Origin of the sequence: Kribbella sp. NPDC051952 (genome assembly GCF_040680855.1) — a bacterium.
In the GTDB taxonomy this organism is placed as follows: Bacteria; Actinomycetota; Actinomycetes; order Propionibacteriales; family Kribbellaceae; genus Kribbella.
In genome coordinates this window covers 112247-225812 of the sequence record NZ_JBFAXQ010000007.1, presented here as the reverse complement: position 1 = coordinate 225812, position 113566 = coordinate 112247, and the positions used below count along the sequence as shown (strand labels likewise).

The window sequence follows — 113566 nt, the reverse complement described above, 5'->3', positions numbered from 1 at the left end:
ACGGCGCATGGTTGTCCAGCACCACGTCCGCGAAGTCGATCAGTTTCTTTCCGGACGGGTGCCGCGAGTCCATTCCGCCGGTGTGCTGCAGCGACGTGATCGCGATCAGCGGATGGCCGTGCTCCTTGACGATGCTCGCCATCTCCACGATCGAGCCGTTCACGCCCGAGTTCGAGGCGATCACGAACAGGTCACCCGGCCGGGCCGCGGACAGCTCGTACAACTTCCGCGAGTACGACGGGTCGCGCTCGAGCTCGGCACTGCGGAGCAGCTCGGGCGGCTCACCGCCGAGCAGGACCAGGTCGCGCAACGCGATCCGATTGGTCGCGATCAGGCCGCCGGCCCGGCCCGCGATCTCCATCGCCAACGCCTCGGAGTGACCCGAACCGAACGCCTGGATGACGCCGTCGGCGCGAAGTGCGCTGGTGACGAGGTCGGCGGCCTGCTGGATCGGACCGTCGATCTGCTCGGTGACGGCGGCCAGGATCGGCGTCAGCAGCTGAACATAGGACTGCGCGCTCACCCCCGCGGTCTCGCCCGGTCCCCCGTGCTTACTGCTGGCCATCAGCGGCCCACCCCTCGACTAATCTGTTCGCCGCGACACTCGTCGTGCCGACAAGTGCGCAAGTTTACGGTTTGCTGGACAGAACTTTTCTCAACCGGCAGCTAAAGTCAAGGCGCATCCTGGGGATCTCCTCAGATCGGGACCGTTGCGTGACCTTGTGCTTTTGTGCTTGTCAAGAGGCTCTTTTGAGCAGTTTGGAGCATTGCAGATGTCGGTCGAATCCCCGCTGCCGGAACCTGCCGACGCACTGGTCCCGATGCCGGCGACAGCCTTCGTCCTGGGCGGCGATCTCGGTGGAACCTCCACCCGGATCGTCGTCGCGGACGCTGAGGGCAACGTAGTCGGTCGAGGTGCCGCGGCGGGCGGAAACCCGACCAGTCATCCGGCAAGTGCGGCGGCCAACTTCGGTCAGGCGCTTCACGCGGCCCTGGCCGGGCTGGATCCGACCCTGGTCAAGGCCGCGATCGTCGGCGCGGCCGGCGGGGTGGCGCTGGCGCGTCCTGATGTCGCGGCCCAGTTCGACGCCGCCTGGTCCGGCGCGGGGCTGACCGCCAAGCCCGAGTTCATCGGCGATCTCGAGGTCGCCTTCGCCTCCGGTACGTCGGAGCCGGACGGAACCGTGCTGATCTCGGGGACCGGCAGCAACGCCGGCCTGGTCCGCGATCACAAGCTCGTCCGGACCTCCGGCGGACACGGCTGGCTGCTCGGTGACGACGGGTCCGGCTTCTGGCTCGGCCGGGAGGCTGTGCGCAGTGTGTTGCTCACTCTCGACCGGGGCGAGCCGATCGGTCTCCTCGGCCAACTCGTCGTCCAGGCGATCCTGCCCGATCGGGACGAGAACTCGGTCGCGTTGCGCACCGGGTACGACGTACTGCGCGATGATCTCGTGCGCACGGTGAACAGCCGGCCGCCGGTCCTGCTCGCGGAGTTGGCCCGGACGGTGGCGACGGCGTACGAGCAGAACGACGAAACCGCCCGGGCCCTGGTGAAACGCGCAGCGGAACTGCTCACCGAAACGCTCGAGGTCCTCAGGACGACCGAGGACCGCGGCCCGATGGTGCTCGCGGGCAGTGTGGCGGGTGAATCCTCGCCGGTCGGCCGGCTGATCCGGGAGACCATCGACCAGCACTTCTCCGGCGAGGTCCTGACCGCGCGGGACGGAGTCGGTGGCGCCACCTGGCTGGCCCTCGGCGCCCTCGACCCCGCCCTCGCAACTCAGCAGAACCACACCCGCCTAGTCGAACACTGAGACCGGGCGGACTTCGACTGCGTAGAACTGTGCCTCGGGGATGGTTGCGGCCACCTCTTCGGCGCGTTCGGGGCTGGCGACGTCGATGAGGAAGACGCCGGCGAGCTGTTCCTTCGCCTCGGAGTAGGGACCGTCGGTGGTGGCGCGGACGCCTTCACGGACGCGGACGACCCGGGTCTTGGCCGGTGGGTCGAGGGGGACGGCGTTGATCAGTTCGCCGTTCCCGTCCAGTTCCTTGAGCAGGTTCTCCAACTGGGCGGCCAGCGCGTCGCGGGCCTTCTTCGGCAGCGCCTTGCCTTCGTCGGTGTGCAGGAACGACGGATGCGCCCAGGTGATCGGGTTGCTGTGAATCAGGAGCAGGTACTTCATGACGGTTCCTTTCGGAGTCTGGGTGGATCTTCGCAGCAGAGGTCGGAGGCGGCCGGGAGGACTCGACATTTCGGTCTTTTCTGCCGAACCGGCCGCTCCGGGCCGCGACTCGGGCCCCGAAATGTCGAGTCCGTTCACGGGTTTCCGACGTACCGCTCACCGAGACCCGAACGAATCTAAGGTGAGCGACATGGACGAGAAGGACCTCCGGCTGGCAGACGGCCGCACGCTGCACGTGTACGACAGTGCGCCCGGTGACGACGCCCGGCTCGCGGTCGTGTGGAACCACGGAACGCCGAACCTGGGCGTGCCGCCGGTGCCGCTGTACGAAGCCGGCGAGTGGCTCGGCATCCGGTGGATCTCGTTCGACCGGCCCGGATACGGCGGCTCGTCGAAGGCGCCCGGCCGCACGATGGCCTCGGTCGCGGCCGACCTGACCACGGTCGTGGACACCCTCGGCATCGGCACCTTCGCCCTGATGGGCTACTCCGGCGGCGGCTCGTACGCCCTCGGCGCGGCCGCGATCCTCGGCGAACGGATCGAGGCGGTCACCACCTTCGCCGCCATCGCGCCGTACGACGCCGACGGCCTGGACTGGTACGACGGGATGATCCCGTCCGGACTCGCATCCCTCCGGGCGGCGGCCGCCGGGCGCTCGGCCAAGCTGGCGCACGAGACGTCCGGCGTCGAGTACGACTTCCAGTTCACCGAGGCGGACCTGGCCATGTTCGAGGGCCCGTGGGGCTGGCTCGGGTCGATCGCCGGCGACAAGTCGATGCCGGACGGTCCGGACGGCCTGATCGACGACGACTGTTCGTACACGATCCCGTGGGGCTGCGACCCGACCAAGATCACCGCGCCCACCCTCCTCGTCCACGGCACCCGCGACGGCATCATCCCCAGCACCCACGCCCGCTGGCTGGCCGCCCGCATCCCCACCGCCAAACTCGACCTCCACCCCGGCGACACCCACATCTCCGTCCTGGCCCACGCCGAACCCGCCCTTGAGTGGATCCGCGAACACACCGGCTGACCGAACCGAACAACGGGTAGTAGTCCACCCCGGCCACGCCCTCCAGGCGGGGCCCGGCCCCGCCCGTCGCCGGAAGCCGCGACTACTACCCGTCCATCGGTACACCTCACCACATTCCAAGCAATGGCTTGACATCTGATTCGGTGTGCCGCATATTCCAAGCATGTCTTTGGAGAAGGATCCGCAGCGGCGGATGCGATTGCTGAACGATCCGTTGGCGATCCGGGCGATGGCACATCCCGTCCGGCTCGACCTGCAGTCGCTGCTCGGGCGGGAAGGTCCGATGACCGCGGCCGATGCGGCCCGGCGGCTCGGGATCAGTCAGGCACTCGCGTCGCATCACCTGCGGCAGTTGGCGAAGTACGACTTCGTCGAGCCGGCACCGGGGAAGGACAACCGGGAACGCCCGTGGCGGTTGGTATCGACGTCGCAGTCGTGGCGCGACGCCACCGCAACCCCCGAGGGTGCCGCAGCGGCCGACGTGCTCGAGCAACTCCTCGCGGAGCGCGCGCTCGAACGGCTCAGCCAGTGGCAGCAGGAACGGACCAGCGAGGACCCGATCTGGCGGGACCACTCGGGCATCGGGCAGAGCGGGTTCTACCTGACCGGCGAGGAGTTGGCCGACCTGGTCGAGCAGATCGACGCCCTGCTGCAGCGGTACGTCGATGAGCGGCCGATCGACGACAAGTCCACCCGTCCGCCCGGCAGCCGCCACATCTCCATCACCCAGATCGTGACCATCACTCCGGAGGACCAGGGATGAAGGACTTGTGGGCCGTCCTCGCACGGCAACGCGACTACCGCCTGATGCTGAGCGCCGGGCTGATCTCGCTGATCGGCGACTGGCTACTACGGACCGGACTCGCGTTCCAGGTGTACGTGCTGACCGGCTCCACCCTGGCCTCCGGTGGACTGCTACTCGCGTCGTTCATCCCGCCGGTCCTGCTCGGATCGCTGGCCGGTGTCTTCGTCGACCGCTGGGACCGGCGCAAGACGATGATCGTCACGAATGTCCTGAACGCCCTTGTTCTGTTGCCTTTGCTGGCCGTGCACGACAAGAACGCGCTCTGGATCGTGTACGGCGTCGTCCTCGCCCAAGCCTGTTTGCAACAGTTCTTCAGCCCGGCCGAGCAATCTCTGATCCCCGTTCTGGTCGAGGAGAAGCAACTCGTCACCGCCAACGCCCTGAACAGCCAGATCCGCGACCTCGCCCGCCTGATCGGCGCCGCGCTCGGCGGTGTACTCGCGGCCCTCGGCGGGCTCACCCTCCTCTCCCTGGCCGACGCGGCGACCTTCCTGATCGCGGTCGCACTGGTCGCCGGGATGCGCCACCGCCATGTCCGGCCGGAGCTCGAGGAGCACACTGCCGGTGGCGCGATGAAGCGGCTGAAGGCCGAGTGGACCGAAGGACTGCGGCTCACCGTCGCGGGTCAGGCGATGCGGCTGCTGTTCATCTTCTGCCTCGTCACCGGTGTCGGCGAAGGCATCATGAGCACACTGTTCGCCCCCTTCGTCAGCGCCGAGCTCGGCGGGGACGGAACGGCGTACGGCCTGATCGTGTCGTCGCAGGCGATCGGCGGCATCGTCGGCGGCCTGGTCGCGGCGGCGATCGGATCGCGGTTGCCGGCAGCAACCATGTGGGGTGTCGGCGCCTTCTTCTTCGGGCTCGTCGACCTGACCCTGTTCTGCTACCCGCTGATCTCGAACAGCCTGATCCCGGCCTACGCCTGCATGATCGTCGTCGGCCTGCCCGGGGCGTTCACGGTCGCCGGCATGATGACGGTGTTCCAGAACCTGACCGAGGACGGCACCCGCGGCCGGATCTTCGGCGCCATCATGGCCGTCGAGAGCGTCGCCGTACTCATCGGCATCGTCTCGGCCGGTGTCCTCGGCGACCGCGTCGGCATCATCCCGGTCCTGGCCTTCCAGGGCCTCGGCTACGTCGTCGGTGGCCTGGTCATCCTGGCTCGACGGCGGATGCTGGCTCCTCGTCCGGAACCGGCTCCTCCCCTGCCGGTGTGACCAGGTGGATCCGGACCCGCGCGACGCGCCGGCCGTCCATCTGGGTGACCGTGAGGGTGTGACTGTCGATGCGGGCCTCGTCGCCGGCGCTCGGGACCTTGCCGAGCTGGGCGGCGAGGAAGCCGCCGACGGTTTCGTACGGGCCGTCGGGGAGCTCGACACCGGTCTCGTCGGCGAAGTCGTCGAGGTTGAGCAGGCCGTCCACCTCGATGTCGCCGCTGCGCAACCGGGTGGTCTCGGCGGACTCCTCGTCGTACTCGTCCTTGATGTCGCCGATCAGCTCCTCGACCAGGTCCTCGAGGGTGACGATGCCCGCGGTGCCGCCATACTCGTCCAGCACGATGGCCAGGTGCGTCGAGACCCGGCGCATCTCGGTCAGCGTGGGCAGCAGCTTCGCGGTGTCCGGCAGCATCAGCACCTCGCGGGCCAGGTCACCGACCCGGACCGAGCGGGAGGCGACCGCCGGGTCGAACAGGTCCCGGACGTGCACGAAGCCGACGATGTCGTCGGCCGAGCCGTTCATCACCGGGTAGCGCGAGTGCGGCCGCTCGGCCGCGAACTTGACCGCCTTGTACGCCGGCATCTCCGCGTCGACGAAGTCCACCTCGGTCCGCGGCAGCATCAGCTCGCGGAGCTGCCGGCTGCCCGCCTCGAACACGTCGTCAACGATCCGGCGCTCCTCCTCACCCAGCGACTCGTGCGCGGAGACCAGGTCGCGGAGCTCCTCGTCGCTCATCACCTCGCGGTTGGCGTTCGGGTCACCGCCCAGGGCGCGGACCACCAGGTCGGTGGACTTGGACAGCAGCCAGATCACCGGGCGGGCGCCGGAGGCGATCCGGTCGACCAGCGGCGCCAGGCCGAGCGCGAACGTCTCGGCCCGCTGCAGTGCGAGCCGCTTGGCGGCGAGCTCACCGATCACGATCGAGACGTAGGAGATCGCGATCGTGATCAGCACCAGCGCGATGGTGCTCGCGACGGACTCGGGCAGGCCCAGCTTCTGCAGCTGCGGGGCGAGGCTGTCGGCCAGCGTCGCGCCACCGAAGGCCGCGGACAGGAAGCCCATCAGGGTCACGCCGATCTGCACGGCGGACAGGAAGCGGTTCGGGTTGGCGGCCACCTTGGCCACGATCTCGCCGCGGCGGCCGCGGTGGGACAGTGACTTGAGCTGGCTCTCGCGCAGCGAGACCAGGGCCATCTCGGCGGCGGCGAAGACCCCGCCGATCATCACGAAGACCAGGATCAGGACGATATTGAGCAGGGTGTCGTTCATGGCTGGAAGTTCCTAGCGCCCTCTCGTCCGATGGCGAGAGGGCGTGCGTTGGGCGTAGTCGTCCATCTATCTACCCTACCGGCGGTTCCCCCGGCGGTGCATGTTCGACTTTGTTGGTTTACGATGATTCCTGGCCGTCCACGTCGTCCGGCCGGGAGGGTCAAACGATGAACACACCGCGCGGTGCACGCCGGACCGACACCACACTGTCGGACGGGCGCCAGCTGATCTACTACGACCCGGCCGACGCGCCGGTGCGAGTGCCGCTGGAGGACACCCGCGGTCTGCCGGCCCCGCAGCCGCAGGTCGAGCTGCGGACGGATCCGCTCACCGGTGACGTGATCACGTACGCGACCCACCGCAACACCCGGACCTACCTGCCGCCGGCCGATCAGTGCCCGCTGTGCGCGAGCAAGCCGGGCAACCCGACCGAGATCCCGGACCACGACTACAACGTCGCCGTGTTCGAGAACCGGTTCCCCTCCTTCGCCGGTCCGGGCCGGACCGAGGTGGTCTGCTTCACCAGCGACCACAACCAGTCGTTCACCAACCTCTCCCAGGGCCAGGCCCGGCTCGTCGTCGACACCTGGGCCGACCGGACCGCCGAGCTCGGCGCCCGCGACGACGTCGAACTGGTCTTCCCGTTCGAGAACCGCGGCCGCGAGATCGGCGTGACCCTGAGCCACCCGCACGGCCAGATCTACGCCTACCCGTTCCTCCCGCCCCGGATGCGGACGCTGATGGCCCGCGCCCGCGAGCACCAGGAGATTGCCGGCAGCAACCTGTTCGCCGACATCCTGGCCGCCGAGCGCAAGGAGGGCACCCGGGTCGTCGCGCAGAACGGCAACTGGACCGCGTTCGTGCCCGAGGCGGCCCGCTGGCCGGTCGAGGTGCACCTCTACCCGCACCGCCAGGTGTTCGGTATCGACGAGCTCTCGGTCGGCGAACGCGACGACTTCGCCGAGCTGTACCTCGACGTGCTCAACCGCCTCGACGGCCTGTACGGCGATCCGTTGCCCTACATCGCCGCCTGGCACCAGGCCCCGACCCGGATCGACCGCGAGCTCGGCTACCTGCACCTGGAGCTGTTGTCGATCCGCCGGGCCAAGGACAAGATCAAGTATCTGGCCGGCTCGGAGTCCGGGATGGGCGCGTTCATCAGCGACACCCGGCCCGAGGACGTGGCCGAGACCCTGCGGAAGGTTGGTTCGTGAGCTTCGAGGATGTCTTCGGTACGACGCCCGCCGGCAGCTGGCGCGCCCCGGGACGGGTCAACCTGATCGGCGAACACACCGACTACAACGACGGACTCGTCCTCCCGATCGCCCTGCCGAACCGGATCGTGGTCACCGCCTCGAAGCGCGACGACGGCCGGATCGCGGTCGCCTCCGCCGGGCACAAGGGGATCACCGAGTTCGCGATCGACGAACTGGCCACGGGATCGGTCGGCGACTGGGCGGCGTACCCGGCCGGTGCGGCCTGGGTCCTGCGCGAGTCCGGCTACCCGATCGGCGGCGCGAACCTACGGTTCGAGTCCGACATCCCGTCCGGTGCGGGTCTGTCCTCGTCCGCGGCGCTGCTCTGCGCGACGCTGGTCGCCCTGCTCGGGCTGCGGGACCTCGAGGTCGACCCCGCCGAGATAGCCCGGCTCGCACAACGGGCCGAGAACCAGTACGTCGGCGCACCGGTCGGGCTGATGGACCAGATGGCGTCGATGTGCTGCACCGACGGCCATGCCCTGTTCTTCGACATCCGCGCGATGTCCACCGAGCAGATCCCGTTCGACCCGGCCGCCGACGATCTCGCCTTGCTGGTCGTCGATGTGAAGGCTCCGCACCGCCACGTCGACGGCGAGTACGCCGCCCGCCGGAAGAGCTGCGAGCAGGCTGCCGCCGAGCTCGGCGTCCCGGCACTGCGGTCGATCGAGTACGACGACCTCGACAACACGCTCGCCCGGTTGACAGATGACGTCGTACGGCGTCGGGTCCGGCACGTGGTCACCGAGATCCGCCGGGTCGAGGAAGCCGTCGCGCTGATGCACGGAGGCCGGCTGCGCGAGGTCGGGCCGCTCTTCACCGCCTCGCACGCCTCACTGCGGGACGACTTCGAGATCACCGTTCCCGAGTTGGACGTCGCAGTCGACACCGCACTCGAGGCGGGAGCGCTCGGCGCCCGGATGACCGGCGGTGGTTTCGGCGGCTGCATCATCGCGCTGGTCGAAGCGAACGCGTCCGACTCCGTGCTCGCCGCGATCGAGAAAGCCTTTGCGGAGCACGGTTTCAGCGCACCCAGCGCCCTCGCCGCGAACCCGTCAGCCGGCGCGTCCCGCCTCAGCTGACAGCTCGCGCCGGATCAGCGGCGCGTACACAAGGGTCGCCGCGAGCTGCACGAGCCCCATCACCAGATATGGCGTCTGCAGATTGGTGCGGTGCGCAAGGAACCCCGCGCCGACCGCACCCAGCGGCGCCGCGCAGAACGCCACCATCCGGTAGACCGCGGTCACCCGGCCGAGCAGCTCGGCCGGGACGATCCGCTGCCGCAAGGTGATGGACACGACGTTCCACCACGTACTGGCGAACCCCAGCACGACCGCGGCCACGGCGACAGGCGCCAGATCTGCCAGTACGCCGAACAGCACAATGGCGATCCCGCTGACGACCATCGAACCGATCAGACTCATCGCCGTCGACAACCGCCGCGACAGCCGAGGGGCGAGGATCGCTCCGAGCACGCCGCCCACGGCGTAGATCGCGACCAGCCAACCGAACCCCTGCTCGGGCAGATGCAGGACCTCCAGGACATAGAGGACGAGGACCGCGATGATCCCGGCGCCGACCGCGTTCACCACCGTCAGCAGCAGGCAGAGTGTCCGCAGCAGCTTGTGCCGCCACAGATAGACCAGCCCCTCCTTGAGTTCCCGGCCGAGATGCCGGTCAGGCGCCCGTAGGCGGGCCGGCGCCGACCTCCGGATGAACCACACGAGCAACGCCGCCGCCGCGAACGAGATCGCGTTGAGCAGGATCGGCAGACCGCGACTCAGCACGAACAGCAGCGCGCCCAAGGGCGGGCCGATGAGACTGCTCAGCACCACCAGCGATGCCTGGCTGTACCCGTTGGCCCGCTCGAGCGACGTCGGTACGACGACATCCGTCACCACGACCGAGGCGGCATTGTCGAAGAACGGCGCGAGCAACCCGAGCAGGAAGGCGGTCAGCAGCAGCAACGGGATCGTGCCAAGGTCCGCGAGTACGACCGCCGCGAACGCACCCGCCACCACCGCCCGGATCGCATCGACGATCCACATCGTCGTCGTACGCCGCCAACGGTCGACCATCACGCCCGAGATCAGACCGAGCAGCAACCAGCCGACGTTCGCGGCCGCCTCGCTGAGCGAAACGATCCGCGGATCCCGGGTGATCGACGCCGCCAGCAACGGCAACGCGCCGAACATGATTCCGTCACCCGCATAGGAGACGGCGCCCGCTGTCCAGAGAATCCAGTACGGCCGACCCAGCGAGGGCTGCCTCATGAAGCGATGACGAGTTCACATCCCGTGTCGCGCATGGCTTTGCGGGCGGCGGATGCAAGGCCGTTGTCCGTGACGATGACGTCGAGGTCGGCCCAGTTCGCGAACGTACTCAGGCCGACGGTCCCCCACTTGGTGTGGTCCGCGACCACGACGACCTCACGGCTCGCGGCAATGAAGGACCGGTTGGTCTCGGCTTCCATCAGGTTCGGCGTACTCAGACCGTGCTCGGCATCGACGCCGTGGGCGCCTAGGAAGAGCAGGTCGAGGTGCAGCGAGGCCAGCGCGGCCGTGGCGATCGGCCCGACCAGTGCGTCCGAAGGAGTCCGGATGCCGCCGATCAGCACGACCGTGCGATCCGAGCGACCGTTGCCGTGGAACACGTCCGCGATCCGGGCCGAGTTCGTCACGACCGTGAGGTTCTCCACCCGCAGCAGCTGACGAGCCAGTGCGTACGTCGTCGTACCGGCGCCGATCCCGATCGCGCTGTCCGGCTGGACCCGGCCGGCCGCCTCCGCAGCGATCGCTTGCTTGGCCGCGGACTCCTGGGTGAGCTTGGCGTCGAACCCGGGCTCGTGCGCGCTCCGCAGCCCCACCGAGGTAGCACCACCATGCACCTTGTGCAGCAGCCCACTGGAGTCGAGCGAGTCCAGGTCGCGCCGGATCGTCATGTCCGACACGCCGAACCGCTCCACCAGCTCGGCGACCGTGATCGCGCCGCGACTGTTGACCTCGGCAACGATCGTGGCCTGCCGCTGGGCGGCCAGCTGACCACCCCGGCCCCGCGACGGCTCCGCTCCGGCTGCATTCACGCCCCACAGCCTAGTGTCGAAACGAGTTGCTGTCAGTGACGGTGCATTTTGAGAAGAATGGCGTTGCCGACCCGGTCGCGTCGCGTCACCCTGGAGCATGCGATTTCCCGAGGACGTGCCGGTCCTGACCGATGCCGTGGTGACCTTGCGTGCGCACACCACGGACGACCTGGACGCCGTCGAGGCGATGTGCCAGGACCCGGAGATGCAGCGCTGGACCACGATCCCGGTGCCGTATCTGCGCGAGAACGCCGTGAACTACCTGGCCCAGATCATCCCGAACGGCTGGCGCGACGGCGGCATCTGGACCTGGGCGATCGAGTACGACGGCCGCTTCGCCGGGACCGTCGACCTCCATGACGGCCGGGGCCAGGGCGGTGAGATCGGGTTCTCGCTCGCACCCTGGGCTCGTGGCGCCGGCGTGATGACGCGCGCGGTGAAGCTGGTCGTGCGGCACGCGTTCGACGAGCTCGGCTGGAACCGGGTGATCTGGCGGGCCTTCGTCGGCAACTGGGCCTCGCGCCGGGTCGCCTGGAAGAGCGGCTTCCGCGGGCTGGTCGTCGTACCCGGTGGCGGTACGGCGCGGGGCGTCCGGATGGACGAATGGGTCGCGACGATCGGGCTGGACGACGAGCTCGAACCGCAAGGCAACTGGTGGACCGTCCCAGAGCTTGAGGACGGCGGGCTCCGGTTGCGGTCGTTCCGGCCGACGGACGCGCCGCGGGTCGCCGAGGCCTGCAACGACGAGCGCACGCAGGTCTGGCTGGCCGGGCTGCCGTCGCCGTACGAGTTGAGTGACGCGGAAGGTTTCATCGCGAGCCGGCTGGACAACCTGGCGACCGGCGAAGGGGTGTCCTGGGCGATCGCGGACGCGACCACGGACCAGTTGCTCGGCTGCGTGAGTGTGTTCGACCTCAAGAACCGGATGGACAAGACGGTCGGCGAGATCGGCTACTGGCTGCACCCCGACGCGCGCGGCCGCAAGGTGATGTCGACCGCGGTCGGGATGGTGATCGGGCACGCCTTCACGCCGATCACCGACGGCGGCCTGGGCCGGCGCCGGCTGAAGCTGCTCGCTGCCGAGGGCAACACCGCGTCGGCGCACGTTGCCGAGGTCAACGGCTTCACCCGGGTCGGCATCGAGCGGGAGGCGTCGCGCCGCCGCGACGGTTCCTACGACAACGATCTCTGTTTCGACCTGCTCCGGACCGAGTGGCCGGGGGCTTGATTGCGAGCGCCGGACCCTGTATTGGTGACCGCCTGAAAGCAGTGGTTTACGGCCAGTTGGTGACAGACGACACTAGTTCCCCTCGCCGTGACGGGATCTGACTGCTTGAATCGACTGGTGAGAGATCGTGAGGAGCTCGTCCGCCGTTGGCAGGCCGGGTGGTCCGTCTCGCGGGGCTGGACCACGGTGGAGGACGACAACGACGGCATACTGATCGTTCGTGCGGGCGAGGAGAACCGCGCGACGGAGTACGTCGTACTGGACGCCGATGACAAACCCGAGCGGGTCGAGCGCGCCGCCGAGCTGGCATCTGCCGGCGGAGGTGGCCGCGGAGCCGGCTGGATCACTTTGGCCACCGACGACAAGGAAGCCCGGATCGAGCAGCTGGAGGATCTCGGCCTCGAGGTCCAGCAGGACCAGGACTGGCTGATGACGATCCAGCTGTCGGAGCAGCCGGCACTGAAACTGCACGAACGCTATGCCCTGCACACCGAGCTCGAGTCCGACCTGATCATCACCCGTGCGACGCTGCACGGCGGGGTGGTGTCGAGCGGCCGGATGGCCGTGGTCGGCGAGGACGCGGTGGCGGACCGGATCGAGACCGATCCGGCCCATCGGCGGCGTGGCCTCGGCAGTGCGGTGATGGCGTCGCTGGTCGAGACGGCCGCGGCCCAGGGTGCCAAACGCGGCATCCTGATCGCTTCCATCGACGGCCTGCGGCTGTACCGCAGCCTGGGCTGGAAGGTGATCGCCGACATCGTCATCGCGAGGTCTAGCTAATGACCCCACCCGTTTGAAACGCCTGACATAGTCAAAGGTTCGTGAAGTGCGGCTCCGGTGGGGAGTCACAGCAGGCCGGGCTGGGCAAAGCTGCACACCATGACGAACCACAAGCGGTCACCTGGTAACGGTGTGGCCGGTCCCCTCATCGCCTCGCTGTCGGCCTTGGTCCTGCTGATCGGCATCGGGTGGTTCGTCGTGCGCGACACCGACAGCCGAAAGATCACCGGCCAGGAGTCGCCCATCACCGCGACCGAAGACGCGTCGGCGGACACCTCTCTCACACCGAACAGTCCGTCGTCCACGCCGGTTCGCCCGACGCTGACCCCGACCCCGACACCGACACCGAAGCCCAAGGCGACACCCACGAAGACCAAGCGGTCGACGCCGACGCCGACCCGGTCGACCAGCAAGCCGAGCCGCGAGGGGACGCGGACACCCAAGCCGTCACCGAAGCCGACCCGGACCACCACCACCTCGAAGCCGCCGACGACGAAGCCGGGCGGCGGATCGGGAACCGCCGAGGCGCAGGTGCTTGCTCTCACCAACCAAGAGCGCGCCAAGGCCGGCTGCGGACCACTGCGGACCAACAGCGCACTCGTGCAGGCAGCCGAGGCGCACGCGTCCGACATGGTCGCGAAGCACTACTTCGCACACGACAGCCTGGACGGCCGCAGCCCGTTCGACCGGATGAAGGCAGCCGGGTTCAAGGGCGGCGCGATGGCCGAGAACATTGCCGTCGGCTACTCGAGTCCGTCCGCCGTCGTGACGGGCTGGATGAACAGCCCGGGCCACCGCCAGAACATCCTGAACTGCAGCTACTCGATGATCGGCATCGGCTACGACTCGGGCCAGGTGAAGCCCGAATGGGGCAAGGGAAGTTGGGTGCAGGACTTCGGCGGCTGACCGCTTCCTCCACCCGTTCGTCAACGATCTCCGAAGAACCTTCGGGGATCGTTAAGAGCCGTCGTGAAACCGTAACGGTGACCTTACCGATCGGTTAAGGTCGCTGTTCGGTAACCAGGGGGGACCTGGCAACAACCACGGGGAAACGACGCAGTCTCGGTTCGACGAATAAACGAAGAGGATTCGCCCATCCCATGACGGATTCGCCAACCCCCCGGCGGCACCGCGGAAGTCGACGTGCACCCCGGCGGAGCCGTGGCCTGATCGGCCCGATCGCCAGCGCGTTGTCGGTGCTCATTGCCATCGGCCCGGTGGTCTGGTTGATGTCGCGCGACCACACGACGGTCGACGACTCCGCCAAGGTCCTGAACGTCTCCGAGGACACTCGTGACGATTCCGGCCGTGCCGTGGTCGAAGGCACCGCGACCGGCGGCGCAAGTGTCACCGTGACCAAGACCCTTCCGAACGGCGTGACCACACCCGTCGTCGTCGGTACGTCGGCCCTCGGGTCGGCGGCGTCCACGGTTCCTTCATCGGGTACGCCGAGCACCACCGGCGACACCCCGAGCACGACACCCACGAGCATCCTCACCACACCGGCGGCTCCGACCGTCGGCGTGACGACGGTGACGGTGCCTCCGTCGGCACCGCGGACCACGGCCGGCACCACCAGCCGGCCGAAGCCCTCGCAGACCAGGCCGACGAAGACCCGGACCACCGAGCCGACGCCGAGCGACTCCCCGCAGCCGCCGCCGAGTGGTGGCGGCACCAGCGCGCAGGAGCGCCAGGTGCTCGACTACACCAACCAGATCCGTGAGCAGCAGGGCTGTCGCCCGCTCCGGCTGAACAGCTTGCTGGTCGAGGCCGCCGGCAGGCACGCATCGGACATGGTCCGCCGGCACTACATGGATCACACGAACCCTGACGGTCAGGGTCCGGGAGACCGGATGTCGGCCGCCGGATACCACGGGTCGGGCTGGGGCGAGAACATTGCCGCCGGCTACGACTCGGCCCAGAAGGTCGTCGCGGCCTGGATGCAGAGCGACGGCCACCGCAAGAACATCCTGAACTGCAAGTTCACTTCGATCGGCGTCGGGTACGACCCCGGCCGGGTCAAGTCCGATCTGGGCCCGGGCAGCTGGGTCCAGGACTTCGGCCGCAGCTGATCGGCCTGAGGTTGTCATTGTGTCCAGCACACCGACTGTGGCGGAGACGTTGTCTCACCGCCACAATGTCCGGCCGGTTCCCGGCTGGTCCAGGCGGGTAGATCCGTCCTTGTCCTGTCGCCGGAGAGTTCTGGGGGAACCCGGTGAGACGCATGGTGAGGCACGTCTTGGGGGCAAGACAGTGAAGGGAACAACGAAATAATGTCCGAGTCCGGCAGCAGCCGGTACAAGCCACGCAGGAAGGCGACCCGCGCCGCCACGCGCTCCTCGCGCTCCGGCAACCGGTCCACTCCTCCGGCCGATACCACCCCACCGGCACCGTCCGAACCACCCCGCTACGCACCCCGCGGCGAAGAGTCCGCGGCCTGGCCGACCACGCAGCCCACCGGCGGCGAGTCGCCGTTCTGGGCGAACGCACAGTCGCGTCCGGCCACACCGCAGTACGCGCCGCGACCGTCCACGCAGGGCGACATTCCGAGCTACTCGCCGCAGGCCTCCCCGGACTCCGGTCTGGGCTCGCGCTCCCGGCCTTCGGGCACCTCCTGGGTGGCGCAGTCCATCGCCGGCACGGAGCCCGACCCGGCTCCCCGCCGTGCCGCCGGTCGCCGTAGCGCGCCCCGCCCCGACACCCCCGAGCCGCGCCCGACGACCCTCGGTGAAACCGCGGGCAGTTGGTCGTCACGTCGTACGGCGGAGTCCGGGCCTGGTGAGACTGCGGACACGTGGTCCTCGCGGCGGGCCGCCTCTGCGGAGGCGCAGGGTTCTGGGCGTGGACGAGTCGCGGATCACTGGGCTGCGATTGACGCTGGTGCGGCTGCGAGCACGGCCGACAGCACGCCGGACGGCGGCGACGATGTGGCCGCGACGAGCGTGATGGCTGCTACGGCCGGCGGATCCGGTGGCGCCGGCGGATCAGGTGGCTCGGGTGGATCAGGTGGCTCGGGCGGCTCGGGTGGTGGGCGTGGGTCTTCTCGGCCTGGGCCTTCTGGGCCGGGTTCGTCCGGACCGGGGCGTCGGTCGGCGGCGCGGAGTGCGGCGGCCGGGCGGTCGGCGCGGACGCGACGGACGTTGATCGCGATCGCGTCAGTGATCGTCGTGATCACCCCGATTTCGTGGATCCTCCTGCACCAGCCGCAGAACGACCCGGCCGACGCATCGGTCCCGATCGTCACCCGCACCGACGACACCTACATCACCCCGACCACCAAGCCAGTGGTCGCACCCCCGACGCATCGCCCGAACACCCCGGTCCCCACGGCGACCCCAACGGCCACCCCCACGGCAACTCCCACGGACTCGGTCACCCCGACCACCAGCCCCACGGACTCAGCCACCCCAACAGACACCCCCACCGACACCCCCACAGCAGACCGCAGCACCACGACCCCGAGCACGAGCCCCACATCCCCCGGTCGCACGGTCAGCACCGGTAGGCCACGGCCGACCACGACCACGACCTCGCCGACCACGACAACCCCGCCGCCACCTCCGGCGGCGGACGGGAACATGAACGGCGACGAACTGCAGCTGTTCAACCTGATCGACAACGCCCGCGTCAACAACGGGTGCGCGCGTCTCGAGCAGGACCCCGGCCTGACCGATGGGGCACGTACCGACGCGAGAAGCCGCGCGAACTCCGGTTCGGTGAACAGCTCCGGGTCCTCGAAGTCGACGGCCGGCGGCGACAGCTGGGGGGCTCAGCAGGCCTACAACCAGATCATGGCCCAGAGCAAGAACACGGTCCTGAACTGTGGCCTGACCACCCTGGGTGTCGGCATGAAGACACACCAGTACTGCAAGGGCAGCGTGGTACTCGGTATCTGTCTCGGCTCCACGCCGACCCGCTACGCGTGGGTGGCTGACTTCTCATAGGGAAGGGCAGGCTTTCGGGTGGGGTTGGTGCGACCATGGGGGGACGTGGTCGACCAACCCTGCGGGAGGCTGGATGTTCGGGGAACGTGAGGATCTGGATCCGGCCCGGCCCGCGCACTTCGGGATTCCACCGGACGCACTGGCCGACGAGCGGCCGGATCCACGGCCCGACGAGGCCCGGCGGATGGGCCTGAGCCGGCACACCGAGGAAGGCGCCGTGCTCTACTTCGCCTCCTCGCTCAGCCGTGACAAGCCCCGGCACCGGATGATCGCCTGGGTCCTCCTGATCACCTTCGCCGCCCCGGCCCTCTACATGCTCCTGCTCCTGCTCTAAACCGCGAACTCCTGCCGATGCCGCTGCGGCGTCGTCCCCAGTACGGCGTGGAAGTGGTGCCGCAGCGCCGCACTGCTGCCGAACCCGCTCTCTCCTGCCACGCGTTCGATCGGATGATCTGTCGTCTCCAGCAACAATCGCGCCCGGTCCAGCCGTTGCCGCAGCAACCAGGCCTGCCCAGAGCTCCCGGTCCGGGCGCGGAACTGCCGGGTGAACGTACGCCGGGACAGCGCCACGGCTCCCGCCCATTCGTCCAGCGAGACCGGCTGATCGAGCCGCGCCCGAGCCCACACCATCGCCTTCTCGATCACGTCGTCGGTGGGATCGGGCGGGACCGGCACCGGGATGTACTGCGCCTGCGAGCCGCTCCGATGTGGCGCAACCACGATGTCCCGCGCCAATTGTTCGGCGTACTCGACTCCGTGATGGGCTCGGACGAGATGTAGACAGCAGTCGAGCGAGGCTGCGGTCCCGGCGGACGTGATGAGGTCACCCAGGTCCGACCAGAGCACATCCGCGCGCACCGCGAGCTCCGGATACAGCGCCTGCAACCGCTCCGCCCATCGCCAGTGCGTCACCACCTCCCGTCCGTCCGCGATCCCGCTCGCCGCGACCAGGAACGCGCCGATACACAGACCGACCACGGTCGCTCCCCGCTCGTGCGCCCGCCGGATCGCGTCGATCAGTACGCCGGATGCCGCGCGACCAGGATGCCAACTCGGCAGCACGACCACGTCGGCCCGCTCCATCGCCTCGAGCCCGTGGTCGACAGTGAGGCCGAATCCGGCGTTCGTCCGCAACGATCCCGGCTCCTCGGCACACACGAGGACGTCGTACCGGTCGTCCCGTTGATTCCCGAAGACCAGGCAGGGCACGGACAGGTGGAACGGACTCATCCCGTCGTACGCGAGAACCGCCACTGTGCGCATGACATCCAGCATGACACCAGTATGGCCCGATCTTCAGGAAGTGTGGCTCTCGGGCCAATGGTGAATCGTTGCGATGAATACGAAGATCGTGGTTATGGAGATCACGCACATCGGCGGGCCGACCGCCGTCTTCAACCTTGGTGGACTGACTTTTCTGACCGACCCCGCCTTCGACGTGCCGCAGGACTACGCGCTGCCGGGTGGGCGGGTGATGACCAAACTGGTCGGGCCGGCGGTTCCGGTGACCGACCTCGGTACGGTCGATGTCGTGCTGCTCTCGCACGACGAGCACAAGGACAACCTCGACGACTCCGGCCGGGACTTGCTGCCGTCGATCGCCACCGTCTTGTCCACGCCCGGTGCGGCGGAGCGGATTCCCGGCGTACGCGGTCTGGAGAACTGGGAGTCGATCGACCTCCCGCGGCCGGACGGCGGCGTGATCACGGTGACCGGCGTACCGGCACTGCATGGACCGGCGGGTGCGGAGGCGGTCACCGGGGTGGTGACCGGGTTCGTACTGCGAGGCGAGGGCCTCCCGACTGTGTATGTCTCGGGCGACAACGCCTCGATCGACCTGGTCAAGCAGGTCGTCGATCGCTTCGCTCCCATCGACGTGGCGATCCTGTTCGCGGGGGCCGCGCGTACCACCCTGCTGGACGGCGCGCCGCTGACACTCACCTCGGCGGCTGCGGTCGAAGCCGCCCAGTTGCTCGCGCCGGCGACCATCGTCCCGGTGCACACCGAGGGCTGGTCGCACTTCAGCGAAGGGCCGGACACCTTCGTCGCTGCCTTCCGCGAGGCAGGCCTCGAGGACCGCGTTCGACTGCTCGACCACGGTGTCGCGACGACTGTTGGTTGAGCCCTTGACGAGCACGGAGCGTGACCGCTAGCGTGCGGGGCGCCGGGGGGAACCGGCAGTCAGAACATCATCGGGCCGGGGGGAAATTCGGCCCACTGCCGAAGGGGATTTCTTGTGTTCGCACAACGCTTCAGCCTGCCGTTCTCCGTGTTCGCCGCGGCTGCGGTCACGGTGGCCACGGCGGTGTTCGCACCACTGTCCGCGGACGCGGCGACGACGGTGCTCCTGAGCGGGATCCAGTACGACCCGCCGGGCACCGACGTACGCACGAACGCGCAGCTGAACAACGAGTTCTTCACCATCCGCAACACCAGCTCGCGGCCGGTCAACCTGTCCGGCTTCCGGGTGCTCGACGCGGCGAACCACCTGTTCGTCTTCCCGAAGGGCTATGTGCTCGCGGGCCGCACGACCGCGATCATCCGCACCGGCAAGAACCGGAACCGGGCCCAAACCCTGTACTGGAACCAGTCCTGGTACATCTGGAACAACGAGGGCGACACTGCTCGCTTCCAGACGCCGGCCGGCAAGACCATCGACACCTGCACCTACAAGGCCGTCACCGGCCGCTACCGCGTGGGCTGTTAGCCGATCGCGTGTGACTTCCAGAACGGGCCCAGGTCGGTCATGGTGGCGGCCTGGGCCGCGGTCTTGAAGTCTGCGGGAGTGGCGACGCCGTACCAATGAGCTTTCGCATACGTCGCCAGCAGTTCAGCCATCTGCGCTGTGCCGATCTCCCGCTCCAGGTCATGCAACATGCACGAGCCGTAGGTGTAGACATATGGCCCGTACGACTTCTGATGCGCACCCCAGTAGCCCATGTCGCGAGTGATTGCCACCGGCAAGGAACCTGGCCAGCAGCCGGCCTGCTGCGCGCCGTCATGCAGATCGGTCGAGTACGTCGCGAACGCCTCGTCCAGCCAGGGATCGGCGTACTCGTTGTTGCCGACGATCCCGTACCACCACTGGTGTGCCACCTCGTGCGTCACCGGACTCTGCGGCGAGATCAGCAGCACGAATCCCGGGTACTCCATCCCGCTGAACGACGTCCACCGACCATTCAGCACCAGATCGAGTTCGCCGTACGGATAGGTGCCGAACCGCCGGCCGAAGTCGTCGAGCGCGGACACGGCCTCGGCCCGTGCACCGCCGACCGCGTCCACACTGACCGTCGGCGTCGCCCAGGTGCGGACCGTGATACCACTCGGCGACTTCACCTCGGTGGTCCGGAACGGACCCGCCACCCAGGCGAAATCCCTGACCTGCTTGGCGATTGCGACCCCATCGGTCATCGTCCCGGTCGACGGTACGGTGATCCCGTCCGGATGTTTGAGCCGGACGGCGAAGTCGGCAGCGACCGTGTAGAAGCTCTCGCCGATCCCCACGTCCGGGTCGAGCCGCCAGCCCGTGTCGTCGTGGACCGCGAGCACCGGCAAGGCATTGCCGAAGAAGCTGTACGCCCCCGACCGGCCGAAGCGGTCCTCCCGGTCCGGCGCCGTCAACGTGACGTCGACGGCGATCGACGTACGATCCCCCGGCTCGAGCGCCTTCGGCAACACGACCTTCGCGACCGTGCAGTCCGGCAGTGTCGTCGCACCGACGACCTGCACGGCCTCGCAGCCGTGGGAGTTGCCCCACAACCGCAGGTAGACCTCCGGCATCGGATCCGCCGAGGTGTTGGTGAAGGCAACGGTCTCCCGCCCGGACCACGTCGTGCCGGCGGCGTTACTCGCCAGCTCAACCTGGTACGACGGGACTCCTGGCGCGCGCGGAACCTCAGCAGTTGCCGCGAACAACGACACTGGTGCCAGTAGCAACGACAGGACCCGGAGCACGGGTCATGACGCTACCGATCGTCTTGGGCCGGATCGGTCCCGGCCGGGATCCATTCGTGTACCAAGATCTCATCACCGACGGTGATGATGCCGCCGGCAAGCACCGCGGCCTTCATCCCGAAACTGACCCCACCGCCGTACGTCGGCTCCCGCCGGTACGACGCCAACGTCCGGGTCGGCTCCGGACCACGCTTGCCCCCGGTCGCCTGGTCGACGGTCGGGACCGCGCACCGGATCGAGCGGGCCGAGTACCCGATCTCGACCGACCCCGCGGACATCCGCAGCACCTTGTCCTCGGTGTGCGGGTCGGGCCAGCCGGCCACGACGATGTTCGGGCGGAAGCGGTTGATCGGGATCGCGTCACCACCGCGCTCGACGATCCGCTCGTTCAGTCCGTCCAGCGACGACAGCGACGTGATCATCAGCGCGTGCGCGTCCCCGAAGCCGGTCTGACCCCGGTGCGCACCCCAGCCGGGCCGGTCGTGTTCGGGCGTCACCCGGACCAGCGCAGCCGGCCTACCCAGGCGCTCGGTGAACCAGGCGTCCGCGGCCGCATCCTGCACGACGCCCTGCCCGAACCATTTGCCGAACAGGCTGACGTCTCGCCGCTTGCCGTCGTACTGGATCGGGATCTCGAGGTCCGGGGCGCCGGGGCCGGACAGCCGGAGAGCGTCGCCGATGAGCTCGGCGCGCAGCGAGGCCATCGCGGGCAGGCTGCGCTGGCTGAGGAAGGTGCCGTCGGGCTCGACCAGCATGAAGTTCCGGTCGTGGCGTAGGCCCGTCGGCCCGACCTCGGCGTGCTCGACCGGCACGCCGGACAGGCCCTTCACCGGGTAGTAGGTCAGACCGGCAACTCTCGCGACAGACATTGCCCAAGCGTAACCCGACCGGTCACTTGATTTGTTCATTCATGTTGGATTATGTTTGATCGCGAGGAGGTCGTCATGGATGTGAGTGCGTTCGCCGCGGCTCTGCAGCGGGTTCGGCAGCAGGCCGGGCTGACCTATCGCGAGCTTGCCGAGCACGCGCACTACTCGCACGCACACCTGGTTCGCGCGACCAGCGGGAAGCAGTTGCCGACCTGGGAAGTAACGACCGCGTTCCTCACCGGCTGCGGCGTACCGGCCGAGCTTCTCCCGGTCTGGCGCCGGCATTGGGAGTCCGCGAGTCGAGAACCGCAGGACCTGGTCGAGCTGCTGCAGACCGCCGAGTCCCTCGAAGATCTGGGCGCCGCGCTGTCGGCGTTCACCCGACCGCACTCGCTTCGGAAGCTCGAGCAGCTGACCGGCATCCCCCGGACCACCATCCAGGCCTGGTTCCAGGGCACACGGTTGGCCGGCCGGGATCGGCTCGACCAGCTCGTACACGCGGTCGGCGCCTCGCGGTCAGAGCGTGCGGCGGCAGCGGATGCCGTCGATCGGCTCAGCTCCGGAAGATCGCGGGCGGCGCCTGCGGCGTGACGAACCCCTCCGCGTCGGTGAGCGGCGCGGCCTTGCCCGCCAGCTCGGCCACCGGCATCACGTCGTACGGCGGTTGAGCCCGGCGACCGGCCGTGGTCAGGTCGGGGACGGGCTGGGGTGAGGCGACCACGATCACGTTGCCGAATCCCTTGCCGCGAAAGATCCTCCGCTCCGCGAGCAGGACCCCGTCGCCGACCGCGTCGCGCACGGTGGCCGCCGTACGACGGATGAACGGCAGGCCCGCCGTCCCGTCGATCAGGTTCGCGATCAGTACGCCGGTGGGCCGGAGGACGCGGGCGCAGTGCGCGAAGAATTCGGCGGTGACCAGGTTGGCGGGGACGGCCTCGTGCTCGAAGGCGTCCAGGATGATCAGGTCGAGGGAATCGTCGTACAGGTCGTTGATGCCGGCGCGGCCGGTGACCGGGCGCACCTTGATACCGGAGCGTTTCGGCAGCGGTAGGGCCTCGCGGACGAAGTCGGTCAGGTCCTCGTCTGGTTCGAGGACAATCTGGCGGGAGCGCGGGCGGGTCGCGACGACGTACCGGGGCAGGCTGAGCGCCGCGCCGCCGATGTGGGTGACGGCGATCGGCTGACGCCTGGGGGCGACGGCGTCGATCACGTCGGCGATGCGGCGCATGTACTCGAAGGAGAGGTGGGTGGGGTCGGCCAGGTCGACCTGCGACTGCAGGGACCCGTCGACCCGCAGCACGAACGTGCCGTCGGCCACAGCCTCGACGGTGGCCATCCCGGACCCGACCTTGCGTTCCACCCGGCCATCCTTTCAGTTACCGAGTCTGTGGCCAGATGTGAGGAAGAACGTGGTGCCCCAGCGTTGGGCTGGGGCCGGGGGCTTGCTAGCGTCCGAAGCACACAGTCGAAGAGTTCGAGGAGCGTGTCGTGAGCACTACACCGGTGAAGGTGGCCGTTACCGGGGCCGCTGGAAATATCGGCTACAGCCTGCTGTTCCGGATCGCGAGCGGCGCGCTGCTCGGCCCGGACACCCCGGTGGAGTTGCGGCTGCTGGAGATCACACCGGCACTGAAGGCGCTCGAGGGCGTCGTGATGGAGCTCGAGGACTCCGCCTTCCCGACGCTGGCGGGGATCGAGATCGGCGACGACCCGAACAAGGTCTTCGACGGGGTCAACGTCGCGCTGCTGGTGGGTGCGCGGCCGCGGACCAAGGGGATGGAGCGCGGCGACCTGCTGGAGGCGAACGGCGCGATCTTCACCGGCCAGGGCAAGGCGCTCAACGACCACGCCGCCGACGACATCCGGATCACCGTCACCGGCAACCCGGCCAACACGAACGCGCTGATCGCGAAGAGCAACGCGCCGGACATCCCGGCCGAGCGGTTCGCCGCGCTGACCCGGCTGGACCACAACCGCGCGCTGGCACAGCTGGCGAAGAAGACCGGTACGCACGTCACCGACCTGAAGAAGGTGACGATCTGGGGTAACCACTCCGCGACGCAGTACCCGGACATCTTCCACGCCGAGGTGGCCGGTAAGAACGCGATCGAGGTCGTGAACGACCAGGACTGGCTGGAGAACGACTTCATCCCGACCACGCAGAAGCGCGGTGCCGCGATCATCGAGGCACGCGGTGCGTCGTCGGCCGCCTCCGCGGCCGCCGCCACCATCGATCACACCCGCGACTGGATCCGCGGCTCCGCCGACGGCGACTGGCTGTCGATGGCGGTCGTTTCCGACGGCTCGTACGGCGTCCCCGAAGGCCTGATCTCCTCCTTCCCCGTCACCACGAAGGACGGCGACTGGACCATCGTCCAGGGCCTGGAGATCAACGACTTCTCCCGCGCCCGCATCGACGCCAGCACAACCGAACTCGCCGAAGAACGCGACGCAGTCCAAGCCCTGAACCTGCTCGGCTGACCCACTCGACGAAACAGCCCCCGGGATCACCTCCCGGGGGCTGTTTGCGTGTGTCAGCTGATGGTGTAGGCGGTGATTACTGTTTGGGTGGTGGTGTTTCCGGAGTTGTCGGCGGCTGTGGATCTCAGGGAGATCTTGTTGCCGGCGGGGGTTTTGAAGACGACCTTGGAGCCGACGACGGTGGCCTTGTGCCACGTCGTGCCGGCGTCGGACGAGTACTCGACGGTGAGGGTCTTGACCGGACCGCCCTTGACCTTGAACGGCAGAACCGTGACCGGCTGACGTTTGACGACGTTGTGCGCGTCGACATCAGGCTGGTAGCTGACCGTGTAGATCGGGACGCTCGGCTGATCCGCCGCCGACGTGAAGGTCGCAGTCAGGTCGACCCGGGTGGCGAACGGCGTCAGCGTCTGCGTCCCGGTGGTCACCAGCTTGTACGACGCCTTCTCCGCCGGAAGCCCGGTGGCGTTGACGAAACCGAACCCGGGCGACGTCCCGACCTGGGTCCCGTCGCGGTACAGCGTCGTACTCGCGGACGTCGTGTTGATCCAGCCGCCATGACCATCGGCATCGGTGTAGTTGCCCACGTCGAGATACAACTTGTCAGCCGTCCGCCGAACCTCCAGCACCGAGGGCCCGAACGCCGCGGTGTTCCACTGCTCGCGATACGTCCGTCCGGCCTTGTAGACAACGGGATCGCCGTCCAGCGACCATACTGCGGACGATGGCTCCGGGGCCGGCTGCTGGACCTCACTCGACCAACCGCCGGGCGTCTGGTCCAGGTAGTACCGGATCGTCCGCGGCAGGTCGAGGCGGATGACCCGCACGAACACGCCCCCGACTCCCGGCATGATCGGAGTGATCGTCTTCTGCACCTGCACCCCGTTGGTCGCGTTCACGGTGTGATCCACGGTCGCGAGGTCCGAGGCCTTCACCTTCCGGTCGAATCCGGTGGGGAACACTCCAGGCTGGGAGTTCGCGATCCCGTACAGGTACGGCGTGTTCGTGAACAACCCGTCCGCCCCCGGAACACCCCATTGCGACGTGATGTGCCCGGTCAACTCTGTGGCCGGCAGCGCCGGGCCGGTGCTGTAGGTGAACATCTCCCCGGACATGAACCCACTCGCGTCGTTCCAATAGACGCCGTCCTTGATCGTCCGGTCGAACCCGATCGAGGCGTTCGCCTGGACGGCATCCGCCCGCGGCACCGAGGTGGTCACGGGCTTGGCCTTACGTGCGTCGAGGACGACGGTCTGGTCGGAGTCGAGCTTCACACTCGGCGCGACCAGCGTGAAGAAGATCCAGTCCTCGGGAGCCCGCTCGAACTCCTGGAACTGGCTCAGCAGATACTCGCCCTTCGCCAACCGGAGCGAGACCGTCCCGGTCGCGTCCGGCGAATAGGTCTCGAAGTGGGGGTTGTCGACGCCGAGCAGCGTCATCGGGTAGTCCGGATCCGGAGCCCCGTCCGGCCGGATCAGCTTCACCGTCAACGTGTACGTCGGGACCTCCTTGTCCACGCCGATCGGTACGACGACCTTCTGCCCGGACCCGGTCGCGGTGATGCGGCCCGAGTACAGCCCGTCCGTCCCGGTGTGCTTGGTGTTCGAGGTGACCTGTACCGACGCGGTCCCACCGGCCGGCACCGTCACCGAGTTCGCACTCAGGCTCAGTGCGCCAGCGGGTGCCGCCGTACCGTCCGGACCGTTCAGCGTCGCCACCAGGTCCAGCGTGACCGCCTGGTCGCCGAGGTTGCGGTAGGTGACGGTCTTGGTCACCGGCTCGTCATCGGTGTGCGGGTACGACGCCACGCCGAAGGACACGCTGCCCTCAGTCGCGATGACGTTCGCCTTGATCGCAGTGGTCAGGTCGATCCGGCCGGCCCCCTGCTGGAACGTGGTCTGCTCTGCCGCGACCTTCGCCGAGCCCATCAGCGTGTTCTTCAACTCGCCCGGAGTCCACGCCGGGTGCTCTTGCAGCAGGATCGCCGCGGCACCGGCTGTGTGCGGAGTCGCCATCGACGTACCCGACAGCCGGAGGTACTTGTCGCCGACCGGTTCGCCGATCGACGAGTCCTTCGACTTCGCGGCCACGATGTCGGTCCCGGGCGCGGTCACGTCCGGCTTGACCGCACCGTCGCCGACCCGCGGACCACGGCTGGACAGGATGTTCAGTGCGTCCTGCTTGGTGACGTTCCCGACGGTCAGTGCCGCGTCGGCGCTACCGGGTGAACCGACGGTCCGATCGCTGGGACCGTCGTTGCCGGCCGCGATCACGAACAGCGTGCCGGTCTCCGCGGTCAGCCGGTTCACGGCCTCCTCGAGCGGATCGAGCTCCGGGGTGTCGGTGCCGCCGAGGCTCATGTTGACGATGTCGGCCTTGACGTCGTTCGCGGCCCAGTCCATCCCGGCCAGGATCGCCGACTCCTCGCAACCGTAGACCTCGCAGATCTTGCCGTCGTACAGCTTCGCGTCCGGGGCAACCCCCTTGTACTTGCCGTCCGATGCGGCACCGGTGCCCGCGATCGTCGAGGCGACATGGGTGCCGTGACCGACCACGTCGTCACTCGACTCGGTGGTGAAGTTCTTCTCCCCCGCGACCTGCGTCGCCAGGTCCGGATGGGTGGCGTCGATCCCGGTGTCGAGCACCGCGACCTTCACGCCCTTGCCGGTGTACCCGGCCTGCCAGGCGACCGGACCGCCGATCTGCGGCACGGACTGGTCCAGCGTGATGTGGCGCTTCCCGTCGAGCCAGAGCTTGGCGTACCCACCCGCGGATCGCGCGGTGGCCGACGTACCCAGGAAGGTGGTCGCGTTCTTCTTGTCCACACTCAGCGCGACGCCACCGATCGACGGCAGCTGCCGGGTGACCTTCGCACCAGCCGGTACGGCGCGTTTGGCCACACCGGCGGGGTATGTCGCCAGGACCGGGATCACCTTGCTGGACGCGTCGTCGTACCCGTCGGCGACGAGCTCCTTCACGTCGAACAGCCGCCGGTCGAGTTGCCCGTCGCCGACGGCCTTGGTCACGTCGGCCGGGATCACGTACGCGTGATCCTTGGTCCGGTAGGTGTTGAAGCCGACCTTCTCGCGGCCGGCCCCGGGCTCGACCGTCGCCTTGGTCGGGTCACCCCCCGGCAGCACGACGCGGTCGCCGGTGATCAGCGTGACCCGCACGTCCTTCGCCGCCGACGGTTTCGCGGCCGGTGGTTTGGCGGCCGATGGTGCTGCCGCCTGTGCCGGTCCTCCCAATCCGGCTACTGCCAGGCCCGCGGTCGCCAGCACGGCGACCGCGGGCATTCCTCTGCGCTTGGATCTCGAACTCACAGCCACTCCCCAGATCTCGGTTGTAGGCGCTCGGACACGAAACGCATCAACCGCCCGCTGAGGTTGCTCGGCTCAGCGGATTCGATAGGCGCCGAACACGGTCTGGGTCGCGGTGGTGCCGGCCCGGTCCGCGACCGACGACCGCAGCGAGATCACCTTCGCCGCCGGTGTCTTGAAGACCGCGGCGTAGGTGCCGTCGCCCTTTGGTACGACGATCGCCGACTGCCAGGTCCTCCCGCCGTCACCCGACACCTGGACCGACACCGACCGGATCCCGGCCACCTTGGCCCCCGGCTGATGCACGACCGCGAACGGCAGCGTGCTGACCGTCTTCCGCTCGACCGAGTTCTGTCCGTCGACCACCGGCCGGAACTCGATCTCCCGCAACGGCAGCACTTCCGTCGCCTTCCCGGTGTCCTGCGAGGTGAAGGTCCAGACGTGCTCGACCCGCGAGGCCAACTGCAACTGTGCCCGCCGCATCGAGACCTCCAGTCGGTACGACGCCTTCTCCGCCGGCGCCTTCTCGATCCACAGCTGACCCGCGGCATCCGAGTTGGCCAGCAACTCCCCGTCCCGGTACAACCGGGTGCTCTCGCTGTCGGTCGAGATCGCCGTACCCGCATGGCCGTCCTGGTCCGAGACCGGGAACATGAAGATGGTCAGCTCGTTCCCCTTCCGCGTACTCCCGTCGCCGAGCCCGAACCCGGTGTTCGCGACCGCCGCACCCCAACGCTCCGAGTAAGTGCGACCCGCCCTGAACTTCTTCGGGCTGGTTGTGCTCAGCGACAGCGGATACGACTCGGCACCGTCCTTGCGCAGCACGTACGTGAGCATCTCGTCCCAGGCCACATCCTTCGTCTCGAAGAACTGCGTAGACGTCGCTGGAAGGTCGTACTCGATCGGGATCCCCGGCGTACTCGCTTCCACGCCAGGGATCCAGGCGAACTGCTCGTCCGCCCCGATCGTGCCCGGGTGATCGCCGGTGTACTGCGCCCGTACCGTGGCCAGCTGGTTCTCGCGCACGACGCGTCGGTAGCCGGTGTAGTAGCTGCCGCGCTTGGACTGCACCAGGTTGTAGCTGTACGGCGCGTTCCGCGGGTCGCCCGCCTTCCCAGGAACCACCCAACGGGAGCTGGTCCAGGAGATCAGGTCGTCGCCGGGTGCCGGTGCTCCCATCGAGCCGACGTACAGCTTGCTGACGTCCGTGGTCGACATCGAACCGTCGATCAGGTACCCATCGGCCTTGCGGTAGTAGCCGAAGTCAGCCTCGACCAGCTCAGTGCCCTTGCGCGGAAGCGTCCAGGCGATCGGCTTCGTCTTGCGGGCGTCGACGGCCAGGTGGGTGGTGTGGTCGAGGACCAGGTTCGGCCAGACCAGTTGGTAGTTGCGGTCGGCCGAGTCGCCGACGATACCGTCGACGAGGTAGCGCCCCTTCGGCAACCGCAGCTTGCCGTTGCCCTGGGCATCGGTCTTCACCTGGAGACCCAGCTCGTGGTCGAGACCGTAGACGATCGTGTAGTTCCGATCGGTGCCCTTGCCGTTCGGCAGCAGGTGTTTGACGTCGATGTCGTAGCTCTCGACCTCTTTGGTCACGACGACCGGCGTACCGACGTTCACGCCGGGTGCGGTGGCCACGACCCGGCCGAAGTACTGGCCGTCCGGACCGTCGTGCCGGGTGTCGGACGTGACGGTGACCGAGGCGCTGCCGCCGGCCGGGATGGTCAGCGAGGTCGCGCTCAACCTGAACGCCGGTGCCGGCGTCGAACTGACCTGGAGGGACAACGTGACGGACTTGGTGCCGAGGTTGCGGTAGGCAAGCTTCTTCGCGACCGGATTGTCGTCGGTGTGCGGCCACAGCGCCGTACCGAAGCCCAGACTGCCCGGCTCCGCCACCACCGTGTCAGTGATCGCGTGCGCCACGTCAACGCGCCCGGCGCCTTGCTCGTACGCCGTCTGTCCGGCGATGGGTTTGGCGGTTCCCATCAAGGCCGCCTTGAGCTCGGATGCCTTCCAGGACGGGTGTTCCTGCAGCAGGATCGCGGCCGAACCGGCGACATGCGGAGTCGCCATCGAGGTGCCCTCGAGGGACAGATAGTACTGACCGACCGGCTCGCCGATCTGCGCGTTCTTCGCCCGGGCCGCGACGATACCGACGCCCGGTGCGGTGAGGTCGGGCTTGATCCCGGTGCCGTCGACGAGCGGTCCGCGGCTGCTGAAATCGGCCAGCGCGTCCTTCTTGTCCACCGCTCCGACGGTCAACGCCGATGCCGCGGAACCAGGCGAGGACACGGTGCCGGCGTCCGGACCTTCGTTGCCGGCGGCAATCACAAAGAGTGCGCCGGTCTGCGCGGTCAGCCGATTCACGGCCGTCTCCATCGGGTCCAGGCCCGGTTCGTCGGGTCCGCCCAGGCTCAGGTTGATCACCCGGGCCTTCTGCTGGACGGCAGCCCATTCCATCCCGGCCAGGATCGCCGAGTCCTCACAGCCGCCTTCGTTGTCGCAGACCTTCGCGTCCACGAGCTTCGCGTCCGGTGCGACGCCCTTGTACTTGCCCTGCGACGCGGCCGCCGTCCCCGCGATGGTCGACGCGACATGGGTGCCGTGGCCGAAGCCGTCGCCGGCCGGATCGGTGGTGAAGTTCTTGCTGGCCACGATCTGGCCCTTGAAATCGGGATGCGTGGCGTCGATGCCGGTGTCGACCACCGCGACCCGCACGCCCTTGCCGGTGAAGCCCGCCTTCCAGGCTGCGGGTGCGCCGATCTGCGGGACGCTCTGATCGAGCATCGTGCGCCGCTTCGCATCCAGCCAGACCGTGGCCGGCGCGGACCGGGTTCGGGCGCCGGAAAAGAACGCCCCCGTGGCGTTCTTGTCCACCTTCAGCGCCGTCACCCCGAGTGCCGGAAGGTCCCTCGCAATCGTTGCTTCCGGCAACGCGCTGCGAGCACTCGGCCCCGTCGAGTCGACCAGGACCGGTATCGAGCCCGTGTGCGCGTCGTCGTACTGCATCTCCAGCAGGCCGGTCACATCGAACAGCCGCCGGTCGAATCGGCCGGATGTCACCGCCGAGCTGACATCCAGCGGTACGACGGACAACCGGCCCCGCACCCGGCTGATCCGGAAGCTGACATGCTCACGCCCCTTGCCCGCCTTGACCGTGACCTGCTTGCTGTCGCCGTTCCGTAGTACGACGCGGTCGCCGGTGATCAACGTGATCACCTTGTCCGCTGACGGTTTGGCGGTCTTCGTAGTCTGCTCCGGCGACTGCGCGGCCTGTGCGCCGCTGGCCAGCGGTACGGCAAGCACCGCGGCCGTGATGGCCGCGATGCCTGCCGATATCTTTCGCTTCCTCAACCCCATCGTTCCTCCCCGAGTCTCCGGCCCGCTCCGGGCCGGTTCGGGAAGTTGGACGACTGGGTGCCGCCCAAAGGTTGAGGTCTTAACGCAGCTGGTACGCGCTGATAACAGTCAGGTCGGTGATGTTGCCGTCAGCATCGACCAGGTGAGACTTCACCGAGATCGTCTTGGCACCCTTTGGTGTCGCGAAGATCGCGGTGTAGCCGTTGTGACCGGACGGCACGACCCCGGCCTTGTGCCAGCTCTTGCCGTCATCGCCGGAGACCTGGATCTCGAGCTTCTTGATCCGCGGCACCGTCGCGCCCGGCTGGGCATCGACGACCACCGGCAGCACGCTGACCGGCTTGCGCTCGGCCACATTGTGACTGTCCACCTTCGGCTGGTACCGCAACCCGAGCAACGGCAGCTTCGTCTCCTCGGCCGCCGCGGCCGACGAGAACGTCCAGCGCAGATCCATCCTCGTACTGACCGCCCAGTCCGTCCGCGTCTGCGTCGATTCCAGCGTGTACGACGACTTCTCCGCCGGCAGCCCGGTCGCCTCGACATAACCGAAGTACGGCGACTCGGCAACGACCTTGCCGTCCCGGATCAGCTTGCTGGACTCGGCGCTCGTACGCGCGAAGCCCTTGTTGCCGTCGGCATCCGCCACCCCGTAGGCGGACAGGACCAGATCGGCTCCGGTCCGCAGGGCTGCATCCGGTGCAGTGGTGAGGGCGACCGCGTTGAACCGCTCCCGGTAGGACTTCGCGCCCTTGTACTCCTTCACCGGCCCTGACAACCGGGCGATCGTCTCCGGGAACGGGAAGTCCGGATCGGTCCCCGGCACGACCTCCTCGAACTCGGTTCCCCAGGTGACCGGCTTCGCGTCGAGCAACAGCTTCGTGGTCACCGGGGCCTTGTCGTAAGGGATCCCGACCGCCCAGCCGCCGTTCGTGCCCGGCGCCGTACCGTAGACGACCCGGTCGATCTCCCGGTCGCTGATGGCATTGACGGTCTGCTGGACGACGGCCAGGTCCTTGGTCTTGACCGCCCGCTCGAACCCGGTCGGGAACCGGCCCGGGAACGAGTTCGCCTGACCGACGAAGATCGGCGAGTTCGCGAACGACCCGTTGGCGCCCCGCTTCGCCCACTGCGACATGACATGTCCGGTCAGCTGCTCCGGCGGCAGGTTCGCTCCGAGCTGCGCGGTGTACACGCCGCCGTCGAAGCCATCCAGCAGCAACAGCGTGGAACCGAGACCACGACTGCCGTCCGCGGTCTGGCGGTCGTAGCCGACGTCGCCGAGTGCGACCTCGGCGCCCGGCTGCGGCACGGTCACGTTGACCCGCTTGCCGAGCCGCGCATCGAGCACCACCGAGGTGTCCTCGGTCAGCTGGACGGACGGATCGACCAGGTCGTAGGACGTGAAGGTCCCGTCCGGCCGCTCGAGGAACTGCGAACCCTCGACCAGGTACTCACCCTTCTGCAACCGGAACTTCAACGTGTCCGTGCCATCACCGATGAAGTTGAACACGTCGTGGTCCAGCCCGAACACCAGGCCTTCGGGCGCGGTCGGCTTGCCGTCGGGGCCGATCGCGGTGACGGTCAGGGTGTAGCTCTCCGGCTCCTTGTCGACTCCGATCGCCGAGGTGACCGAGGCGTCGCCGGCGGTCGCGGTGACACGGCCGGAGTAGGAGCCGTCCGGCCCGTCGTGCTTGGTGTTCGAGGTCGCCTGGACCGACGCGGTCCCACCGGCGGGCACCGTGACGGTGTTCGCGCTGAGCTCGAGCGCACCGGCCGGGGCCGGGTTGCCGTCCGGACCGGTCAGGGACGCGGCCAGGTTCAGCGTGATCGGCTGGTCGCCGAGGTTGCGGTAGGCCAGCGTCTTCGTGACCGGGGTGTCGTCGCCGTGCGGCCAGCTCGCCGTACCGAACGACAGGCTGCCCGGCTCGGCGATGACCGATTGCGTGATGCCCTTGGCCACGTCGATCCGGCCCGCGCCCTGCTCGAACGCGGTCTGGTCGGCGGCCGGCTTCGCGGATCCGATCAGCGCGCCCTTGAGCTCGGCGGCCTTCCAGTTCGGGTGTTCCTGGGCCAGGATCGCGGCCGCTCCGACGGTGTGCGGGGTGGCCATCGACGTACCGTCGAGCTCCAGGTACTGGTCGCCGACCGGCGTACCGATCTTCGAGTCCTTGGCCTTGGCCGCGACGATCGCGACACCTGGTGCGGTGACGTCAGGCTTGACCGCACCGTCGCCGACCCGCGGACCACGGCTGGAGAAGTCGGCCAGCTTGTCCTGCTTGTCGACCGCGCCGACGGTCAGTGCGGCGTCCGCGCTACCCGGTGAGCCGACCGTGTGGTCGCCAGGGCCATCGTTGCCTGCGGCAATCACAAACAGCGTGCCGGTCTCCGCGGTCAGCCGGTTCACGGCCTCCTCGAGCGGGTCGATCTCCGGGGTGTCGGTGCCGCCGAGGCTGAGGTTGACGACCTTGGCCTTGACCTCGGTCGCGGCCCACTCCATCCCGGCCAGGATCGCCGAGTCCTCGCAGCTGCCGTTGCCGTCGCAGACCTTGCCGTCGTACAGCTTCGCGTCCGGCGCGACGCCCTTGTACTTGCCGTCCGACGCTGCCGCCGTACCGGCGATGATCGACGCGACGTGGGTGCCGTGACCGAAGTGGTCGCCGTCCTCCTCGGTGGTGAAGTTCTTGCCGCCGACGACCTGGGGCGCGAGGTCCGGGTGGGACGTGTCGATGCCGGTGTCCAGCACGGCCACTGAGATGCCCTTGCCGGTGTAGCCGGCCTGCCACGCGACCGGCGCGCCGATCTGCGGGACGGACTGGTCGAGGCTGACCTGACGCTTGCCGTCGAGCCAGATCTTGTCAACGCCCGTGGCCGAGCGGGCCGACGAGACACCGGTCAGGAAGGTGGCGGCCTTGGCCTTGTTCACCTTCAGCGCAGCACCGTTGACGACCGGCAGCTGGCGGGTCACGGTCGCGCCGGGAGCTGCGGCGCGCTTCTGGGACTTGCCGGCGTAGGTGACGACCAGCGGGATCGCGGTGGTCGACTTGTCGTCGTACCCGGCCTTGATCAGACCGGTCACGTCGAACAGGCGGCTGTCCAGCTTGCCGGTGGAGAGCCGCGCGCGGATGTCGGACGGTACGACGTACAGGTGGTCCTTCACCCGGTAGGTGCCGAACGCGACATGCGCGCGACCGGCGCCGGGCTGCACCGACGCGCGGTGCGAATCGCCGCCGCGCAAGGTGATCCGGTCACCGGTGATGAGCGTGACGGTCTGGTCCGGCTTGTTCTTGGAGTCGGCGGCGAGCGGATGGTTGTGCGGATTGGTTGTGGCCTGGGCGGGGGCGGAGAAAGCCAGCCCCAGGGCGGCGATCGAGGCGACGGCAGCTATGCCGAGACGCCTCGATCGTGGTCTGGATACCACGATGAGTCCCTCCCGATCGGTTGTCCTCACGGAGGCCGACCGGGCGCCTCACACAGCGGATCCGGTCAGCCACTCACCGTAGGATGTCCGGACCAGACCAAAAGGTTGCCCGAACCAGCTGCCACGGCATGAAGTTGCCTCATCACTGCACGTAGGGGCAGGCGATCAGGCCGGCGGGGCGACCGCGGCGTCAGGCTGGTTCGAGCGGATCAGCGACTCGGCGACGAACCCACTCGCCTTGAGCTCCTCGACCACGCTCTTCAGGTAGTCGATCGTCTCGGGGCTGCGGGTGTTGGTGGTGCCGACGGCCTGCTGGATCTGCATGAACCGCTCTTCGATCAGCCGGACACCGGGCGTCTCGGCGACGAACCGGGCGATCGGCTGCCGGATCCCGGCCGCGGCGTCGAGCCCGTCGGCCAGGAACACATCGACGCCTTCGTCACCCCGTACGACCGTTGCCTGCCGCAGCTCGCGGGTCAGGTACAGGTCGTACGCCGAGCCCTTCTTCACCCCGATCCGGACTCCCGGAGCATCCACTTCGGCGACCGTGGTCAGGGCGGACTCCGCCGGTACGACGAAGACTCCTTCGATCACGACGTACGGCGCGGTGAAGGCGACCTCGCCGGCCCGGGCCGGGTCGATCGCGAGGAAACAGATGTCGGCCTGGCCCGTCGTCATCGCCTCGAAGGACTTCCGGGCGGCGTCGAAGCACACCAGCTCCACCGGAACCTCGAGCCGCCGGCCGAGCTCCCGCGCGATGTCCACGGTCACGCCACCGGGCTCCTCCGGCGTACCGTTCGCCAGCACCGGATTCCCCAAGTTGATGGACGCCCGCAGAACCCCCGACGGCGCCAACTCATCCCGAACACTCGTCATACCGGCGACCCTACGTGAGGTCCTTGCGGAAGAAGACGCGGTGCCGATCGTGCACGGTCTCCCGCCGCACCTCGACGTACCCGTGCCGCGGGTAGTAGGCAAGGTTCTCGGTCATCGCCGCGTTCGTGTACAGCGTGATCCGGTCGAAGCCACGGGCCCGCGCCTCGGTCTCGGCGAACGCCAGCAACTGCGCGCCGACACCCCTGCCTTGGTTGGTCGGCGAGACCGCGATTACGTCGAGCAGCAACGCGTCGGGCTCGTCCTCGAGCAGCACGAATCCCGCGACGGTCTGGTCGTCGATCGCGACCCATACGACGCCCGATCGGATCGCGGCCGGGTAGTCGAGCAGCATCGGAATCGGCGGCACACCGATCCGCGGGATGTAGTGCTCGAAGGCCGCCCGGGCGATCGCGGTGACCGCGGCGGCGTCGTCCTCGGTCGCGGGTCTGATCACCCGCTTATTTTAGTTTTTGTAGAGACATTGTGTAAGTCGGGGGGTGGTCCTACTGTGTGCGCAGGAACCGTCCGATGGGGGTTGCAGATGAAGCGTCGGAGTCTGGGGCTGTTGGTGTCGGCCGCACTGGTGGCGACGGGGGTTGTCGCCGTACCGGCCGAGGCACATGGCAGCGATCAGCAAGTGGTGGGGTACTACACCAACTGGAGTGGGTACGCACGGAACTTCCTGGTCAACGACCTGGTCAAGAACGGGTCGGCCGCGCGGCTGACCCAAATCAACTACGCGTTCGGATTCGTCGACGCCCAGGGCAACTGCACGAGCAGTGATCCGTGGGCCGACTACCAGCGACCGTTCAGCGCCGAGCAGAGCGTGAACGGCAAGGCCGACGAGCCCGGGCAGGTGCTCAACGGCAACCTCAACCAGCTCAAGCAGTTGAAGCAGAAGTACCCGAAGCTGCACATCAGCATCTCGCTCGGCGGCTGGACCGGCTCGGCGACCTTCTCCGACGCCGCTCTCACCCCCGCCTCGCGCGCCGCGCATGTGAAGTCCTGCTTGGACATGTGGCTGAAGGGCAACCTGCCCGGCCTGCCCGCCGGCGCCGCGAAGGGCATCTTCGACGGCATCGACCTCGACTGGGAATGGCCCGGTAGCGAAGGCAACCCGGGCAACGTGATCCGCCCGGAGGACAAGCAGAACTTCACTGCGCTCGTCCACGAGTACCGCAAGCAACTCGACCGGCTGTCCCGGCACGGGAAGTACAACCTGACCGCGTTCCTGCCGGCGAACCCGACGATGATCGACAACGGCTTCGAGGTCCGCAAGCTCTTCAAGGACCTGACGTTCGGTACGACGCAGGGCTACGACTACCACGGTCCGTGGGAACCACTGACCAACCAGCAGTCCGCGATCGACGGACCGAAGGCCGACCCGACCACCCCGGAGTTCAGCTCCCAGGTGACGATCGACGCCTACCTGTCCCGCGGTGCGCCGCGGAGCAAGCTGGTGATGGGCGTCCCGTTCTACTCACACGGCTGGACCGGCGTGACGAACCAGAACCACGGCCTCTTCCAGCCCTCGACCGGTCCGGCCCCGTCGACCTTCGACGCCGGCACCGAGGACTACCGCTACCTGAAGGCCAACCTGGCCAACTACACCGTCTACCGCGACAACAAGGCCGGCTTCGCCTGGCTCTTCGACGGTACGACGTTCTGGACCTGGGACGACCCGACCGAAATGAAACGCAAGACGGACTACATCTCGCACCGCGATCTCGGCGGCGCCATGATCTGGTCCCTGGACGGCGACACCGCAAACGGCGAACTGATCACAGCCTTACACCGCAACCTCCGCTGACCGGATCTCGACACTCTCGTGGATCGGTTCGGCGCCCGGAGCGCCGAACCGATCCAGGTCGGCTGCTCCGGCGCGACCGTCGTACGGCTCGACCGCGGGGCGGAACGCCTCTATTACAAGGCCGGTCCAGGAGTGGACGATGAAGGTGACCGGCTCACCTGGCTCGGCTCGACCGGCTTCCCGTGCCCGCAGATCCTTGATCGCGGCAACAACTGGCTGCTGACCAGCGAACTGACCGGTCGCGACGCCGACCCCGACGACCCGCGGATCGAGCGCTACATCACCCTCGACAATACCGGCGACTACATGCCGCGGTAGGCGCGGCGGTAGGCGCTGGGGGTGGTTTGGAGGGCGGTGTGGAAGCGGCGGCGGAGGTTGGTGGCTGAGGAGAGGCCGACGTGGGTGGCGATGGTTTCTACCGGGAGGTCGGTTTCTTCGAGTAGGGCGCGGGTTCTGGCGATGCGTTGGGCGAGCAGCCATTGGCCTGGCGCCGTACCCAGTTGTTCTTCGAAGCGGCGGGCGAGGGTGCGGGGTGAGACGTTGAGGCGGGCCGCGAGGTCGTCGATCGTAATCGGTTCGGCGAGGTGGTCGGTGGCCCAGTCGAGCAGAACGCCCAACGATTGTGGGGATTGCGGGACCTCGGTGCGGTACTGCACCTGACCGCCTTCGCGATGCGGTGGCATCACCATTCGCCTGGCGATCTGGGCGGCGTACGCGGCGCCGTGGTCGTTGCGGACCAACTGCAGGCAGAGGTCGATCCCGGTGCCGGAGCCGGCGCTTGTCGCGATGTCGCCGTGGTCGATGTAGAGCACATCCGGATCCACCTGGACTGCCGGGAAGCGGCTTTGTAATTCATCGGCGTACCGCCAATGGGTGGTGGCCCGGCGGCCGTCGAGCAGTCCGGTCGCGGCCAGCGCGTACGCGCCCGAGCAGATGCTGACCAGGCGAGCTCCCCGCGCATGCGCTCGGCGGAGTGCGCGGAGTACGGCGACCGACGGCTCCCGATTGATGGGGAGCCACCCTGGTACGACGATCGTGTCCGCGCGGTCGAGCGCCCGCAGCCCTGAGGTGACCATCATGTCGAAGCCTTCGAGGGTCCGAATCGGACCGGGCTGCTCCGTGCACACGCCGAAGCGGTAACGCTCGTCCCGGAACACTGTCGCCGCGCAGCCGAGCTCGAAGCTTGCCTGGGGCGCGGTTACGAGGGCGACGACGCGGTGGCGATCCATGGCCATGGCAGAAAAGTACCTGATCGGGACTATCCAGACACTGGGGACAACCCTGTGGAGAACGGCAGGATCGGGGTATGCAGACGTTCGAATCAGTGTTGGCCGACGACGTACCCGTGCGTGAGCTCTTCCCTGGCATCAGGTTGCGCTCGCTGTGGTCCGGCGGGGTCGCCACCGCGCATGTGCTCGAGATGGATCCAGGGTCGTGCTGGGAAGGGATCGACGTACACAAGCCCGGGCCGGAGGAGGTGTACGTCGTCTCCGGGGTGTTCAACGACGGTACGCGCGACTACCCGGCCGGATCGTTCATCCATTGCCCGGCCGGGTCGTCCCACGTTCCCCAGTCAGCCCAGGGCTGCACGCTGTTCCTCTTCTACCCGGAGGGCTAGGAGCGGTAGCCGTCGCGGATCAGGTCGAGCATCGCGTCGACGCCGGCCGGAGTACGACCGGCGAGCGCGATGCTGCTCGCGAGTGCGAGCAGGTCCGTCACCGCGACCTCCGGCCGGACAGCTCGGGATTCCTGAGCGCGGGTGAGCAAGCGTTCCGCGGCGGTCCGCATCGTGCTGTGCCACTCGTTGAACCGGGTGCCGCGATCGCTGTCCGGTTCGTCGGGGATCGCCAGCGCGAGGTCGCGTTTGGTCGCGACGTGATGGACGAACGCCCGGAGCCAGTCGGTCAACGCCTGGGCCGGATCGGTCCGACCCAGCAATCGCTGGCTGAGCTCGTCCAGTTCGACGACCTCTTCGGCGTACACAGCGACAAGGAGGTCGGCCCGCGTCGCGAAGTGCCGGTACAAGGTGGCGTTGGCGACCTGTGCCGATTTCGCGACCTCGTCGAGTGCCACCTCGGCGCCGCGCTCGTCGAACAGCCGCCGGGCGGCCGCCAGGATCGCAGCACGGTTGCGCTCGGCATCGACGCGGCGGGATCGCGTTCGGGTGGGCTGGTTTTCCGGGGACATCCCCGTTATCTTAGCAAGCCTAAGCGGGGAACTCCCCGGAAAGGAGTCCACGATGCTGACGGCCGACGACCGCTGGGCGATCGGGGAGACGCTCTCCCTGCACGGGCATCTGTTCGACGAAGGACAGCTCGACCGGTTGGACGAGCTGCTCACCGATGACGTCGTCTACGACACCAGCGATCTCGGGTACGACGTACTCGTCGGGATCGACGCCGTACGGGACGCGGCGCTGGCGCTCGGCGCCCGCAATCCACTGGGCCACCTCGTCACGAACATCGTCATCACCGACGTCGAGGATGACGACACGGTCGTTGTCCGGTCCAAGGGGATCGCGATCATGACCGACCGGACCTGCGGGACCGCCACCTACGTGGACACCGTCCGCCGGCAGCCAGGTGGATGGCGGATCAGCCACCGCAAGATCCTCGCCCGCCGCGAGCCCCTCGGCGGCCTCGGCACCAGCTAGCCAGCCCCCTCGCCCGCCGCAACCCCCTGGGCGGGCTCGGGCTAGCCAGTCGGGTCTCGGCCGCCGCGAACCGCTCGGCGGCCTTGGGACCAGCTGGTCGGCCCCCTCCCCCTCCTCTTTCTTTCCTTCCCTTGTCGAGCATCTGCCGCCTAGTCGGTGCTGCGGAGTTCTGTCGAGGCTCCGTGGACGGCCGGGATGCTGCCGAGCTTGCCGGCCTGGAAGTCCTCGAAGGCCTGGATGACCTCGGCGCGGGTGTTCATCACGAACGGTCCGGCCATCGCGACCGGCTCGCGGATCGGGCGGCCGCCGAGAACGAGGATGTCGAGGTTGGGTTCGGCTTGCGGCTGCGTCGTACTAGCAGCCGTCCGGATGGTGTCGCCAGGACCGAACGCGGCCAGCTGCCCCTTGCGAATCGGGCGGTGCTCGACGCCAACCGTGCCCTGACCGGCCAGGACGTAGACGAGCGCGTTGTAGTCCGGCTGCCACGGAAGGACGAGCTCGGCGCCCGGACTGACGGTCGCATGCACCAAGGTGATCGGGGTGTGGGTCGAGCCCGGGCCGCTGTGTCCGTCAACCTCGCCCGCGATGACGCGGATCAACGCGCCGCCGTCGGGAGTGGAGAGCAGGGCCGAATCGCCGCCGCGGATGTCCTGGTAGCGCGGCGGGGCCCACTTCTGCGCCTTCGGCAGGTTCACCCAGAGCTGGATGCCGTGGAACAGTCCGCCGCTCAGCACGAGGTGCTCCGGCGGGGTCTCGATGTGCAGGAGTCCTGAACCGGCGGTCATCCACTGGGTGTCGCCGTTGGAGATCACGCCGCCGCCACCGTTGGAGTCCTGGTGCTCCATGATCCCGTCGAGCATGTACGTGACGGTCTCGAACCCACGGTGCGGGTGCCACGGCGTGCCCTTCGGCTCACCCGGCGCGTACTCCACCTCACCCATCTGGTCCATGTGGATGAACGGGTCCAGATCGCGGAGATCGACGCCCGCGAAGGCCCGGCGTACGGGGAAGCCCTCGCCCTCGTACCCACTGGGTGCGGACGTCACCGACTTCACCGCCCGCTCGTGCGTCACGGTCGGATCCGGCTGATTGACCCGGGGCAGCACGGTGATATCGCTGACAGTCACGGCGGGCATGGCTTCTCCTTGCTCGGATAGTTCAAGAATAAACTACCTCGCCCAACCGGGGCAAGAGGCTGGGCATTCCCGTCGCGCGACGGGTACCCGTCCTTCGGTACGCAGCGAGGGCGCATGGCAGACTCTGGGGTCGTGACGGCGCAGATTCTGGATGGCAAGGCGACGGCGGCGGCGATCAAGGACGAGTTGAAGGTCCGGGTCACCAAGCTCGCCGAGCAGGGCGTAGTACCCGGGCTCGGCACGATCCTGGTCGGGGACGACCCGGGCAGCCGCGCGTACGTGGCGGGTAAGCACCGTGACTGCGCGGCGGTCGGGATCGCGTCGATCCAGGTCGAACTGCCCGATACCGCCACCCAGGACGAGATCGCCGCGAAGGTCCGCGAGCTCAACGAGAACCCGGAGTGCACCGGGTTCATCGTCCAGCTCCCGCTTCCCAAGCACGTCGACACGAACACGATCCTCGGCCTGATCGACCCGGACAAGGACGCCGACGGCCTGCACCCGATGAGCCTCGGCAAGCTCGTCCTCGGCCAGGACGGACCGCTCCCGTGTACGCCGAAGGGCTGCGTCGAGATCCTGCGGCGGTACGACGTACCGATCGCCGGAGCTCACGTGGTTGTCGTCGGCCGTGGCGTGACCGCGGGCCGGCCGATGGGGTTGCTGTTCACCCGGCGCAGCGAGAACGCGACCGTGACGCAGTGCCACACCGGTACGACCGACCTCGCCGGCGTGGTGCGCACCGGCGACATCGTGATCGCCGCGGCGGGGTCGGCCGGGCTGATCACCGCGGACATGGTGAAGCCGGGCGCCGTACTCCTCGACGTCGGCACCAGCCGGAACGCCGAGGGCAAGATCGTCGGCGACATCGAACCGGCCGCCCGCGAGCAGGCCGCCTGGATCGCCCCGATGCCCGGCGGCATCGGCCCGATGACGCGCGCGATGCTCCTGACGAACGTCGTCGAAGCCGCCGAAGCGGCGCTGGCCGGATGATCCTCGTGGCAACAGGGTCGGAGGCTCGGACGGCGCGGGCAGTTGAGATGAGCGTGACGTGCTGATGGCGGGGGAAGTCCAGCGCCGCAGCGAATGGCCGCTGATCCTGTCCCTCCTGGTCGCCGCCGCCGGCCTGGTCGTCCTCACCTTCTACGACTGGCGGAACGGCGTCTTGGTCTTCGCCGGCAGCGTAGTCCTGGCCGGCCTCCTGAGAGCCACCCTCTCCGACACAGCCGCCGGCCTCCTCCACGTCCGAGGCCGAATGTTCGACACGACCTTCCTGATAGCAGTAGGCGCCGCAATCGCAACCTTGGGCCTGATCGTCCCCAACTAACCGGGTTTCGTGGCCCGAGCAAGGATCGACCAACCCGTGGCGGTCAGCCCGCCCCCGATGTCGAGGAACTTGGTCCGCTGCAACTGCTCGCGGTAGTCCTCGATCACTAGACCGCCGTCCGCCAAGAGCGCGGTCCAATCGAGTGGTGGCCAGGATGGGCCGGTCGTGCCGGGGAAGTAGTCGGTCAGCTCGATCTGACCGGGGCGACGGGCAACGACGCGGCCCATCTGGGTGAGGAGTACGCCGCCCGGCCGCAGGATCCGGCAGATCTCGGCCGGGCTGAAAGCCACGTGCCGCGCCAGAACCACATCGAACGTGTTGTCCGCGAACGGCATCCGCCGATCCGGGTACTCATCACTCGGCCCGCGGGTATCGAACGTCCCGTGCTCGACCTGGACGACCCGAATCCCCAACCCAGCAAGGGTTTTCGCAGCCACCGGTACATTCGGCGGCCATGCTTCCGTCGCCACCGTGACCCCGCTCCCGCGACCGATGTCCGCGAGTACCTCACCACCACCGGTCCCGTGATCGAGCACCGTCTCCGCGCCACTCACCACCTCACGAGCCAGCTCCGAGTAGTCCCACCCGAGTGGCTCGACCACCCGCCGCCCCTCGAGGAACGGAAACCGCCACCCCGAGACCGGCTCCGCACAAGCGAGCTCCACCAGCGTCTCGAAGTCGTCCCGGCGTGAAGTCATCCCATCCAGACTCCCATCCCCCGCAACGGAATAATGCGACCGGTGCTGACAATCCGGAGGGCCCTGGTGGAGGATGCGCCGCGCATCGTGCGGATCTACGTCGACTCGTGGAACGCCGGCTTTGTCGGCCTCATGCCACCCATCACCCTCGACGAGGCCCGGATCGCCCGGTGGTCAGGCGACTTGGCCGAGAACCACTGGTGGATCGCGGAGTACGACGGCTCCCCCGCCGGATTCGCAGGCATCTGCCCCAGCCGAGACCCAGTCCAGCCCGACCTTGGTGAGCTCGACACGATCGCCGTAGACCCGGCGTACTGGCGCAGCGGGATAGGCCGGGCCCTAATGCAAACCGCACTAGAAGCCCTAGCCGCCGACTACCCCGAGGCCGTCCTCTGGACCCTCACCAACTACCCCCAAGCCCAACGCTTCTACGAATCAACCGGCTGGACCCCCGACGGCAACACCCGAGCCAACAACACCCAACTCTCCTACCGCCGCCGTTTCTAGAACTCGCAGTCCCAGCCTCAGGCTGGAACCCCAGTCACCACCTGAGGCTTCTCGGTCCGTGGCCGACGGAGCGGTTCGAGCGGGCGTCGATCTGGTAGGCGGTGGGCAGGCGCATGCCCTCGGGGAGCACGTCCGCGATGGCACCAACCACCGTGACCGCAGCATGGTTGACGAAGCGCGGCAGTTAGTTTGCCGGAAACGCACGATTCGGGAGCGACGGAACGAGGTCTACTACGGCGATTGTGACAGGTGAAGACGGCAGCGTTACGACCGTCCGACCCGCACGGTCAGATTGACGCATTTACTGAGGTCCGGAAGGCACATACCGCCTGGAAATTTATCGAGCGCTTGATTGATCTGTTGCAGAATCGCTGCTCTGTCATCTTTATCCGTGGTCGGTTACGCTCGGAGTCAGATCGATCGCCGATCGTTGGGGGATGGATGGATTCCAGAAAGGCGCTCGAAGTTGCAATAGGTTCGATACCGCTACCAGGTTCACCACCAAGAATGTCGTCTGACGAAGCCGCCATCGGGCTCGGCTTCCTGGACATGGCGCTCCGGCAAAATCATGTCCGGCGGATCACCGAACGCCTCCAGTTGACGGAGCACCTCGCACCGGTGTGCAACGCAGAGATCGAAATCAGCCTGAACCTCCTGAATCAGCAGCAGCGCAATGCTTGCGAAGCGTTCGAGCAAGCCAGGCAGCGCAGTGTCGTCGGTACGGGCGCGCGTCAGGTGCTTCGTTCGCCAGATACTGAGCCGTCGACGTCGGCAGACTCGGAGACGAGCCCGGAGAACATCGTCTGGACGCCCGTTGCACGACTACCCCGCCAAGCTGTCGCCCCGATCGACGTGCGCGATTCGACCGGTGCACGACTTCCGCGGCTGACTCAGCTCGAGGTAGCTATGCCGCTGGCGAGTGGTCTCTACCAGCTGTTGCGCGGCATGCTCGGCAGCATTCCGGACGCTCAGACCACCAAACCGCTCGGGAAGTTCCTCCATCGCGTCGACAACTCTCGCTGGCTACTGCAGTCCGCCTTGCAGGCGTTGTTCATCAGTCGCTCGGGACCGTCCGAATCCGTCAGCACGCCGAGTACTCCGGGGACGAGACATGGAAACAGTTACAGATACCGCGAATTCCTGGCGACCGTGCTGGAGGACTACGACGATGCCTTGGATCCGTTCTACAACCTGCTCGACGTCGCATTGAACGATTACTTACTGATCGTGGGTCTGCCGCAGCCGCGCGAGCACCATCTCCTGACCTATGAGATGCCGCTTCTGGCTGAGGCACCGAAGCACAAAGGAAGAGTGGCGCGGGCGTTCCGGCAGAAGGTCCGAGGACGGTACGAAGTCGAGTACGAGACCCATGTGCCGTCGAGTCTGCGGTCCTATCACCTGGTTGCGGAAACAGATCCGACACTCAAGATCGACGGCATGCACATCACCTCGGACGCGGACGACCGGAAGAGTGAATCAGTCGCGGCCGATCTCCACTTCCTGGCTCAGTTCATCTCGGAGGACCTGGGATCTGCACGGGAGCAGGCGATGGGAAAGATCGCCGAGCTCGAGCTACGGACTGTGATCGGCGACCTCAGCCAACTCGTCTTGAGACGTCAGTGGGAGGCAGAGGAAGCCGGAGTCAAGTGGATGGGTGGTGACGAGACCGCCGTGGACAGCTTGACCTGGGCCACTCTGTCAGGCGAGGTTCCTGCGGAGCACACCTTATCGGCGACCACGTTGCTAAATCACCCGGTTGTCAGTGGAGACAGCCTGGCGGTTGCTTCTCGCGAGGTTCGGGAGCTTGAACTCGGCCGTGACTTCTTCCGAAAACGAGAGGAAGATTCACCTGCATACAAAGCGCATGTGTACTGGCGCAGATATGCACACGCGCAATCGCCGTCCCGCCGAATTGTCGTACGGTCAGCGATCTCCATCAGCGACGCCACTCGAACAGGACTCAGTATCGTGATGCTGTACGTCGCTGCGGTGCTCGTTATCTCCTACGTAGTGGCGTCGCTTCTGGCCAGGTCGCCTTTGCCGTTCGTCCCCTCTCCCTCGTTCAATCTCGATGGTCGTAACGATGCGTTGGTGGCCGTTCTCCTGCTGGTTCCAGGATTTCTCTATTCGCGGCTCGACCTGCCGCCCCGCAACTCGGTCGCTGCGCGCGTCCGACGGAGTGTGCGATGGGCGGCGCACGCCACAATGGCTGTGACTGTCGCTCAAGCCGTGGTGGTGGCTGCAGCATCCTCCGCTGCGGTAATCACGCTCTCCTTCGGTGTCGGGCAGGTGCTCCTTATCGCTCTGCTGGCCTTCTTGTGGCTCTTCGGTCTCCGGCCGCGCGACAAAGAGTTCAACAGCCGGCATGTTCCCCGCTGGGCGGTATCTGCCCGCGGCAGACACGACGATGAGCTTGCTTCTATCGACGCGTCCCTGACCGTGTCGGGAGCTGAACATGAGTCCTGAGGATTTCAGCGACCGGTCAGCTCGCTCGATGGCAGATCTGGCCCGGGGAGCAGGCGTGATGGCCGACCAGCCCGGCAGCCAGGTGAATTTTCATGTCCACCACGTTCCTGATCGGCCCGGTTACATCAAGTCGCAACTGGAGGACGAATCGACATTGTTGCGGCATTCCAGCGAAGTTCTGATTTCGAATCTGAACGGCATCGTGCTGGCCGTCGGGTCTAACCGCGGAGCGTTGGCTCAGGACATGCGGGCTCGCCAGCAGGGCAGTTCAACGCCAGTCCGCGCGAAAATCGACGTCGGCCCCGATCGCCTGCAGGTCGTCGGCGCCGCAATGCCTAATCCGAGCTTCATCTATGAGGCCGCTGCCCGTTTCGAGGCGCTGATTGCGCTCGAAGTCGAAGAGTGTGCGCTGCGGCAGTTTCATGCCCGTGCGCTGATACGCCTCGTGGGCGAGGTTGCGCAATGCGCTGCTCATGAAGGCTCGGCGCCGATCATGTCGTTGCAATGTCCGGTACAACTACCACCCGAGCGTGCCAACGGGGCGAGAGTAGAGGACCAGAAAGACATCTGGAACGCGCCGAATGTCATCGCGGTCAGGGTCGTTTTTGCCCTCCAAAACCCGACAAGTCAGCGTCGGATGAAGATGGCAAGCAGGCTGGCGGACTACTGTAGCGAGCGAGGCTACGGTTTGTGGCTGGGTGATCTCAGACCAGGCCATGCGCAAGGCAACTGGTTCCGGGTGCACAACTACGATCCCCTGGCCGTCAAGCGGTTCATCGGGCGTCAGCCAGAGCTGCGGAGGTCGGATACGGCCGTTAAGAAGGTCATGCCGGTCACTCTTGTTGGTCCGGCAAGGGTCGGCTCCACCAATGCGATCATGTCGGTGTTACGCCGATGCCCACGGCTTGGCGTGGCGGGCTGCGCGATCACTGCGCTGGACGACGTGGCCTTCGTTCATCTCCAACTCACTTCCGATGAGTTTTCTGATCCGACCGCGGCGCTAGGAGACCCAAACCGCTATGACGGCGGAATCTTCGACCGGCTTCAGCGCGTCGTATCTGCGATGGGCGACGATCTACGTGGCGCCGATACGCCGGACGGAGATCCGGAGGACCCTCTTTCCACGCCGCACAGTCGGCTGGTGGAGCGTGCGGGTGACTATCAGATGTTCGCCGGCCCCGTCCTCGATGTCGAGACGCTCAGCGGCCTGCATCGACGGCCGCTCTGGTTCTCGTGGCGGCAGTCGAGTCCTGACGGCGGTTGGCTTCTCCCTTTTGCAGCGCTGCAGGCAGCGCTAGAAGATTGCGGGCTCTGGCGCGAATCTGCATCAGGCCCACTCGACTGTGCGAACTTCGAGTACATGGTCTGCCGTGGACTCGACGGCAGTATCTACACGGTCAAAGGTAAGTTGACCGTGCCTGAGAGCTTGATTCCAGAGGGCAACGTCGTCGAGTACGACGCCACCAGATTGTGTGTGGGCGTCGAGACAGCGTGGCGAGCACGACTGGACGAGCGGCCCGTGACGGGACTGCATTGGCTGAGCTTCGCCTGGCGTGAAAACTTCCTCGGGAACGGCCGGACTCGCTGAGAGTTGAAGGTGTCCTTGCCGTGGAGGGCTGTGCTGATGTCGTTGTCGTGGGCGTATTTTCTCTACTACTGCAGTTCGACTATCCGCGGTTTCTGCCTGACGGGTCGCGCTCACCTGTGAAGCTGGACTCACCACCATCCCCTCGATAAGCGCGGGATGGGAGCGGGTAGCCGGGGCGACGGAGGACTGGCGGCTTTAGCACGCGTGGTTGTTGCCCGCGTGCGCATCATCACAGCCGCCCACGGAACACGCCGCCTACCAACTCAACCCGTGAGGTTGACCCAACCACCATCCCCGGGAGCACGGTGCAGTCGACGAAGCGCGACAGCGCGCACCCACGGGTGGGTGGGAGCGCGCGTAGCGGGTGCGACGAAGGAGTGGCCGCGTAGCACGCGTGGGAAGAAGTCTTTAGTGGAAGAAGTGGCGGGTTCCGGTGAAGTACATGGTTATGCCGGCCTTGGTGGCGGCTTCGATGGCGGCTTCGTCTCGGATTGAGCCGCCGGGCTGGACTACCGCCTTGACGCCGCCCTCGATCAGGACCTCTAGGCCGTCCGGGAACGGGAAGAAGGCGTCCGACGCGGCGACGGAGCCGACGGCGCGGTCGCCGGCGCGGGAGACGGCCAGGCGGCAGGAGTCGACGCGGTTGACCTGGCCCATGCCGACGCCGACCGAAGCACCGTCAGCTGCCAGCAGGATTGCGTTGGACTTGACCGCGCGGCACGCCTTCCAAGCGAAGGCGAGATCGGCCAGCACCTCAGGCGACGCGGCCGTACCAGCCGCCAGAGTCCACGCCGACGGGTCGTCGCCCGGAGCCTGGAAGCGGTCGCGGTGCTGCAGGAGCAAGCCGCCACTGATCGCGCGCAGCTCAACCGTCTCGGACGCGTCGACCGCGCCGGCGACGAGGAGCCGGATGTTCTTCTTGCCCTGCAGGATCTCGACGGCGCCGTCTTCGAACGCCGGCGCGACCAGGACCTCGGTGAAGATCTCCGCGACCTGCTTCGCCATCTCGACCGAGACGGGCGCGTTCGTCGCAATCACACCGCCGTACGCCGAAACCGGGTCGCACTCGTGCGCCCGCCGATGGGCCTCCGCGATGTCCTTGCCGACGGCAATCCCGCAAGGGTTCGCGTGCTTGATGATCGCAACCGCGGGCTCGCTGAAGTCATACGCCGTACGACGAGCCGCGTCGGCGTCGACGTAGTTGTTGTACGACATCTCCTTGCCGTGCAGCTGCTCCGCAGACGCGAGACCACCCCGGCCGTTCAGGTACAGCGCAGCCGGCTGGTGCGGGTTCTCGCCGTACCGGAGGACTGCCGACTTGTCCCAGGTAGCGCCGACCCACGCCGGGAAGCCGCTGCCCTCGGACGTGTCGGTGAGGTGACTGCCCATCCAGGACGCAACGGCGACGTCGTACGACGCCGTGTGCACGAAAGCGTCGACCGCCAGCCGCTGCCGCTCCTCCACGGTGAAGCCACCGGCATCCAGCGCGGCGAGGATCTCGGGGTACCGCGACGGCGAGACGACGACCGCGACGTTCGCGTGGTTCTTGGCCGCACCGCGGACCATCGACGGCCCGCCGATGTCGATCTGCTCGATGCACTCGTCCACCGACGCGCCGGAGGCGACGGTCTCGGTGAACGGGTACAGGTTGCTGATCAGCAGGTCGAACGGCTCGACCCGCATCTCGGCCAGCTGCTCGACGTGCTCGGTCTTGCGTACGTCGGCAAGCAGACCGGCGTGCACCCGCGGGTGCAGCGTCTTCACCCGCCCGTCCAGGCACTCGGGGAACCCGGTGAGCTCCTCGACCTTCATCACCGGTACGCCGGCCGCCGCGATCCGGGCCGCGGTGGAGCCGGTCGAGACGATCTGGACGCCGGCCTTCGACAGTGCGGACGCGAGCTCCTCCAGACCGGTCTTGTCGTAGACGCTGATCAGCGCGCGGCGGATCGGCCTGCGGTCGGTGCTCACTTCAGTCGAACCTTTCGTCCGGTGATGGTCCAGCCCTCCCGGACCAGGCGGCCGACCCACTCCACCAGCTGGCGGCGTTCGACCTCCTTGATCCGTTCGGTCAGGGTGTCTTCGGTGTCGTCGTCCTCGACGGGTACGACGACCTGCGCGATGATCGGCCCGGTGTCGACGCCGCCGTCCACGAAGAACAGCGTCGCCCCGGCGACCTTCACGCCGTACGCCAGCGCGTCCCGAGGACCGTGGATCCCCGGGAACGCGGGCAGCAGCGCGTTGTGCGTGTTGATGTAGCGATCGCCGAAGGCCGCCAGGAAGTCGTCACCGACGAGCTTCAGGAAGCCCGCGGATACAACCAGATCAGGCTTGTGTGAAGCGACGGACGCGGTCAGCGCGCGGTCCCAGTCGGCCCGCTCGGCGTGGTCCTTGACCTTGTGCACGAAACTCGGCACCCCGGCGGCCTCGGCCCGGTCCAGCCCGGCGATCCCGTCCCGGTCGGCACCGACGGCGACGACCTGAGCGCCGTACGCCGGATCCGCGCAAGCGTCGAGCAGAGCCTGCAGGTTCGAGCCCGATCCCGAGACGAGCACGACCAGGCGTGCTGGGTCAGGGGCAGGCGCAACCGGGTCTGTCACGCGCCAAACCCTATCGCTCGGGGTCAGCCTCGACTTCAGCCGGTCGGCGGGACGCGACCAGCGCGGCCGTGATCGCGGCCCCGATCGCCATCCCCGCGGCCAGTACGCCGGCAGCCGGCAGCGCGCTCGGGATCCCGACGACCCCCATCCGCCCCGGCCCGGCCGAACCACCGGACAGCGCCATCAACGCGAAGAGGATCACACCCGCGACCAGAGCCGCGATCCCACCGCGCAGCGCGAACGCATCCCAGCCGAGCGCCTCGGCGTCCCGCTCCGCCAGCCCACGCCGCGCCACGACCAGCCCGGCGACCACACCAGCCGCGAGCGGCACCAGAGCCGTCAGCACGAGCAGGTACGACGGTGTCGCGCCATCCGCGGGTACGGCGGCCAGGAGCGGAAGCGCGGGCAGGTTCCCGACCACCACCCCGGTCGGGGCGATCGTCGTACCGACTCCCAGCTGGAATCCAGGGCCGGCGAGGAAGGCAACGACGTACAGGATCACGTTCGGGATCAGCATCAGGCAGATCGCGAACAGCACGATGGACCCGATCACGCCCGCGTCCAGAAGCTCGAGCATCCCGGTGATCCGGGAGAAATGGATCGCCAGCAGTACGCCGTACAGGAGCGAGGCGATCCCGATCACGGTCAGTACGGCGGCCACCGCGGCCGGCACGACATCCCGCAGGCCGCTGGGAGTCGCGTCGGCGATGTCATGGGCCGCACCGGACTCGACCAGTACGCCGATGGTCCCCGCGATCAGAGCCAGTGACCCGGCACCGAGGAAGGCGGACAACGGGGACACCTTGAGCGCACCGTCCGCGGTGAGAAGCGCCACCACGAGCGCACCGAGGCCGTAGACGCCGGCGAACACCCCGGAGAGCAGGATCAGGTCCCGGGTCCGGTCGGCGGCGCTGCCGCGAGCGGCAGACTTGCCACCGCGGTACAGGCACCAGGCGAAGAACAGGGTCAGACCGAGCGGCGCGACGGTCAGGGAGCCGCCGCCGAGCGTCACACCGGCCTTGTGCGCGACCAGCCAGGCCGATGCGCCCGCGCGAATGGCTCCGGACGCACCGCCGAACGTCGCCGCGAGCCAGCCGATCACGGCAACCGCGGCACAGGTGAGGAGACCGGTGAGCAGGCAGGCGCCTGCGGAGATCACGGCCGAGACGACCACGGGCTTGGTCGGGGCGGCGGTGACCTCGACCGGGGCGACCCCGGGCGGATGGTTCTGTCCACCGTCGCGGGCGCCCGGACGGTTCAACATGTCGGTCATCTGAGTCCATCGTCACCCTTCGCAAGACGGCACTCGTTCTGACACGCCGGATATGGAAGACTTCAGCCCGCTTGCTCACGCTCGGTTCCCCGTCCTGACCTGCGGGTAGCTGTTTGTGGGCGGCGAAGGTCCACCGGGTACTGTCGGGTGGAATCAGTCAGGAGGTCGAGCTTTGGCCGGTTCCCACCGCGCCGCGCGCGGCGGCGGTCGTGCCGCTGCCCGGGAGGCGCGCCGGCAGAAGGCGCGCAAGCGGAACCAGACGATCGCGGCCGGAGCTGCGGTCGTCGTACTGGTCGGTGGCGGCGGTGTCGCCGCGCTGAACGCGTTCGGCGGCGACAAATCACCCGGACCGAAGGTCGGCAACGGCCCGTCCGACGACAAGCCCAGCGACTCGAAGGTGCTCGCCGACGACAAGGCGCTGCTCGACATCACCACCGCGAAGAAGCTCGGCACCACCGGTGCCTGGGCGATCACCAAGACGGCCGAGGGCAGTGACGCGCCGGAGAAGTCGTTCGTGTGCCAATCGCAACGCTTCGCCGACCCCGCCGGACAGCGGACCTGGGTCCGCACGCTGACCAACGCGACCACGAAGGACACAGCGGTCCAGTACGTCGAGGTCTCGAACGACAAGGCCGCCGCGGGGAAGGCGTACAGCTCGATCGTCGGCTGGCTGAGCTCGTGCGCGGTCCCGCAGACCCGGCTGGTCGCGAGCTACGTGACCACGGGTGTCGGTGAGCGCGGTGTGATCGCCGTGTACGAGACGCCGTCCGGGACCAAGACGCGCTACAAGACGATCGCGGTCTCCCTGGCCGGTCAGGCCACCTCGGTGCTGGAGCACGATTCGCTGGCTGCGTCGCCGCCCAAGCCGGATGCGATGCTGGCGACGGCGACGGCCGGGGTGCAGAAGCTCTGCACGCAGTCCGGTGGATGCGGTGCTGGTGCCGCGGTCGCGACGGTGAGCCTGTTGCCGTTCACCGATACGCCGGGGTTCATGACGTCGGTGGACCTGCCGACGTTGAGCCAGATCAAGACGCCATGGGTCGCGGTCGCCGCGGCGACCGGCAGTGGGACCACCTGCGAGAAGATCGATCTGAAGAAGACGAAGCCGGTGAAGGCGTCGACGTACACCTATGTGACGCCGGACGCCGGGGTGGCGACGGAGTTCGGGCTGGACGACACGGTGATCAAGTTCGCCTCGGCAACGGTGGCGAAGAACTTCGTCACCGGCATCCGCAAGAACGTCGACGGCTGCGGGAAGGCCGTGTCGAACGCGACGGCGAAGTCGACCGGCTCGATCTCGACGCCGTCGATCAAGGGTGAGACCTGGCGGGCGACGTACGACACCGGCGGTGGCAAGAAGTTCACCTACCGGATCGGCATCGCGTCGGCGGGCACACAGGCGGTCTACCTGCTCTTCCCGGTCCTAGAGGACCTCGACATCACCGACACAGACTTCAACCAAACCCTCACCAGAGCAGCCGAACGCGCAACCATCTACAAGTAAGAAGAGCGGGACCTGCCAGGTGGCAGGTCCCGCTCTCTTGTATCTGGACTACTTCGTCAGGTCCTGCATGATCTCGCGCATCAGGTTGGCGGTCTCGGTGGGGGTCTTGCCCACCTTCACGCCGACCGCTTCGAGCGCTTCCTGCTTGGCCGCGGCCGTGCCCGACGAGCCGGAGACGATGGCGCCGGCGTGGCCCATGGTCTTGCCCTCGGGAGCAGTGAAGCCGGCGACATAGCCGACGACCGGCTTGGTCACGTTCTCCTTGATGAACGCGGCCGCACGCTCCTCCGCGTCACCACCGATCTCGCCGATCATCACGATCGCGTCGGTGTCAGGGTCGTTCTGGAACGCCGCGAGCGCGTCGATGTGCGTCGTACCGATGATCGGGTCACCGCCGATACCGATCGCGGTCGAGAACCCGAAGTCCCGCAGCTCGTACATCATCTGGTACGTCAGCGTGCCCGACTTCGACACCAGGCCGATCCGGCCCTGGCCGGCGATGTCGGCCGGGATGATGCCCGCGTTCGACTCACCCGGCGTGATGATGCCCGGGCAGTTCGGCCCGATGATCCGGGTGGTGCCGGACGCCTGCGCGGCGGCGAAGAACGCGGCGGTGTCGTGCACCGGCACGCCTTCGGTGATCACCACGACCAGCGGTACGGCGGCCTCGATCGCCTCCAGTACCGCGTCCTTGGTGAATTTCGGCGGCACGAAGATGACCGACACGTTCGCGCCGGTCTCCTTGACGGCGTCGGCAACCGTGCCAAAGACCGCGATCGCCTTGCCGTCGAAGTCCTGGCTCTGACCCGCCTTCCGCGGGTTCACGCCACCGACGATGTTCGTGCCCGAGGCCAGCATCCGGGTGGTGTGCTTGGTGCCCTCGGAGCCGGTCATGCCCTGGACGATGACCTTGCTGTCCTTGGTCAGGAAGATAGACATTGTTCGGCGATCCCTTACTTCGCAGCCAGCTCGGCGGCGCGCTTGGCGGCGCCGTCCATCGTGTCGACCCGCTCCAGACCGGCCAGGCCGGCCTCGTCGAGGATCCGGCGGCCCTCCTCGGCGTTGTTGCCGTCCAGCCGGACGACCAGCGGCTTGGTCACGGCCTCGCCCCGGCTCGCGAGCAGCTCGAACGCCTGCACGATGCCGTTCGCGACCGCGTCACAGGCGGTGATGCCACCGAAGACGTTGACGAACACGCTCTCCACCTGCGGGTCGGAGATGATGATCTCCAGCCCGTTCGCCATCACCTCGGCCGAGGCGCCACCACCGATGTCGAGGAAGTTGGCCGGCTTCTGGCCACCGAACTCCTCGCCGGCGTAGGCCACGACGTCGAGCGTGGACATGACCAGTCCGGCACCGTTGCCGATGATCCCGACCGAGCCGTCCAGCTTCACGTAGTTCAGGCCCTTGGCCTTGGCCGCCGCCTCCAGCGGGTCGGCCGCCGAGACGTCCTCGAACTCGGCGTGGTCCGGGTGCCGGAAGTCCGCGTTCTCGTCCAGCGTGACCTTGCCGTCGAGCGCCTCGACGTTGCCGTCCTCGAGCTTGACCAGCGGGTTCACCTCGACCAGCGACGCGTCCTCGCTCAGGAAGACGTCGTACAGCTTGACGATCTCGGGTACGACGGCGTCGATCACGTCGGCCGGGTACTTCGCGGCCTCGGCGATCTCACGCGCCTTCGCCTCGTCCACACCGGTGGCCGGGTCGATCGAGATCTGGGCGACCGCGTCCGGGTTGGTGTGCGCGACCTCCTCGATCTCCATGCCGCCGGCGGCCGACGCGATGCAGAGGTAGTTGCGGTTGGCCCGGTCGACCAGGAAGGAGAAGTAGTACTCCTCCGCGATCGCCGCGGCCGGGACGATGTTCAGGATCTTGACGACGTGACCCTTGATGTCCAGCCCGAGGATCTCGCGGGCCCTCTCCTCGGCCTCGTCCGGGCTGCTCGCCAGCTTGACCCCGCCGGCCTTACCGCGACCGCCGGTCTTGACCTGGGCCTTCACGACCACCCGGCCACCGATCTTCTCGGCCGCCGCGCGGGCTTCTTCCGGAGTCCTGACGACCTCACCTACGGTCGTCCGTACTCCGTGCTTGGCGAAGACCGTCTTCGCCTGGTATTCCATCAAGTCCACGACTGTGGTCCCTCTCTCGCACCTGTTCGAGTAGGCCGCGGCAGGCGGGCTGGACCCGGGAAGAGGGCACGGTCGCCGGCGCGTTCCGTCGGCCTGAGACTAGCCACCTCGGCGGCCGCGGCAACAGCCGGGGTACACGCTGAGACGACCGTCACAGCAACTTCCCCTGCCCATGCAACGCTAGGACGCATGAGCGATCCAGTAACCAGACCAGCTGACGACTGGTGGCGTAGCGCCGTCGTCTACCAGGTGTACCCGCGATCCTTCGCCGACGCCACGGGTGACGGCACCGGCGACGTGAACGGCATCCGGGCCCGGCTGCCCTACCTCGCCGACCTCGGCGTCGACGCGCTCTGGATCAGCCCGTGGTACCCGTCCCCGCTGCTCGACGGCGGGTACGACGTGTCCGACTACCGCGACATCAACCCGGAGTTCGGCACACTGGCCGACGCGGACGCGCTGATCGCCGAGGCACACGCGCTGGGCCTGCGGATCCTGATCGACCTGGTGCCGAACCACTGTTCCTGGGAACACCCGTGGTTCAAGGCCGCGCTGGCCGCGGGCAAGGGCTCGCCGGAGCGCGACCTGTTCTGGTTCCGCGACGGGAAGGACGGCGGCCTCCCGCCGACCAACTGGCCGGCCGCGTTCGGTGGCGGTGCCTGGCAGCAGATCGACGACGGCCAGTGGTACCTGCACCTGTTCGACATCTCCCAGCCGGACTGGAACTGGGACAACCCGAAGGTGATCGAGGAGTTCGACTCGATCCTGCGGTTCTGGTTCGACCGCGGCATCGACGGCTTCCGGATCGACGTGGCCGACTCGATGGCCAAGGACGCGACGTTGCCCGACGTACCGCTGCAGGACGGTGAGCCGACGCGGGAGAAGTACGTCGGCAACCCGTTCTACGACCAGCCCGGTGTGCATACGATCCACCAGCGCTGGCGGGCGATCGCCGATTCGTACGCCGATACACCGCAAGGCGCCCGGGTCTTCGTCGCGGAGGCGTGGTTGTCACCGGCCGAGCGGCTCGCGCAGTACGTGCGATCGAACGAACTGCAGTCCGCCTTCAACTTCGACGTACTGCGGTGTGCGTGGGACGCGAAGGAGTTGCGTGAGGTCATCGACCACACCACGGAGAACCTGTGGGCGGTCGGGGCACCGGCGACGTGGGTACTGAGCAACCACGACACGATCCGGCACCGCACCCGGTACGGCCGGGACCAGCGGGATGCGTTGGAGGGTGCGGGCGTCGTACCCACCGATCTCGAGCTCGGCCGTCGGCGTGCCCGGGCGGCCGCGTTGCTGGAGCTCGCGCTGCCTGGTGGCGCGTACGTCTACCAGGGCGACGAGTTGGGGCTGCCCGAGGTCGAGGACCTGCCCGAGGACGTGCTGGACGATCCGACCTGGGAACGGTCCGGCCACACCGTCCGCGGCCGCGACGGCTGCCGCGTCCCGATCCCGTGGTCCGGCACCACGCCGCCCTTCGGCTTCGGCCCTGGCACCGGTCAGCCCTGGCTCCCGCAGCCGGCCAACTGGTCCGAGCTCACCGCCGAGGCACAGGCACCTGTGGCCGACAGCCACCTGAACCTCTACAAGGCGGCCCTGCACATCCGCCGCGACCACGCGGCCCTCGGCGAAGGTCGGCTCAGCTGGGACGACGGCGTACCGGCCGGTGTCCTCTCCTTCACCCGAGACCCCGGCTTCCGCTGCGTCGTGAACCTGTCCGACACCCCGGTTGAGCTCCCGGCCCACTCCGAGGTCCTGCTCGCGAGCGAACCGCTCAGCGACAACCAGCTCCCCACCGACGCGACTGCCTGGCTGCAGGTCTGACCCAACAGCAGAGGGCCGGAACCTTGATGGTTCCGGCCCTCTGCTTGGTACTAGCGGTACCGCAAGCGATCCTCGCGGTCCCGGCGGTCCTGGTCCTCCCGGTCCCGCCGATCCCGATCCTCACGATCGCGGCGGTCCCGGTCTTCTCGATCCCGCCGGTCCCGGTCGTCCCAGTCCCGGCGGTCCCGCTCTTCCGCGCGGCGGCGGAACCAGCTCACTTCACGCCACCTGCCGTGAGGCCGGCGACGATACGGCGCTGGAACAGCAGTACGGCGATCACCAGCGGGATCGTCACCACCACACCGGCGGCCATCTGGCTGCCGAACGGTTGGTCCCGTCCCGTCGTACCGGTGAACTGCGAGATGATCACGTTCGCCGTCTGGATCGACTTCTTGTTGGTCATGCTCAGTGCGATCAGGAACTCGTTCCAGGCCGCGATGAAGGTGATGATCGCGGTCGTGAACACACCGGGTGCGGCCAACGGGATGATGATCTTGCGGAACGCCTGCGCCGGGGTGCAGCCGTCCACCATCGCCGCCTGCTCGAGTTCCTGCGGCATCTGCCGGAAGAACGCGGTCAGGTTCCACACCGCCAGCGGCAGTGCGAACGACAGGCTGGGCACGATCATCGCCTGGTAGGTGTTGATCCACTTGATGTCGACGAACAGCTTCAGCAGCGGCACGACCAGCGAGATGCCGGGGAACATCGACGTGGTGATGATGATCGCCAGCACGATGTTCTTGCCCTTGAACTCCAGCCGGGCCAGCGTGTACGCCGCGATCATGCCGATCACCAGCGTCAGGATCGTCACCGACCCGGCCACGATCAGGCTGTTCAGCAGGCCCCGGCCGAAGCCGTTGGAGCCGCTGAACACGTCCCTGAAGTTCTGGAACGAGAACGGCGCCGGGATGACCTTGTTCGAGAACTGGTCGGCCGGCCGGCGGAACGCCGACACCACCATCCAGTAGAACGGGGCCAGGCAGTAGATCACGATCAGCGCGACACCGATCAGCGGCGCCCACCGGCGCAGCGGGCCGGCCTCGGCCGGCTGAGGTGCTACGGCAGCCATTACAGTGCACCTCCACCCGAAGCGACAGCACCGACACCGGCGCCCGAACCCTGGACAGCTTGCTTCTTGCGCCAGCGCTTGCCGCCGCCACCGCCGGGCTTCTTGACCCTGGCCTCACCGATCACGTCAGCTCCGAGGAGCTTCACGAACGCGTAGGCGACCACGGCGACGTAGACGAACAACACCGTCGCATAGGCGGCCGCCGGTCCATATCTGGTGTTGAACGCTTCGTCGTACGCCAGCATCGACAACGACTCGACCGAGTCCTTGTGCGCGCCGACGAGGACGAACGGCAGGTCGAAGATCCGCAGTGTGTCGAGGATCCGGAACAGCACTGCCACCAGCAGCGCCGGCTTCACCAACGGCAGGGTGATCCGGGTGAACGTCTTCCACACACTGGCGCCGTCGACCTTCGCCGCCTCGTACACCTCGGCCGGAATGGTCTGTAGTCCTGCGAGTACGAGCAGGCCGATGAACGGTGCCGTCTTCCAGGTGTCGGCCAGGATCACCGACGCCTTGGACTGCCAGCCCTCGGTGGACCACAGCACCTGGGTGCCGATCAGGGTGTTGGCGATGCCGTCGGCCTGGAAGATCCACTTCCACAGCAGCGCCGAGATCACGGTCGGGATCGCCCACGGCACCAGGATGCTGGCCCGGACGATGCCGCGGCCCTTGAAGGCCTTGTGCATGATCAGTGCCATCGCGACACCGAGGATGGTCTCCAGCACGACACAGATCACGGTGAAGAACGTCGTGTTGTAGAACGCGTTCCAGAACCGGTGGCCGGTGTCGCCCTTGAAGATGGCCGCGTAGTTGTCCAGCCCGACGAACGTCGTGCCCTTGACGATGAAGCCGTTCGCGTCGAGCTTGTCGCCACTGGTGAACAGCGACTCACGCAACGCCGAGATGATGGGGAACAGCACGACGAGCGCGAGGACGAGCATCGTCGGGGAGAGCAGCGTCGCGGCCAGCCGGCCGGTGCCCTCGTTGAAGCGCTGCTGGCGCTTCGGTTGCTTCGGTTCCTTGGCCGGCCGTTCTGCGACCGGCGCGGTTGCAGTCACCTGCGCCTCCTTAACGCTTTCCCGGGCGGACCCGGGCAGGGACTGGCCGGGGCCGGTACGCGGTCAACTCCTCACCGCGCACCGGCCCCGGCACATCGGTCATTGCGTGATGAGCGATTGCAGCTTGGTCTGCAAGTCGGAAAGCGCCTGCTTCGGTGGAGTCTTCGCACTCAGTGCGTCGTACGCGGCCTGCTGGATCGCAGCCGTCACGTCGCCGTACTTGACCACCTTCGGCCGCGGCTGCGCGGACCCGATCGACGCCTTCAGCGGCGCCAGGTACGGGAACTGCTTGTTCAGTCCCGGGTCGTCGTACAGCGAGGCCCAGGTCGGAGCCTGCGACGTCTTCTCGATGTTCGCCTTCTGGCGCTCTTCGCTCGCCATGAAGTTGATGAAGTCGATCGCAGTCGCCTTGTTCTTCGCCGACGAGGCGATCGCGTAGTCGTGACCACCCAGCGACGAGACGCCGGTGCCGTCCTTACCCGGCAGCGGTGCGACGCCGAACTTGCCGGCCACCTTCGAGGTTCCGTCAGTCGCCGCGGCCTTCGCGTACACGTACGGCCAGTTGCGCAGGAACAGCAGCTTGCCGTCCTGGAACGCGCGCCGGCTCTCCTCTTCCTTGTAGGTGATCGCGGCCTTCGGGATGGCGCCGGTCTTGAAGCCGTTGGTCAGCTCCTCGAGGCCGGCCAGCGCCTCCGGGGTGTCGACGTTGGGCTTGCCGTCGTCGCCGACGATCTTGCCGCCGGCCGAGTTGACCGCCTCGGAGAAGTTGACGGTCAGACCCTCGTACTTCTCGAACTGACCGGCGTAGCAGCCGATGCCCTTGCCGGCCGGCAGTGCGGAGACCTTCTGGCAAGCGGCGGTCAGGTCGGCCCACGTCTTCGGCGGGTCGGTGATCCCGGCCGCCGTCAGCAGGTCCTTGCGGTAGTAGAGCAGACCACCGTCAGAGGTGATCGGCACGCCGTACAGCTTGTCGCGGTACTTCGCGGTCTCGACGGTCGGCTTGAGCAGCTTGCCCAGGTCGGGGACCTTGTCCTCCGGGATCTGGGTGATCCACTGGTTCGCCGCGAACTCCGACGTCCAGACCACGTCCATCACCAGCACGCTGTACGCGTCGGACTTCGCCGTCGCGTTCTGCACCATCTGCTGCCGCTGCGCGTCCGCGTCCTCCGGCAGCTCCTTGAGCTCCACCTTCTCGTTCGGGTGGGAAGCGTTCCAGGCGTTGAGCTGGTTCTGGAGGTTTCCGGACGTGTCCTTGCCACTGGCAAGAGTGATCGGCCCCCGGCCCTCCAGCGCGCCGGCTGTCGAGCCGCCCCCGTCGCCACTGCTTCCGTCGTCACCGCCACACGCGGATGCGAGCAGCACCAGGCTGCTTGCGACGGCAACGAACGCCGCCTTGCGTGTGTGTGATCGTTCAAACCTCATCGTTTACCTGCCCTCTCCCGATGGGACGTCGCTTGGTCCTGCGTCAGCGGGGTCACAGTTCCCCACCGCACTGCGATCCGCCCTGTCCGGACAGTAACCGAGAGAGAGGCCGATGTGCTCTGAGCCACACACACGTTGCCACTCGACGGTCTCTGGAACGGACAGCCGCATGGCTGTATGCGACCGCGATTCGGAAGCCCGCACAACCAGGTATTTCTTAACGATTCGGTATTACCGAGAAGTAACCCAACTAAACGGGCCGTGACTGTTCAGAACGACTCCGGGCAGTCGTCATCACGCTCCGGAGCGGATCCGAGACTCCGGTAGAAGATTCAGACAGTCGTTTGAGACAACTGCTTCAGGCCGTCGAGGCCGACGCGTCGCCGACGTGGCCGCGAACCCACTCGACGATCTCGGTGGTGGTGGCGCCCGGAGTGAAGATCTTGTGAACGCCGAGCTCGGCCAGCGGCTGCAGATCCGCGTCCGGGATGATGCCGCCGCCGAACACCACGATGTCCTCGGCGTCCCGCTCGGCCAGCAACTCGCGCACCCGCTTGAACAGCGTCATGTGCGCCCCGGACAGCACCGACAGGCCGATCGCGTCGGCGTCCTCGGCGATGGCGGTCTCGACGATCTGCTCCGGGGTCTGGTGCAGACCGGTGTAGATGACCTCCATACCGGCGTCCCGGAGGGCCCGGGCGACGACCTTCGCGCCGCGGTCGTGGCCGTCCAGGCCAGGCTTGGCGACGACGACGCGCAGAGGACTCGTAGCAGGCATGTCCGCAGGCTAACCGGTCCTTACCTCACGGATAAGACACGGACGCGTGTGTTCCCCCACACCCAGGATGGGAACCGGTTACCGTAGAAGAGATCGGACCATTCGGGGGGTCTGGTTCGCCGGGAGGTGTCGCCCATGAGTTCCTGGCAAGACGAGGTACGCGGTGCGCTGGACGGACTGAGGTACGGCGCCCGGTCCGCGCTGGATCCGCGCGTACTGCAAGGGGCGGCCGTCGAGCTCGGCTGGCTGACGACCCACCTCGCCATGTATCCACTCGGACTGCTCGGCGGATCCGGCTCCCGGATCGAACGGCTCACGCTGACCGGACTCACCCCGGCCCAGCGCAGCCTCCTGGTCAGCAACGTCCGAGCCGCCGGTACGCCGATCCTGCTCGCCCACGGGATCATCGACAACCACACGGTCTTCACGCTGATGCGCCGGCAACTGCTGCGCCGCGGGTTCAGCAGCATCCACACGTTCTCGTACTCGCCGCTGACGCTGGACGTACGCCGTACCGCCGAACGGATGGGCCGCGAGATCGAGGCGATCTGCGAGGCGTCGGGGTCGGACCAGATCCATGTGATCGGGCACAGCCTCGGCGGACTGATCGCCCGGTACTACATCCAGCGGCTCGGCGGTCATGAGCGCGTCCACACCTGCGTCACGCTCGGCACTCCGCATCAGGGCACGGCCGCGGCCCGATTGTTGCCGTGGCCCCTGGTCAAGCAGGTGCGGCCGGAGAGCGACCTGATGAACGAGCTGTCCGAACCGGCGCCCGGGTGCCGGACGCGATTCGTTGCCTTCTACAGCGATGTCGACCAGTTGATCGTGCCGCAGCGACGAGCCCGGATCCAGCACCCCGATCTGGCCGCCAGCAACGTGCGGGTCCGCGGCGTGGGCCACCTGTCGCTGCCGTTCCACGGCGAGGTCGTACACCAGATCACCGGCGTACTGGCTCACCTGGACGAACCGGTGAGCAAGCCGGAATCTGCCTGACAGGGAAGGGATTCGGCCACTCGGAGCGGATGCACGTGCAGCCGCTCATGCAAAAGTTTCGTGAAGGTGGCGGGCAAAAGGGGGTGGCAGGGTTTGTACCCTCGTGACCCATCCGTTATGGTGCATGAGCCCGACGGGGGAATAAATCCCTCGGAAGGGTGGACTGCCCCTCCCCTGTGACCGAAAGGCCACGTTGTGTCCCAGCACCGTGCCGCGGGCGACCGCGTCACGCCCGGCAACACTGCGCGCAAACCCGGCGCAGGACGTCACAGTGCCAAGCATCGTGTTGCCAGGCGTAATACACCAAGTGGTACGCAGATCGTCGGTTTGACCGCGGCTCTGGCCGCGGCGGCGGGCGCTGTCGGCTTCAGCCACAGCTCGCTCGCGTCTCCGACGCAGGCGAACTCCGCGGTCAACCTCGCCGCGCTCAGCCTGTCCAGCGGAGAGCAGCTCTCCGGTATCACCACCGCACGGATTCAGGCCCGCCAGCTCGCCACCCGTGACTCCTCCCGGGTCCAGCTGGCCGCCACGGACACCACCAAGAAGCAGGCCGCGGCCGCCCAGCTGGCGAAGGCCCGGGCCGCCAAGCTCAGCGTCACCCAGCAACTCACCAACAAGCGCGCGAGCGCACTCGCCCTCGCGAAGGCCAAGGCCGACGCGGCCGAGGCGAAGGCCCGCGAGTCCGCGACCCGCTGCCAGATCATGCTGACCGGCTACCACATCACCGCGACCTTCGGTCAGGGCGGCGGCCGCTGGGCCCACAACCACACCGGCCTGGACTTCGCCGCCCCGATCGGCACCCGGGTCAGCTCGGTGATGAAGGGCGTGGTGATCTTCGCCGACTGGGCCGGCCCCTACGGCCGTCAGGTCCAGGTCCGGCACGAGGACGGCACCGTCACCTGGTACAACCACATGTCGAAGTTCAGCGTGTCGGTCGGCGAGACCGTGTACGCCGGTGACCAGGTCGGAGCGGTCGGGATGACCGGCAACACCACCGGCCCGCACATGCACTTCGAGGTCCGGCCGGACGGTGGCGATCCGATCGACCCCGATCCGTGGCTCCGCAACCACTGCGGCCTCGACCCTTACACCGCCGGCTAGACACCGACGGCGGTAAATCCCCGGGCACCGATCGGTCGCCCGCGGCTAAGCTGCGGCGCATGCGTCCGGCAGCAGGTGAGGTCCTGCACTTCTCCGAAGACCCGACCATCGAGCTCTTCCGGCCCCACGTCGCCAGGACGACGCGAGAGGCCACCCCTTATGTGTGGGCCGTCGGCCACGACCGCGCCCCCGACTACTGGTTCCCCCGGCAGTGCCCCCGCGCGATGGCGTGGGTCGGCCCCAAGACCACCCCGGGCGACCGCGACCGCATCATCGGCGCCGGCTCCGGCACCCGCGTACACGCCGTCGAGTACGGCTGGCTCGATGCGATCCGATCCGTCGAGCTGTATGCCTACCGTCTCCCCGCCGAGCCTTTCACCGAGCTCGACGCCGCCGTCGTCGCGACCACCGAGGTCCGGCCACTCGGTCCCCCGGAACGCGTCAGCAACCTGTTCGACCTGCACGACGAGGCCGGCATCCAGCTCCGCGTCCTCTCGCGATTGCACGACTTCTGGTCCGAGGTCGTCACCAGCACCCTCGAGTGGAGCGGTATCCGGATGCGGAACGCCCGCCCATGAGGTCGTACGGCGAGATTGGCGAAGCGGCGTGGCGTTGGGTGCTCCGGCAGGCGCAGTGGGACGAGAGCGGCCCCTGGATCCCGGAGGCGGCCGGTGGTGAGAAGCCCACCGAGTACCTGAACGGCATGCACAGCGGCATCGGCGGTCTCGCCCACACTCTGGCCGAGATCAAGCTGAGCCGCCCGTGGACAGCCGACGAGCAACACCTCGCCACATCGATGGCCGACCGGATCCGCGCTGCCGTCCCCACCGACAATTCGATCACCTTCTTCGACGGGTTGGTCAGCTCGATCGGTGTACTCACCGCCCTCGGCGAGACCGGCTCGGCCGCCGCGGTCGACCGCGCGCTCGGCATCGCCATCGACGCGGGCTGGCACGAGAACTTCCTGGAGTCCGAGGAGAAGTACTACCCGGGCGCGGTGTGCAACGACGCGACCCTGGGGACCGCCGGCGCCCTGATGGGTGCGCTGTGGCTACTGCGCCATGGTGAGGATGCCCGGCCGCTGGCCGACCGCGCTGCTGACCTCCTGCTCGCCGAACAGGAGGAGACGCCGAACGGCCTGAACTGGCTGTTCATCCCGCGGCGATTCCTGGTCGACCCACCCACCGAGATGCCCAACTTCTCGCATGGACTGGCCGGAATCGCCGCCCTACTGGCAATCGCCGGAGTCGAGCTACAGCGACCCGAGCTCGTCACCGCGGCCCAGCGCGGCGCCGAGCATCTGGTCAGCCTCGGCATCAACGACGACAAGGGTTTCCGCGTCGCGCGGGTGATCCCGTGGGCGGAACGCCACGGCGACGAGTACACCTACAACTGGTGCCACGGCGGCGCCGGTACGGCGTTGCTCTTCAGCGCGCTCGAGTACGCCGGAGTCGACCTGGTCGCCGGTGATTCGCCGACCACCTGGCGCCGGCGCTGCCTCGACGGCGTCCGGTACTCCGGGATCCCCGGACGCCTCTATCCAGGCTTCTGGGACAACGACGGACGCTGCTGCGGTACGGCGGGAGCCGGCGACGCGTTCCTGGATGCGTGGCTCCGCGACGGCGACAAGCAGGACCTGGAGTTCGCCGTCCACCTCGGCGACACCCTGCTCGACCGCGTTCATCGTGACGGCGACGATGCCTACTGGCGATTCATCGAGCACCGCAACGAGGATCCCCTGCTGCCACCCGGCATCGGCTGGATGCAGGGTGCGGCCGGGATCGCGGCGTACCTGTTCCGGCTCGAGCGGATGCTCGGCGGGGACCAGACCGCGGTCGAGCGGATGGACAACTGGTGGGCGCTCAGACGGTGATGACGACCTTGCCCCGGGCGTGCCCGGTCTCGAGGTAGCGGATCGCGTCAGCTGCGGCTGCGAGTGGATAGGTCCGGTCGATGACCGGGGTGAGTCGGCCGGCTTCGGCGAGCTCGCGCAGGGTCACCAGATTCGCCTTGCTGGTAACGGCATTGAAGAGACCGATGCTTTGGGCAACGAACGGTGCGATCAGCTTTCCCCTGATCATCAGTCCGAGTGGGCCGAAGAAACTTCCACCCGTGAACAGCCCGCCGCCGGACAGCAGTAGGATCCCGCGCCTGGTCGTTGCCCGACGCAACGCTGCCAGTGAGCGATTGCCGACCAGGTCGAGGACTACGTCGTACGGGCCGGTGTGGCTGAAGTCGGTGCTGGTGTAGTCGATGACGTGGTCGGCGCCGATCGAGTCGACGAGTTCGACGTTCTTGGTGCTGCACACGCCAGTCACCTCGGCGCCTCGCGCTTTGGCGATCTGGACAGCGAAGGTGCCGACACCGCCGGCCGCTCCGTTGATCAGGATGTGCTGGCCCGGTTGCAGATTGGCCGCGTCCCGGACACCGATCAGGGCGGTGTTCGCAGCTAGCGGGATCGCCGCCGCTTGCTCGTAGGTGAGGTTGGCCGGCTTCGAGTCGACCCGGTTCGCCGGGACAGCGACGTACTCGGCGAAGGCTCTGGGGGCCTCGCCGTACACCTCGTCGCCGAGCTGTAGCCCTTTCACCGCAGGGCCGACCGCCTCGACGGTGCCCGCGAAGTCGGTGCCGCTGATGGGGACGTTGGGGCGGCGTAAGCCGAGGTCGGCGGATGGGCGGGCGATGTATGGGTCGCCGCGCAGGACGTGCCAGTCCCGGGCGTTGACCGAGGCCGCGCGGACGCGCACCAGCACCTCGGTGTCCCCCGGCGTGGGCTTGTCGACGTCGGCGAAGCGCAGTGCGTCGGGTGATCCGTAGTGGTCCTGGACGATCGCCTTCATGGCCCACCCCTCCTCGGGTTCTTACAGCGTAAGGCTGCCTTACGCCGTAAGAATCCGTCAAGAGTTCAGGCGCTCGAGACCGTCCAGGATCAGGTCGAGGGCGAACTCGAACTCGGCCTGGTCGTCACACCAGCCGATGGTCGATTCCGGGTCGTCGTGGGCGATCTCGGCCAGCATGCCGGCCAGGTTCGGGACCTGGCTGGCCAGCTCGGCGAGCATCCGGTCGGAGACCTCTCCCGCTCCGGCAGACGGGTCGAACAGTTCCTGGGAGAACCCGAGGGCTCGGCTGCCGAGCGCGTGCAGGGCGTGGTGCGCGAGGTCGTACGAGAAGCCGCCGGAGCGCATCAGGCCGACCAACTGGTCGTGGTACAGGACCACTGCCGGGCGCATCGACGTACGGCCCTCCAGCAGGCCGGGAGCCCACCGGTGCCGCAGCATCACCTGCCGTGCGGACAGGATCCGTTGCCGCAGCGCCTGCTTCCAGTCATCAGCCGGTCGGTCGCCATCGACGGCTTCGGTGATCTCGTCCATCAGTACGTCGACGAGGCCGTCGAGGAGATCGTTCTTGTTGGCGACGTGGTAGTACAGCGACATCGCTTCCGCGCCGAGGGATTCGCCGATCCGGCGCATGGTCGCGGCCTGCAGACCGTCGGCGTCCGCAATCTCGACCGCTGCCCGGAGCACCCGGTCCCGGCTCAGTGGTGTCCGTGGAACAGGTGCTTGACTCGCCATTCGTACAGCGTAAGTCAGCGCTGCCAGACCTCGGCGGTGGTAAGGAACGCGGACGAGCCGGGCCGGTCGGGGGAACCGTCGACCTGGACGAAGCCGGGGACGGAGGCGCCGCCGATCGAGACCGTGGCCGAACGGACCGGGGCGATCACCAGGCTGAGGCTGTGGTTCCCCTCGGCCAGCTGGAAGTTCTCGGTCGCGAACAGCCGGCGGTCGAGAACGCCGCCCATCTCGATCTGGATGTCGGCCGCCTTCGCGCTGAGACCGTCGGCGAGGTTCATCGAGACCTGGACCATGTCACGCTCGACCGCGGGCTCGTGCCACGGCAGGCCCTGCACCTCGAGGAACGAGCGGACGAAGTACTGCTCCAGCCAGGAGGCCAGGTCCACGTCCTCGGAGACCACCCGGACGATCCCGTCGAACCAGAGCACCACCGCCGCACCGGAGCCGCGGATGGACCAGTCGACCATCCAGATCGACGCGTACGCCGTGACCTTGCCGTTCTCGTCGAACAGCCGCAGCCCAGGGTTGGACCCCGCCAGGATGATCCGGCGGTTGTTACCGGCCGACGACTTGGGCATGTGGGAAACGCTTCCGGGAGGGGCGAAGAGCCTTGATTGTCTCAATCTCCGGCTCAGACGCAACGTAAACGTCCAAAACCTTGACGGAGCTATGCCGCCAGGCCGTGTCTGATGGTTCCGCGGCGTAGCGAGCAGGTGCTCGGTGTGGTGCATCGGCGTGCTGGAGTGAAGGCCTCGATGTTCTTCCATCGTGGTCTTTGCTCCAGTGCGCCGAGGTGCCGCACCGAGTGCCGCGCAGTAGCCGCGGGACCATCAGACACGGCCTTAACTCAGATCTTCTCTACTGGTGCATACCGCAACAGCAGCCGTTTGACGCCAGATTCCTCTCAACTTCTTCTTCTAAATCTTTTCTACAGGTGCGTAACGCAACAGCAGTCGCTTGACGCCTTCGGATCCGAAATCTATGTCGGCCTGGGCCTGCTGGCCTTCTCCGCGGACCACCACGACTGTGCCCATCCCGAAGCTGTCGTGCACGACGCGATCGCCTGGGTTCAGGCTGATCACCGGCTTGTCCGAGGCGGTCTTGCGAGGCGGCTCGTACCGGCTGGAGATCCCGCTGCCGCGGGTGGTCCCGGTCCCGGACCAGCGGGTGATCGCGGACTCGTCCCGGCGCCAGTCGAGTAGCTCCGCCGGGAGCTCCTCCAAGAATCGGGAGGGCGGGTTGTGCTGCGGAGCGCCGTACGCCGATCGGACCGCGGCGCGGGAGAGCGCGAGTCGCTGCCGGGCCCGGGTGATGCCGACGTACGCGAGCCGGCGCTCCTCCTCGAGCTCCTTCATGTCGGTCAGCGACCGCGAGTGCGGGAAGACGCCGTCCTCCATCCCGGTCAGGAACACGACCGGGAACTCCAGACCCTTCGCGGTGTGCAGCGTCATCAGCGTGACCACGCCACCGTCGGCCGCGGCGTCCGGGATCTGGTCCGCGTCGGCAACGAGCGCGACCCGCTCCAGGAATGCCTGTAGATCGGCCGGCTCACCGGCTGCCGTCCGCTCCTCGACGAACTCGCGGGCCACCGAGACGAACTCGTCCAGGTTCTCCAGCCGGGTCTCGTCCTGCGGATCCGGCGACTTGGACAGCTCCTCGTGATACCCGGAGCGGTGCAGCGCGACATCGAGGATGTCGTCCGGCGGCGCCCCCGAGTCGACCATCGCGGTCAGCTCGTCGAGGATGTCGATGAAGGCCTGTACGGCGTTCACCGAGCGCGACGCCATCGCCGGTGCGTCCTCGGCCCGGCGCATCGCCTGGGCGAACGAGATCCGGTCCCGCGCGGCCAGCGCCTCGATCGCGGCCTCGGCCCGATCGCCGATCCCGCGCTTGGGCACGTTCATGATCCGGCGCAGCGAGACGGTGTCCTCGGGGTTCACCAGCACGCGCAGGTACGCGAGCGCGTCGCGGACCTCCTTGCGCTCGTAGAACCGGACGCCACCGACCACCTTGTACGGATGGCCGGTCCGGATGAAGACCTCTTCGAAGACCCGGGACTGCGCGTTGGTCCGGTAGAAGACCGCCACATCCGACGGCTTCACCTTGTCTGCGTCGGCGAGCCGGTCAATCTCGTCGGCGACGAACTGGGCCTCGTCGTGCTCGTTGTCCGCGACGTACACCGCGATCTGCTCGCCCTGGCCCTGGTCGGACCAGAGGTTCTTCGCCATCCGGCCCTCGTTGCGGCTGATCACCGCGTTGGCCGCGGTCAGGATGGTCTGGGTGGAGCGGTAGTTCTGCTCGAGCAGGATCGTCTCGGCGCCGGCGAAATCCTCTTCGAACGCGAGGATGTTGCGGATCGTCGCGCCGCGGAACGCGTAGATCGACTGGTCGGAGTCACCGACCACCATCAGCTCGGCCGGCGGCGCGGTCGGATCGTTGCCGCCCGGCGCGTCCTCGCCGCAGAGCTCGCGAATCAACGAGTACTGCGCGTGGTTGGTGTCCTGGTACTCGTCGACGAGGACGTGACGGAACCGGCGGCGATAGTACTCACGGACCTCGGGGAAGGCCTGCAGCAGGTTGACCGTGGTCATCAGCAGGTCGTCGAAGTCCAGTGCGTTCGCCTGGGCCAGCCGCTCCTGGTAGACCCGGTAGCACTCGGCGTACGTCTCCTCCAGGTGGTTGGAGGTCTTCGCCGCGGCGGTCTCGTGGTCGATCAGCTCGTTCTTCTGGGTGCTGATCCAGTTCAGCACGGCGCGCGGGTTGTACCGCTTCACGTCTAGGTCGAGCTCGCGGCAGACCAGCGTCATCAGCCGGCGCGAGTCGGTGTCGTCGTAGATCGAGAACGTCGAGCTGATCCCGAACCGCTTGATGTCGCGGCGCAGGATCCGCACACAGGACGAGTGGAACGTCGAGACCCACATCAGCTTCGCCCGCGGCCCGACCAGGTCCACCACCCGCTCGCGCATCTCCGCGGCGGCCTTGTTGGTGAACGTGATCGCGAGGATCGAGCCGGGGTGCGCGTCGCGGGCCGCCAGCAGATAGGCGATCCGGCGCGTCAGCACCCGGGTCTTGCCGGAGCCCGCACCGGCCACCACCAGCAGCGGTTTGCCGGCGTGCACGACCGCGGCGCGCTGCTGTGGATTGAGCCCTTCCAGCAGCGAATCCGGGTCGGTCCGATGCTTCTTCGGCTCCTCCAGCGGCACCGGGAGCTCGTCAGGCGAAAACAGCGTAGTCATCACCCAACACCTTAGGCGCTAGCTCCGACAGTTACCGAACGGAGGTTCGAACCGGGTGTCGGCAGAGGTCGGGGCACTAGGGTGGGTGGGCATGAGACATCCGGTGTTCGCGCGGATTTACGCCCGGGTGCGTCCGCAGATGGACGATCACGGCGCGGCGGAGCATCGGCGGCGACTGCTGGCCGGGCTGACCGGGCAGGTCGTCGAGGTCGGCGCCGGGGACGGCGGGAACTTCGCGCACTACCCGGTCGAGGTGACGAGCGTGATCGCCGTCGAGCCGGAGCCTTATCTCCGCAGCAAGGCCGAACAACAGGCAGTCAAAGCACCCGTCCGGGTCGAGGTCGTGAACGGCACGGCCGACCGTCTGCCGCTCGAGAGTGACTCCGTCGACGCGGTAGTGACGTCCCTGGTCCTCTGCTCGGTCCCCGATCAGGCCGTCGCATTGGCTGAGGCATTTCGGATACTACGTCCTGGCGGCGAGCTCCGGTTCTACGAACATGTCGCCGCCGCCGGCCGGATGGCGTCCGTACAGAAGGCACTGGACGCGACCATCTATCCACCGCTGGCCGGCGGGTGCCACCTGCACCGCGACACCGCCGCGGCCATCACCGCGGCCGCGTTCACCATCACGGACCTCGACCGCTTCGACTTCCCACCCACCGGCTTCAACCCGGCCGCACCACACATCCTCGGCCGCGCAATCCGATCGGAGGCCTCATGATCCTTGAAACCCGGTACGACGCTCTCGTCGACACCGTCGAGCTGCTCTACAACGAGGGCAACCTCCGCGGGGCACTCGGCCTGCTCGCGACCGAACGTGACGGCCTGGAGGCCTGGACCGCGGAGCTGGCCCACCTGGAGGCCTGCCTGCTAGGTGCTTCCGGAGAGGCCGATGCGGCGCTGCAGACCCTGCAAGACGCGAGTGCGACCGGCTCGTGGTGGGATCCGTCGATCCTGACCGACGACGACGATCTGGCCGCACTGCAGGACCGCCCGGAGTTCAAGCAGTTGGTCGAGGTGTCACGAGGGCGAGTCGAGGAGGACCCGGCACCAGCCCTGGTCGAGGTCCCCGTCATCCCGCTGGCCGGTGTGGTGGTGGCGTTGCACGGCGCGGGTCAGGGCGCGTCCCACGCCCGACGGGACTGGACCGGGGTGCTGGAGCTCGGTTATGCGCTGGTCTGCGTGGAGTCGTCGCAGCGGATGTCACCGAAGTACCGGACCTGGCCGGATCGGGAGAAAGCGATCGGCGACATCACCCGTGCGCTGGGCGAGCTGCCGGACGAACTGACCGGCGTACCGATCATCGCGGCCGGCTTCTCCGCTGGTGCCCGCGCAGCGCTGGACTGGGCGTTGACCGCGCGGCCGACGCAGCCCGCCGGTGCGCTGCTGATGGCGCCCGCACTGCGTGAGCTGCCGACCGCTGCGTCGGGAAAGTTGTCACCAGCAACGATCTGGATCGGCACCGAGGACGACCTGCTCGAGGTCGTGGCCGATGCCGAGGAGCGGCTGACCGCGTTCGGCTGCACGATCGAGCGGGTGCCCGGTCTCGGCCACACCTTCCCGGCCGATTTCGCCGGTCGGCTGAAGGGAACACTCAGGACAGCTGGCGAGTGAGCTGAAGCACAACCGGAGTGCTGGCACCTAGCCAGAGCATCTTCGCGGAGTTGTCGTCGCACGAAGTGATCCGGAGACCGGGGACGCCTTCGATCGTGCCTTCGTAGTCCTTCGCGGCCAGATGCGCGACCACACTCGTGAGCTCGGGGCCGTCCATCCACTCGACCCGGGCCAGGTCCGGGCGGGCCTGCCACATGTCGACCCAGGCGGCCGGGTCCTCACTGAACAGCGTGGTCCGCAGGATCATCGAGACCGCGCCGAGCAGGGTCGCGGCCGGGGTGGCGGTCAGTTCGAGCAGGGTGCGTTCCTGATCCGACAGGTCGTCCGCCACCAGGATCGCGTTGTCACTCACATTCACCCGCAGAGCCTGTCATACGAGCTTGTCCGCTGTGGGCAGACTTGCCGTCAGCAGAAAAGCTGGGGTCGGTGGGGTCTGTCCGGTCAAGGTGGATGACATGGCAGAAGACAACAAACCACCGCTGTTCAACGAGTCGGCCCGGCAGCGGTTGCTCGGGCAGCGGATCGTCGTACTGGACGGAACGCTCGACGACGACAACGGGACCTTGCTCGCGACCCAGATCCTGACCCTGGCCGCCGAGGACCCGGACGCCGACATCGCGCTGTGGATCCACTCGCTCGGCGGCTCGGTGCCGTCGATGCTGGCGATCCGGGACGTGATGCGGCTGGTGCCGTGCGACGTGTCGACGCTGGCGATCGGACTGGCCTGCAGTGCCGGGCAGTTCCTGCTGTCGGCCGGTGCCCCGGGCAAGCGTTACGCCCTGCGGCACGCGAGGGTGCTGATGCACCAGGGCTCGGCCGGCATCGGTGGGTCGGCCGTGGAGATCGAGATCCAGGCGAACGACCTGCGGCACATCCGCGACACCGTGCTGGCCCTCATCGCCGAGGACACCGGCCAGTCGTTCGACACCGTGCACGAGGACTCCCGGCACGACCACTGGTACACCGCCGAAGAGGCCCGTCAGTACGGCTTCATCGACCACATCGTCGAGTCGTTCAACCAGGTGATGCCCGCACCGAAGGTGGCAGCATGAGCAGCTACACGATCCCCAACGTCATCGCCAACTCACCACGCGGCGAGCGGATCATGGACGTCTACTCGCATCTGCTCAGCGAGCGGATCATCTACATCGGTACGGCGATCGACGCCGGCGTCGCGAACGCGGTGATCGCGCAGCTGCTGCACCTGGAGACGGACAAGCCGGAGCAGGAGATCGAGCTCTGCATCAACTGCGAGGGCGGCGACATGACCGCGATGCTCGCGATCTACGACACGATGCGGTTCATCCGGTCGCCGATCGCGACCCGCGGCATCGGCCAGGCGATCTCGGCCGGGGCGGTCCTGCTCGCCGCGGGCGAGCCCGGACGGCGCGCGATCCTGCCGCATGCCCGGGTGGTCTTGCACCAGCCGGCCGCACGTGGTCAGGGCACGATCCCGGACCTGATCCTGCAGGCGGATGAGGTCGTCCGGGTCCGGGGTCAGGTGGAGGAGATCCTGGCGCGGCACACCGGTCAGACGGTCGAACGGCTGCGGCACGACACCGACCGCGACCACGTGCTGAGCGCGGCGGGCGCGAAGGAGTACGGCATCGTCGACGAGGTGATCGCCGAGCGGGTACAGCTCCCTGCCTTCAGCTGAGGCCAGTTCGCCCAAGGACAGGTCGCCTAAGGACAGGAGGTAGTCGCCGCTGAGGGCTGATCGGACCGGAATCCGGGCCGATCGAGGGACTACGTCCTGTCGTTGGCGGCGGCGAGGACGGCGTCGGCGACGGCGGCGTGGTGAGCGAGGGCGGTCCGCGGGCGGCCGAGGCGGTTGGTCAGGTAGGCGTAGGCGATCCGCCGGTCCGGGTCGGCCCAGCCGATGCAGCAATTGCTGCCGTTGTGGCCGAACGCCCGCGGGCTGCTCGTTGCCCCGAGTGAGCTCACCGCGCCCTCGAGCCAGCGCGGTCCACCGAGCTGGAACCCCTGCGACCACCGGATCGGCGCCCGCGCGACCGGATCCAGCTCGCCCTCGCTGCTCGGCTCGAGCGCGATCGCCAGCGACTCCGGCCGCAACACCCGACCGGCCGGCCCGACTCCATCTTGCAACAGGGCCAGGTACAGCGCAGCCAGGTCCCGTGCGGTGGCGGAGATCCCAGCCGCCGGTACGACGGCCGCGCGGGTACTGCGCCGGTTCAAGACGGACTGGAAGAAGGGTCCGGCCGGTCCGCCCATACGTACCGGAACGTGCCGGTCCCACTGGTCGGCGGGCAGTCCGAGGTAGGTGTCCGTGACCGCGAGCGGTTCGAGGACTGCACGACGTACGAGCTCCTCGATCGGCTGCCCGCTGCAGCGGTAGGCGACCTCACCGAGGATGAACCCGTAGGCCAATGGGCTGTAGGCCACCGTGCCGATCGGCCGTCCTGGACTGGTCTCCTCGATCCGCCGGAGCGACCGGTCCCAGTCGGCCATGGCTCTGGCATCACCCAGGTACGAGCCGGCGCTGGACACGCCGGACCGGTGCCGCAGCACCTCGCGGACGGTGATCTCCCGCTTGCCGTTCTGCGCGAACTCCGGCCAGTACGCCGCCACCGCGTCGTCCAGGTGGAGCCGACCGGCCTCGACCAGTTGATGGATCACGATCGCGACGTACGGCTTGCTCGCGGAGAAGATCCAGAACAACGCGTTCGGCGCACATCCGAAGGAGCGGTCGACGACCACGTGCCCGTCGCGGATCACACAGAGCTGCGCGATCGAGCCGCGCTTCTCGACGAGCCGGACGGCCTCGCGGAGGCGGTCGGCATCCAGCCCGACGTCCTGCGGTTCGCACGCGCCACCGAATTCCATCGACCCTCCCTGAAACCAGCTTGCCCGGTCAGACCAAGCAGTTAGGGTCGAGCGCGTGACCGTGCCTGAGGGAAATCCGCGACCGGACAGCGAGATCGAGCGAGTACTGGTCGTGGTCGCCCACCCGGACGACATCGACTTCGGCGGCGCCGGCACGGTCGCGGGGTGGACCAAGGCCGGCCTGGAGGTGCAGTACTGCATCGTCACCGACGGTCAGGCGGGCGGTTTCGAGCCGGATCGGGACCGGGCCGAGATTCCCGCCGTACGCCGGGCCGAGCAGACCGCGGCCGCCCAGCAGGTCGGCGTCCGGGACCTGCACTTCCTCGGTTACATGGACGGTGCGCTCGAGCCGACGCTCGCGCTGGTCCGCGACATCAGCCGGGTGATCCGGGCGGTCCGTCCGCAGCGCTTGCTGACGCAGTCCCCGGAGCGGGTGTGGTCGCGGCTGCAGGTGTCGCACCCCGACCACCTGGCCGCGGCGGAGGCCACAGTCCAGGCGTTCTACCCGGCGTCCGGCAACCCGTACGCGTACCCGGACCTGGACGAGGAGGCCTGGGACGTCGGCGAGCTCTGGATGATGGATCACCCGGAGGTCAACCACTACGTCGACATCACCGACACCTTCGACCAGAAGCTGGCAGCGTTGTTCTGCCACACCAGCCAGCACCGCGATCCTGACGGCCTCCGCACCGGAATCCGGGCCCACTTCGCCCAGGTCGCCACCGCTGCCGGTCTTCCCCCGAACCACTACGCCGAGGACTTCACCGTCATCAGGCGGGACTAATTCCTTTGCAGGTGTACGCCGGACCCGTCAGGGTGCGGGCATGACGATTACTCATGCGGTGGTTGGCGACGGGCCCGCGGTTCTGCTGGTGCACGCCGGTGTGGCGGACGCGCGGATGTGGGCCCGCCAGGTCGACGAGTTGAAGGCGGACCACCGCGTGATCACGGTGGATCTGCGCGGGTACGGCGAGACTCCGCTGGAGGTCGGCGCCAAGTACTCGGACGCCGGTGATCTCCTGGCCGTGCTCGACGAGCTCGGCGTGGACAGCGTCGCCTCGGTCGGGGCGTCGTACGGCGGGTACGTCGTACAGCAGGCGGCGAGCCGGGAGCCGGGGCGGTTCAACCGGCTCGTACTGATCTGTGCGCCGACGGACCACGTCGTACCGACCGACGACCTCCGCGCGGTGTGGGCCGAGGAGAACCGGCTGGTCGAGGCCGGCGACGTGGACGGCGCCGCCGACCTGACAGTGCAGAAGTGGATCGGTCCGGACGCGGATGACGAGGCCCGCGAGCTGCTCCGGGCCATGCAGAAGCGGGCCTACGAGCTACAGATCCCCGCGGGTGACGTCGAGAACGAGGAGTACGCCGTCGAGCCGGAGAAGATCGCGGCACCCGTGCGACTGATCACGGGTGCGCACGACTTCCAGTTCTTCGCCGACTGCGCGACGTACCTGTACGAACGACTGCCTAACGCCGAGCGGATCGAGCTCCCGTGGGCCGGCCACCTGCCGACCCTCGAGCGTCCTGCCGAAGCGCTACGACTGATCCTCTAGTCCGCCAGGGCGCCCATCGGGTCCCAGGCCGGCAGAACGATGGGCTCCTCGTCGAGACGGGCCCGGAGCTCGGCCGGCAGGGCGGAACGGCGTACGGCGACCTCGAAGACGTGCTCGCCGAACCACGAGTCGTTCATGGTCCAGAAGCCGCTGTCGGCCTTCTCGTCACCCCAGCTGTTCTCGACCCGCCAGCGCCGCGCCTGGCCGTCCACCACGTCGACACCGGTGAACAGCATCGCGTGCGTCATCAGGGTCTCGTGGTGGACCAGGCGGTCGGCCTTGTCCAGCGTGAACTCGGTGTCGTAGACGGAGCCGTAGTCGTACAGCTTGGCGTCCCAGTAGCCGAGGTCGCCGTTCATCTGCTTGCCGACGTCGCACCCGAACCAGACCGGCTCACCGGAGACGATCGCGTCCTGGGTGAGCTGCTTCATCAGGTCGACCTCGACGTTCAGGTAGACCACCGGCGGGGCGTCGATGACGTTGCCCAGGTAGTCGACGGTGAAGGTCTTGCCGACCGGGCTGCTCTCCCGGGGGTCGTGCACGAGGCAGACGTACTCGTCGACGGGCAGCTGGACGTACGCCGCGGCGAACTCGGCCGGCGTGGTCCAGCCGTCGCGGTGGAAGGCCTTGTCGGTGTCCTTCCACTGCCACAGGAACTTCTGCGGCGGCGTGCCCAGGTGGATGCTCAGCACCCGGTGCACGGTGGTCAGGATCTCCTGCTTGCGGTCGCGCCGCGCCTCGGTGCCCTCGAGCGCACGCAGGTCGCGGGCGCCCTGGCGAAGCAGCTTGCGCAGGATGTCGTTCATCTGTGCGGTCGCGGACGAGCTCTCGGTCTCCGGCATCGCCGACTTCGGCACCAGGCCGTGCTTCTGGACCAGCGCGACGAACATGTTCCACTGGCCGCCGTCACCGATCGGGTCGGACAGCAGGTGCGCGACCGTCCGGTCGTCGGCGTCACGGTCCGCGGTCTCGATGATCGCCTCGAGGAAGAAGTTCGAGCGCTCGAACTTGTCCCAGAACAGCAGGTAGTTCTGGGAGAACTCGAAGTCCTTGACGCCGAGCTTGCCGGCCGCGCCGACGCGGAGCAGGTTCAGCCCGGCGAAGAGCCAGCACCTGCCGCTCTTCTTCTGATTGGTCACCTTCCAGTCGTCCAGCAGGTTCGACACCGAATGGTCGAGCGAGGTGACGACCTGGCGATCCAGGGCGATGGTATTGACCGGCGTCTGCGTGACGGCGTTCTGCATCACCCGGTACTGCGGGTTCGACGCGAACTCCTTCTCGAAGAGCGCGAGCTGTTCGGCTGTGAGATTCCGCTCCATAGCAGTCGACGGTATAACAGCGACCAAGCCCGCATCGCCCTACCGGGGTGGCGCATCAATGCCCTGTCCACAACCCGCCACCAACGAGCCCTTGCGTTAGGCTAGATGAAAACGACATTCAACAGAGACGAGAGGTGGCGGTGGCCATGCCTCGACGCCCGGCCCCGACCGGAAAGCGCAAGCCGAAGCAGAACCCGCTGGACCGCGACGGCATCACCTACATCGACTACAAGGACACCGCGCTGCTGCGGAAGTTCATCTCCGACCGGGGCAAGATCCGGTCCCGCCGGGTGACCGGGCTGTCGGTGCAGCAGCAGTCGCAGATCGCCCGGGCGATCAAGAACGCTCGCGAGATGGCCCTGCTCCCCTACACGTCGTCCAGCCGCTGACCTTCCGATAGATGACTGATCTTCCATTGGACGGAAGGCTGCGGTTTCCGCTGAGTGGAAGGCGGGCCATACTGCCGGGATGACGGCCAGTGTGAGCTCGCGACTACTGACGGTGTTGCGCACCTTCAGTCACCGCACGCCGTCCCAGACCCTGTCGGAGATCAGCCGTCGCTCCGGGCTGCCGCTCACCACCGCCCACCGGCTCGTCCACGAACTGCTGCAGGGCGGTGCGCTGGAGCGGGACGAGGACGGCCGCTACCGGATCGGCCTGTGGCTGTGGGAGCTCGCGGCATTGGCCCCGCGTGGCCTCGGGCTGCGTGAGCTCGCGATGCCGTTCCTCGAGGACGTCTTCGAGGCAACCCGCCAGCATGCGCAGCTCGCCGTACTCGACGGTGCCGACGCCGTGTTCCTGGAGCGGATCTCCGGCCGTGGTGCGGTGCACGTGTTCACCCGGGTCGGCGGCCGGTTGCCCTTGCACGCGACCGGCGTGGGCCTGGTGTTGCTGGCCCACGCCGATCGGGAGTTGCAGGAGAGCGTGATCGCCGGCCCGCTGCAGCGGTTCACCCGGCACACGGTCGCCGACGGTGAGCAGTTGCGGCGCCGGCTCGCGGACATCCGGCGGGACGGGTACGTGATCAGCAGCCGGGCGATCGAGGAGATCAGCCTGTCGGTCGCGGCTCCCGTGTACGGCGCCGACGACCGGGTCGCGGCCGCCGTGTCCACAGTCGTTCCGTACGGCCAGTACGACCCGCTCACCCTGGTCCCGTTGATCCGGGCTGCCGCCCGGGGCATGTCACGCGTGCTCGGCGCTCCCAGTGCTTCCGGTCTTCCCAAGTCGGTCCGCCGTACGTCGCTCCCCTGGCAACCGAACTGAGACCCGCTCGACCAGGCTGACCGCGATCGCTCCGAGCAGTCCGACGAAGGCGAAGGCGTAGAAGCCCCACGGGAAGGCCAGGCCCGCGGACAGCAGTGCGCCGCCGAGGATCGGGCCGGCGATCGCACCGAGCCGGCCGACGCCGGCGGTCCAGCCGAGGCCGGTCGCGCGGTTGTCCGCCGAGTAGACGCGACCGACGTACGCGTAGACGAGCACCTGGGCCGCGAAAACGAAACAGCCGGCCAGCAGGACCACGACGTACAAGACCGGAGCGGGTAGGCGGATGCTGAGAAGCGCGAGGGTGATGGTCGCGCCGGCGAACCAGCCCAGCGTGACCGGGCGCATCGGGACCTTGTCGGCGATCCGACCGGCGACGAGCAGCCCGACGACCGCGCCGGCGTTGAGCACCAGCAGGAGACTGAGCGCGGCACCGAGTGGGTAGCCGGCCTCGCGCATGATCTGCGGCAGCCAGGTGTTGAGGCCGTAGACGAGCAGCAGACCCATGAACGACGTGATCCAGAACGCGAGCGTCGGCCGGCGGAAGCCGGGCCGGAGCAACGACTTCACCGCGTCGAGACCGGGCCGATCCCCCTTGAAAACGGGCGATTCCGGCAGGTGGCGGAGCATCAGCGGGAAGAGTACGAGCGCCGGCGCGGCGCCGATCACGAACATCGCCCGCCAGCCGAGCGACGGGATCACCAGGATCCCGAGCAAGGCCGTGAGTACGGCGCCGACGTGGTAGCCGGTCATGATCAGCGTGGTAGGCCCACCGTTGCGTCCCCGTGGCGAATGCTCGGTCACCAAGGTGATTGCCGTCGGCAAACACCCGCCGAGTCCCAGCCCGGCCAGGAATCTGAGCAGCCCGAAGACTTCCACCGAGGGCGCGAACGCGCACAGCAACGTGAAGACGGAGAACGACGAAACCGCGACCAGCAAGGCCCGCCGTCGCCCGATCACATCCGTCACGGTCCCGATCAGCAGCGCGCCGATCGTCATCCCGACCAGCCCGACGGTCGCCACCGTCGCAGCCTTGTCCGGCGTGTAACCCCAGACCTTCCCGCTCAACAGAACGGGTGTGATCGTCCCCAGTACGACCAGATCGAACCCGTCCAGCAGCACCGCACTCCAGCACAGCGGCCGCACCCACCGGCGCCCTTCGACCAACTCCATGCGGAAACCTCCGCTCCGGGGGCGGGGCGGTCCCACCCGGTCCCCCGAAGGTCCTGCACGGGCTCACGCCCGACTACCCCACCTTCCAGTAGCCGGAAGGTCGAGCGTCAGGCTGCGTCAGACGAGGCGGCGGTCCGTCGCCCAGCGGGTCAGCTCGTGCCGGTTGGAGAGCTGGAGCTTCCGCAGTACGGACGACACGTGCGTCTCGACCGTCTTCACCGAGATGAAGAGCTCGCGGGCGACCTCCTTGTAGGCGTAGCCGCGCGCGATCAGCCGCAGTACCTCGCGCTCACGCTGGGAGAGCCGGTCCAGGTCCTCGTCGACCGAGGCGATGTCGATGGCACCCGAGAACGCGTCCAGCACGAAGCCGGCCAGCCGCGGCGAGAAGACCGCATCCCCTTCGGCGACCCGGTTGATCGCGTCGATCAGCTCGGTGCCGCTGATGTTCTTGGTGACGTACCCGCGGGCGCCGGCCCGGATCACGCCGATCACGTCCTCGGCCGCGTCCGACACCGAGAGCGCCAGGAACTTGACCTCCGGGTGCCGCTGGTGGACCTGCTTCATCACCTCGGTGCCGCCGCCACCGGGCAGGTGGACGTCCAGCAGTACGACGTCGGGTTCATTGCCGACGATCGCCTTGACCGCGGAGTCGACGTCGGAGCCCTCCCCGACGATGTCGACCGAGGCGCCGATCTCGCTACGCACCCCGGCCCGGAACATGTCGTGGTCATCGATGACGACAACGCGCCTGCTGCTCATCTGTCCATCTCCAGTCGCACTTCGGTCCCCGTCTCCGGATCGGACCGCACTGTTGCGCGGCCGCCGTGCCGTTCCATCCTGCCCATCACACTGTGCCGCAGCCCGAGCCGGTCGTCCGGCACACCGTCGACATCGAATCCCTTGCCGCGGTCCCGGACGAACATCTCGGCCCGGTCCCCGTCCACCTCGACGAACACGTCGATCTTCGCAGCTCCGGAGTGTTTGGCCGAGTTCACCATCGATTCCCGCGCGGCCCGGACCATCGCGGACAGCCCCTCGGTCAGGTCGCAGTCGCCGACCGTGACCACCTCGACCGGTACGCCGTGCGAGTCCTCGACCTCGGCGGCAGCGCGCTTGGCGGCTCCGGCGAGAGTCTGGTCGGTCTTGTCGTCCTCGTCGTACAGCCAGGACCGCAGTTCGCGCTCCTGCGATCGCGCCAGCCGGGTGACGGCGCGCGGGTCGTCGGCCTGCTTCTGGATCAGCGCCAGCGTCTGCAGCACCGAGTCGTGCAGGTGCGCGGCCATGTCGGCGCGCTCCTCGGACCGGGCCCGCTCGGCACGCTCGTTGTTCAGGTCCCGGGTCAGCCGGTGCACCCAAGGGCCGGCGATCACGCCGAGGCCGACGACGGCGAGGAGCAATGCCACCAGTACGTCGCCAACCATCGAGAGCCGGCCGTTCTGGACCAGGAACACGGTGACCGCGGTCCCGAGCAGGATCAGGCCGACCGCGATCCGGACCAGCGACTTCCAGCCGCCCTTGCCCAGTACGACGCCAAGAATCGGGACCCGCACATCGCGAGCCCACTGCTGCTTCTGGCTCTCGTCGGCCTGTCGCCAGATCAGCGCCAGACCGGTGGCCGCGAACACCAGCGGCCAGAACAGCTTCCCGGCGACGCCCAGTCCGGCGACCTGCAGCAGGATCAGTGCCCCGATCCCGATCGCCACCAGGGCAGTGACCTGACCGCGGCTCTTCTCCCGCTTCCGCGCCTTGGCCTCGGCCACCGGCGGAGACGGCTCGTCCGAGCGCAGACCGCTCCGCGTGTGCGCTGCCAGCCCAGGCGCGGCCGGCAGTGTCGCCGGAGCCAGCGGCATCAGGAACCACAACGCCGCATAGATCAGTACGCCGAAACCGCCGAAGACCGTGGTCGCGATCAGCACCAGCCGGACGACCGTGTCGGACACACCCAGGTGATCCGCGATCCCGCCCGCGACTCCCGCGATGACCCGTCCCTCGGTACGGCGGTACGCGCGACGGACAGGCGGTGGGTCGAGCGCCGGCCGTGGCTGACCAGCCGGGCCGGGCGGTGTGGCTTGACCGGGCGGTATGGCGCCGTTGCCCGCCTGTTGTGCCCGCATCCGGCTGGCGTAGGCGGCGTACGGTCCTTGGTACTGCTTCGGGCCTTGCGGGCCCCAGCCCTTGTACTGCCACTCGCCGGTCCCAGGCGTGCCTGCACCGGCCGGGGCTCCGTTCGCGGAGGACCCGCCCGGAGGCGCGGCTGCTGGCTGGCTCATCACTACGATCGTCACATGCCGACCGGGCCGACACCAGCAGGCTTGTCCCCGGCCGACTCCTCAGCACCCGCTCACCCGGGGTCAGGGTCTCCTCGGGGAGAACCCCGACCGGACCGCTCCGCCTGACCGCTGCGGCCGCGGACTCCGGGGTGCTCAGGGGGGATCCCCGATGTGATCGCGGCTGCCGGCAGGTCAGTATCGATGTCATGGAGCAGAACCAGAGTGGACCCGGTGGGTTCGACCGCGGCCGCCTGCAGAACATGCAGAGCTGGCAGCGGAGCCGGTCGGACCGGTGGGTGGCCGGCGTGTGCGGCGGTATCGGCCGCACGCTGAACATCGACCCGGTCCTGATCCGCGTGGTGATGGCCGTGCTCATCATCAGCGGCCCGGGCATCATCTTCTACATCGCCGCCTGGGTGCTGATGCCCGACGAGGGCAGCGAGCGCTCGGCCGCGCAGGGTCTGCTCGGCGACCGGGTCCGGCCCGACCACCCGTGGCTGTGGCCGATCGTGATCGGCGTCTGTGTCTTCGCCGCGATCGCGATGATGTCGTCGTTCGACTTCGGCCGGTTCGTTCCCGGCCCACTGATCGTGCTCGCGATCATCTTCGTGATCGCCAAGCAGCGCAAGGGCGGCGAGCGGCGTCGCGGCCAGAACGGCGGCGAGGGCCCGAACTGGACCGGGCAAGGCATGAACTGGACCGGCCAGGGCACCAACTGGACCGGCCGCCCGCAGGACACCTCGCCCACGGCCGGCGAGCCGACGACCTCGGCGTACACGGCCCCTCCGACCGGCCCGTCAGTTCCCCCGACGGGCCCGGCGTCCTCGGCCCCGCAGCGACCACAGGACCGCACCGTCGAACCGGTCCAGGCTGTGTGGACCGAGGACGACCCCCTCGGCCTGTACGTCGACGAGCCGCCGGCGGCCGCAACGCCGACGCGGACCAGGACCGCCGAACCGCCCGCGAAGGGTGTCCGTGGGATCAAGTCGATCGTCGTCGTACTGACTGGCCTGGCGATCGGGATCGCCGCGCTCGCGGGTGCCACCACGGCGACCATGCTGGTCATCGGCCTGGGTACGCTCGGCGCCGGCATGCTGCTCGGTGGCTTCGTCGGTCGTACGCTCGCCTTGCTTCCGCTGGGCATCCTGCTCGCGATCGGGGCAATCGCAAGCACCGTCTTCCCGAGCGTGCCGCGCAACGTCGCCGACACCAACTACGTCGCGCCGGTCGGTCAGATGATCAGTGCGACCGGGACGAGCTACCAGTTCGACGTCGGGTCGGTGACGCTGGACCTGACCAAGGCGACATTCGCTCCGGACGCCAAGGTCGACGTCCACGGCGGGGTCGGCGAGATCATCGTCAAGGTGCCGGAGAACGTGGACGTCATCGGCCAGTTGACGGCGAAGACCGGTGACGTGGCCTGGCTGAACCAGCACAAGGGCGGCCATAATGCCGAACTGAACGTCAACGACCTCGGCCCCGACGGCAAGGCAGGCCCGCAGAAGGTCACCCTGGACCTGGACCTGCGACTAGGCAGCATCAAGGTGGAACGCGGATGAAGCAGCCTCAGAAGAGAGCCAAGCCCGACGTACCGGGTGTCGTCGCCGGCACCATCCTGACCGGCGCCGCCACCATCTGGATGCTGAACGACAACGGCGTCCTGCAGACCGACGACCTGGGCGTCACCGGCGCCCTGCTCCTGGTCACCGCCGGCGTGATCGGCCTGGCCGCGTCCCACCGCAGTTAATTTGCTCGACCGGGCGTACGCCGTTTCCTAGACTCGCCCGCATGTCCAGCCCGGAGGCCGACAGACCGTAACCACCGATGACTCATTCCATCGATGGTTCACGGGAGTACCTTCATGCCTTTCGTGCTGTACCTGCTCGGCCTGGCCGTGTTCGCCCAGGCAACCTCCGAATTCATGCTCTCCGGGCTCGGCCCGGCCATCGCCCAGGACCTGGGCGTCTCGATCCCCACCGCCGGCTGGCTCACCTCGGCGTTCGCGCTCGGCATGATCGCCGGCGCCCCGGCGATCGCCGTCCTCGGCGCCCGCTGGCCCCGACGACGCACCTTGCTGATCACGCTCACGGTCTTCCTGGTCGTGCACGTGCTTGGAGCCCTCACCACCAGCTTCACGATCCTGCTGCTGACGCGGGTCCTCGCCGCCCTCGCGAACGCCGGGTTCCTGGCGATCGCACTCGCCGCCGCCACCAGCCTGGTCCGCCCCGACGCCAAGGGCCGCGCCACGTCCGTCCTCCTCGGCGGTACGACGCTCGCCTGCATCGTCGGCGTACCTGCGGGTGCTCTGCTCGGGCAGCACCTCGGGTGGCGGTCCGCGTTCTGGGCGGTCGCGATCATCTCGCTCCCGGCCTTGATTGCGATCCTCCGGTCGGTCCCCGCGCGGATGACCGGCCCGGCGGCCCTTGCCGGACTCAGGATCAGCCGCGGTCTCGTCGTACTGCTGCTGCTCGGTGCCCTCGTCAACGGCGCGACCTTCTGCTCGTTCACCTACCTCGCGCCGGTGCTGACCGAGGTGACCGGGCTGCGGGCGGCCTGGGTTCCGTTGCTGCTGGCCCTCTTCGGTCTCGGCTCGTTCGCCGGCGTCACGATCGCCGGCCGGTACGCCGATCGTCGCCGCCACCGCCCGGTCTTCGTTGCTGGTGGCATCTTGTTGCTCGGGTGGTGCGCGTTCGCGCTCACCGCGTCCGTGCCGGCGGCAACCGTCGTACTGGTCTTCCTCCAGGGCGGGCTCTCGTTCGCCGTCGGATCCACGCTGATCGCGTACGCCCTGTACGCCGGCTCGGACTCCCCGGTCCTGGCCGGTGGATTGGCCACCGCGGCCTTGAACGTCGGTGCCGCGGTGGGCCCGGTGATCGGTGGTCTGGGCATCGATCAGGGCGGGTACCGGGCGCCACTGTGGGTCAGCGCCGCCTTGGTCGGTACGGCGCTCTGCTTTGGGACGGCCGGTCTGCGCCGGGCCCGGCTCGGATAGGCTTGTGGACCGCGAAGTACCGGAGGGGTCCTGGTCAAGCGGGTCCCGTGGTCGAGGAGTTTGTAATGGTGCGCGGCACCGTGAAGTGGTTCAACGCCGACAAGGGCTACGGTTTCCTGGCTGTCGACGGCCCGGACGACGTCGACGACGTGTTCGTCCACTGGAGCAAGATCGTCTCCGACGGGTACAAGACGCTGGAGGACGGCCAGCCGGTCGAGTTCCAGATCGTCGACGGTCCGAAGGGCCGCGAGGCGGACACCGTCACCCCGGTCTGACGCCACCCCGGCGTACCCAGGTTTCCGGTCGGCACGGAGCGTCGGCAACCGATAACCTGTCGTCTCACCGTGTGAGGGGTGGGTACGTGACAGAGCCGGTACATGTGATCCGCAAGCTCGAGCAGGCGCTGACCGACGACGACTTCGCCTGGTCGCTGCTGCTCGTCGGCGAGGACCAGACCGACAAGCTCGCCACGCTCACCGGTGACCTGCGCGGACCGTACTCGAAGACCGGCGACGGCAAGCAGATCACCTCGGGGTTCTCGTACTGGGGCATCGGCCCGACGATCGCCTGGGCGAACGCCACCAACGACCCGTTCTACCTGGTCATGAAGGCCGGCGCGGAGTCGTTCCTGCGGCACTGGCGCAAGGTGCTCCCGCATGTCGTGAACGGCGGCTTCCACCTGGTCAGCCTCGGTGTCGGCACCGGCGTGAAGGACCGCACGATCCTCGGTGACCTGCGCCGGAACAAGCGGGACATGTTCTACATCCCGGTCGACATGAGCTCGGAGATGCTCCGGATGGGCACACTCGAGCCCGTCCGGGGCGCCCGGTTCCCGATGTCGCAGGTGCTGCCGGTCCAGCTCGACTTCTCGATCGCCGACAACATCGACGAGCTCGGCCAGATGCTGGCCCGGCTGGTCGGCAAGGACCCGATCCTGTTCACGCTGACCGGCAACACGCTGGCCAACTTCGAGAGCGACGAGGAGCTGCTCAGCACGCTGACCCGGGTGCTGCGTCCGCAGGACCGGCTGCTGCTCGAGGTCGCGACCACGAGCAGCCTGGACCAGGAGGCGGCGAAGGCGGCCGCCGACGAGTACCACCAGACCCGGGCCTTCGCCGAGTTCGTCACCAGCGCGCTGCGCTACAACACCGACCTGACCATCGACAACGACCGGATCGACTTCCGCGGCGAGGTCGAGACCGACGACGCCCTCCGGGTGAAGATCGTCTGGCAGAACAACACCGGTGAGCCGATCGTGATGGGCCTGCCCGACCACACCGAGGTCGTGCTCGACCCGGAGGACACGATCCTGCTCTACACCACCCGGAAGTTCTCCACCGAGCGGCTGAAGAAGCTCACCACCGCCTGCGAGCTGACCCCGATCGAGCACGCGCACTCGGTCTTCAAGTACGCCCGCAGGCCGAGCCCATTCGGCCTCGACCTGCTCCTGCTCGCGCCCGGCACCGTCGACGGCACCACCGCCACCACCCTCGCCGACGACATCTGGTCGACATGACCTCAGCCGTCGCGCGCTGGACGGCGTACCGGCGAACTGTCGTGACCGCGGTCAGCTACGGGCTGCTCGCGCTGGCGTTCGTACTGGGCGTGATCTGGTTCATCTCGCCCAACAACGCCCGCTGGGAACCGGCCGTCAACTCGCTGACGCTGGTCGCAGGCCTGACCGGCATCTTCGTGGAACGGCTGACCGCTGAGGCAGAACGGCGTACGGAGGTGCTCCGGGCGGTAGCGAACGAGTTGCAGGAGAACACGCGGCTGCTGGGCGACGAGCGGTTCTCGCCGAAGGCGCCGACCACCCGGCAGGTGTACCCGCGGCTGGTCGTGTCCGCGGTCGACCTCGCGCTGGTCTCGGGCGCGCTCGGGCTGCATCGCGACGCCGAGCTGGTCGATCTGCTGCACCGCTGGCGGGACACCGTGCACCTGTTCAACCGCCGCCTCGACCTGACCGAGATCAGCACGTTCTCGAACACGATCTCGTCGGCCGAGCTGGAGGCGTTCCACCGGGCTCTGCATCGGGAGAACAGCTACTTCGCGGCCACCCGCGCGATGCTCGAGAACCTGCTGACCCGACTCCCCACGCCCTAGCGGCTGCGCCAACGAACTCTTACGGCTGAGGCCGTAACTGGAGCATTCGCTGTCAGTAGGAGCAAATCCGCGTGAGTGGTTGACTTGGCGACACCGTGAGGGCTTCACTTTCGGACAGGACCGTAAATACGGCACCCCCGGAGGCATCGGATGCGATCTGCCCGCTCGCTCATCACGGTGGTACTCGCCGCCGTTCTCGTCACCACCCTGACCACGCCCGCCCAGGCTTCTCATCACCCACCGACCGGAACGCTCGTCTCGCTCGGCACCCCGTTGTCCGATGTACTCCTGATCGGAGGCACCGTCGCACCCGGCCCGAACGGGAAGGCGGCGATCTGGAACGTCTCGACCGGCAGTCCGGCGTACCTGAACGCCATCGACCCGGCCACCGGCGCGAGCCTGCTCTCCGCGGCGCTCCCCGGCGCCGACGGCAGTTACGCGGTCGCCGCGACGCCGGACGGCACGATCTACGTCGGCACGTACAACAACGGCCACCTCTACCGCCTCCGCCCCGGCGGCACCGTCGAGGATCTCGGCCGGCCGATCGCCAGTGAGACCTTCATCTGGCGCATCACGACCGACGACCAGGGCAACGTGTACGGCGGCACCTTCCCGAACGGCAAGGTGTTCCGGTACGACGACAAGACCGGCGCCGTCCGCGACTACGGCACGGTCAAACCGGGCCAGACGTACGTCAAGAGCATCGACTACGCGGACGGCAAGATCTATACGGGCTCACTGCCCGACGCGCACATCATGGAGGTCGACGCCACCACCGGCGCGATCACCGAACTCCCGTCACCACCGGGGCTCGGCGACCCGGCGGACAAGGTCGTCTACGACCTGAACGCCCGCGGCGGCCGGGTGTACGCCCGGGTCAGCACTGCGTTCCCAGGTCCGCTGTACGTCTGGGACATCGCCTCGCGCACGTGGGTCGACGAGATCCCGAACGCGCACGGCCTCGACATCTCCCCGGTCGGTGCGGACGGATCGCTGTACCTGATCCAGGCCAGTGAGCTGAAGAAGTACGACCCGGCCACCAAGACCCTGACCGGGACCGGCCTGACCTTCACCGGCCGGATCCAGAACGCCCGCGCGATCGGGTACGCCGAGCTCGGCCTGCCCGACTACCCGGGCACGAGCGTGGTCGGGACCCTCTGGCGCGGCGAGGAGTTCCGGTACAACCCGCAGACCGGCAAGTCCGAGATCTTCCAGACCCAGGTACGCCGCGAGCCGATCGAGATCCTGTCCGTGGCCGGCGGGAAGGACAACATCTACGCCGGTGGCTTCCTCAACGGCGGCGTGTCCGTGGTCAACCCGACCACCGGCGCATCCACCTTCAATCGGTTCTCGCAGGTCGAGGCCCTGATGGAGGGGTCCGACGGCAAACTGTGGATCGGCGCCTACCCCGAGGCCCGGCTGTACTCCTACGACCTGACCAAGCCCTGGAGCAGCCCGGAGTACTCCCCCGGACCGCCCGGTACGCCGGACAACCCGACGCTGGCGCTCAACCTCAAGACGGACCTGCTCCAGACCCGGGCCCGGGCGCTGGCCGAGGTGAACGGGAAGATCGCGGTCGGCACCGTACCCGACGGAGACCGGCTCGGCGGCGCGCTGGTCATCTACGACCCGAAGACCGGAACGGCGCAGAAGTACCGCAACGTGGTCCAGGACGAGAGCGTCTTCGGCCTGACCGCCCGCCGCGGCATCGTCTACGGCGGTACGTCGATCGTCGGCGGACTCGCGACCACACCGCCGACCCGGGATGCGGGCACCGTGTTCGCGTGGGACGTTAAGAAGGCCAAGAAGCTCTGGGAGACCGTTCCCGTGCCGGGTGCGGCCACGGTTTCGTCGGTGACGATCGGCCCGGACGGGCTGCTCTGGGGCGTGGCCGGCAAGACCGTGTTCGCGGTGGACCCGAAGTCGGGCAAGGTGGTCAGGTCCTTCGTACTCGGGACCACGACCTCGAGCGGCGACATCGTCGCGACCCGGGAGGCGGTCTACGTGAGCATCGACCTGAACAAGATCTACCGGATCGCGCCGGGGAAGAAGCAGGTCCCGACGCTGTTCGTCGAGCACGCACACCGGCGGCTCGGCGTCCGTGGAGATCACCAGCTGCTGCTCACCAGCGGCTCCGAGCTGTTCCGAGTTGATATCAGCCGTTGACAGCCGAAATTCACCCCGGCTACTTTCGGTCCTGACCGTTATTCGGTCTCCTACTTTCCGGCCCTGACTTCCGGACACCCTGGGGGTGGCAATGAGATCCACTGTCCGCCGCATCGCGGCACCACTCACGGCGCTCGTACTGGCCGCCGCACTCTCCTCGTGCGGCGGCGGCTCGGACGACGCCTCGGACACGGCCAAGAAGACCGTCACCCTCTGGATGTATCCGGTGATCGGTGACCAGGCGACAAGTGACGCCTACTGGAAGAAGGTCGAGACCGACTTCGAGGCGGCCAACTCCGGGGTCGACCTGAAGATGGAGGCCCAGACCTGGGACGCCCGGGAGCAGAAGATCGCGGCCGCGTTCTCCGGCAAGAAGGGCCCGGACGTCCTGCTGATGATCCCGGACCAGATCCCGCAGTACGTCGCCAACGGGTCGCTCGAGCCGATCGACGACATCGTCACGCCGGAGAAGGACAAGTTCCTGCCGGCCGCGGTTCCTGGTCTGACCGTGGACGGCAAGGTCTACGGTGCGCCGATCTATCACACGGTCACCACGGCCATGTACAACAAGACGGTTCTGACCAAGGCCGGGATCAGCAAGCCGCCGGAGACCTGGGACGAGATCAAGGCGGCCGCGCCGAAGATCAAGGCGGCTGGGTTCTCCACGCTGGACTATTCCGCCTCACCAGAGGCGACGCTCAACCTGAACTTCTACCCTCTGCTCTGGCAGGCGGGCGGGAAGGTGTTCGCGGACGACGGCAAGTCGGTCGCGTTCAACCAGGCTCCGGGTCTGGAGGCGCTGACCTTCCTGAAGACGCTCTGGGACCAGGGCGATATCCCGAAGAGCGGTCTGAGCAACGGGAACAAGGTCGCGGACCAGCCGTTCGGCAAGGGTCAGGTCGCGATGGCGATGACGGCCACGCCGGCCGACGCCGCCACCGTCGCGAAGACCTGGGGTGCCGCGAACGTCGAGCTCGGCGCGCCGCTGACCGGTAAGAAGCAGGTCGGGTACGGCATTCCCGGTGGGCTCGTGCTGAACGCGGCGTCGGAGAACAAGGACGCGGCGAAGAAGTTCCTGTCGTTCATGATGCAGCCGGCGCAGTTGGAAGGGCTGAGCAAGGCGTCCGGGTTCTTCACCCCGCTCGCCGGAGCGAAGCCGCCGACGACCGACGCGAACGCGACCAGGTTCGCCGACGCACTCCAGTACGCGTTCCCCGGTGAGGCGAACCCGTCCGCCCGCCAGGTGATGTCCTTCCTCAGCACCGAGATCCAGGCCGTCCTCACCGGCAAGAAGCAACCCCAACAAGCCCTCGACGACGCCGCCAAACAATCCAACGACCTCCTCGAGAGACAACGTTGACCAACGCACGCCAAACACCAGACCAGGCCACGGGTCGGGCGGGACCCGTGGCCGCCCACCCAACCTCGACCTCCGGCCCGGGAACGGACTCCGGTCCCGGCACGGGTGCGACCTCCGGCCCGGGAACGGACTCCGGTCCCGGCACGGGTGCGGGCTCCGGCACGGGTGCGGGCTCCGGTCCGGCGGGCTCCGGTCCGGGCGGTCCGTCGTCTGGTGGTGGATCCCGGTTTTCCTTCCTGCGTGCCGCGTCGCCCGCAGGGCGGCGCGGCACGCTCAGAAGGCCGTGGGTCGGGTTGTTGTTTGTTGCGCCGATGCTGGTTTTGTTTTTGGTGTTCCGGCTGTTGCCTGTGGTTGGGGCTTTGCTGCTCTCGTTGACCGACTACCGGCTCAGCGGTAAGTGGTCGTTCATTGCCTTTGACAACTACAGCCGGCTGCTCTCGGACAACCTCTTCCACGAGAGCCTGCTGGTCACCCTGCTGTACACGGTGATCTTCGTCCCGCTGACCATGCTCCTGTCGCTCGGAACCGCCGTACTCCTGCACCAGGTGATCTGGAAGCGCGGCTTCTTCCGCGGTGTGTTCTTCCTGCCGTACGTGACCAGCATCGTCCTGGCGGCAGTGATCTGGAAATGGATCTACGACGTACAGGACGGCCTGCTGAACTCACTCCTCGGCCTGATCTCGGTCGGCCCGATCGACTTCCTCGGCCAGTCGGGATCCGTCCTGCCCTCCATCGCCGTCACTTCGGCCTGGAAGGGCTTCGGCTACTCGATGCTGATCCTGCTCGCCGGCCTGCAAGCGGTCCCGAAGTCCTACCTGGAGGCGGCCATGATCGACGGCGCCACCACTTGGCAACGGTTCCGCTACGTCACGCTCCCGCAGCTCCGCCCGATCCTGTTCTTCGTGCTGGTGATCGAGACCATCGGCGCGTTCCAGGTCTTCGACGCGATCTATGTGATGACCGGCGGCGGCCCGGTCCGCTCCAGCTACTCGCTCGTCTACTTCCTGTACGACAGCGCCTTCAAGTACTTCGACTTCGGTTACGCCAGTGCGATCGGGCTCGTCCTGTTCCTGATCGTGCTGATCGTCTCGCTCGTGCAACGACGACTCGTCGGGAGGGACGACTGATGGTGAACGTACTCGAGCGCCCCCCGGTCGAGGAGACCAACGACACCCATGCCGTCGGCAAGCGCCCAGCCGCCCGGCTGACCCTGCCGACGCTCCTCACGCTGACCGCGATCGTCACGATCCTCCCGTTCGCGGCGATGGTCCTGGTCGCGTTCGCACCACCCAGCGGCCAGACCTTCCCGGGCGCGCTGAACCCGGCCAACTTCACCCTCGAGAACTTCCAGAAGGTCCTGTCCAGCTCGGACATCCCCCGCTGGACGGTCAACTCGCTGATCTACTCGCTCGTGTCGGTCGTCTGCGTCCTGCTGTTCTCGTCGATGGCCGGGTACGCGTTCGCGAAGAAGAAGTTCCCCGGCCGGGAGTTGATGTTCTGGGCGTTCCTGGCCACGCTGATGGTCCCGTTCCAGGCGACGCTGATCCCGTCGTACATCCTGGTCGCACGCCTCGACTGGGTGGACAGCTACTGGGGTCTGATCGTGCCCACGCTGGCGAACTCACAAGCCGTGTTCCTGATGCGCCAGTTCATCAGCCAACTCCCCGACGAACTCTTCGAAGCGGCCGAGATCGACGGCGCCGCCGAGTGGCGCATCTTCACGATGATCGTGATGCCACTCATCCGCCCGGTGCTGGCGACGCTGGGCATCTTCGTTTTCCTCTGGCACTGGAACGACTTCCTCTGGCCGCTGGTGATCGGCCAGTCCGGCAAGATGCAAACCCTCACCGTCGGCCTCGCGACCCTCCAGACCCAAGCCGTCCCGATCAACCAGATCATGGCCGGCGCCACCATCACGGTAGTCCCCAGCCTCCTGGTCTTCGGCCTACTCCAGCGCTACCTGACCGACAGCATCGCCATGTCCGGCCTCAAAGCCTAGGGCTGATTGTCAGGTCGTCGGTGGGGTGCGGTTGAGCATGGTGTGCATTTCTTGGCCGTGGACTGTCAGGGACCAGATGACGAGGATGTCGACGGCCATCATGATCGTGGACCAGATCGGGAACGCCGCGAGGAAGGCGACGTTCACCAGCAGGCTCAGGACGGAGAGGACGACGCCGACGATCCGGCCCCAGAGGCGGCCGTTGAGGAGGGCGATGCCGGCCGCGACGACGAGCACGCCCAGGCCCAGGTGGATCCAGCCCCATCCCGCGTAGTCGAGGTGGATGGTGAGGCCGCGTGGGGTGACCAGGTAGTAGTCGTCGTCGAACAGCGCGATGAAGCCCTGGAAGGCGTGGAACATGCCGAGCACGATCATCATCACGCCGGCGAAGATGATCCAGCCGATCCAGCGGCTCGGCCACTCGGGGACCTCGACCTCACCGGGGACAGGCGGCGTCAGGTGCCTTCCCCGGGGTGACTCGGCGTCGGTGTCCACCACTTCATCATCCGCACCACCGACTCACCCGGCCTCATCCGTTGTGGGGGACAACGATGCCCGCCGGGCGCGGTACTCGCTGACCGGGTGGTACCGGTCGTAGAGCATGGTGAGGATGCTGACCAGGAACACGAAGAACAGAGTGTCGGTCAGTGGCAGGTCGTCGTCGCGACGTTGGAGCAGCAGCTCGGCAACGACGACCAGTACGACGTTGATGGCGAAGACGGCCGCGAACGAGATCCAGGCGGAGTCCCAGCCGTACCCCCGCCGGACCGACCAGAGTCCGATCGCGGAGTTGAGTACGACGAAGACCGCGATGCCGAGGAACAGCTCGAGATCGTTGGCCTCGACGCCGGGCAGGACCCGTCCGTAGATCACGCTGATCAGACCGATCAGGAAGATCTTCTCGACCGACGCCATGTCGAAGACCTTCCGGTGCGCGGCCTGGTAGGCGACCCGCTCGTCAGCCTCGTCCATCTCGACCGGCAGCGGGTCCGCCTTCAGGCGCAACGGCCAGTCGGGCGGACTCAGCCGCGGCACGACGACGAACCACAGCACCGCACCGAGAGCGAGTACGGCGACCACCAGGGCCGGCAGGAACCACGGCACGTCCCGGATGGTGTCGGTCAGGTCCAGCTGGGCGACGTGGATCCAGGTCTCCTGCGGCAGCTTGACGAAGATCCAGATCCCGGCCGCCACCAGCATCCAGAACTTGAGCCCGTAGCGCAGCGGGTTCCGCCGGGCGCGGACCAGCTCGTAGGCGATGAAGAAGTACTCGAACGTGTTCGGGAACACCAGCAGCAGGAACCTGAGCCCGGTGAGCTCGAAGACCACCACCCCGATCTGGCGGTAGAAGAACAGGAAACGGCTGACCTGGACAGCCCCCTGGTTGGTCCAGTTGCGCAGGCTGGCCAGGTAGGCGATCGACAGGTAGAAGACGTCCATCGCCTTGTCGTAGCTCTGGTAGTTCGGCGGGTCGTAGCCGAAGGTCTGGAAGATGGTCTGGTCGACGCCGTCGAGCAGCAGACAGCCGATGATCGCGGGCAGTGGATACCGCGGAATCAGCAGCGGCAGCGCGAACCGCGCCAGTACGACGCTCCAGAACACGACCTCGACGCCCATCCGGCCCCTCTCCCTCGCCGCGCTCCCCTGATCCTCGCCCAGCGGGCTCGTCGGACGCTAGGCGTGGGCCGGTACGGACGCTTCACCCAGGGCGGGTGATGCCGCGGGGCGGGATGTCCGGGATGTTCGAATCCCCTGGTCCGGCGGGTAGGGAGGTGACGAACCATGCCCGAGGCCCCTGACGCTGCGCTTCCGCTGGACGCCACTCCGGCGGTGCCTGATCCGTGGTCGCTCCCGCGCGGCGTGGTCGTCCTGCTCGGGACCGCCGGCGCGTTCATCACCGCCGCCGGGCTGCGCGCCTTCGGGGGAATCGCCGGCCCGATCTTCCTCGCTCTGGTCCTGACCATCGCCGTCAGTCCGTTGCGCCGGCTGCTCATCCGGCGCGGCGCCCGGAAATGGGTCGCCGGACTGGTCGCGCTCCTGGTGGTGAACGCGCTGTTGCTCGGGCTGGCCGCCGCCCTGGCCTATTCCGTCGCGCGGCTGGCCACTCTGCTGCCGTCGTACCAGAGCACGTTCGGGCAACTCGTCGGCGACGTACGGGGCTGGCTGTCCGAACTCGGGATCGGCAATCAGGAGATCCAGCGAGCCCTGCAGGCGCTCGACCTCGGCAAGGCGCTCAACCTCCTGCAGAGCTGGCTGACCGGCCTGCTCGGGGTCTTCTCCGATCTCGGCTTCATCGTGGTGCTGCTGTTCTTCATGGGCCTCGACGCCAACGGTTTCACCGAGCGCCTGACCGACGCCGCGAAGGTTCGGCCCGGGATCACCACCGCACTGGCAGGCTTCGCCCGCGGTACGACGCGCTACCTGGTCGTCTCGACCGTCTTCGGACTGATCGTCGCTCTGGTCGACGTCGCGGTGCTCTACCTGCTCGACATCCCACTGCCGTGGCTGTGGGGTCTGCTCGCCTTCATCACCAACTACATCCCGAACATCGGATTCTTCATCGGGGTCGTCCCGCCGGCGCTGCTGGGCCTGCTCGCCGAAGGTTGGTCGACCCTGGTCTGGGTGGTGGTGGCGTACTGCGTGATCAACTTCGTCTTCCAGTCGATCATCCAGCCGAAGATCGTCGGTGACGCGGTCGGACTGTCGACCACGCTGACATTCCTGTCGCTCGTCTTCTGGGGCTGGGTGCTCGGTCCGCTGGGCGCGATCCTCGCCATTCCGCTGTCGCTCCTGGCCAAGGCGCTGCTACTGGACGCCGATCCGTCCACCCGCTGGGTGAGTGGACTGATCTCCGGTGCCCCGACGCCGGCGCACGAGGAGGAATCCGAGCCCGCCCCGGAGCCCGAGCCCGAGTCCGACTAGCTGAGGTTGCCGAAAGCTTCGATCGAGCGGAGTACGTCGGCCTGGGGCATGCCCGGAGGCTGGATCCGGAGGATGATGCCGTCGGCACCCATCTGCTCGTAGTGGGCAATCCGGTCGGCGCATTCGGCCGGCGAGCCGATGACGCTGCGGGCGGCGATGTCGTCCCAGCCCTGGGTGTAGCGGCTCGCGTCGGCGGAGGTGCGTTTCCAGCCGGTGTAGGCGTCGTACAGGTCGCGGAGCGGCTCCTCCAGCGCATCCCGTGCGTCCTGGGACGTGGGCGCGCAGAACCCCTCGCGGCAGATGATCACCTCGGCCCCGAGCGTGCCCTCACCGCGCGGGTAGCCCCGGTACTCGGCGATCTTGTCCGGCAGATCCGCGTCGAGTTCGTTGAAGGACGTGGTCCAGCCGTCGCACATCCGCGCCGTACGCTCGAGCATCGCCGAGACCCGGCCGCCGTTCCACAGCTTCGGGCGCGGCGACTGCACCGGCCGCGGGGACAGGAACGCATCCCGGATGCTGGTGAACTTCCCGTCGTACGTCACCGACTCCTCGGTCCACAGCCGGGTCAAGATCGTCACGCACTCCTCGAACCGGGCGACCCGCTCGGCTTGCGTCACGCCGTACAGCGCGAACTCCTCCGGCCGGTACCCGAGCACGAACCCGGCGGTCAGCCGCCCACCCGACAGTACGTCGATATGCGCCAGCGTCTCGGCCAGTACGACGGGGTCGTACAGCGGCGCCACGATCCCGGCCGTGGCGATCCCGATCCGCTCGGTGTGAGCCGCGATCCAGGTCAGCGAGGTGAGGATCTCGTGGTAGCCGGGCCGGTGCAGGTGCCTTTCGCCGAGCACGATCCACTCGAAGCCGGCCTGCTCGGCCAGTCGCGCCTGCTCGACGGCGTCGGCCAGCCGCGGCGGTTCGCCGGGGGTGCCGTAGCCATTCAGATAGAGACCCAGCCGCATCGGGGTGCCACCTTCCGTTGACAGGGAGCGCTCGCGGTATTTACGGTCTTGACCGTAAATGCTTTCCGATCAGAATGCGACCCTAGGAGCCGGAATTGAGTGTTGCATCGCATCCGGTCGGGTTGCCGACCGGGCCAACCCCCGCCGCGCCGTCGAGCCCGATCAGCGCGATCAAGACCCGCGTGGTCAGCGCCCGGTATCGCCGGCCGTTCCAGATCAGCAGCGGGATCAGCACCGAGCTGATCAGCCTGGTGGTCGAGATCCACACCGCGGACGGTGCGATCGGTATCGGCGAGACGTCCCCGATGACGGCGTACACCGGCGAAACACTGGCCGGGGTGACCGCCGCGATCGAGGAGCACCTCGCACCGGCCCTCATCGGCCGTGATCCGCTCGACCGGGCCGGTGCGCACGTCCTGATGGACACCGTCCTGCGCGGGCAGCAGGTGGCCAAGTCCGGGCTCGACATCGCCCTGTACGACCTCGCTGGGCGACTCAGCGGCTGGCCGGTGCACGCACTGCTCGGTGGGAGCGTCAGAGAACGTGTACAGACCACCTGGGTCGTGGGCCTCGGAACACTCGACGAAATGGCCGCAGAGGCCGCGGAGTACTCCGCCAGAGGCTTCCAGCACCTGAAGGTCAAGGGCGGCCAGGACCCGGCCAAGGACCTCGAGCTGGTCCGTGCGGTCCGTTCAGCCATCCCAGCGGACGCAGAGCTCTGCCTGGACGCCAACGAGGGGTACGACGCAACCACAGCGCTCCCGTACCTCGCCAAAATGACCGAGGCCGGTCTGACCCTCCTGGAGCAGCCACTTCCCCGCTGGGACCTGACTGGACTCGTGCGGCTGCGTGACCGGCTCGACGTCCGCGTAATGGTCGACGAGAGCATGCACTCGTTGCACGACGCTCTGGAGATCGTGCGGCGCGGGGCGGCCGACGTACTGAACATCAAGATCCTCAAGGTCGGCGGACTGCATCGCGCGCTCCAGATCGCGAACGTGGCCGAGGCTGCCGGGCTCGCGGTGAAGGTAGGCTCGATGCCGGAGCTGGGGGTGGCCACACTGGCCGCGGTCCACCTGGCTGCCGCCGTACCGGGCGCCACCGTCGCGGGCGACTTCGTCGGGCCGCTGATGGTCGACGAGGACCCGCTGGCTCCGAGTGTGTTCGCCGACTGCGACGGCTGGATCGACGTACCGAAGCGCCCGGGCCTCGGCCACGACGTCTGAGAGGTCACCCATGCACGCACTGATCGAGAAACTCCGCGGCACTGTGCTCCCCGCGGTCGTCACGCCGATGGATTCCGAGGGTGTCGTCGCGTACGACGCTCTGTCCGCGTACGCCGGTGCTCTCACGGCAGCGCCCATCGGTGGGATCGCAGTGTGGGCCCACACCGGGCGAGGGCTGTACCTGTCCGCGTCAGACCGGTCCAAGGTCCTGGAGACGTGGCGGTCCGCCACGGACGTGCCCATCGTCGCGGGAGTTGGCGTACCGCGGTCTCAGTCCGCGCAGACGCTGCAGGAGGCGGCAGACGCGACTGTGGCGATGGCGCTGCAGGCTGCTGCGGGCGGTGCGGACGCAGTGATGGTCTATCCGCTCGCTGCGCTGGGAGACCTGCCGGACGGAGACGCTCAGGCTGTTGCGCTGCACGAGCGGGTCGCAGCGGAGAGCGGGCTGCCACTGGTCGGTTTCTACCTGCACGGCGAGGCCGGCGGGTACCCGTACTCCCCTGCACTCATCCGGGACCTGCTGGGCCTGGACTCCATGCTTGGCGTGAAGACTGCAACGCTGGACCGCGCTATCGGGTGCCAGGACGCCATCTGGGCTGGGCGTGGCACCGGGAAGCTGCTGATCACTGGCGAGGACCGCATGTACGGGCCTTCGTTTATGTGGGGCGCGGATACCGCCCTGGTCGGGATCGCGGCGGCTCAGGTCGCGCTGTCTGCCGATGTGCTCGCGGCGTGGACCGCTGGTGACCACAGTGGCTTCTTGACGGCCTCTGAGCGGCTGGACCGGTTCGCTGCCGCCACGTTCTACGCGCCGATCGAGGGGTACGTGCAGCGGATGCTCTGGGCGGCTGTGTGGGAGGGGCTGCTGCCGGAAGAGGCGTCGTACGACCCTTATGGACCGTCCTTGCCGCCTGGCGAGCGGGATGTGGTCGTCCACTGCCTGGAGGACCTGCGCGGCTAGGCCGGCCGTGAGGTGGCGCGCTCCCTCCCTCGCTCCACCACACCGGCGCCGGCTCGACCGCCTCAGGGATGGCGGTAATTGTGGTCTTGACCGAAACTAAAAGAGGCAGGCGTGAACGTCAAGGCCTTTGCAGCTTCCTGCGCTATTCTGCGAGTTGAGGGCCAGACCAGAAGTCGATGAGCTGTCCCAAGGTGCAGAGGAGTCCCGTGCAGACCCTAAGTGCGGTGGCCTGATGAGCGTCACGGTCGGCGTCGTCGGCCCGGAGGACCTGGTTCAGCGCGTGATCCTGCTCGGCCCGCCGAGCGGCGCGACCCTCCTCCCGCTGCCCTACCGGCACGAGACCGAGGCCGTCGAACTCGTCGAGCAAGCACAGGAGAGCGTCGACGCACTGCTGTTCACGGGCGTGGTGCCGTACACGATCGCCACCGAGGCCGGCGCGATCAACCGGCCCGCGATGTACGTCTCGTACGACGGAGCCACGCTGCTCCGGGCGTTGGTCGAACTGCTCCGGCTCGGTCACAACGTCACCCAGTTCTCCATCGACACGCTCCGGCGCAGTGAGGTCCTGGAGACGCTAATTGAGGCCAAGCTGCCGACCGACCAGATCCACGTGCTGCCGTACCGGCCCGGGCTGACCTCGGACGACATCGTCGCGTTCCACCGGGCCGCGCGGGACAAGCACGACACCAAGGTCGCGATCAGCTGCCTCGGTTCGGCCTTCCACCTCCTCGAGAACGAGATGCCCTCGGTCCGCCTGGCCCCGTCGCGGTACTCGATCCGCTCCACCCTGCAGGCGCTGGTCCTGACCACGACCGGTCAGCACGTCGGCGACGCACAGGTCGCGCTCGGCGTGATCGCCCTCCCCGAACCGGACGACGCATTGGCCGGTGACCTGATCACGCTCGGCGGCAGCCTGGCCGCGCTGCCCGACGGCCGGCATCTCGTCGTCACCACCCGCGGCCTGCTCGAGCAGGCCACCGAACAGTTCAGCCGGATGCCCTTGCTCGACAGCCTCGCGGCCCGGCACAGCACGGCGTACGTCGGCTTCGGCGTCGGCCGTACGGCGGCAGAAGCCGAAGCTCTCGCCCGCCGCGCCGTCAGCCGCGCGGAGTCCATCGGTACGGTCGCCGGCGTCGTGTCGATGTCCGACGACGTAGAGATCGTCATCGAGCCCTCCGGCGACCAACCAGTCACCACCCGAGGCCCCGAAAGCCTCCCGCTGCTGGCCCGCCGAGTAGGCCTCAACACCCAAACTCTTGCCCGCATGCGCGAACTCACCGCCACCCTCCCCGACGGCCTCACCACCCAGGACGTAGCCGACCACCTGGCCGTCCAACTCCGCACCGCCCGCCGAGTCCTGAAACGCCTCGAACGAGCCGGCCTAGCCGCCCCCACCGGCACCCAACAACACGGCCGAACCGGCCGCCCACCCACCGTCTACCTCATCCGCCTGTAGAAGTCCCCAAGCGAGAGCTTCAAGTGGGTTGTGGGGTTGACAATCGGGGGTGGTGGGAGCTGTTTGGAGTTGGGGGTGGGGGAATTATGGACAGTTATCCGACTGCAGGTGTTGCTACGGCTGAGGTTGCGGGGGTTACGCGCATTCTCAACTGTTTGCCGTCGCCCGAGCAGGAGAACGACTGGGGGTACCGGACCGCGGACGAAGCCGGTCTGGTGGCTGCGGCTCAAGTGCCCAAGTCGATGGATCTTCGCGACGACTCCTGGTGGGAGATCGGTGATCAGAAGTCGACCGGATCGTGTGTCGGCTGGGCGCTGGCGGATTCGGTACTGCGTTGGCATTTCGTACAGGCCAGCCGCATCGACAAGGCCGACAAGATGTCCCAGCGCTTCATCTGGATGGCCGCGAAGGAAACCGACGAGTCGGTGGACCGCCCGACGACCTTCATCGATACGAGCGGCACCTGGCTGAAGGCGGCCCTTGACGTCGCCCGCAAGTGGGGCTCGGTCCGCGAATCGCTCCTGCCGTTCGAACCGACGACCCTGTACGGCGGCCCGACGGCGACCTTCTACGCCATCGCCGCGCAGTTGAAGATCGCGTCGTACTTCAACCTCGGCCGAGACCTGGCCGACTGGCGCAAATGGATCGCCAACGCCGGACCGATCCTCGTCCGCCTCGACGTCGACTCCACCTGGATGAAGGCCCCCAAGGGCAAACTCACCACCTACAAGCAGCCCGCCGAACCTGCCGGCCACGCAGTAGCCCTCGTCGGCTACACCAGCACCGGCTTCATCGTCCGCAACAGCTGGGGCACCAACTGGGGCGACAACGGCTACGCCTACGCAACCAACGCCTACACCAAAGCCGCCTTCACCGAGGCCTACGGCGCAGTCCTCTAACCCTCACCACATCGGCAGGCCGCAGCTCGGGTGGGGAGGATCTTGCCCCCAGAACGGCACAAGATGCTCCCCAATCCACCCGGCGGGCGGCGAAGGCAGCCTGAGGTCTACGGCTGGATTATGGTGACGCCGGCCGGGGTGGCGGTGGAGAGGGCGGCTAGGGCGACGGGGGTTTCCTCGAGGGAGATCGTGCGGGTGACCAGGTCGGCGGGGTTTAGGTTGCCGGTGGCAACTAAGTAGAGCATTTCGGGGTAGGCGTGGGCCGGCATGCCGTGGCTGCCCAGCCATTCGAGTTCCTGGCCGATGAGGCGGCTGACGTCCAGGTGGACGCCGGACGGGAGCAGGCCTACCTGGAGGTGGCGGCCTCGGGGGCGCAACGCTTGCAGGGCTTGCTGGACGATGTCGTTCGAGCCCAGGGCGTCCATCGTGACGTGGGCTCCGCCGAGGGCGTGGATCTCGTCGACCGTCTGCGGTGATGCGGTCAGCGTGTCGGAGGCGCCGTACGAACGGGCCAGCTTCAACGCATCCGGATTCGTGTCGACGGCGATCACCCGAGCGCCGAGGGCCGCAGCGATCATCACGGCGGACAGCCCGACCCCGCCGCAGCCGAAGATGACCACGTTCTCCCCAGCCGCCACCCGGCCGACCTGGCGGATGGCGCGGAATGACGTGGCGAAGCGGCAACCGAGGCCCGCCGCAGTGGCGAAGTCCAACGAATCGGGCAGCCTGACCAGGTTGACCGAGGCGTACGGGACGGCGACGTACTCGGCGAAGGAGCCCCAGTAGGTGAAGCCGGGCTGCTCCTGCCGCACGCACACCTGCTGGTCACCGGCAAGGCACTGCTCACAGGATCCACACGCACAGATGAACGGCGTCGTGACCCGATCGCCAACCTGCCAACCCTCGACACCCGCACCGAGAGCAGCGATCGTCCCGGCCAACTCGTGTCCCGGCACATGCGGCAGCACGATGTCCGAGTCGTGCCCCATCCACCCGTGCCAGTCACTCCGGCAGAGCCCCGTCGCCTCGACCCTCAAAACCACGGAGCCAGGAGCAACAGCAGGCTCCGGGACCTCCTCCACAACGGGCAGTACGCCGTACTCCGAAACCACCACAGCGCGCATTCCGGCACCCTAACCGACGCAGAACTCGTTGCCCTCCGGGTCCAGCATGACGATGTGGCCCAGTACGTCGGGACCGTAGAACTCCTCCCGCACCTGCACAGCACCAAGCTCCACCAACGAGGCCGCCTTCGACCGCATCCGGTCCGCAGCCGCCTCATCGCGAACGGGCCCGGCGACCCGGATGTCGATGTGGAGCCGGTTCTTGGAGGTCTTCGGCTCGGGCACCCGGAGGAACCCGATCGCGGGCCCGACGTCGTCAGGGTCCACGATCGAGGCTCCGTCCGGGTCGTCGTACCCGGGCTCCAGGATGTAGCCGAGCGCCGCCGCCCAGAAGTCCGCGAGCCGCTGCGGCTCGGCCGCATCCGCACCGATAGTCCAGTTCGTCGCCATGCAGGCGACGGTAGTACCTATTCCGGACGATCCGCGCCCGGATCAGCCGCCGGCGACGGCCGGGATGATCGAGATCTGCCCGCCGTCCTTGATCGCCGTCTGCAGCCCGTCGGCGAACCGTACGTCGTCATCGTCGACGTACACGTTCACGAACCGGCGCAGCTCCCCGGAGTCGTCCAGCACCCGGCTCTTGATACCGGGGTACGAACCGTCCAGCGAGTCCAGCACCTCGCTCAGGGTCGAGCCCTCGGCGGAGACCTCGGAGACGCCCTGGGTGTAGGGCCGCAGGATGGTCGGGACGCGAACGCTCACACTCACTGCAGGCCTGCCTTCACGAAGGCGTCGTACGACGCGGGAATGGTCACCTTGGGGCCGACCCGGTCGGCCACGGCGTCGAGCGTCTTCAGCCCGTCGCCGGAGTTGATGATCACCGTCTCGGCCTCGGGGTCGAGTTGGCCGGTGGCGATCAGCTTCTTCAACGTCGCGACCGTCACGCCGCCCGCGGTCTCGGCGAAGATGCCCTCGGTCCGGGCCAGCAACTGGATGCCCTCGACAACTTCCTCGTCGCTGACATCCTCGATCGCACCACCGGTACGGCGAGCAACGTCGAGCACATACGGTCCGTCGGCCGGGTTGCCGATCGCGAGCGACTTGGCGATCGTGTCCGGCTTCACCGGCTTGACCACGTCGTGGCCGGCCCGGAACGCCTGGGCCACCGGCGAGCAGCCGGTCGCCTGAGCGCCGTAGATCTTGTAGTCGGTGGCGTCGACCAGGCCGAGCTTGCCGAGCTCGGTAAAGCCCTTGTCGATCTTGGTCAGCTGCGAGCCGGACGCGACCGGGATCACCAACTGCTGCGGGATCCGCCAGCCGAGCTGTTCGGCGATCTCGAAGGCCAGCGTCTTGGAGCCCTCGGAGTAGTACGGCCGGACGTTGACGTTGACGAACGCCCAGCCCTCCTCCTCACCGGCGATCTCGGAGGCCAGTTTGTTCACGTCGTCGTAGTTGCCCTCGACGGCGACCAGGGTCCCGCCGTACACGGCGGTGGTGATCACCTTCGGGCGCTCGAGGTCGTGCGGGATGAACACGACCGAGCGGATGCCGGCCCGGGCGGCGGCCGCGGCGACGGCGTTGGCCAGGTTGCCGGTGGAGGGGCAGGCGAAGACCGTCATGCCGAGCTCGCGGGTGGCGCTCAGGGCGGACGCGACCACGCGGTCCTTGAAGGAGTGGGTCGGGTTGCCGGAGTCGTCCTTCACCCACAGCTTGCGCAGGCCGAGCTCGCGGGCCAGGTTCTGCGCGTCGACGAGCCGGGTGTAGCCGGGCTCGGTGTTCGGGAAGCTGGCCACGTCGACCGGGACGGGCAGCAGTGGCTGGTAGCGCCAGATGTTCTTGGGACCGGCCTCGATCTGCTCACGGGTGATCGTCGGGTACTCGTATCCGACCTCGAGCGGACCGAAGCACTCCATACAGGCGTAGAACGGGCCGAGTGGCGACTTCGCCCCACAGGCGCGACAGCTCAGGTGCGTACCGTTGCCGAAGGCACCTTCACGGATCGTGTGGGTGGTGGTGGCCAGGCTCATGAGTGAGGTTCCCCTCTCATCTTCCCCGCGAACACCGGATCTCGGCGGCGGGACGGATTTGGCACCGTTCCACCGCGAGGCGCCCCGGGCGGGGGCTCGACGGGGAGGGTTGCCGGGACTTCAACGGGCCGTTTCCCTCAGTCCCTCTGGATGAGCTCCTCCGACATTACCCAATCGGGTCCATATTGTGTCTTCCGTTCCCACCATCCGAGACAGCCGATCTCAGCTGCGGCGACGCTCACGGAAGGTACGGCGGTACGCCGACGGCGACGTGTGGAGCTGCTTGGCGAAGTGATGCCGCAGCGTCACCGGGGTCGCGAACCCGGCAGCCACCGCGATCTCCTCCACCGGCGCATCCCCGGTCTCCAGCATGCTCAGCGCCGCCTGTACCCGCTGGGCGATCAGCCACTTGCCGGGCGTCGTACCCGTGGCTTTCGCGAAGTGTCGCAGATAGGTCCGCGGCGACAGTCCCGCCTGCTTGGCCAGATCCGGTACGCCGATGGGTTCGGCGAGGTGCTCGAGCGCCCAACCAAGACTCTGGGCGACCGAGTCGTCGCCGGCGTCGGGCGGCACCGGGGATTCGATGTACTGCGCCTGCCCGCCGGACCGGTAGGGCTGGATCACGAGTCGCCGCGCAACCGCGTTCGCTACGGCCGCGCCGTGGTCCTTGCGGACCAGGTGCAACGCGAGGTCGAGCCCGGCCGCGCAGCCGGCGCTCGTGAGTACGTCGCCTTCGTCGGTGTAGAGCGGATCCGGATCCACCACGACCTCCGGGTAGCGCTCGCGCAGGAGGTCGGCGTACCGCCAATGGGTGGTCGCGCGGCGACCGTCGAGGAGGCCGGCGGCCGCGAGCGCGAAGGCACCCGAGCAGATCGACACGATCCGGGCGCCACGGCGGTGCGCTGTCCGCAACGCCTCGATGAGCTCCGCGGACGTCTCGTCGCGCGGGTCGACGACGCTCGGGATAACGACCGTGTCCGCCGCGGCGAAGTCCTCGAGTCCGTGTGGGCTGCTGAGGGTCGCGCCGCCGATCACGCGGATCGGATCCGGGGTCTCGGTGCAGACCTTCAGCTCGTACCAGGGCTGGTCGATGTCCGGCCAGACCAGCCCGAACACCTCGATCACGATCCCGGCTTCGAAGGCCGTCATACCGTCGTACGCGAGCACCGATACGGTCTGCTGGGCCATGTCAAAATCTTAGCGACAGGCGTCGTTTACGCCACTTCTCCGTCGAGGCGCAGCCTCGGACGATGGACGTATGTTCACCGCACTGAAGGAGTTCGCCGCCGGAATCCACGCCGCCAATGCGATCCGCCACGGGATCCGGCCGGCAACGAGGGCGCTCAGCCGGCCCGATCCCGGCGTACGTCGAGCATCCGCATCAGCGGCGTCGCGGCGACACCATGAACAACCACGCTCAGTACGACGGTGAAGCCGACGGTCGCCCACAACCACGGCAGATCGGTGCCGAAGTCTGAACCGGCGTACGCCAGGTAGAACACCGACCCGACTCCCCGGATGCCGAAAGCGGCCGTCACCCAGCGTTCGGAGCGGCGCAGCGGGGTCCCGGCCAACGCGACCCATGCGGTCAGGGGCCGGAGCACCAGCACGAGTAGTAGTCCCAGGGCGGCGCCGGCGAGGGTGAGCGGCTTGAGCAGACCGGCCGTGATCGCGGACCCGAGGAGCAGCAGGATCCCCCAGGTGAGGATGTGTTCGAGCTGCTCGACGAACCCGTGCAGGTCCTCGTGGAAGTCGTGATGCCGTTCGGCCGCGCGGAGCGTCAGTGCTGCGACGAAGACCGCGATGAATCCGTAGCCGTGCAGTACCTGGGCGAGTCCGTAGACGCCCAGCGTCATCGCGAGCGCCAGCACCGGCTCACGCGAATCTGCCAGGCGGAAGGTGCGCGAGGGTGCGGAGAACGCCATCTTGCCGAGCAGCCAGCCGACGCCCAGGCCGACCGCCACACCGATCACGGTCCGCCCGACCAGGTCCCAGGCGAACCACTCGAGCGCCCAGCCACCGACCGCACCCTTGGTCGCCCCGAACACCGCCGCGTAGACGAACGGGAAGGCCAGGCCATCGTTCAGGCCGGCCTCGGAAGTGAGCGCGAAGCGGACCTCGTCGTCCTCTTCCGGCTCGGCTTCCGCACCCGTCGACGGGCCTTGCACCTGGACGTCCGAGGCGAGCACGGGATCGGTCGGAGCGAGCACGGCACCGAGCAGCAGGGCGGTCGCCGGAGCGAGACCGAGCAGCCAGCCTGCGCCGGCGACGGCGGCGATGCATGCGGGCATCGCGACCAGCAGGAGCCGCCACGTCACCTTCCACCGGTGCCATCCGATCGGGCGGTCGATGGCCAGGCCAACACCCATCAGAGCGACCAGGATCGTCAGCTCGGCGAGGTGCTCGGTGAGGCCGGATTCGACGATCGGACTGAGGTGGGACTGGTCGACGGCCAGGCCGAGGAGCAGGCCGGCACCGAGAAAACCGATCGGTGCGGAGACGGCGTACCGGCGGAGCAGACGCGGCAGGACGGCGCCGAGCAGCAGCGCCAGGCCTGCCACGAGATACAGGCCGTCCCCGTCGATCTTCATGATGGGAACCTAGTGCCCCGACTACCGCAGACGATGCGTCGCACCCGGGGTGTGAGTTGGCAACGATTTGCGCGGCCCATAGCGGGGATGCCGGTTCCCGGCCATCTCCAACAGCCGTTGCACCCGGAAGCGGTGACCGCGGTACGGCTCGATCAGCTCGGCGCAGCCGTCGTCGTCGAGCTCTTCGCCGATCAACGCGTACGAGACGTCGCGCGACACGTGATAGTCCGCGAACGAGAAGGCGTCGGCGTCGCCGTGTGCCCGCTGCCGGACCTCGGCCGCGGTCCACACGCCCACACCAGGCAGCGATCGCAACCGTGCCTCGATCTCGGCCGAGTCGGTCAGCTCCAGCGTCCGCTCCAACGCCTTGGCCCGGGTCGCCGCAGTCAGAACCACTCGCGATCGGCGGCCCTCAACACCCGCCCGCAACCACTGCCAGGACGGGATCAGCCGCCACTCCTCCGGCGCCGGCGGCACCATCAGCACGCGTCCTTCTGGACCGGTCGGGCCAGGCGCGGGGTCGCCGTACTCACGCAGCAGGACTCGCCACGCCCGGAACGCCTCCTTGCCGGTCACGACCTGCTCGATCCCCGCGGCCGCCATCGCCTCGAACACCGCCCGCGTCCGCGGCACCCGTACATCCGGGAACCGCCGGGCCGCATCCACCAGCGCCCGATGCTCCGGCAGCGGCTCGAACCCGTCCCAGCTGTCCTTCTCCCCCAGCAACTCCGGCACCCCGTCGAGCGCCCACTGCGCACCCGGACCCCACGCCTCCGCCTCGACAGCTCCGGCGTACGGCGTCAACCGGAGAAGCACCGGCCCCTCGGGCGTCCGGGTAGCCCGCCACACCGTCCGCCGCAGCGGGTCGAACACGTACGCCGGATCCCCTGGCCCCTTCCGCAATCCACCGATCACCGAGTGCGGATCTACAACCCGCCCAGCCCGCCAGACCCGCACCTCCGAACTCACCCGCCAAGTCTTACTCACCCCACCGACAGAACCTCATACTGAGCGCCATGAGCGGGTGGCAGTGGGTGAAGCTGGTCGGCAACTTCCTCAATCTCTCCACCGTGGCCGGCGCTGCCGTCGGGGTGATCGGGCGGGCGTCGTTCAGCCGGGGGCCTCGGGGGCTGGTGTTCGCCAACGGGTACAAGTTGCGGTTTCCGGTGGCGGGCGCGTTCACGATCGGGAACGTCGTACTGAGCAAGCACCCGCGGTCGTACTTCGACAACCCGGCCCTGGTGCGGCACGAGGAACGACACTCGTGGCAGTACTTCTGGCTGATCGGACTGCCGATGTTGCCGTTCTACGGCGTCGCGGTGGTCATCTCGTTCCTGCTCACCGGCGACCCGGCCTCACGCAACCTGTTCGAGCGGCTGGCCGACCTCAAAGAGGGCGGGTACGTCGAGAGGCCCATTCAGCCGATCGGGAAGACGGTGACGCAGGCGTTCACCGGGCTGCGATCGCGTCCGAAAGGGCCGTGAGTACGGTCACCACGCCGGTCGGGTCGTCGACCACGATGTCGGCCGCGTCGATCAGTTCGGTGGCGTTGGACGAGCGGGTGGCGAGCAGTACGGCGCGGAGCCCGGTCTTGCGATGCTCTTCGATCGCACGGAACGCAGCCAGGTCACCCAGGTCGTCACCGGCGTACAGGATCGACTTGGCGCCGGTGGACTCGAGCAGTCGACGTAAAGCGACGCCCTTGTCGATTCCGGGTGGCCGGAGCTCCAGGACCAGGTTGCCCGGCTCCAGGCGCAGCTCGGTCGACTCAGCCAGCTCGGTCAACGGCGTACGCAGTCGCTCGAACGCACCAGCCGGATCGGCCAGCCGACGGGTGTGCACCGCCAGCGAGCTCTCCTTGTCCTCCACGAACGCATCAGGCACGCCGGCTTCGCTCAACAACTGCGGCAGCCGCGACCGGGCCTCAGCCACGCCAGCCGGCACCGGGTCACTCGTCACCATGCCGGTCGACGCGTCCCACTGCTCCAGCCCGTAGTGCCCGAGTACGACGAGACCGCCGAGCCCGGGGTGACCAGTCACGCCGGTGAGCTCCGTCGCGACCAGGGCGGGGCGGCCCGTGACGATCGCTACCTGTCGGACCGAACGAGCCAGCCGGGCCAATGCGTCCAGCGCCCCCTCGGCCGGACGGGCCATCGCCGGGTCCTCGACGAGCGGCGACAGTACGCCGTCGAAGTCGCTCGAAATGACCGCGGTGGCCGGGTCGGCGACGATCGCCTCCCAGCCGTCGCGACCTGCGTCGGTCTCGATGACCGGAGTGCTCATCCGGTGTAGTCCGAGGTCAGGATCACGGTGAGGCGGTCCTTCTTCATGTTGTCGAGCGCACCCTTGGCCCGGCCCACGCCGATGTCGCGGGCGAGCTGGTTGGCGGCGTCGAGCATGCCCGGCGGGTAGTAGACGGTGCTCTCGGCGATCTTGCCGTGCCAGTTGTCCGGCGAACCGGAGACGGTCCAGCCGGCTTGCCGCGCACGGCCCGCGACCTGGTCGGCCAGACCCTTGCGCGGCGTGTTGTTGTAGACCTCGATCGCCGGCCGCTCAGTCGCCGGAATCGTCTTCGGCCCGGCGGTCGGAGGCTGGGTCGCCGGAGGCTCGGTGGTTGGCTTCGAGCTGGACGCAGAGCTTGGTGCAGTGCTCGGTGCGGTCGTCGGCTGGGACGACGGCGCCGTGGACGGTGGATCGGTCGGCTTCGAGGACGGCTTGGGGATGCTCGCCGCGATGGTCGACGGACCCGACGACGGTTTCTGGCTCTTCGCGCCGGACGGTTCCTCGGCCTCGCTGTTGTGTCCCCGGGTGCCGAACAGCACCAGCAGGCCGGCCACGATCGCGACGACGGCGGCCACAGCGACAAGGGACGAAAGGACCTGACCCCGGTCGCCCTTCGGGCGTTGCATTGTCAGACCTCGATACCCAGCCGGCGTGCGGAACGGGCGCGCTGCCGGGCGGCGCGCAGTCGGCGCAGCCGTTTGACCAGCAACGGGTCGTGGGCGAGGGCCTCAGGTCGGTCGATGAGTGCGTTCAGAACCTGGTAGTACCGCGTGGCCGACATCTGGAACTGGTCGCGGATCGCCTGCTCCTTGGCACCGGCGTACTTCCACCAGTGCCGCTCGAAAGCGAGGATGGCTCCATCACGCTCCGAGAGTCCGGCGACGACTGGCTGCGCAGCTTCGGCGGGGCCGGAAGAGCTGGCGTTGGCGCTGTCCATCTGCTGGTGACTCCTGTGCGGTCGGTGATCGTCCGTCCGCTGCCCACTGTACGTGTTGAACAACAGCGATGTCATTCACCGTGCACCGACACGAACCGTGTCGTTGAGCGGGCAACGGGACCGACGCCACTCTGGCAGGATCAGGGGGTGAGCTCAACTCTTTCCAGCGTGGCGCTGGTGGAAGAGCTGCAGGCCAAGAGCCGTGAGGTGGACCCGCTGGTCAACGCCATCTGCACGCCCAACCCCGCCGCTCTCACTCAGGCCGCCCACCTGGACACGGAACGTGACGAAGGGCGGGTCCGTGGCCCGCTGCACGGCGTACCGATCCTGGTGAAGGACAACATCGACACCGCCGACCTGCCGACCACGGCGGGCTCACTGGCGCTCGCCGATCAGCCACCTCCGCCCAACGACGCCCCACTGGTACGACGACTCCGCGAAGCGGGCTGCATCATCCTGGGCAAGACCAACCTGAGCGAGTGGGCCAACTTCCGCGGCTCGGCGTCCTCCTCCGGCTGGAGCGCGTACGGCGGCCTCACCCGGAACCCGTACGCGCTCAACCGCTCCGCCGGTGGTTCCTCGAGCGGATCAGGCGCTGCGGTCGCCGCAGGGCTCGCCGACTACGCCATCGGCACCGAAACGAACGGTTCGATCGTCTGCCCGGCCGCACTGAACGGCATCGTCGGCCTGAAGCCCACAGTGGGTCTCATCCCGCAGCAAGGCATCGTCCCGATCTCGCACTCGCAGGACACCGCCGGTCCGATGACCAGGACCGTCACCCAGACCGCAGCCCTGCTCTCGGTCATGACCGGCAGCAAGACCGACTACACCGAGCACTGTCGTGGTGAGGACCTCAGCGACGTCCGGATCGGCATACCGCGCGGACCGCTCTGGGGCTACTCGATCGGCCTCGATGAGGTCACCGAACGAGCGCTTGAGATCCTCAGCCGGTGTGGAGCCACCCTGGTCGACCACCTGTCCTTGCCGAGCCCGGGTGGTGACGAGGACCAGCTCCAGGTGCTGTCCCACGAGCTCAAGGTCGACCTGGCGGCGTACCTGTCTACCCGCGCTCCAGGCGGCCCGAAGACGCTGGACGACCTGATCGCCTTCAACGAACAGCATGCGGACCAGGAGCTGCAGTGGTTCGGTCAGGAGCTGTTCGAGCGGGCTGCCGCCACCGAGGGGCTCAGCTCGCCGATCTACGTGGCCGCCCGCCTCACCGCACTACGCGCAGGTCGGGACGGCATCGACAACCTCCTCATCGACAACCAGCTCGACGCTTTGGTCAGTCCGGCGTACTCGCCGGCCTGGGCGATCGACCTGGTCAACGGCGACCACGTGCTCGGCAGCTCGTCCTCGCACGCCGCTCTGGCCGGCTATCCGCTGCTCTCGGTGCCGTCCGGACTGGTCGCCGGACTGCCGGTCGGGATCACGTTCAGTGGCACCGCGCGGAGTGACGCCACGCTCATTCGCTTGGCTCACGCCTTCGAAACCGCGAGAATCAAGGCTGACGGACCGTTCCCGACCCCGGAGTTAACCCAGTGGGTATAGATCGCGTCAAGTGGGGCATCGTTGCTACTGGCAACATCTCGACCCAGTTCACCCGCGACCTGGGGCTCCTCACCGATGACGCGGTCGCCACCGCGGTCTCGTCCCGATCGCAGGAATCGGCCGACCGGTTCGCGGCCGAGTTCGGCATCGAGAACGCGTACGACGACTACCGCCGGCTGATCGACTCCGGCACGGTCGACGTGATCTACATCGGTACGCCGCACCCCCAGCACTACGCGATCGCCCGAACCGCTCTCGAGGCCGGGATCGCCGTCCTCTGCGAGAAGCCGGTCACGCTGACCGCCGCGCAGGCCCGTGACCTGATCGCCGTCGCCACCGAACACAAGACGCTGTTCGCCGAGGCGATGTGGATGCGGACCAACCCGGTCATCCAGGCGTTCTTCCAGGACCTGGACAGCGGTGTGATCGGCGAACCACAGCAAGTGGTCGCGGACTTCGCCTTCCACAAGCCCTCGCTCCCCAACCGCCTGCTCGACCCGGCGCTCGGCGGCGGTTCGCTGATGGACGGCGGCATCTACCCCATGACGTTCGCGTACATGGCGCTGGGCAATCCGGCCGAGGTGAAGGCTGTCGGCTCGCTCAACGACGACGGCATCGACCTCAACGTCGCCATGGCCTGGCGCTACGACTCCGGTGCCGTCGCGGCCCTCACGTGCGGTCTGAAGTCGCAGAACCCGTGGGTGGCCTCCGTCAGCGGTCCGGACGGCAGTCTGCAACTGCCCCACCGCTTCCACCATCCCGAGTACTACGTGCGCAGTACGGCGGCCGGCACCGAGCGGATCGACGTACCGACGCATGGCGTTGGGTACCACTACGAGGCGGCCGAAGTGATGCGTGCACTGCGCAACGACCTGATCGAGGTCCCCGCCCTGCCCCACGCCGCCACGCTGGAGATTCTCGAACTGCTCGACGAGACCCGGAGCCAGATCGGGGTGCGCTACCCCGGTGACGACGACGATCTGAGTGGATGACGCTGATATGCCTGACGGACGCAGTTCCTTCGTAGTGGTGGCCAACCGGCTGCCGGTCGACCGGATCGAGATGCCCGACGGCAGTACGGCGTGGCGCCGCAGTCCAGGCGGACTGGTCACCGCACTTGCCCCGGTGATGCAGAGCCATCACGGCGCGTGGATCGGCTGGACCGGCAGTGCGGACGAGAAGGTCGACCCGTTCGAGGCCGACGGTATGCACCTGGTTCCGGTGATGCTGTCCGCCGAGGACGTTCAGCTGTACTACGAGGGCTTCTCGAACGCGACCCTCTGGCCGCTGTACCACGACGTGATCGTCGCACCGGAGTTCCACCGCGAGTGGTGGGAGTCGTACGTCGCAGTGAACCGCCGGTTCGCGGAAGCCGCTGCTGAGGCCGCCGATGACAACGCGGACGTCTGGGTGCACGACTACCAGCTGCAGCTCGTCCCGGCGATGCTGCGCCGGCTGCGTCCCGACGTACGCATCGGGTTCTTCCTGCACATCCCGTTCCCGCCGACCGAGCTGTTCGCGCAGATGCCGTGGCGCCGGCAGATCCTCGACGGGCTGATGGGTGCGGACCTGGTCGGTTTCCAAAGACCTGGTGCCGCGTCGAACTTCGCCCGCCTGGCCCGCAACCGGATGGGCCTGCGCACCCGCGGCGACCGCATCCACCTGCCCGACGACCGGATCGTCCGGGCCAAGGCCTTCCCGATCTCCATCGACGTCGGCGAGCTCGAGGACCTGGCCAAGCAGCCGGAGACCATCGCCCGCGCCGCCGAGATGCGCCAGGAGGTCGGCAACCCGGCGCACATTCTGCTCGGCGTGGACCGGCTCGACTACACCAAGGGCATCCGGCAGCGGCTGCGTGCGTTCGGTGAGCTCCTGGACGAGGGCCGGGTGTCGGTCGACGACGCCGTCTTCATCCAGGTCGCCACCCCGTCCCGCGAACGCGTCGAGCAGTACCGCGTCCTCCGGGACGAGATCGAGCTGCTGGTCGGCCGGATCAACGGCGAGCACGGCCGGATCGGCACGCCGGCGATCAACTACCTGCACACGACGTACTCGCGGACCGAGATGGCCGCACTGCTCCGGGCCGCCGATGTCGCGGTGGTGACCCCGCTGCGCGACGGCATGAACCTGGTCGCCAAGGAGTACGTCGCCACCCGGTACGACGACACCGGCGCGCTGGTGCTGAGTGAGTTCGCCGGTGCCGCGGAC

Annotated in this window: 110 protein-coding genes and 1 riboswitch (2 of these 111 cut by a window edge); of the genes, 59 read left to right on the top strand and 51 right to left on the bottom strand. The window is 67.9% G+C overall.

The window, feature by feature from the left end; genetic code table 11:
- Positions 1-565: the 5' portion of an SIS domain-containing protein gene (locus tag AB0L70_RS16170; protein ID WP_363684548.1), read on the bottom strand. It extends 224 nt beyond the left edge of the window; the window shows 565 of its 789 coding nt (coding positions 1-565); it begins with the start codon at positions 563-565; its stop codon lies off the left edge, out of view.
- Positions 566-773: 208 nt separating this feature from the next.
- Here AB0L70_RS16170 and AB0L70_RS16165 point away from each other — a divergent pair, with 208 nt between their 5' ends.
- Positions 774-1814: a BadF/BadG/BcrA/BcrD ATPase family protein gene (locus AB0L70_RS16165; protein WP_363684546.1), complete on the top strand. Its 1041-nt coding sequence runs from the start codon at positions 774-776 to the stop codon at positions 1812-1814.
- Here the strand turns inward: AB0L70_RS16165 and AB0L70_RS16160 are convergent.
- On the bottom strand, positions 1800-2183 hold the full coding sequence (locus AB0L70_RS16160) for a YciI family protein (protein WP_363684544.1): 384 nt from the start codon (positions 2181-2183) through the stop codon (positions 1800-1802). The genes AB0L70_RS16165 and AB0L70_RS16160 overlap by 15 nt on opposite strands.
- 190 nt (positions 2184-2373) lie before the next feature.
- On the opposite strand from AB0L70_RS16160, the gene AB0L70_RS16155 reads away from it, so the two are divergent.
- The 3 genes from AB0L70_RS16155 to AB0L70_RS16145 all read left to right on the top strand — a co-directional run bounded on the left by AB0L70_RS16155 (position 2374) and on the right by AB0L70_RS16145 (position 5238).
- Positions 2374-3216 (top strand): alpha/beta hydrolase, encoded by an 843-nt coding sequence (locus tag AB0L70_RS16155; protein ID WP_363684542.1) that lies wholly within the window; start codon positions 2374-2376, stop codon positions 3214-3216.
- A gap of 163 nt (positions 3217-3379) precedes the next feature.
- Positions 3380-3979, top strand: coding sequence for a helix-turn-helix domain-containing protein (locus AB0L70_RS16150; protein WP_363684540.1), 600 nt, complete (start codon positions 3380-3382; stop codon positions 3977-3979).
- On the top strand, positions 3976-5238 hold the full coding sequence (locus AB0L70_RS16145) for an MFS transporter (protein WP_363684538.1): 1263 nt from the start codon (positions 3976-3978) through the stop codon (positions 5236-5238). Before AB0L70_RS16150 ends, AB0L70_RS16145 begins: the two co-directional genes overlap by 4 nt.
- Here the strand turns inward: AB0L70_RS16145 and AB0L70_RS16140 are convergent.
- Complete coding sequence (locus AB0L70_RS16140) at positions 5174-6508, bottom strand: hemolysin family protein (RefSeq protein WP_363684535.1); 1335 nt, start codon at positions 6506-6508, stop codon at positions 5174-5176. The two genes, AB0L70_RS16145 and AB0L70_RS16140, sit on opposite strands and share 65 nt — an antisense overlap.
- Before the next feature lie 167 nt (positions 6509-6675).
- On the opposite strand from AB0L70_RS16140, the gene galT reads away from it, so the two are divergent.
- Together galT and galK are read left to right on the top strand one after the other, a co-directional pair.
- Complete coding sequence (galT, locus tag AB0L70_RS16135; RefSeq protein WP_363684533.1) at positions 6676-7722, top strand: galactose-1-phosphate uridylyltransferase; 1047 nt, start codon at positions 6676-6678, stop codon at positions 7720-7722.
- A complete protein-coding gene (gene galK / locus AB0L70_RS16130; protein ID WP_363684531.1) occupies positions 7719-8846 on the top strand; it encodes a galactokinase in 1128 nt (375 codons plus the stop codon). The genes galT and galK overlap by 4 nt, the downstream gene beginning before the upstream one ends.
- Here galK and AB0L70_RS16125 read toward each other — a convergent pair.
- Positions 8820-10037 (bottom strand): MFS transporter, encoded by a 1218-nt coding sequence (locus tag AB0L70_RS16125; RefSeq protein ID WP_363684529.1) that lies wholly within the window; start codon positions 10035-10037, stop codon positions 8820-8822. The genes galK and AB0L70_RS16125 overlap by 27 nt on opposite strands.
- Positions 10034-10846, bottom strand: a complete 813-nt coding sequence (locus tag AB0L70_RS16120; protein WP_363684527.1) for a DeoR/GlpR family DNA-binding transcription regulator — start codon at positions 10844-10846, stop codon at positions 10034-10036. Before AB0L70_RS16120 ends, AB0L70_RS16125 begins: the two co-directional genes overlap by 4 nt.
- 97 nt (positions 10847-10943) lie before the next feature.
- Here AB0L70_RS16120 and AB0L70_RS16115 point away from each other — a divergent pair, with 97 nt between their 5' ends.
- The 6 genes from AB0L70_RS16115 to AB0L70_RS16090 all read left to right on the top strand — a co-directional run bounded on the left by AB0L70_RS16115 (position 10944) and on the right by AB0L70_RS16090 (position 17132).
- A complete protein-coding gene (locus AB0L70_RS16115) occupies positions 10944-12074 on the top strand; it encodes a GNAT family N-acetyltransferase (RefSeq protein ID WP_363684525.1) in 1131 nt (376 codons plus the stop codon).
- A 117-nt stretch (positions 12075-12191) separates the two neighbouring features.
- On the top strand, positions 12192-12854 hold the full coding sequence (locus tag AB0L70_RS16110; protein ID WP_363684523.1) for a GNAT family N-acetyltransferase: 663 nt from the start codon (positions 12192-12194) through the stop codon (positions 12852-12854).
- A 99-nt stretch (positions 12855-12953) separates the two neighbouring features.
- Entirely contained in the window at positions 12954-13760 is an 807-nt protein-coding gene (locus AB0L70_RS16105; RefSeq protein WP_363684521.1) for a CAP domain-containing protein, read from the top strand.
- Between the two features lie 194 nt (positions 13761-13954).
- Positions 13955-14926 (top strand): CAP domain-containing protein, encoded by a 972-nt coding sequence (locus AB0L70_RS16100; RefSeq protein ID WP_363684519.1) that lies wholly within the window; start codon positions 13955-13957, stop codon positions 14924-14926.
- Positions 14927-15127: 201 nt separating this feature from the next.
- Complete coding sequence (locus AB0L70_RS16095; protein ID WP_363684517.1) at positions 15128-16798, top strand: hypothetical protein; 1671 nt, start codon at positions 15128-15130, stop codon at positions 16796-16798.
- A 73-nt stretch (positions 16799-16871) separates the two neighbouring features.
- Complete coding sequence (locus AB0L70_RS16090; protein WP_363684515.1) at positions 16872-17132, top strand: hypothetical protein; 261 nt, start codon at positions 16872-16874, stop codon at positions 17130-17132.
- On the opposite strand, the gene AB0L70_RS16085 is transcribed toward AB0L70_RS16090, so the two are convergent.
- Complete coding sequence (locus AB0L70_RS16085; RefSeq protein WP_363684513.1) at positions 17129-18073, bottom strand: helix-turn-helix domain-containing protein; 945 nt, start codon at positions 18071-18073, stop codon at positions 17129-17131. The genes AB0L70_RS16090 and AB0L70_RS16085 overlap by 4 nt on opposite strands.
- Before the next feature lie 61 nt (positions 18074-18134).
- Between AB0L70_RS16085 and AB0L70_RS16080 the strand changes: the two genes are divergently transcribed.
- Together AB0L70_RS16080 and AB0L70_RS16075 are read left to right on the top strand one after the other, a co-directional pair.
- Complete coding sequence (locus AB0L70_RS16080; protein WP_363684511.1) at positions 18135-18920, top strand: MBL fold metallo-hydrolase; 786 nt, start codon at positions 18135-18137, stop codon at positions 18918-18920.
- 114 nt (positions 18921-19034) lie between these two features.
- Complete coding sequence (locus AB0L70_RS16075; RefSeq protein WP_363684509.1) at positions 19035-19505, top strand: lamin tail domain-containing protein; 471 nt, start codon at positions 19035-19037, stop codon at positions 19503-19505.
- Here the strand turns inward: AB0L70_RS16075 and AB0L70_RS16070 are convergent.
- On the bottom strand, positions 19502-20752 hold the full coding sequence (locus AB0L70_RS16070; protein WP_363684507.1) for a M1 family metallopeptidase: 1251 nt from the start codon (positions 20750-20752) through the stop codon (positions 19502-19504). The two genes, AB0L70_RS16075 and AB0L70_RS16070, sit on opposite strands and share 4 nt — an antisense overlap.
- Positions 20753-20763: 11 nt before the next feature.
- Positions 20764-21621, bottom strand: a complete 858-nt coding sequence (locus AB0L70_RS16065) for an MOSC N-terminal beta barrel domain-containing protein (RefSeq protein ID WP_363684505.1) — start codon at positions 21619-21621, stop codon at positions 20764-20766.
- A gap of 75 nt (positions 21622-21696) precedes the next feature.
- Here AB0L70_RS16065 and AB0L70_RS16060 point away from each other — a divergent pair, with 75 nt between their 5' ends.
- On the top strand, positions 21697-22212 hold the full coding sequence (locus AB0L70_RS16060; protein WP_363684503.1) for a helix-turn-helix transcriptional regulator: 516 nt from the start codon (positions 21697-21699) through the stop codon (positions 22210-22212).
- On the opposite strand, the gene AB0L70_RS16055 is transcribed toward AB0L70_RS16060, so the two are convergent.
- Positions 22175-22981: a fused MFS/spermidine synthase gene (locus AB0L70_RS16055; RefSeq protein ID WP_363684501.1), complete on the bottom strand. Its 807-nt coding sequence runs from the start codon at positions 22979-22981 to the stop codon at positions 22175-22177. The genes AB0L70_RS16060 and AB0L70_RS16055 overlap by 38 nt on opposite strands.
- 128 nt (positions 22982-23109) lie before the next feature.
- On the opposite strand from AB0L70_RS16055, the gene AB0L70_RS16050 reads away from it, so the two are divergent.
- Positions 23110-24102, top strand: a complete 993-nt coding sequence (locus AB0L70_RS16050) for a malate dehydrogenase (RefSeq protein WP_363684499.1) — start codon at positions 23110-23112, stop codon at positions 24100-24102.
- Between the two features lie 53 nt (positions 24103-24155).
- Here AB0L70_RS16050 and AB0L70_RS16045 read toward each other — a convergent pair whose 3' ends face one another.
- The 5 genes from AB0L70_RS16045 to AB0L70_RS16025 all read right to left on the bottom strand — a co-directional run bounded on the left by AB0L70_RS16045 (position 24156) and on the right by AB0L70_RS16025 (position 35530).
- Positions 24156-27425: a S8 family serine peptidase gene (locus AB0L70_RS16045; RefSeq protein ID WP_363684497.1), complete on the bottom strand. Its 3270-nt coding sequence runs from the start codon at positions 27423-27425 to the stop codon at positions 24156-24158.
- A 72-nt stretch (positions 27426-27497) separates the two neighbouring features.
- Complete coding sequence (locus AB0L70_RS16040) at positions 27498-30782, bottom strand: S8 family peptidase (RefSeq protein ID WP_363684495.1); 3285 nt, start codon at positions 30780-30782, stop codon at positions 27498-27500.
- A 79-nt stretch (positions 30783-30861) separates the two neighbouring features.
- A complete protein-coding gene (locus AB0L70_RS16035) occupies positions 30862-34200 on the bottom strand; it encodes a S8 family peptidase (protein ID WP_363684493.1) in 3339 nt (1112 codons plus the stop codon).
- A gap of 165 nt (positions 34201-34365) precedes the next feature.
- Complete coding sequence (locus tag AB0L70_RS16030) at positions 34366-35076, bottom strand: transporter substrate-binding domain-containing protein (protein ID WP_363684491.1); 711 nt, start codon at positions 35074-35076, stop codon at positions 34366-34368.
- Between the two features lie 10 nt (positions 35077-35086).
- Complete coding sequence (locus AB0L70_RS16025; protein ID WP_363684488.1) at positions 35087-35530, bottom strand: GNAT family N-acetyltransferase; 444 nt, start codon at positions 35528-35530, stop codon at positions 35087-35089.
- 87 nt (positions 35531-35617) lie between these two features.
- Between AB0L70_RS16025 and AB0L70_RS16020 the strand changes: the two genes are divergently transcribed.
- Positions 35618-36886 carry a glycoside hydrolase family 18 protein gene (locus AB0L70_RS16020; protein ID WP_363684486.1) on the top strand — a complete coding sequence of 423 codons (1269 nt, stop codon included), beginning with the start codon at positions 35618-35620 and terminating at the stop codon, positions 36884-36886.
- 18 nt (positions 36887-36904) lie between these two features.
- The gene (locus AB0L70_RS16015; protein WP_363684484.1) at positions 36905-37204 is read left to right on the top strand and encodes a hypothetical protein; all 300 of its coding nucleotides are present in this window, start codon (positions 36905-36907) and stop codon (positions 37202-37204) included.
- Here the strand turns inward: AB0L70_RS16015 and AB0L70_RS16010 are convergent.
- Complete coding sequence (locus tag AB0L70_RS16010; protein WP_363684482.1) at positions 37189-38121, bottom strand: helix-turn-helix domain-containing protein; 933 nt, start codon at positions 38119-38121, stop codon at positions 37189-37191. The two genes, AB0L70_RS16015 and AB0L70_RS16010, sit on opposite strands and share 16 nt — an antisense overlap.
- A 71-nt stretch (positions 38122-38192) precedes the next feature.
- On the opposite strand from AB0L70_RS16010, the gene AB0L70_RS16005 reads away from it, so the two are divergent.
- The gene (locus tag AB0L70_RS16005) at positions 38193-38504 is read left to right on the top strand and encodes a cupin domain-containing protein (protein WP_363684480.1); all 312 of its coding nucleotides are present in this window, start codon (positions 38193-38195) and stop codon (positions 38502-38504) included.
- On the opposite strand, the gene AB0L70_RS16000 is transcribed toward AB0L70_RS16005, so the two are convergent.
- Positions 38501-39073 carry a helix-turn-helix domain-containing protein gene (locus AB0L70_RS16000; RefSeq protein WP_363684478.1) on the bottom strand — a complete coding sequence of 191 codons (573 nt, stop codon included), beginning with the start codon at positions 39071-39073 and terminating at the stop codon, positions 38501-38503. The two genes, AB0L70_RS16005 and AB0L70_RS16000, sit on opposite strands and share 4 nt — an antisense overlap.
- Before the next feature lie 52 nt (positions 39074-39125).
- Between AB0L70_RS16000 and AB0L70_RS15995 the strand changes: the two genes are divergently transcribed.
- Positions 39126-39539 carry a nuclear transport factor 2 family protein gene (locus AB0L70_RS15995; protein WP_363684476.1) on the top strand — a complete coding sequence of 138 codons (414 nt, stop codon included), beginning with the start codon at positions 39126-39128 and terminating at the stop codon, positions 39537-39539.
- Between the two features lie 149 nt (positions 39540-39688).
- Here the strand turns inward: AB0L70_RS15995 and AB0L70_RS15990 are convergent, their stop codons facing one another.
- The gene (locus AB0L70_RS15990; RefSeq protein WP_363684474.1) at positions 39689-40675 is read right to left on the bottom strand and encodes a pirin family protein; all 987 of its coding nucleotides are present in this window, start codon (positions 40673-40675) and stop codon (positions 39689-39691) included.
- A gap of 132 nt (positions 40676-40807) precedes the next feature.
- On the opposite strand from AB0L70_RS15990, the gene AB0L70_RS15985 reads away from it, so the two are divergent.
- Together AB0L70_RS15985 and AB0L70_RS15980 are read left to right on the top strand one after the other, a co-directional pair.
- On the top strand, positions 40808-41665 hold the full coding sequence (locus tag AB0L70_RS15985) for a bifunctional methylenetetrahydrofolate dehydrogenase/methenyltetrahydrofolate cyclohydrolase (RefSeq protein ID WP_363684777.1): 858 nt from the start codon (positions 40808-40810) through the stop codon (positions 41663-41665).
- A 64-nt stretch (positions 41666-41729) separates the two neighbouring features.
- Positions 41730-41999 (top strand): DUF3017 domain-containing protein, encoded by a 270-nt coding sequence (locus AB0L70_RS15980; RefSeq protein ID WP_363684472.1) that lies wholly within the window; start codon positions 41730-41732, stop codon positions 41997-41999.
- Here the strand turns inward: AB0L70_RS15980 and AB0L70_RS15975 are convergent.
- Positions 41996-42697 (bottom strand): class I SAM-dependent methyltransferase, encoded by a 702-nt coding sequence (locus tag AB0L70_RS15975; protein WP_363684470.1) that lies wholly within the window; start codon positions 42695-42697, stop codon positions 41996-41998. The two genes, AB0L70_RS15980 and AB0L70_RS15975, sit on opposite strands and share 4 nt — an antisense overlap.
- Before the next feature lie 42 nt (positions 42698-42739).
- Between AB0L70_RS15975 and AB0L70_RS15970 the strand changes: the two genes are divergently transcribed.
- The 3 genes from AB0L70_RS15970 (at position 42740) to AB0L70_RS15960 (ending at position 47258) form a co-directional block, all read left to right on the top strand.
- Positions 42740-43204 (top strand): GNAT family N-acetyltransferase, encoded by a 465-nt coding sequence (locus tag AB0L70_RS15970; protein WP_363684468.1) that lies wholly within the window; start codon positions 42740-42742, stop codon positions 43202-43204.
- Positions 43205-43453: 249 nt separating this feature from the next.
- Entirely contained in the window at positions 43454-45670 is a 2217-nt protein-coding gene (locus AB0L70_RS15965) for a hypothetical protein (RefSeq protein ID WP_363684466.1), read from the top strand.
- Entirely contained in the window at positions 45660-47258 is a 1599-nt protein-coding gene (locus AB0L70_RS15960; protein ID WP_363684464.1) for a hypothetical protein, read from the top strand. The genes AB0L70_RS15965 and AB0L70_RS15960 overlap by 11 nt, the downstream gene beginning before the upstream one ends.
- Before the next feature lie 408 nt (positions 47259-47666).
- Here the strand turns inward: AB0L70_RS15960 and purH are convergent, their stop codons facing one another.
- Genes purH through AB0L70_RS15945 form a run of 3 tightly spaced genes read right to left on the bottom strand, consistent with a single transcriptional unit; the run spans position 47667 to position 51128 of the window.
- Positions 47667-49226: a bifunctional phosphoribosylaminoimidazolecarboxamide formyltransferase/IMP cyclohydrolase gene (gene purH, locus AB0L70_RS15955; protein ID WP_363684462.1), complete on the bottom strand. Its 1560-nt coding sequence runs from the start codon at positions 49224-49226 to the stop codon at positions 47667-47669.
- Complete coding sequence (purN, locus tag AB0L70_RS15950) at positions 49223-49855, bottom strand: phosphoribosylglycinamide formyltransferase (protein WP_363684460.1); 633 nt, start codon at positions 49853-49855, stop codon at positions 49223-49225. Before purN ends, purH begins: the two co-directional genes overlap by 4 nt.
- A 10-nt stretch (positions 49856-49865) precedes the next feature.
- Positions 49866-51128 carry a DUF6350 family protein gene (locus tag AB0L70_RS15945; RefSeq protein ID WP_363684458.1) on the bottom strand — a complete coding sequence of 421 codons (1263 nt, stop codon included), beginning with the start codon at positions 51126-51128 and terminating at the stop codon, positions 49866-49868.
- A 172-nt stretch (positions 51129-51300) separates the two neighbouring features.
- Here AB0L70_RS15945 and AB0L70_RS15940 point away from each other — a divergent pair, with 172 nt between their 5' ends.
- On the top strand, positions 51301-52632 hold the full coding sequence (locus AB0L70_RS15940) for a hypothetical protein (protein WP_363684456.1): 1332 nt from the start codon (positions 51301-51303) through the stop codon (positions 52630-52632).
- Between the two features lie 48 nt (positions 52633-52680).
- Here AB0L70_RS15940 and sucD read toward each other — a convergent pair whose 3' ends face one another.
- On the bottom strand, positions 52681-53571 hold the full coding sequence (gene sucD, locus AB0L70_RS15935) for a succinate--CoA ligase subunit alpha (protein ID WP_363684454.1): 891 nt from the start codon (positions 53569-53571) through the stop codon (positions 52681-52683).
- 14 nt (positions 53572-53585) lie between these two features.
- Complete coding sequence (gene sucC, locus AB0L70_RS15930) at positions 53586-54758, bottom strand: ADP-forming succinate--CoA ligase subunit beta (protein ID WP_363684452.1); 1173 nt, start codon at positions 54756-54758, stop codon at positions 53586-53588.
- A gap of 189 nt (positions 54759-54947) precedes the next feature.
- Between sucC and AB0L70_RS15925 the strand changes: the two genes are divergently transcribed.
- On the top strand, positions 54948-56588 hold the full coding sequence (locus AB0L70_RS15925) for a glycoside hydrolase family 13 protein (RefSeq protein ID WP_363684450.1): 1641 nt from the start codon (positions 54948-54950) through the stop codon (positions 56586-56588).
- Between the two features lie 50 nt (positions 56589-56638).
- Here AB0L70_RS15925 and AB0L70_RS15920 read toward each other — a convergent pair whose 3' ends face one another.
- From AB0L70_RS15920 to AB0L70_RS15900, 5 genes are all read right to left on the bottom strand, one after another.
- On the bottom strand, positions 56639-56806 hold the full coding sequence (locus tag AB0L70_RS15920) for a hypothetical protein (RefSeq protein ID WP_363684448.1): 168 nt from the start codon (positions 56804-56806) through the stop codon (positions 56639-56641).
- Complete coding sequence (locus AB0L70_RS15915; protein ID WP_363684446.1) at positions 56803-57657, bottom strand: carbohydrate ABC transporter permease; 855 nt, start codon at positions 57655-57657, stop codon at positions 56803-56805. Before AB0L70_RS15915 ends, AB0L70_RS15920 begins: the two co-directional genes overlap by 4 nt.
- Positions 57657-58718 (bottom strand): sugar ABC transporter permease, encoded by a 1062-nt coding sequence (locus AB0L70_RS15910; RefSeq protein WP_363684444.1) that lies wholly within the window; start codon positions 58716-58718, stop codon positions 57657-57659. Before AB0L70_RS15910 ends, AB0L70_RS15915 begins: the two co-directional genes overlap by 1 nt.
- Positions 58719-58817: 99 nt before the next feature.
- Positions 58818-60140, bottom strand: coding sequence for an ABC transporter substrate-binding protein (locus AB0L70_RS15905; RefSeq protein WP_363684441.1), 1323 nt, complete (start codon positions 60138-60140; stop codon positions 58818-58820).
- 358 nt (positions 60141-60498) lie between these two features.
- The gene (locus AB0L70_RS15900) at positions 60499-60918 is read right to left on the bottom strand and encodes a cobalamin B12-binding domain-containing protein (RefSeq protein ID WP_363684439.1); all 420 of its coding nucleotides are present in this window, start codon (positions 60916-60918) and stop codon (positions 60499-60501) included.
- Between the two features lie 135 nt (positions 60919-61053).
- Here AB0L70_RS15900 and AB0L70_RS15895 point away from each other — a divergent pair, with 135 nt between their 5' ends.
- The 4 genes from AB0L70_RS15895 to AB0L70_RS15880 all read left to right on the top strand — a co-directional run bounded on the left by AB0L70_RS15895 (position 61054) and on the right by AB0L70_RS15880 (position 64888).
- On the top strand, positions 61054-61914 hold the full coding sequence (locus tag AB0L70_RS15895; protein ID WP_363684437.1) for an alpha/beta fold hydrolase: 861 nt from the start codon (positions 61054-61056) through the stop codon (positions 61912-61914).
- Positions 61915-62241: 327 nt separating this feature from the next.
- Positions 62242-63015, top strand: a complete 774-nt coding sequence (locus AB0L70_RS15890) for a M23 family metallopeptidase (RefSeq protein ID WP_363684435.1) — start codon at positions 62242-62244, stop codon at positions 63013-63015.
- A gap of 59 nt (positions 63016-63074) precedes the next feature.
- Complete coding sequence (locus tag AB0L70_RS15885) at positions 63075-63593, top strand: DUF6886 family protein (RefSeq protein WP_363684433.1); 519 nt, start codon at positions 63075-63077, stop codon at positions 63591-63593.
- A complete protein-coding gene (locus tag AB0L70_RS15880) occupies positions 63590-64888 on the top strand; it encodes a lanthionine synthetase LanC family protein (RefSeq protein WP_363684431.1) in 1299 nt (432 codons plus the stop codon). The genes AB0L70_RS15885 and AB0L70_RS15880 overlap by 4 nt, the downstream gene beginning before the upstream one ends.
- Here AB0L70_RS15880 and AB0L70_RS15875 read toward each other — a convergent pair.
- From AB0L70_RS15875 to pcrA, 4 genes are all read right to left on the bottom strand, one after another.
- Positions 64878-65855: an NAD(P)-dependent alcohol dehydrogenase gene (locus tag AB0L70_RS15875; protein WP_363684429.1), complete on the bottom strand. Its 978-nt coding sequence runs from the start codon at positions 65853-65855 to the stop codon at positions 64878-64880. The genes AB0L70_RS15880 and AB0L70_RS15875 overlap by 11 nt on opposite strands.
- 57 nt (positions 65856-65912) lie before the next feature.
- On the bottom strand, positions 65913-66587 hold the full coding sequence (locus AB0L70_RS15870) for a TetR/AcrR family transcriptional regulator C-terminal domain-containing protein (RefSeq protein WP_363684427.1): 675 nt from the start codon (positions 66585-66587) through the stop codon (positions 65913-65915).
- Between the two features lie 14 nt (positions 66588-66601).
- Positions 66602-67165: a hypothetical protein gene (locus tag AB0L70_RS15865; protein ID WP_363684425.1), complete on the bottom strand. Its 564-nt coding sequence runs from the start codon at positions 67163-67165 to the stop codon at positions 66602-66604.
- Between the two features lie 339 nt (positions 67166-67504).
- Positions 67505-69823: a DNA helicase PcrA gene (gene pcrA / locus AB0L70_RS15860; RefSeq protein ID WP_363684423.1), complete on the bottom strand. Its 2319-nt coding sequence runs from the start codon at positions 69821-69823 to the stop codon at positions 67505-67507.
- A 91-nt stretch (positions 69824-69914) separates the two neighbouring features.
- On the opposite strand from pcrA, the gene AB0L70_RS15855 reads away from it, so the two are divergent.
- Both AB0L70_RS15855 and AB0L70_RS15850 read left to right on the top strand, forming a co-directional pair.
- Positions 69915-70544, top strand: coding sequence for a class I SAM-dependent methyltransferase (locus AB0L70_RS15855; RefSeq protein WP_363684420.1), 630 nt, complete (start codon positions 69915-69917; stop codon positions 70542-70544).
- Positions 70541-71437, top strand: coding sequence for a phospholipase (locus AB0L70_RS15850; RefSeq protein WP_363684418.1), 897 nt, complete (start codon positions 70541-70543; stop codon positions 71435-71437). Before AB0L70_RS15855 ends, AB0L70_RS15850 begins: the two co-directional genes overlap by 4 nt.
- Here the strand turns inward: AB0L70_RS15850 and AB0L70_RS15845 are convergent.
- Positions 71418-71795 (bottom strand): hypothetical protein, encoded by a 378-nt coding sequence (locus AB0L70_RS15845; protein ID WP_363684416.1) that lies wholly within the window; start codon positions 71793-71795, stop codon positions 71418-71420. The two genes, AB0L70_RS15850 and AB0L70_RS15845, sit on opposite strands and share 20 nt — an antisense overlap.
- Positions 71796-71892: 97 nt before the next feature.
- Between AB0L70_RS15845 and AB0L70_RS15840 the strand changes: the two genes are divergently transcribed.
- Both AB0L70_RS15840 and AB0L70_RS15835 read left to right on the top strand, forming a co-directional pair.
- Positions 71893-72489 carry an ATP-dependent Clp protease proteolytic subunit gene (locus AB0L70_RS15840; RefSeq protein WP_363684414.1) on the top strand — a complete coding sequence of 199 codons (597 nt, stop codon included), beginning with the start codon at positions 71893-71895 and terminating at the stop codon, positions 72487-72489.
- A complete protein-coding gene (locus tag AB0L70_RS15835; protein WP_363684412.1) occupies positions 72486-73094 on the top strand; it encodes an ATP-dependent Clp protease proteolytic subunit in 609 nt (202 codons plus the stop codon). The genes AB0L70_RS15840 and AB0L70_RS15835 overlap by 4 nt, the downstream gene beginning before the upstream one ends.
- A gap of 89 nt (positions 73095-73183) precedes the next feature.
- Here the strand turns inward: AB0L70_RS15835 and AB0L70_RS15830 are convergent, their stop codons facing one another.
- Positions 73184-74281, bottom strand: a complete 1098-nt coding sequence (locus AB0L70_RS15830) for a serine hydrolase domain-containing protein (RefSeq protein ID WP_363684410.1) — start codon at positions 74279-74281, stop codon at positions 73184-73186.
- 55 nt (positions 74282-74336) lie between these two features.
- Here AB0L70_RS15830 and AB0L70_RS15825 point away from each other — a divergent pair, with 55 nt between their 5' ends.
- Positions 74337-75065: a PIG-L deacetylase family protein gene (locus AB0L70_RS15825; protein ID WP_363684408.1), complete on the top strand. Its 729-nt coding sequence runs from the start codon at positions 74337-74339 to the stop codon at positions 75063-75065.
- A 40-nt stretch (positions 75066-75105) separates the two neighbouring features.
- Positions 75106-75837: an alpha/beta hydrolase gene (locus tag AB0L70_RS15820; RefSeq protein ID WP_363684406.1), complete on the top strand. Its 732-nt coding sequence runs from the start codon at positions 75106-75108 to the stop codon at positions 75835-75837.
- Here AB0L70_RS15820 and AB0L70_RS15815 read toward each other — a convergent pair.
- Positions 75834-77156, bottom strand: a complete 1323-nt coding sequence (locus tag AB0L70_RS15815; protein ID WP_363684404.1) for a C1 family peptidase — start codon at positions 77154-77156, stop codon at positions 75834-75836. The two genes, AB0L70_RS15820 and AB0L70_RS15815, sit on opposite strands and share 4 nt — an antisense overlap.
- Positions 77157-77302: 146 nt before the next feature.
- Between AB0L70_RS15815 and rpsR the strand changes: the two genes are divergently transcribed.
- Positions 77303-77545, top strand: a complete 243-nt coding sequence (gene rpsR, locus AB0L70_RS15810; protein WP_363684402.1) for a 30S ribosomal protein S18 — start codon at positions 77303-77305, stop codon at positions 77543-77545.
- Between the two features lie 79 nt (positions 77546-77624).
- On the top strand, positions 77625-78419 hold the full coding sequence (locus AB0L70_RS15805) for an IclR family transcriptional regulator (protein WP_363684400.1): 795 nt from the start codon (positions 77625-77627) through the stop codon (positions 78417-78419).
- On the opposite strand, the gene AB0L70_RS15800 is transcribed toward AB0L70_RS15805, so the two are convergent.
- The 3 genes from AB0L70_RS15800 to AB0L70_RS15790 form a co-directional block, all read right to left on the bottom strand.
- Entirely contained in the window at positions 78339-79589 is a 1251-nt protein-coding gene (locus AB0L70_RS15800) for an aromatic acid/H+ symport family MFS transporter (RefSeq protein WP_363684398.1), read from the bottom strand. The genes AB0L70_RS15805 and AB0L70_RS15800 overlap by 81 nt on opposite strands.
- 117 nt (positions 79590-79706) lie before the next feature.
- Positions 79707-80348 carry a response regulator transcription factor gene (locus AB0L70_RS15795; protein WP_363684396.1) on the bottom strand — a complete coding sequence of 214 codons (642 nt, stop codon included), beginning with the start codon at positions 80346-80348 and terminating at the stop codon, positions 79707-79709.
- Positions 80345-81859, bottom strand: a complete 1515-nt coding sequence (locus AB0L70_RS15790) for a PspC domain-containing protein (RefSeq protein WP_363684394.1) — start codon at positions 81857-81859, stop codon at positions 80345-80347. Before AB0L70_RS15790 ends, AB0L70_RS15795 begins: the two co-directional genes overlap by 4 nt.
- A gap of 206 nt (positions 81860-82065) precedes the next feature.
- Here AB0L70_RS15790 and AB0L70_RS15785 point away from each other — a divergent pair, with 206 nt between their 5' ends.
- From AB0L70_RS15785 to AB0L70_RS15740, 10 genes are all read left to right on the top strand, one after another.
- The gene (locus AB0L70_RS15785) at positions 82066-83418 is read left to right on the top strand and encodes a PspC domain-containing protein (protein ID WP_363684392.1); all 1353 of its coding nucleotides are present in this window, start codon (positions 82066-82068) and stop codon (positions 83416-83418) included.
- A complete protein-coding gene (locus tag AB0L70_RS15780) occupies positions 83415-83606 on the top strand; it encodes a hypothetical protein (protein ID WP_363684390.1) in 192 nt (63 codons plus the stop codon). Before AB0L70_RS15785 ends, AB0L70_RS15780 begins: the two co-directional genes overlap by 4 nt.
- Before the next feature lie 114 nt (positions 83607-83720).
- Complete coding sequence (locus AB0L70_RS15775; RefSeq protein ID WP_363684388.1) at positions 83721-84851, top strand: Cmx/CmrA family chloramphenicol efflux MFS transporter; 1131 nt, start codon at positions 83721-83723, stop codon at positions 84849-84851.
- A gap of 65 nt (positions 84852-84916) precedes the next feature.
- On the top strand, positions 84917-85126 hold the full coding sequence (locus AB0L70_RS15770) for a cold shock domain-containing protein (protein WP_363684386.1): 210 nt from the start codon (positions 84917-84919) through the stop codon (positions 85124-85126).
- Between the two features lie 86 nt (positions 85127-85212).
- Positions 85213-86367 carry an L-histidine N(alpha)-methyltransferase gene (locus AB0L70_RS15765; RefSeq protein WP_363684384.1) on the top strand — a complete coding sequence of 385 codons (1155 nt, stop codon included), beginning with the start codon at positions 85213-85215 and terminating at the stop codon, positions 86365-86367.
- Entirely contained in the window at positions 86364-86954 is a 591-nt protein-coding gene (locus AB0L70_RS15760; RefSeq protein WP_363684382.1) for a hypothetical protein, read from the top strand. Before AB0L70_RS15765 ends, AB0L70_RS15760 begins: the two co-directional genes overlap by 4 nt.
- A 150-nt stretch (positions 86955-87104) precedes the next feature.
- Positions 87105-89120, top strand: a complete 2016-nt coding sequence (locus AB0L70_RS15755) for a hypothetical protein (protein ID WP_363684380.1) — start codon at positions 87105-87107, stop codon at positions 89118-89120.
- A gap of 91 nt (positions 89121-89211) precedes the next feature.
- The gene (locus AB0L70_RS15750; RefSeq protein ID WP_363684378.1) at positions 89212-90480 is read left to right on the top strand and encodes a sugar ABC transporter substrate-binding protein; all 1269 of its coding nucleotides are present in this window, start codon (positions 89212-89214) and stop codon (positions 90478-90480) included.
- Between the two features lie 311 nt (positions 90481-90791).
- Positions 90792-91607, top strand: a complete 816-nt coding sequence (locus tag AB0L70_RS15745; RefSeq protein ID WP_363684376.1) for a sugar ABC transporter permease — start codon at positions 90792-90794, stop codon at positions 91605-91607.
- The gene (locus AB0L70_RS15740; RefSeq protein WP_363684374.1) at positions 91607-92479 is read left to right on the top strand and encodes a carbohydrate ABC transporter permease; all 873 of its coding nucleotides are present in this window, start codon (positions 91607-91609) and stop codon (positions 92477-92479) included. Before AB0L70_RS15745 ends, AB0L70_RS15740 begins: the two co-directional genes overlap by 1 nt.
- Before the next feature lie 9 nt (positions 92480-92488).
- On the opposite strand, the gene AB0L70_RS15735 is transcribed toward AB0L70_RS15740, so the two are convergent.
- Positions 92489-92974, bottom strand: a complete 486-nt coding sequence (locus AB0L70_RS15735; protein ID WP_363684372.1) for a hypothetical protein — start codon at positions 92972-92974, stop codon at positions 92489-92491.
- Positions 92975-92998: 24 nt separating this feature from the next.
- The gene (locus tag AB0L70_RS15730; protein WP_363684370.1) at positions 92999-94096 is read right to left on the bottom strand and encodes a hypothetical protein; all 1098 of its coding nucleotides are present in this window, start codon (positions 94094-94096) and stop codon (positions 92999-93001) included.
- 165 nt (positions 94097-94261) lie between these two features.
- Between AB0L70_RS15730 and AB0L70_RS15725 the strand changes: the two genes are divergently transcribed.
- Positions 94262-95401 carry an AI-2E family transporter gene (locus tag AB0L70_RS15725; RefSeq protein ID WP_363684368.1) on the top strand — a complete coding sequence of 380 codons (1140 nt, stop codon included), beginning with the start codon at positions 94262-94264 and terminating at the stop codon, positions 95399-95401.
- Here AB0L70_RS15725 and AB0L70_RS15720 read toward each other — a convergent pair.
- A complete protein-coding gene (locus tag AB0L70_RS15720; protein WP_363684366.1) occupies positions 95398-96363 on the bottom strand; it encodes an LLM class flavin-dependent oxidoreductase in 966 nt (321 codons plus the stop codon). The two genes, AB0L70_RS15725 and AB0L70_RS15720, sit on opposite strands and share 4 nt — an antisense overlap.
- Before the next feature lie 95 nt (positions 96364-96458).
- Here AB0L70_RS15720 and AB0L70_RS15715 point away from each other — a divergent pair, with 95 nt between their 5' ends.
- From AB0L70_RS15715 to AB0L70_RS15695, 5 genes are all read left to right on the top strand, one after another.
- Positions 96459-97589, top strand: coding sequence for a dipeptide epimerase (locus AB0L70_RS15715; RefSeq protein ID WP_363684364.1), 1131 nt, complete (start codon positions 96459-96461; stop codon positions 97587-97589).
- A 10-nt stretch (positions 97590-97599) separates the two neighbouring features.
- Positions 97600-98550, top strand: a complete 951-nt coding sequence (locus tag AB0L70_RS15710; RefSeq protein ID WP_363684362.1) for a dihydrodipicolinate synthase family protein — start codon at positions 97600-97602, stop codon at positions 98548-98550.
- 232 nt (positions 98551-98782) lie between these two features.
- Positions 98783-100006 (top strand): hypothetical protein, encoded by a 1224-nt coding sequence (locus AB0L70_RS15705; RefSeq protein WP_363684360.1) that lies wholly within the window; start codon positions 98783-98785, stop codon positions 100004-100006.
- 49 nt (positions 100007-100055) lie between these two features.
- A complete protein-coding gene (locus AB0L70_RS15700; RefSeq protein WP_363684776.1) occupies positions 100056-100130 on the top strand; it encodes a hypothetical protein in 75 nt (24 codons plus the stop codon).
- Between the two features lie 31 nt (positions 100131-100161).
- Positions 100162-100905 (top strand): C1 family peptidase, encoded by a 744-nt coding sequence (locus AB0L70_RS15695; RefSeq protein WP_363684358.1) that lies wholly within the window; start codon positions 100162-100164, stop codon positions 100903-100905.
- A 107-nt stretch (positions 100906-101012) separates the two neighbouring features.
- Here AB0L70_RS15695 and AB0L70_RS15690 read toward each other — a convergent pair whose 3' ends face one another.
- The 7 genes from AB0L70_RS15690 to AB0L70_RS15660 all read right to left on the bottom strand — a co-directional run bounded on the left by AB0L70_RS15690 (position 101013) and on the right by AB0L70_RS15660 (position 107556).
- On the bottom strand, positions 101013-102029 hold the full coding sequence (locus AB0L70_RS15690) for a zinc-dependent alcohol dehydrogenase family protein (RefSeq protein WP_363684356.1): 1017 nt from the start codon (positions 102027-102029) through the stop codon (positions 101013-101015).
- A gap of 9 nt (positions 102030-102038) precedes the next feature.
- A complete protein-coding gene (locus AB0L70_RS15685; protein WP_363684354.1) occupies positions 102039-102419 on the bottom strand; it encodes a VOC family protein in 381 nt (126 codons plus the stop codon).
- A 42-nt stretch (positions 102420-102461) separates the two neighbouring features.
- Positions 102462-102737 (bottom strand): ubiquitin-like small modifier protein 1, encoded by a 276-nt coding sequence (locus AB0L70_RS15680; RefSeq protein WP_363684352.1) that lies wholly within the window; start codon positions 102735-102737, stop codon positions 102462-102464.
- Positions 102734-103996: a threonine synthase gene (gene thrC, locus AB0L70_RS15675; RefSeq protein ID WP_363684350.1), complete on the bottom strand. Its 1263-nt coding sequence runs from the start codon at positions 103994-103996 to the stop codon at positions 102734-102736. The genes AB0L70_RS15680 and thrC overlap by 4 nt, the downstream gene beginning before the upstream one ends.
- A 13-nt stretch (positions 103997-104009) precedes the next feature.
- A riboswitch (SAM riboswitch) is annotated at positions 104010-104153 on the bottom strand.
- A 65-nt stretch (positions 104154-104218) separates the two neighbouring features.
- Entirely contained in the window at positions 104219-105184 is a 966-nt protein-coding gene (locus AB0L70_RS15670; RefSeq protein ID WP_363684348.1) for a helix-turn-helix domain-containing protein, read from the bottom strand.
- A 155-nt stretch (positions 105185-105339) separates the two neighbouring features.
- On the bottom strand, positions 105340-106587 hold the full coding sequence (locus tag AB0L70_RS15665) for a cation:proton antiporter (protein ID WP_363684346.1): 1248 nt from the start codon (positions 106585-106587) through the stop codon (positions 105340-105342).
- Between the two features lie 21 nt (positions 106588-106608).
- Positions 106609-107556, bottom strand: coding sequence for a DNA-3-methyladenine glycosylase 2 family protein (locus tag AB0L70_RS15660; protein WP_363684344.1), 948 nt, complete (start codon positions 107554-107556; stop codon positions 106609-106611).
- A gap of 47 nt (positions 107557-107603) precedes the next feature.
- Between AB0L70_RS15660 and AB0L70_RS15655 the strand changes: the two genes are divergently transcribed.
- Positions 107604-108071: a hypothetical protein gene (locus AB0L70_RS15655; protein ID WP_363684342.1), complete on the top strand. Its 468-nt coding sequence runs from the start codon at positions 107604-107606 to the stop codon at positions 108069-108071.
- Here AB0L70_RS15655 and otsB read toward each other — a convergent pair.
- The 3 genes from otsB to AB0L70_RS15640 are packed head-to-tail and all read right to left on the bottom strand — an operon-like array spanning position 108037 to position 109807.
- Complete coding sequence (otsB, locus tag AB0L70_RS15650) at positions 108037-108870, bottom strand: trehalose-phosphatase (protein ID WP_363684340.1); 834 nt, start codon at positions 108868-108870, stop codon at positions 108037-108039. The two genes, AB0L70_RS15655 and otsB, sit on opposite strands and share 35 nt — an antisense overlap.
- The gene (locus AB0L70_RS15645; protein WP_363684338.1) at positions 108867-109496 is read right to left on the bottom strand and encodes a LytR C-terminal domain-containing protein; all 630 of its coding nucleotides are present in this window, start codon (positions 109494-109496) and stop codon (positions 108867-108869) included. The genes otsB and AB0L70_RS15645 overlap by 4 nt, the downstream gene beginning before the upstream one ends.
- Positions 109497-109498: 2 nt before the next feature.
- Positions 109499-109807, bottom strand: a complete 309-nt coding sequence (locus AB0L70_RS15640) for a DUF3263 domain-containing protein (RefSeq protein WP_363684336.1) — start codon at positions 109805-109807, stop codon at positions 109499-109501.
- A 147-nt stretch (positions 109808-109954) separates the two neighbouring features.
- Between AB0L70_RS15640 and AB0L70_RS15635 the strand changes: the two genes are divergently transcribed.
- The 3 genes in view from AB0L70_RS15635 to AB0L70_RS15625 are tightly spaced (at most 7 nt apart) and all read left to right on the top strand, a layout consistent with a single transcriptional unit that may run on beyond the window.
- Positions 109955-111358 (top strand): amidase, encoded by a 1404-nt coding sequence (locus tag AB0L70_RS15635; RefSeq protein ID WP_363684334.1) that lies wholly within the window; start codon positions 109955-109957, stop codon positions 111356-111358.
- Positions 111349-112350, top strand: coding sequence for a Gfo/Idh/MocA family oxidoreductase (locus AB0L70_RS15630; protein ID WP_363684332.1), 1002 nt, complete (start codon positions 111349-111351; stop codon positions 112348-112350). Before AB0L70_RS15635 ends, AB0L70_RS15630 begins: the two co-directional genes overlap by 10 nt.
- 7 nt (positions 112351-112357) lie before the next feature.
- On the top strand, positions 112358-113566 hold the 5' portion of the coding sequence (locus AB0L70_RS15625) for a trehalose-6-phosphate synthase (protein WP_363684330.1). It continues 189 nt past the right edge of the window; the window shows 1209 of its 1398 coding nt (coding positions 1-1209); the start codon lies at positions 112358-112360; the stop codon falls past the right edge of the window.

Coding starts and splice junctions, on each gene's coding strand:
- AB0L70_RS16165 (WP_363684546.1), top strand. CDS start 774: ATGTCGGTCGAATCCCCGCTGCCGGAACCTGCCGACGCACTGGTCCCG.
- AB0L70_RS16160 (WP_363684544.1), bottom strand. CDS start 2,183: ATGAAGTACCTGCTCCTGATTCACAGCAACCCGATCACCTGGGCGCAT.
- AB0L70_RS16155 (WP_363684542.1), top strand. CDS start 2,374: ATGGACGAGAAGGACCTCCGGCTGGCAGACGGCCGCACGCTGCACGTG.
- AB0L70_RS16150 (WP_363684540.1), top strand. CDS start 3,380: ATGTCTTTGGAGAAGGATCCGCAGCGGCGGATGCGATTGCTGAACGAT.
- AB0L70_RS16145 (WP_363684538.1), top strand. CDS start 3,976: ATGAAGGACTTGTGGGCCGTCCTCGCACGGCAACGCGACTACCGCCTG.
- AB0L70_RS16140 (WP_363684535.1), bottom strand. CDS start 6,508: ATGAACGACACCCTGCTCAATATCGTCCTGATCCTGGTCTTCGTGATG.
- galT (WP_363684533.1), top strand. CDS start 6,676: ATGAACACACCGCGCGGTGCACGCCGGACCGACACCACACTGTCGGAC.
- AB0L70_RS16125 (WP_363684529.1), bottom strand. CDS start 10,037: ATGAGGCAGCCCTCGCTGGGTCGGCCGTACTGGATTCTCTGGACAGCG.
- AB0L70_RS16115 (WP_363684525.1), top strand. CDS start 10,944: ATGCGATTTCCCGAGGACGTGCCGGTCCTGACCGATGCCGTGGTGACC.
- AB0L70_RS16105 (WP_363684521.1), top strand. CDS start 12,954: ATGACGAACCACAAGCGGTCACCTGGTAACGGTGTGGCCGGTCCCCTC.
- AB0L70_RS16100 (WP_363684519.1), top strand. CDS start 13,955: ATGACGGATTCGCCAACCCCCCGGCGGCACCGCGGAAGTCGACGTGCA.
- AB0L70_RS16095 (WP_363684517.1), top strand. CDS start 15,128: ATGTCCGAGTCCGGCAGCAGCCGGTACAAGCCACGCAGGAAGGCGACC.
- AB0L70_RS16090 (WP_363684515.1), top strand. CDS start 16,872: ATGTTCGGGGAACGTGAGGATCTGGATCCGGCCCGGCCCGCGCACTTC.
- AB0L70_RS16085 (WP_363684513.1), bottom strand. CDS start 18,073: ATGCTGGATGTCATGCGCACAGTGGCGGTTCTCGCGTACGACGGGATG.
- AB0L70_RS16080 (WP_363684511.1), top strand. CDS start 18,135: ATGAATACGAAGATCGTGGTTATGGAGATCACGCACATCGGCGGGCCG.
- AB0L70_RS16065 (WP_363684505.1), bottom strand. CDS start 21,621: ATGTCTGTCGCGAGAGTTGCCGGTCTGACCTACTACCCGGTGAAGGGC.
- AB0L70_RS16060 (WP_363684503.1), top strand. CDS start 21,697: ATGGATGTGAGTGCGTTCGCCGCGGCTCTGCAGCGGGTTCGGCAGCAG.
- AB0L70_RS16040 (WP_363684495.1), bottom strand. CDS start 30,782: ATGGGGTTGAGGAAGCGAAAGATATCGGCAGGCATCGCGGCCATCACG.
- AB0L70_RS16030 (WP_363684491.1), bottom strand. CDS start 35,076: ATGACGAGTGTTCGGGATGAGTTGGCGCCGTCGGGGGTTCTGCGGGCG.
- AB0L70_RS16020 (WP_363684486.1), top strand. CDS start 35,618: ATGAAGCGTCGGAGTCTGGGGCTGTTGGTGTCGGCCGCACTGGTGGCG.
- AB0L70_RS16010 (WP_363684482.1), bottom strand. CDS start 38,121: ATGGCCATGGATCGCCACCGCGTCGTCGCCCTCGTAACCGCGCCCCAG.
- AB0L70_RS16005 (WP_363684480.1), top strand. CDS start 38,193: ATGCAGACGTTCGAATCAGTGTTGGCCGACGACGTACCCGTGCGTGAG.
- AB0L70_RS16000 (WP_363684478.1), bottom strand. CDS start 39,073: ATGTCCCCGGAAAACCAGCCCACCCGAACGCGATCCCGCCGCGTCGAT.
- AB0L70_RS15995 (WP_363684476.1), top strand. CDS start 39,126: ATGCTGACGGCCGACGACCGCTGGGCGATCGGGGAGACGCTCTCCCTG.
- AB0L70_RS15990 (WP_363684474.1), bottom strand. CDS start 40,675: ATGCCCGCCGTGACTGTCAGCGATATCACCGTGCTGCCCCGGGTCAAT.
- AB0L70_RS15980 (WP_363684472.1), top strand. CDS start 41,730: ATGGCGGGGGAAGTCCAGCGCCGCAGCGAATGGCCGCTGATCCTGTCC.
- AB0L70_RS15975 (WP_363684470.1), bottom strand. CDS start 42,697: ATGACTTCACGCCGGGACGACTTCGAGACGCTGGTGGAGCTCGCTTGT.
- AB0L70_RS15960 (WP_363684464.1), top strand. CDS start 45,660: ATGAGTCCTGAGGATTTCAGCGACCGGTCAGCTCGCTCGATGGCAGAT.
- AB0L70_RS15945 (WP_363684458.1), bottom strand. CDS start 51,128: ATGACCGACATGTTGAACCGTCCGGGCGCCCGCGACGGTGGACAGAAC.
- sucD (WP_363684454.1), bottom strand. CDS start 53,571: ATGTCTATCTTCCTGACCAAGGACAGCAAGGTCATCGTCCAGGGCATG.
- AB0L70_RS15925 (WP_363684450.1), top strand. CDS start 54,948: ATGAGCGATCCAGTAACCAGACCAGCTGACGACTGGTGGCGTAGCGCC.
- AB0L70_RS15915 (WP_363684446.1), bottom strand. CDS start 57,657: ATGGCTGCCGTAGCACCTCAGCCGGCCGAGGCCGGCCCGCTGCGCCGG.
- AB0L70_RS15905 (WP_363684441.1), bottom strand. CDS start 60,140: ATGAGGTTTGAACGATCACACACACGCAAGGCGGCGTTCGTTGCCGTC.
- AB0L70_RS15900 (WP_363684439.1), bottom strand. CDS start 60,918: ATGCCTGCTACGAGTCCTCTGCGCGTCGTCGTCGCCAAGCCTGGCCTG.
- AB0L70_RS15895 (WP_363684437.1), top strand. CDS start 61,054: ATGAGTTCCTGGCAAGACGAGGTACGCGGTGCGCTGGACGGACTGAGG.
- AB0L70_RS15885 (WP_363684433.1), top strand. CDS start 63,075: ATGCGTCCGGCAGCAGGTGAGGTCCTGCACTTCTCCGAAGACCCGACC.
- AB0L70_RS15880 (WP_363684431.1), top strand. CDS start 63,590: ATGAGGTCGTACGGCGAGATTGGCGAAGCGGCGTGGCGTTGGGTGCTC.
- AB0L70_RS15875 (WP_363684429.1), bottom strand. CDS start 65,855: ATGAAGGCGATCGTCCAGGACCACTACGGATCACCCGACGCACTGCGC.
- AB0L70_RS15870 (WP_363684427.1), bottom strand. CDS start 66,587: ATGGCGAGTCAAGCACCTGTTCCACGGACACCACTGAGCCGGGACCGG.
- AB0L70_RS15865 (WP_363684425.1), bottom strand. CDS start 67,165: ATGCCCAAGTCGTCGGCCGGTAACAACCGCCGGATCATCCTGGCGGGG.
- pcrA (WP_363684423.1), bottom strand. CDS start 69,823: ATGACTACGCTGTTTTCGCCTGACGAGCTCCCGGTGCCGCTGGAGGAG.
- AB0L70_RS15855 (WP_363684420.1), top strand. CDS start 69,915: ATGAGACATCCGGTGTTCGCGCGGATTTACGCCCGGGTGCGTCCGCAG.
- AB0L70_RS15850 (WP_363684418.1), top strand. CDS start 70,541: ATGATCCTTGAAACCCGGTACGACGCTCTCGTCGACACCGTCGAGCTG.
- AB0L70_RS15840 (WP_363684414.1), top strand. CDS start 71,893: ATGGCAGAAGACAACAAACCACCGCTGTTCAACGAGTCGGCCCGGCAG.
- AB0L70_RS15835 (WP_363684412.1), top strand. CDS start 72,486: ATGAGCAGCTACACGATCCCCAACGTCATCGCCAACTCACCACGCGGC.
- AB0L70_RS15830 (WP_363684410.1), bottom strand. CDS start 74,281: ATGGAATTCGGTGGCGCGTGCGAACCGCAGGACGTCGGGCTGGATGCC.
- AB0L70_RS15820 (WP_363684406.1), top strand. CDS start 75,106: ATGACGATTACTCATGCGGTGGTTGGCGACGGGCCCGCGGTTCTGCTG.
- AB0L70_RS15815 (WP_363684404.1), bottom strand. CDS start 77,156: ATGGAGCGGAATCTCACAGCCGAACAGCTCGCGCTCTTCGAGAAGGAG.
- rpsR (WP_363684402.1), top strand. CDS start 77,303: ATGCCTCGACGCCCGGCCCCGACCGGAAAGCGCAAGCCGAAGCAGAAC.
- AB0L70_RS15805 (WP_363684400.1), top strand. CDS start 77,625: ATGACGGCCAGTGTGAGCTCGCGACTACTGACGGTGTTGCGCACCTTC.
- AB0L70_RS15800 (WP_363684398.1), bottom strand. CDS start 79,589: ATGGAGTTGGTCGAAGGGCGCCGGTGGGTGCGGCCGCTGTGCTGGAGT.
- AB0L70_RS15795 (WP_363684396.1), bottom strand. CDS start 80,348: ATGAGCAGCAGGCGCGTTGTCGTCATCGATGACCACGACATGTTCCGG.
- AB0L70_RS15790 (WP_363684394.1), bottom strand. CDS start 81,859: ATGAGCCAGCCAGCAGCCGCGCCTCCGGGCGGGTCCTCCGCGAACGGA.
- AB0L70_RS15785 (WP_363684392.1), top strand. CDS start 82,066: ATGGAGCAGAACCAGAGTGGACCCGGTGGGTTCGACCGCGGCCGCCTG.
- AB0L70_RS15780 (WP_363684390.1), top strand. CDS start 83,415: ATGAAGCAGCCTCAGAAGAGAGCCAAGCCCGACGTACCGGGTGTCGTC.
- AB0L70_RS15775 (WP_363684388.1), top strand. CDS start 83,721: ATGCCTTTCGTGCTGTACCTGCTCGGCCTGGCCGTGTTCGCCCAGGCA.
- AB0L70_RS15770 (WP_363684386.1), top strand. CDS start 84,917: ATGGTGCGCGGCACCGTGAAGTGGTTCAACGCCGACAAGGGCTACGGT.
- AB0L70_RS15760 (WP_363684382.1), top strand. CDS start 86,364: ATGACCTCAGCCGTCGCGCGCTGGACGGCGTACCGGCGAACTGTCGTG.
- AB0L70_RS15755 (WP_363684380.1), top strand. CDS start 87,105: ATGCGATCTGCCCGCTCGCTCATCACGGTGGTACTCGCCGCCGTTCTC.
- AB0L70_RS15750 (WP_363684378.1), top strand. CDS start 89,212: ATGAGATCCACTGTCCGCCGCATCGCGGCACCACTCACGGCGCTCGTA.
- AB0L70_RS15745 (WP_363684376.1), top strand. CDS start 90,792: ATGCTGGTTTTGTTTTTGGTGTTCCGGCTGTTGCCTGTGGTTGGGGCT.
- AB0L70_RS15740 (WP_363684374.1), top strand. CDS start 91,607: ATGGTGAACGTACTCGAGCGCCCCCCGGTCGAGGAGACCAACGACACC.
- AB0L70_RS15730 (WP_363684370.1), bottom strand. CDS start 94,096: ATGGGCGTCGAGGTCGTGTTCTGGAGCGTCGTACTGGCGCGGTTCGCG.
- AB0L70_RS15725 (WP_363684368.1), top strand. CDS start 94,262: ATGCCCGAGGCCCCTGACGCTGCGCTTCCGCTGGACGCCACTCCGGCG.
- AB0L70_RS15720 (WP_363684366.1), bottom strand. CDS start 96,363: ATGCGGCTGGGTCTCTATCTGAATGGCTACGGCACCCCCGGCGAACCG.
- AB0L70_RS15710 (WP_363684362.1), top strand. CDS start 97,600: ATGCACGCACTGATCGAGAAACTCCGCGGCACTGTGCTCCCCGCGGTC.
- AB0L70_RS15705 (WP_363684360.1), top strand. CDS start 98,783: ATGAGCGTCACGGTCGGCGTCGTCGGCCCGGAGGACCTGGTTCAGCGC.
- AB0L70_RS15690 (WP_363684356.1), bottom strand. CDS start 102,029: ATGCGCGCTGTGGTGGTTTCGGAGTACGGCGTACTGCCCGTTGTGGAG.
- AB0L70_RS15685 (WP_363684354.1), bottom strand. CDS start 102,419: ATGGCGACGAACTGGACTATCGGTGCGGATGCGGCCGAGCCGCAGCGG.
- thrC (WP_363684350.1), bottom strand. CDS start 103,996: ATGAGCCTGGCCACCACCACCCACACGATCCGTGAAGGTGCCTTCGGC.
- AB0L70_RS15670 (WP_363684348.1), bottom strand. CDS start 105,184: ATGGCCCAGCAGACCGTATCGGTGCTCGCGTACGACGGTATGACGGCC.
- AB0L70_RS15665 (WP_363684346.1), bottom strand. CDS start 106,587: ATGAAGATCGACGGGGACGGCCTGTATCTCGTGGCAGGCCTGGCGCTG.
- AB0L70_RS15655 (WP_363684342.1), top strand. CDS start 107,604: ATGAGCGGGTGGCAGTGGGTGAAGCTGGTCGGCAACTTCCTCAATCTC.
- otsB (WP_363684340.1), bottom strand. CDS start 108,870: ATGAGCACTCCGGTCATCGAGACCGACGCAGGTCGCGACGGCTGGGAG.
- AB0L70_RS15645 (WP_363684338.1), bottom strand. CDS start 109,496: ATGCAACGCCCGAAGGGCGACCGGGGTCAGGTCCTTTCGTCCCTTGTC.
- AB0L70_RS15640 (WP_363684336.1), bottom strand. CDS start 109,807: ATGGACAGCGCCAACGCCAGCTCTTCCGGCCCCGCCGAAGCTGCGCAG.